Origin of the sequence: Streptomyces sp. CB09001, assembly GCF_003369795.1 — a bacterium.
Lineage (GTDB): Bacteria > Actinomycetota > Actinomycetes > Streptomycetales > Streptomycetaceae > Streptomyces.
Map to the genome: position 1 here is coordinate 3,942,082 of NZ_CP026730.1, position 112,314 is coordinate 4,054,395.

General features: G+C 72.8%; 104 protein-coding genes, 1 tRNA gene, 2 pseudogenes and 1 riboswitch (2 of these 108 cut by a window edge). Of the genes and pseudogenes, 48 read left to right on the plus strand and 59 right to left on the minus strand.

What is annotated here, in order from left to right; translation table 11 throughout:
- On the minus strand, positions 1-599 hold the 5' portion of the coding sequence (locus C4J65_RS18325) for a helix-turn-helix transcriptional regulator (RefSeq protein WP_115746509.1). It extends 250 nt beyond the left edge of the window; only the first 599 of its 849 coding nucleotides appear in the window; the start codon lies at positions 597-599; the stop codon falls past the left edge of the window.
- Positions 600-987: 388 nt separating this feature from the next.
- Here C4J65_RS18325 and C4J65_RS18330 point away from each other — a divergent pair, with 388 nt between their 5' ends.
- Complete coding sequence (locus tag C4J65_RS18330) at positions 988-1,935, plus strand: helix-turn-helix domain-containing protein (protein ID WP_240330452.1); 948 nt, start codon at positions 988-990, stop codon at positions 1,933-1,935.
- Positions 1,932-2,279 carry a hypothetical protein gene (locus tag C4J65_RS18335; protein ID WP_115743372.1) on the plus strand — a complete coding sequence of 116 codons (348 nt, stop codon included), beginning with the start codon at positions 1,932-1,934 and terminating at the stop codon, positions 2,277-2,279. The genes C4J65_RS18330 and C4J65_RS18335 overlap by 4 nt, the downstream gene beginning before the upstream one ends.
- Positions 2,280-2,393: 114 nt before the next feature.
- Here C4J65_RS18335 and C4J65_RS18340 read toward each other — a convergent pair whose 3' ends face one another.
- From C4J65_RS18340 to msiK, 3 genes are all read right to left on the minus strand, one after another.
- The gene (locus tag C4J65_RS18340; RefSeq protein ID WP_115743373.1) at positions 2,394-3,131 is read right to left on the minus strand and encodes a nucleotidyltransferase family protein; all 738 of its coding nucleotides are present in this window, start codon (positions 3,129-3,131) and stop codon (positions 2,394-2,396) included.
- 42 nt (positions 3,132-3,173) lie between these two features.
- On the minus strand, positions 3,174-3,629 hold the full coding sequence (locus C4J65_RS18345) for a hypothetical protein (protein WP_115746510.1): 456 nt from the start codon (positions 3,627-3,629) through the stop codon (positions 3,174-3,176).
- Between the two features lie 222 nt (positions 3,630-3,851).
- On the minus strand, positions 3,852-4,988 hold the full coding sequence (msiK, locus tag C4J65_RS18350) for a diacetylchitobiose ABC transporter ATP-binding protein MsiK (protein ID WP_115743374.1): 1,137 nt from the start codon (positions 4,986-4,988) through the stop codon (positions 3,852-3,854).
- 218 nt (positions 4,989-5,206) lie between these two features.
- Here msiK and C4J65_RS18355 point away from each other — a divergent pair.
- Positions 5,207-5,280: transfer RNA gene (locus C4J65_RS18355), tRNA-Thr, on the plus strand.
- Positions 5,281-5,345: 65 nt separating this feature from the next.
- Here C4J65_RS18355 and C4J65_RS18360 read toward each other — a convergent pair.
- From C4J65_RS18360 to C4J65_RS18400, 9 genes are all read right to left on the minus strand, one after another.
- Entirely contained in the window at positions 5,346-6,983 is a 1,638-nt protein-coding gene (locus tag C4J65_RS18360; RefSeq protein ID WP_115743375.1) for an alpha/beta hydrolase, read from the minus strand.
- Positions 6,984-7,135: 152 nt separating this feature from the next.
- Positions 7,136-8,542 (minus strand): zinc ribbon domain-containing protein, encoded by a 1,407-nt coding sequence (locus C4J65_RS18365; RefSeq protein WP_115743376.1) that lies wholly within the window; start codon positions 8,540-8,542, stop codon positions 7,136-7,138.
- Entirely contained in the window at positions 8,539-9,048 is a 510-nt protein-coding gene (locus C4J65_RS18370; RefSeq protein WP_162833597.1) for a phage tail protein, read from the minus strand. Before C4J65_RS18370 ends, C4J65_RS18365 begins: the two co-directional genes overlap by 4 nt.
- A 65-nt stretch (positions 9,049-9,113) precedes the next feature.
- A complete protein-coding gene (locus C4J65_RS18375; RefSeq protein WP_115743378.1) occupies positions 9,114-11,072 on the minus strand; it encodes a putative baseplate assembly protein in 1,959 nt (652 codons plus the stop codon).
- Entirely contained in the window at positions 11,072-11,533 is a 462-nt protein-coding gene (locus tag C4J65_RS18380) for a GPW/gp25 family protein (RefSeq protein WP_115743379.1), read from the minus strand. The genes C4J65_RS18375 and C4J65_RS18380 overlap by 1 nt, the downstream gene beginning before the upstream one ends.
- A 31-nt stretch (positions 11,534-11,564) precedes the next feature.
- Positions 11,565-13,502 carry a VgrG-related protein gene (locus C4J65_RS18385; RefSeq protein ID WP_115743380.1) on the minus strand — a complete coding sequence of 646 codons (1,938 nt, stop codon included), beginning with the start codon at positions 13,500-13,502 and terminating at the stop codon, positions 11,565-11,567.
- Positions 13,502-14,224 carry a LysM peptidoglycan-binding domain-containing protein gene (locus tag C4J65_RS18390; protein WP_115743381.1) on the minus strand — a complete coding sequence of 241 codons (723 nt, stop codon included), beginning with the start codon at positions 14,222-14,224 and terminating at the stop codon, positions 13,502-13,504. The genes C4J65_RS18385 and C4J65_RS18390 overlap by 1 nt, the downstream gene beginning before the upstream one ends.
- A 28-nt stretch (positions 14,225-14,252) precedes the next feature.
- Entirely contained in the window at positions 14,253-14,675 is a 423-nt protein-coding gene (locus C4J65_RS18395; protein ID WP_102927666.1) for a phage tail protein, read from the minus strand.
- A gap of 81 nt (positions 14,676-14,756) precedes the next feature.
- Positions 14,757-15,488 (minus strand): hypothetical protein, encoded by a 732-nt coding sequence (locus tag C4J65_RS18400; protein ID WP_240330453.1) that lies wholly within the window; start codon positions 15,486-15,488, stop codon positions 14,757-14,759.
- Between C4J65_RS18400 and C4J65_RS36700 the strand changes: the two genes are divergently transcribed.
- Complete coding sequence (locus C4J65_RS36700; RefSeq protein ID WP_240330454.1) at positions 15,487-16,335, plus strand: hypothetical protein; 849 nt, start codon at positions 15,487-15,489, stop codon at positions 16,333-16,335. The genes C4J65_RS18400 and C4J65_RS36700 overlap by 2 nt on opposite strands.
- A gap of 297 nt (positions 16,336-16,632) precedes the next feature.
- Positions 16,633-18,132, plus strand: a complete 1,500-nt coding sequence (locus C4J65_RS37060) for a hypothetical protein (RefSeq protein ID WP_162833237.1) — start codon at positions 16,633-16,635, stop codon at positions 18,130-18,132.
- A 380-nt stretch (positions 18,133-18,512) separates the two neighbouring features.
- Here C4J65_RS37060 and C4J65_RS36365 read toward each other — a convergent pair whose 3' ends face one another.
- The 4 genes from C4J65_RS36365 to C4J65_RS18420 all read right to left on the minus strand — a co-directional run bounded on the left by C4J65_RS36365 (position 18,513) and on the right by C4J65_RS18420 (position 21,341).
- Positions 18,513-18,671 (minus strand): DUF6760 family protein, encoded by a 159-nt coding sequence (locus C4J65_RS36365; RefSeq protein ID WP_007450918.1) that lies wholly within the window; start codon positions 18,669-18,671, stop codon positions 18,513-18,515.
- Positions 18,668-19,201 (minus strand): hypothetical protein, encoded by a 534-nt coding sequence (locus tag C4J65_RS18410; RefSeq protein WP_115743383.1) that lies wholly within the window; start codon positions 19,199-19,201, stop codon positions 18,668-18,670. The genes C4J65_RS36365 and C4J65_RS18410 overlap by 4 nt, the downstream gene beginning before the upstream one ends.
- Entirely contained in the window at positions 19,201-19,647 is a 447-nt protein-coding gene (locus C4J65_RS18415) for a phage tail protein (RefSeq protein ID WP_115743384.1), read from the minus strand. The genes C4J65_RS18410 and C4J65_RS18415 overlap by 1 nt, the downstream gene beginning before the upstream one ends.
- An 86-nt stretch (positions 19,648-19,733) precedes the next feature.
- Entirely contained in the window at positions 19,734-21,341 is a 1,608-nt protein-coding gene (locus C4J65_RS18420; RefSeq protein WP_115743385.1) for a phage tail sheath subtilisin-like domain-containing protein, read from the minus strand.
- Positions 21,342-21,798: 457 nt separating this feature from the next.
- Between C4J65_RS18420 and C4J65_RS18425 the strand changes: the two genes are divergently transcribed.
- The 5 genes from C4J65_RS18425 to C4J65_RS18445 all read left to right on the plus strand — a co-directional run bounded on the left by C4J65_RS18425 (position 21,799) and on the right by C4J65_RS18445 (position 30,008).
- Complete coding sequence (locus C4J65_RS18425; RefSeq protein WP_240330455.1) at positions 21,799-24,561, plus strand: hypothetical protein; 2,763 nt, start codon at positions 21,799-21,801, stop codon at positions 24,559-24,561.
- Between the two features lie 127 nt (positions 24,562-24,688).
- Complete coding sequence (locus C4J65_RS18430) at positions 24,689-25,420, plus strand: DUF4157 domain-containing protein (protein WP_162833238.1); 732 nt, start codon at positions 24,689-24,691, stop codon at positions 25,418-25,420.
- 90 nt (positions 25,421-25,510) lie between these two features.
- Positions 25,511-26,941 (plus strand): hydrolase, encoded by a 1,431-nt coding sequence (locus tag C4J65_RS18435; protein WP_115743387.1) that lies wholly within the window; start codon positions 25,511-25,513, stop codon positions 26,939-26,941.
- Positions 26,942-27,015: 74 nt separating this feature from the next.
- Complete coding sequence (locus C4J65_RS18440) at positions 27,016-28,452, plus strand: RICIN domain-containing protein (protein WP_115743388.1); 1,437 nt, start codon at positions 27,016-27,018, stop codon at positions 28,450-28,452.
- A gap of 98 nt (positions 28,453-28,550) precedes the next feature.
- A complete protein-coding gene (locus tag C4J65_RS18445) occupies positions 28,551-30,008 on the plus strand; it encodes an RICIN domain-containing protein (RefSeq protein WP_115743389.1) in 1,458 nt (485 codons plus the stop codon).
- A 29-nt stretch (positions 30,009-30,037) separates the two neighbouring features.
- On the opposite strand, the gene C4J65_RS18450 is transcribed toward C4J65_RS18445, so the two are convergent.
- From C4J65_RS18450 to C4J65_RS18460, 3 genes are all read right to left on the minus strand, one after another.
- Positions 30,038-32,005, minus strand: a complete 1,968-nt coding sequence (locus tag C4J65_RS18450) for an ATP-binding protein (protein ID WP_115746513.1) — start codon at positions 32,003-32,005, stop codon at positions 30,038-30,040.
- Positions 32,006-32,098: 93 nt separating this feature from the next.
- The gene (locus tag C4J65_RS18455) at positions 32,099-32,776 is read right to left on the minus strand and encodes a DUF4255 domain-containing protein (protein ID WP_115743390.1); all 678 of its coding nucleotides are present in this window, start codon (positions 32,774-32,776) and stop codon (positions 32,099-32,101) included.
- Between the two features lie 193 nt (positions 32,777-32,969).
- Entirely contained in the window at positions 32,970-33,647 is a 678-nt protein-coding gene (locus C4J65_RS18460) for a response regulator transcription factor (protein WP_115743391.1), read from the minus strand.
- Positions 33,648-33,988: 341 nt separating this feature from the next.
- On the opposite strand from C4J65_RS18460, the gene C4J65_RS18470 reads away from it, so the two are divergent.
- Positions 33,989-37,549 (plus strand): LuxR family transcriptional regulator, encoded by a 3,561-nt coding sequence (locus C4J65_RS18470; RefSeq protein WP_115743392.1) that lies wholly within the window; start codon positions 33,989-33,991, stop codon positions 37,547-37,549.
- Between the two features lie 155 nt (positions 37,550-37,704).
- Here the strand turns inward: C4J65_RS18470 and C4J65_RS18475 are convergent, their stop codons facing one another.
- Positions 37,705-38,847 (minus strand): hypothetical protein, encoded by a 1,143-nt coding sequence (locus C4J65_RS18475; protein ID WP_115743393.1) that lies wholly within the window; start codon positions 38,845-38,847, stop codon positions 37,705-37,707.
- 199 nt (positions 38,848-39,046) lie between these two features.
- Here C4J65_RS18475 and C4J65_RS18480 point away from each other — a divergent pair.
- Positions 39,047-39,290 (plus strand): annotated as a pseudogene (locus tag C4J65_RS18480) (phage tail sheath family protein); the annotation flags it as partial.
- Between the two features lie 310 nt (positions 39,291-39,600).
- Here C4J65_RS18480 and C4J65_RS18485 read toward each other — a convergent pair.
- The 4 genes from C4J65_RS18485 to C4J65_RS18500 form a co-directional block, all read right to left on the minus strand.
- Positions 39,601-40,482, minus strand: a complete 882-nt coding sequence (locus tag C4J65_RS18485) for an aminoglycoside phosphotransferase family protein (protein ID WP_115743394.1) — start codon at positions 40,480-40,482, stop codon at positions 39,601-39,603.
- A gap of 50 nt (positions 40,483-40,532) precedes the next feature.
- Positions 40,533-42,044: an MFS transporter gene (locus tag C4J65_RS18490; RefSeq protein ID WP_115743395.1), complete on the minus strand. Its 1,512-nt coding sequence runs from the start codon at positions 42,042-42,044 to the stop codon at positions 40,533-40,535.
- Between the two features lie 79 nt (positions 42,045-42,123).
- Entirely contained in the window at positions 42,124-43,104 is a 981-nt protein-coding gene (locus tag C4J65_RS18495) for a zinc-binding dehydrogenase (RefSeq protein ID WP_115743396.1), read from the minus strand.
- 53 nt (positions 43,105-43,157) lie between these two features.
- The gene (locus tag C4J65_RS18500; RefSeq protein WP_115743397.1) at positions 43,158-44,318 is read right to left on the minus strand and encodes an NAD(P)-binding protein; all 1,161 of its coding nucleotides are present in this window, start codon (positions 44,316-44,318) and stop codon (positions 43,158-43,160) included.
- A 164-nt stretch (positions 44,319-44,482) separates the two neighbouring features.
- Here C4J65_RS18500 and C4J65_RS18505 point away from each other — a divergent pair, with 164 nt between their 5' ends.
- Positions 44,483-45,187, plus strand: a complete 705-nt coding sequence (locus tag C4J65_RS18505) for a pentapeptide repeat-containing protein (RefSeq protein ID WP_162833239.1) — start codon at positions 44,483-44,485, stop codon at positions 45,185-45,187.
- A 13-nt stretch (positions 45,188-45,200) separates the two neighbouring features.
- On the opposite strand, the gene C4J65_RS18510 is transcribed toward C4J65_RS18505, so the two are convergent.
- Positions 45,201-45,806 (minus strand): TetR family transcriptional regulator, encoded by a 606-nt coding sequence (locus C4J65_RS18510; RefSeq protein ID WP_240330456.1) that lies wholly within the window; start codon positions 45,804-45,806, stop codon positions 45,201-45,203.
- 77 nt (positions 45,807-45,883) lie between these two features.
- Between C4J65_RS18510 and C4J65_RS18515 the strand changes: the two genes are divergently transcribed.
- Positions 45,884-46,714 carry an SDR family NAD(P)-dependent oxidoreductase gene (locus tag C4J65_RS18515; RefSeq protein ID WP_115743399.1) on the plus strand — a complete coding sequence of 277 codons (831 nt, stop codon included), beginning with the start codon at positions 45,884-45,886 and terminating at the stop codon, positions 46,712-46,714.
- A 27-nt stretch (positions 46,715-46,741) separates the two neighbouring features.
- Here the strand turns inward: C4J65_RS18515 and C4J65_RS18520 are convergent, their stop codons facing one another.
- Positions 46,742-47,242, minus strand: coding sequence for a hypothetical protein (locus C4J65_RS18520; RefSeq protein WP_115743400.1), 501 nt, complete (start codon positions 47,240-47,242; stop codon positions 46,742-46,744).
- A gap of 182 nt (positions 47,243-47,424) precedes the next feature.
- Here C4J65_RS18520 and C4J65_RS18525 point away from each other — a divergent pair, with 182 nt between their 5' ends.
- Positions 47,425-49,188 (plus strand): DUF4328 domain-containing protein, encoded by a 1,764-nt coding sequence (locus C4J65_RS18525; protein ID WP_115743401.1) that lies wholly within the window; start codon positions 47,425-47,427, stop codon positions 49,186-49,188.
- Positions 49,189-49,190: 2 nt separating this feature from the next.
- Here the strand turns inward: C4J65_RS18525 and C4J65_RS18530 are convergent, their stop codons facing one another.
- Positions 49,191-49,802, minus strand: coding sequence for a TetR family transcriptional regulator (locus C4J65_RS18530; RefSeq protein ID WP_115743402.1), 612 nt, complete (start codon positions 49,800-49,802; stop codon positions 49,191-49,193).
- 108 nt (positions 49,803-49,910) lie between these two features.
- Between C4J65_RS18530 and C4J65_RS18535 the strand changes: the two genes are divergently transcribed.
- Positions 49,911-51,014: an NAD(P)-dependent alcohol dehydrogenase gene (locus tag C4J65_RS18535; RefSeq protein ID WP_115743403.1), complete on the plus strand. Its 1,104-nt coding sequence runs from the start codon at positions 49,911-49,913 to the stop codon at positions 51,012-51,014.
- Between the two features lie 9 nt (positions 51,015-51,023).
- Positions 51,024-51,995 carry a bifunctional GNAT family N-acetyltransferase/NUDIX hydrolase gene (locus tag C4J65_RS18540; protein ID WP_115743404.1) on the plus strand — a complete coding sequence of 324 codons (972 nt, stop codon included), beginning with the start codon at positions 51,024-51,026 and terminating at the stop codon, positions 51,993-51,995.
- 24 nt (positions 51,996-52,019) lie between these two features.
- Here C4J65_RS18540 and C4J65_RS18545 read toward each other — a convergent pair whose 3' ends face one another.
- A complete protein-coding gene (locus C4J65_RS18545) occupies positions 52,020-53,459 on the minus strand; it encodes a M1 family metallopeptidase (protein ID WP_115743405.1) in 1,440 nt (479 codons plus the stop codon).
- A gap of 169 nt (positions 53,460-53,628) precedes the next feature.
- Positions 53,629-54,204, minus strand: coding sequence for a TerD family protein (locus tag C4J65_RS18550; RefSeq protein WP_115743406.1), 576 nt, complete (start codon positions 54,202-54,204; stop codon positions 53,629-53,631).
- 157 nt (positions 54,205-54,361) lie between these two features.
- On the opposite strand from C4J65_RS18550, the gene arfB reads away from it, so the two are divergent.
- Entirely contained in the window at positions 54,362-54,799 is a 438-nt protein-coding gene (arfB, locus tag C4J65_RS18555; RefSeq protein WP_115743407.1) for an alternative ribosome rescue aminoacyl-tRNA hydrolase ArfB, read from the plus strand.
- A 16-nt stretch (positions 54,800-54,815) separates the two neighbouring features.
- On the opposite strand, the gene C4J65_RS18560 is transcribed toward arfB, so the two are convergent.
- A complete protein-coding gene (locus C4J65_RS18560) occupies positions 54,816-55,286 on the minus strand; it encodes a GNAT family N-acetyltransferase (RefSeq protein ID WP_115743408.1) in 471 nt (156 codons plus the stop codon).
- Between the two features lie 59 nt (positions 55,287-55,345).
- Positions 55,346-55,954, minus strand: a complete 609-nt coding sequence (locus C4J65_RS18565; RefSeq protein ID WP_115743409.1) for a flavin reductase family protein — start codon at positions 55,952-55,954, stop codon at positions 55,346-55,348.
- 335 nt (positions 55,955-56,289) lie between these two features.
- Here C4J65_RS18565 and cdgB point away from each other — a divergent pair, with 335 nt between their 5' ends.
- Both cdgB and C4J65_RS18575 read left to right on the plus strand, forming a co-directional pair.
- Positions 56,290-57,954, plus strand: coding sequence for a diguanylate cyclase CdgB (cdgB, locus tag C4J65_RS18570; protein ID WP_115743410.1), 1,665 nt, complete (start codon positions 56,290-56,292; stop codon positions 57,952-57,954).
- 120 nt (positions 57,955-58,074) lie between these two features.
- A complete protein-coding gene (locus tag C4J65_RS18575) occupies positions 58,075-59,064 on the plus strand; it encodes a carbohydrate-binding protein (protein WP_115743411.1) in 990 nt (329 codons plus the stop codon).
- On the opposite strand, the gene C4J65_RS18580 is transcribed toward C4J65_RS18575, so the two are convergent.
- The 3 genes from C4J65_RS18580 to C4J65_RS18590 form a co-directional block, all read right to left on the minus strand.
- Entirely contained in the window at positions 59,061-60,005 is a 945-nt protein-coding gene (locus C4J65_RS18580) for a 1-phosphofructokinase family hexose kinase (protein WP_115746515.1), read from the minus strand. The two genes, C4J65_RS18575 and C4J65_RS18580, sit on opposite strands and share 4 nt — an antisense overlap.
- A gap of 146 nt (positions 60,006-60,151) precedes the next feature.
- Complete coding sequence (gene nagA, locus C4J65_RS18585; protein WP_115743412.1) at positions 60,152-61,297, minus strand: N-acetylglucosamine-6-phosphate deacetylase; 1,146 nt, start codon at positions 61,295-61,297, stop codon at positions 60,152-60,154.
- Positions 61,297-62,316: an ROK family protein gene (locus C4J65_RS18590; protein ID WP_275898159.1), complete on the minus strand. Its 1,020-nt coding sequence runs from the start codon at positions 62,314-62,316 to the stop codon at positions 61,297-61,299. Before C4J65_RS18590 ends, nagA begins: the two co-directional genes overlap by 1 nt.
- 156 nt (positions 62,317-62,472) lie before the next feature.
- On the opposite strand from C4J65_RS18590, the gene C4J65_RS18595 reads away from it, so the two are divergent.
- From C4J65_RS18595 to C4J65_RS18610, 4 genes are all read left to right on the plus strand, one after another.
- Positions 62,473-63,690 carry an extracellular solute-binding protein gene (locus C4J65_RS18595; protein ID WP_240330636.1) on the plus strand — a complete coding sequence of 406 codons (1,218 nt, stop codon included), beginning with the start codon at positions 62,473-62,475 and terminating at the stop codon, positions 63,688-63,690.
- Between the two features lie 35 nt (positions 63,691-63,725).
- Entirely contained in the window at positions 63,726-63,959 is a 234-nt protein-coding gene (locus tag C4J65_RS18600; RefSeq protein WP_115743415.1) for a DUF3263 domain-containing protein, read from the plus strand.
- 139 nt (positions 63,960-64,098) lie between these two features.
- On the plus strand, positions 64,099-64,971 hold the full coding sequence (gene otsB / locus C4J65_RS18605) for a trehalose-phosphatase (RefSeq protein ID WP_115743416.1): 873 nt from the start codon (positions 64,099-64,101) through the stop codon (positions 64,969-64,971).
- 139 nt (positions 64,972-65,110) lie between these two features.
- Entirely contained in the window at positions 65,111-65,587 is a 477-nt protein-coding gene (locus C4J65_RS18610) for a hypothetical protein (RefSeq protein WP_115743417.1), read from the plus strand.
- A gap of 33 nt (positions 65,588-65,620) precedes the next feature.
- Here C4J65_RS18610 and C4J65_RS18615 read toward each other — a convergent pair whose 3' ends face one another.
- A complete protein-coding gene (locus tag C4J65_RS18615; protein WP_115743418.1) occupies positions 65,621-67,024 on the minus strand; it encodes a trehalose-6-phosphate synthase in 1,404 nt (467 codons plus the stop codon).
- Positions 67,025-67,170: 146 nt separating this feature from the next.
- Between C4J65_RS18615 and C4J65_RS18620 the strand changes: the two genes are divergently transcribed.
- Positions 67,171-67,908 carry a hypothetical protein gene (locus C4J65_RS18620; RefSeq protein WP_115743419.1) on the plus strand — a complete coding sequence of 246 codons (738 nt, stop codon included), beginning with the start codon at positions 67,171-67,173 and terminating at the stop codon, positions 67,906-67,908.
- A gap of 10 nt (positions 67,909-67,918) precedes the next feature.
- Here C4J65_RS18620 and C4J65_RS18625 read toward each other — a convergent pair whose 3' ends face one another.
- Complete coding sequence (locus tag C4J65_RS18625) at positions 67,919-68,863, minus strand: glucosyl-3-phosphoglycerate synthase (protein ID WP_115743420.1); 945 nt, start codon at positions 68,861-68,863, stop codon at positions 67,919-67,921.
- A gap of 152 nt (positions 68,864-69,015) precedes the next feature.
- Positions 69,016-69,163: riboswitch (SAM riboswitch) on the plus strand.
- Between the two features lie 17 nt (positions 69,164-69,180).
- Between C4J65_RS18625 and thrC the strand changes: the two genes are divergently transcribed.
- From thrC to C4J65_RS18660, 7 genes are all read left to right on the plus strand, one after another.
- Positions 69,181-70,473 carry a threonine synthase gene (gene thrC / locus C4J65_RS18630; protein WP_162833241.1) on the plus strand — a complete coding sequence of 431 codons (1,293 nt, stop codon included), beginning with the start codon at positions 69,181-69,183 and terminating at the stop codon, positions 70,471-70,473.
- Positions 70,470-70,745: a MoaD/ThiS family protein gene (locus C4J65_RS18635; RefSeq protein WP_030186288.1), complete on the plus strand. Its 276-nt coding sequence runs from the start codon at positions 70,470-70,472 to the stop codon at positions 70,743-70,745. Before thrC ends, C4J65_RS18635 begins: the two co-directional genes overlap by 4 nt.
- A gap of 441 nt (positions 70,746-71,186) precedes the next feature.
- Positions 71,187-71,390 carry a cold-shock protein gene (locus tag C4J65_RS18640; RefSeq protein WP_004929928.1) on the plus strand — a complete coding sequence of 68 codons (204 nt, stop codon included), beginning with the start codon at positions 71,187-71,189 and terminating at the stop codon, positions 71,388-71,390.
- 324 nt (positions 71,391-71,714) lie between these two features.
- Positions 71,715-73,340 carry a chaperonin GroEL gene (gene groL, locus C4J65_RS18645; protein ID WP_030399380.1) on the plus strand — a complete coding sequence of 542 codons (1,626 nt, stop codon included), beginning with the start codon at positions 71,715-71,717 and terminating at the stop codon, positions 73,338-73,340.
- A 233-nt stretch (positions 73,341-73,573) separates the two neighbouring features.
- The gene (locus C4J65_RS18650) at positions 73,574-74,704 is read left to right on the plus strand and encodes an NADH:flavin oxidoreductase (protein WP_115743422.1); all 1,131 of its coding nucleotides are present in this window, start codon (positions 73,574-73,576) and stop codon (positions 74,702-74,704) included.
- Positions 74,705-74,737: 33 nt separating this feature from the next.
- A complete protein-coding gene (locus tag C4J65_RS18655; RefSeq protein ID WP_115743423.1) occupies positions 74,738-76,279 on the plus strand; it encodes a carboxylesterase family protein in 1,542 nt (513 codons plus the stop codon).
- On the plus strand, positions 76,276-76,623 hold the full coding sequence (locus tag C4J65_RS18660) for a hypothetical protein (protein ID WP_115743424.1): 348 nt from the start codon (positions 76,276-76,278) through the stop codon (positions 76,621-76,623). Before C4J65_RS18655 ends, C4J65_RS18660 begins: the two co-directional genes overlap by 4 nt.
- Here the strand turns inward: C4J65_RS18660 and C4J65_RS18665 are convergent.
- Both C4J65_RS18665 and C4J65_RS18670 read right to left on the minus strand, forming a co-directional pair.
- Positions 76,586-76,801 (minus strand): DUF397 domain-containing protein, encoded by a 216-nt coding sequence (locus tag C4J65_RS18665; RefSeq protein ID WP_115743425.1) that lies wholly within the window; start codon positions 76,799-76,801, stop codon positions 76,586-76,588. The two genes, C4J65_RS18660 and C4J65_RS18665, sit on opposite strands and share 38 nt — an antisense overlap.
- Positions 76,785-77,624, minus strand: a complete 840-nt coding sequence (locus tag C4J65_RS18670) for a helix-turn-helix transcriptional regulator (RefSeq protein ID WP_115743426.1) — start codon at positions 77,622-77,624, stop codon at positions 76,785-76,787. The genes C4J65_RS18665 and C4J65_RS18670 overlap by 17 nt, the downstream gene beginning before the upstream one ends.
- A gap of 118 nt (positions 77,625-77,742) precedes the next feature.
- On the opposite strand from C4J65_RS18670, the gene C4J65_RS18675 reads away from it, so the two are divergent.
- Positions 77,743-78,132 carry a hypothetical protein gene (locus tag C4J65_RS18675; RefSeq protein WP_115743427.1) on the plus strand — a complete coding sequence of 130 codons (390 nt, stop codon included), beginning with the start codon at positions 77,743-77,745 and terminating at the stop codon, positions 78,130-78,132.
- A gap of 197 nt (positions 78,133-78,329) precedes the next feature.
- Complete coding sequence (locus C4J65_RS18680) at positions 78,330-78,701, plus strand: hypothetical protein (RefSeq protein WP_346265880.1); 372 nt, start codon at positions 78,330-78,332, stop codon at positions 78,699-78,701.
- Positions 78,702-78,708: 7 nt separating this feature from the next.
- Here the strand turns inward: C4J65_RS18680 and C4J65_RS18685 are convergent, their stop codons facing one another.
- Positions 78,709-79,317, minus strand: coding sequence for a TetR/AcrR family transcriptional regulator (locus C4J65_RS18685; RefSeq protein ID WP_115743429.1), 609 nt, complete (start codon positions 79,315-79,317; stop codon positions 78,709-78,711).
- A gap of 94 nt (positions 79,318-79,411) precedes the next feature.
- On the opposite strand from C4J65_RS18685, the gene C4J65_RS18690 reads away from it, so the two are divergent.
- On the plus strand, positions 79,412-80,161 hold the full coding sequence (locus tag C4J65_RS18690; RefSeq protein WP_115746516.1) for an SDR family oxidoreductase: 750 nt from the start codon (positions 79,412-79,414) through the stop codon (positions 80,159-80,161).
- Positions 80,162-80,191: 30 nt separating this feature from the next.
- Here the strand turns inward: C4J65_RS18690 and C4J65_RS18695 are convergent, their stop codons facing one another.
- The 9 genes and pseudogenes from C4J65_RS18695 to C4J65_RS18735 all read right to left on the minus strand — a co-directional run bounded on the left by C4J65_RS18695 (position 80,192) and on the right by C4J65_RS18735 (position 89,565).
- A complete protein-coding gene (locus C4J65_RS18695) occupies positions 80,192-81,163 on the minus strand; it encodes an alpha/beta hydrolase (RefSeq protein WP_115743430.1) in 972 nt (323 codons plus the stop codon).
- 168 nt (positions 81,164-81,331) lie between these two features.
- Positions 81,332-81,769 carry an SsgA family sporulation/cell division regulator gene (locus tag C4J65_RS18700; protein WP_162833242.1) on the minus strand — a complete coding sequence of 146 codons (438 nt, stop codon included), beginning with the start codon at positions 81,767-81,769 and terminating at the stop codon, positions 81,332-81,334.
- A gap of 93 nt (positions 81,770-81,862) precedes the next feature.
- The gene (locus C4J65_RS18705; protein ID WP_115743432.1) at positions 81,863-82,822 is read right to left on the minus strand and encodes a helix-turn-helix domain-containing protein; all 960 of its coding nucleotides are present in this window, start codon (positions 82,820-82,822) and stop codon (positions 81,863-81,865) included.
- Between the two features lie 198 nt (positions 82,823-83,020).
- The gene (locus tag C4J65_RS18710; protein WP_115743433.1) at positions 83,021-85,336 is read right to left on the minus strand and encodes a helix-turn-helix domain-containing protein; all 2,316 of its coding nucleotides are present in this window, start codon (positions 85,334-85,336) and stop codon (positions 83,021-83,023) included.
- Positions 85,337-85,531: 195 nt separating this feature from the next.
- Positions 85,532-86,149: pseudogene (locus tag C4J65_RS18715) on the minus strand (sigma-70 family RNA polymerase sigma factor); the annotation flags it as partial.
- A 166-nt stretch (positions 86,150-86,315) separates the two neighbouring features.
- On the minus strand, positions 86,316-86,912 hold the full coding sequence (locus C4J65_RS18720; protein ID WP_115743435.1) for a TetR/AcrR family transcriptional regulator: 597 nt from the start codon (positions 86,910-86,912) through the stop codon (positions 86,316-86,318).
- Between the two features lies 1 nt (position 86,913).
- Positions 86,914-87,483, minus strand: a complete 570-nt coding sequence (locus tag C4J65_RS18725) for a hypothetical protein (RefSeq protein ID WP_115743436.1) — start codon at positions 87,481-87,483, stop codon at positions 86,914-86,916.
- A 67-nt stretch (positions 87,484-87,550) separates the two neighbouring features.
- Complete coding sequence (gene murQ, locus C4J65_RS18730; protein WP_115743437.1) at positions 87,551-88,486, minus strand: N-acetylmuramic acid 6-phosphate etherase; 936 nt, start codon at positions 88,484-88,486, stop codon at positions 87,551-87,553.
- A gap of 98 nt (positions 88,487-88,584) precedes the next feature.
- Complete coding sequence (locus C4J65_RS18735) at positions 88,585-89,565, minus strand: MurR/RpiR family transcriptional regulator (protein ID WP_162833243.1); 981 nt, start codon at positions 89,563-89,565, stop codon at positions 88,585-88,587.
- Positions 89,566-89,620: 55 nt separating this feature from the next.
- Here C4J65_RS18735 and C4J65_RS18740 point away from each other — a divergent pair, with 55 nt between their 5' ends.
- Positions 89,621-90,001, plus strand: a complete 381-nt coding sequence (locus C4J65_RS18740) for a hypothetical protein (protein ID WP_115743439.1) — start codon at positions 89,621-89,623, stop codon at positions 89,999-90,001.
- 10 nt (positions 90,002-90,011) lie between these two features.
- Positions 90,012-90,308, plus strand: coding sequence for a DUF4031 domain-containing protein (locus tag C4J65_RS18745; RefSeq protein WP_115743440.1), 297 nt, complete (start codon positions 90,012-90,014; stop codon positions 90,306-90,308).
- Here the strand turns inward: C4J65_RS18745 and C4J65_RS18750 are convergent.
- Together C4J65_RS18750 and C4J65_RS18755 are read right to left on the minus strand one after the other, a co-directional pair.
- Complete coding sequence (locus tag C4J65_RS18750) at positions 90,290-91,387, minus strand: GNAT family N-acetyltransferase (RefSeq protein ID WP_115743441.1); 1,098 nt, start codon at positions 91,385-91,387, stop codon at positions 90,290-90,292. The genes C4J65_RS18745 and C4J65_RS18750 overlap by 19 nt on opposite strands.
- A 9-nt stretch (positions 91,388-91,396) precedes the next feature.
- Complete coding sequence (locus C4J65_RS18755) at positions 91,397-92,071, minus strand: hypothetical protein (protein ID WP_115743442.1); 675 nt, start codon at positions 92,069-92,071, stop codon at positions 91,397-91,399.
- Between the two features lie 101 nt (positions 92,072-92,172).
- On the opposite strand from C4J65_RS18755, the gene C4J65_RS18760 reads away from it, so the two are divergent.
- From C4J65_RS18760 to C4J65_RS18770, 3 genes are all read left to right on the plus strand, one after another.
- Positions 92,173-92,823, plus strand: a complete 651-nt coding sequence (locus tag C4J65_RS18760; RefSeq protein WP_115743443.1) for a TetR/AcrR family transcriptional regulator — start codon at positions 92,173-92,175, stop codon at positions 92,821-92,823.
- 10 nt (positions 92,824-92,833) lie between these two features.
- Positions 92,834-93,535: a maleylpyruvate isomerase family mycothiol-dependent enzyme gene (locus C4J65_RS18765; protein WP_115746517.1), complete on the plus strand. Its 702-nt coding sequence runs from the start codon at positions 92,834-92,836 to the stop codon at positions 93,533-93,535.
- Positions 93,536-93,619: 84 nt separating this feature from the next.
- The gene (locus C4J65_RS18770; RefSeq protein ID WP_115743444.1) at positions 93,620-94,309 is read left to right on the plus strand and encodes a copper homeostasis protein CutC; all 690 of its coding nucleotides are present in this window, start codon (positions 93,620-93,622) and stop codon (positions 94,307-94,309) included.
- A 206-nt stretch (positions 94,310-94,515) separates the two neighbouring features.
- Here the strand turns inward: C4J65_RS18770 and C4J65_RS18775 are convergent, their stop codons facing one another.
- On the minus strand, positions 94,516-96,561 hold the full coding sequence (locus C4J65_RS18775; RefSeq protein WP_115743445.1) for an AAA family ATPase: 2,046 nt from the start codon (positions 96,559-96,561) through the stop codon (positions 94,516-94,518).
- A gap of 301 nt (positions 96,562-96,862) precedes the next feature.
- Here C4J65_RS18775 and C4J65_RS18780 point away from each other — a divergent pair, with 301 nt between their 5' ends.
- Positions 96,863-97,048, plus strand: a complete 186-nt coding sequence (locus tag C4J65_RS18780) for a hypothetical protein (protein ID WP_003974657.1) — start codon at positions 96,863-96,865, stop codon at positions 97,046-97,048.
- Positions 97,049-97,051: 3 nt separating this feature from the next.
- Here C4J65_RS18780 and C4J65_RS18785 read toward each other — a convergent pair whose 3' ends face one another.
- Together C4J65_RS18785 and C4J65_RS18795 are read right to left on the minus strand one after the other, a co-directional pair.
- On the minus strand, positions 97,052-98,689 hold the full coding sequence (locus C4J65_RS18785; protein WP_115743446.1) for a DNA repair helicase XPB: 1,638 nt from the start codon (positions 98,687-98,689) through the stop codon (positions 97,052-97,054).
- A gap of 503 nt (positions 98,690-99,192) precedes the next feature.
- Positions 99,193-101,787 (minus strand): helicase-associated domain-containing protein, encoded by a 2,595-nt coding sequence (locus tag C4J65_RS18795; protein ID WP_115743448.1) that lies wholly within the window; start codon positions 101,785-101,787, stop codon positions 99,193-99,195.
- Positions 101,788-101,927: 140 nt separating this feature from the next.
- On the opposite strand from C4J65_RS18795, the gene C4J65_RS18800 reads away from it, so the two are divergent.
- Together C4J65_RS18800 and C4J65_RS18805 are read left to right on the plus strand one after the other, a co-directional pair.
- Complete coding sequence (locus tag C4J65_RS18800; protein WP_205351034.1) at positions 101,928-102,923, plus strand: hypothetical protein; 996 nt, start codon at positions 101,928-101,930, stop codon at positions 102,921-102,923.
- Positions 102,924-103,239: 316 nt separating this feature from the next.
- Positions 103,240-103,896: a haloacid dehalogenase-like hydrolase gene (locus C4J65_RS18805; protein ID WP_115743449.1), complete on the plus strand. Its 657-nt coding sequence runs from the start codon at positions 103,240-103,242 to the stop codon at positions 103,894-103,896.
- On the opposite strand, the gene C4J65_RS18810 is transcribed toward C4J65_RS18805, so the two are convergent.
- Positions 103,851-104,123 carry a hypothetical protein gene (locus C4J65_RS18810; protein WP_115746519.1) on the minus strand — a complete coding sequence of 91 codons (273 nt, stop codon included), beginning with the start codon at positions 104,121-104,123 and terminating at the stop codon, positions 103,851-103,853. The genes C4J65_RS18805 and C4J65_RS18810 overlap by 46 nt on opposite strands.
- 124 nt (positions 104,124-104,247) lie before the next feature.
- Here C4J65_RS18810 and C4J65_RS18815 point away from each other — a divergent pair, with 124 nt between their 5' ends.
- The 3 genes from C4J65_RS18815 to C4J65_RS37065 all read left to right on the plus strand — a co-directional run bounded on the left by C4J65_RS18815 (position 104,248) and on the right by C4J65_RS37065 (position 107,085).
- Positions 104,248-105,861: a recombinase family protein gene (locus C4J65_RS18815; RefSeq protein WP_115743450.1), complete on the plus strand. Its 1,614-nt coding sequence runs from the start codon at positions 104,248-104,250 to the stop codon at positions 105,859-105,861.
- Between the two features lie 38 nt (positions 105,862-105,899).
- A complete protein-coding gene (locus C4J65_RS18820) occupies positions 105,900-106,340 on the plus strand; it encodes a hypothetical protein (protein WP_115746520.1) in 441 nt (146 codons plus the stop codon).
- Positions 106,341-106,701: 361 nt separating this feature from the next.
- Positions 106,702-107,085 carry a cold-shock protein gene (locus C4J65_RS37065; RefSeq protein WP_003974650.1) on the plus strand — a complete coding sequence of 128 codons (384 nt, stop codon included), beginning with the start codon at positions 106,702-106,704 and terminating at the stop codon, positions 107,083-107,085.
- A gap of 25 nt (positions 107,086-107,110) precedes the next feature.
- Here C4J65_RS37065 and C4J65_RS18830 read toward each other — a convergent pair whose 3' ends face one another.
- From C4J65_RS18830 to C4J65_RS18845, 4 genes are read right to left on the minus strand one after another with little or no spacing between them, the layout of a single operon-like run.
- Complete coding sequence (locus C4J65_RS18830; protein WP_115746521.1) at positions 107,111-107,977, minus strand: 1,4-dihydroxy-6-naphthoate synthase; 867 nt, start codon at positions 107,975-107,977, stop codon at positions 107,111-107,113.
- Positions 107,967-108,683, minus strand: coding sequence for a futalosine hydrolase (locus C4J65_RS18835; protein WP_115743451.1), 717 nt, complete (start codon positions 108,681-108,683; stop codon positions 107,967-107,969). Before C4J65_RS18835 ends, C4J65_RS18830 begins: the two co-directional genes overlap by 11 nt.
- Positions 108,684-108,698: 15 nt before the next feature.
- Positions 108,699-109,208 carry a DUF2771 domain-containing protein gene (locus tag C4J65_RS18840; protein ID WP_205351035.1) on the minus strand — a complete coding sequence of 170 codons (510 nt, stop codon included), beginning with the start codon at positions 109,206-109,208 and terminating at the stop codon, positions 108,699-108,701.
- A 58-nt stretch (positions 109,209-109,266) separates the two neighbouring features.
- Entirely contained in the window at positions 109,267-110,658 is a 1,392-nt protein-coding gene (locus C4J65_RS18845; protein ID WP_115743453.1) for an MFS transporter, read from the minus strand.
- A gap of 333 nt (positions 110,659-110,991) precedes the next feature.
- On the opposite strand from C4J65_RS18845, the gene C4J65_RS18850 reads away from it, so the two are divergent.
- Both C4J65_RS18850 and C4J65_RS18855 read left to right on the plus strand, forming a co-directional pair.
- Positions 110,992-111,918, plus strand: a complete 927-nt coding sequence (locus C4J65_RS18850) for a DUF3027 domain-containing protein (protein ID WP_115743454.1) — start codon at positions 110,992-110,994, stop codon at positions 111,916-111,918.
- A 182-nt stretch (positions 111,919-112,100) separates the two neighbouring features.
- A protein-coding gene (locus C4J65_RS18855; protein WP_115743455.1) for a molecular chaperone Hsp90 crosses the window boundary here: on the plus strand, positions 112,101-112,314 show its start. It continues 2,945 nt past the right edge of the window; only the first 214 of its 3,159 coding nucleotides appear in the window; the start codon lies at positions 112,101-112,103; its stop codon lies beyond the right edge, outside the window.

The following is a 112,314-nucleotide window of genomic DNA, read 5'->3' on the forward strand; positions in this document are numbered from 1 at the left end:
AACCGTGCGACCTCCAGCAGGTGTTCGAGTTGCTGGAGCCACACCGCCGTAGTCCCGACGCGTCGGCGCAGCGTTGCCTCTTCGAGTACGAAACTCAGAGCGGGAGCCGGTGACCGCTCGAAGATGGACTTCCGAGCCATACGAGCAGCGACCAGACTCTCCGCCTCCTCTTCCGAGTACGGCGGCTGCCACACCTCGAACAAGGCCCGTGCATGCTCCGGCGTCTGCAGCAGCCCATGAATGCTGAGCCCGACGTACACGCCCAGCTCAACCGCCCTGGACTCCAACTGCGCCAGCGCCCGGACGCTCTTCGGGTACCGGACCTTCTTCACGTCCTCCCAGGCCGCCGAGAGAAGCCCACCGGCCGACAGCACCTCGTCGGCCCTGTCCAGGTACTCCTGCCGGGGAATCCGCTTCCCGCCCTCGACCTTGTAGACCAGGTCCTCCCCGTACCCCACCGCCGCCCCGAACTCGCCTGCCCGCATCCCGACGGCCTCGCGCCGCAGCCTCAACTGCCGCCCCATCGTGGTGATGACCGCGACGCCCCATTCGTCGTCGGGGTCGACCTCCCACCCCGGCTCATCCACGTCATCCGCCATGGTGCGCACCCCTTCGTCGGCGAGTTGCATCACACGTTACGCACACATGGCCACGCTGAGTGACGAGCTTCGAGAATCCCTCAAGATCGCTGTTACCGCAGTGAGTTGTACGCCACCGCAACCCATGTTCTGAGGTTCCGGTGCCGTCGGTGCCCTACCAAGACGAAGAACCCGGGGAGAAAGAACCCGACCAAGCCCCACCCCTCCCGCCCGAGGCGCGTCGTCACTCGGGTGGGTGAACATCACCGGCTTAGCTGGATTTCCGGGTCCCCAACTCCCCTACTCTCAGCGCAAGCAAGGACATCCGAAAAGACTTCGGCCCCCGCTGGGACTGCAATCCCGGGGCGAGGGCCTAACCACTAGGAAGCAATACCCAAGGAACTTCCCGATGGATACCCAAAACACTAGCGCGCCCCCGCCCGCCCAGTCAGCCCCCGCCGACAATCCGACTCGTACGCGTCGCCACGGTGGCGGCATCACCCACGACAACACCCGCCACACCACCCGCTTCGTGGTGATCGGCAACCACCTGGTCCAGCACAAGGACCTGTCGCTCCTCGCGATCGGCCTCGGCTGCCACCTCCAGTCGCTGCCCACCGGCGCGGGCGCCGACATCAAGTCGCTCGCCGCCCGCTTCCCCGAAGGCCCCACCCGTATCGCCGCCGCCCTGCGCGAACTGGAGGCCCACGGCTACCTGCGCCGCGAACGCCACCGCACGGAGACCGGCCGCATCGTCACCCGCACGGTCTCCTGCAACCAGCCGCACGCGGGTCGCCGCGAACCGGCCGACACGGGCTGCCCGCCCGCGAAGCGCACGCCCCCGCCCCCGCGCCGTACGGGACCCAAGGCACTCCCCGCCGTACCGCAGCCCGGCAGCACCGCCCCTGCCCTCCTCCAGGCGGCCCTCGACCTCCTGGCCACCCTGCGCCGCCACGACCCCCGTCTCCTGCTCTCCGCGACCGACACGGCCCACCTGGTCCCGGGCGTCGCGGCCTGGCTGGAGCGCGACGTCGCCCCCAGCGCCGTACGCCACGCCCTGACCACCGACCTCCCCGACGAACCCCTGCGCCGCCCCGCAGCTCTCCTGGCCCACCGTCTCGCCGCGCAGTTGCCACCCCCTCCGCCGTTCAGGGCGTCGGCCGGTCCGCCACCACCTCGCTCCTACGAGATGCGCAACTGCGACGGCTGCGACCGCGGCTTCCGTGCCCCCGAGACCGAGGACCGCTGCCGCGACTGCCGTACGGCGGCCGACGACGCACTGCCCGGGACGCCTTCCGACTCCCCAGCCGTCCCGGACGACCTCACTGGCCAGTGCACTCTCGGGAGGACTGCATGAGTACTCGGGCCGACCACGGGCACGAGCTGGTACCTCGTCCCGAGCAGACGCCGGACGCGCTGAGGGCCGCCCTCGCCGTCGTTGCCCCCGGGCGCCTGCCGGAGATGCAGCAGACCAAGGACGAGGCGTTCGCCAAGGCCCTGGAATGGCAGTCACTCAACCCGGTACGCAGCTGGGTCCTGGCCTGGGCCCGTGACATCGAGATCGCCCGGCACCCCGACCTCGCGGCCCGCCACTCCAGGGCCAAGAACAACCTGGAACACGACGACGCGGATGTGGCCCGTGAAGCCCTGCGAGAGCTGAGTGCCGTCCTGGACGAGGCGATGACGGCAGTTCGCGCTTGAGCTGGGTGGGAGTACGCCTTCGGCGCCGAGGAAGCCGCCCGAACCGTACGTCGTCCAGATCGCCTACCTGGGATTCTGAGGCGGCGCACGCCAGAGCAAGACCGTGCAGGGCCCTCAGCGGCCGCTCAGGGCCGCCAGTTCCCGGGCCGCCTCCGTCAGGTCCTTCGCGGTGTCGATCGCGCGCCAGTAGGAGCCCTGGGGGATCGGGAAGCCGGCCAGACGGTTCTCGCGGGCCAGGCGGGGGAACGTGGTGCGCTCGTGGTCGCCGCGTTCCGGGAGCATCGCGGCGAACTCCGGCGAGAAGACGTACACGCCCGCGTTGATCTCGAAGGTCGACGGCGGCGCCTCGATGAAGTCGGTGATGTGGCCGAAGCCGTCCGTCTGCACGGCGCCCCACGGGAGCCGCGGGCGGGCCAGCGCGAGGGTCGCGACGGCGTCCCGCTCGGCGTGGAAGTCGGCCATGTCGCGCAGCGAGAAACGGGTCCAGATGTCGCCGTTGGTGGCGTACCAGGACCGGTCCGGGTGCGGGAGGTGGGCGGCGGCGTACCTGAGGCCGCCGCCCCGGCCCAGCGGCTCGGTCTCCACGACGGTGGTGACGGAGAGCGGCAGGTCCGCGCTCTCCAGCCACGTCTGCAGCACCTCGGCGAGGTGGCCGCAGGAGACCACGACGTCGGTGACACCCTCCTCGGCGAGCCAGGCGAGCTGATGGCCGATGATCGGAGTCCCGGTGCCCGGAATCTCGACCATCGGCTTGGGCCGGTCGTCGGTGTAGGGACGCAGCCGGGAACCCTGCCCGCCGGCCAGGACGACGGCTTGAACGGGGCGGCGGGACGCGGCGTTCGGATCGGTCATGCCCGAACTGTACGCGGCGCCCCACCGGCCCCCGCAGGGCACTCAGCTGTGCGCGGCCAGGACGCCCGAGGCGAAGGCGGTGTCGCAGACGGGGCGGGCGTACGACTGGGCGCGGGTGGGGCCGTAGACCTTCACCGCGGCGCGGCCCAGGGCGCGGGCGATGGTCGCGCAGTGGTCGGCCAGCGACGGGCGTTCGTTCACCGCCTGCTGGAGGTGGGTCAGCGCGACGCCGGGGTCCTCCTCCTGCAGCTCGGTCAGCAGCCGGTCGCGCAGCACCTCGTGCGGGGCGCGGGCGGCGCGGGCGGAGGAGGCCTTCGGCGAGGTGGCCTCCGACGCGGCGAGCACCGATTCCGAGGGATCCCCGGACCAGTTGACGCGGGTGACCGCGAGAGTCCCGGAGAGCACCAGGACGACGGGCAGGACGAAGGCGAGAGAGCGGCCGATCCGGCGGGCGGGGCCCCGGCCGCGTCGCGTCTGTCGGGTGGTGGAGTGCTTCACGGAGTGCTTCACGCGAGTGAGGGTAGCGCCCGGTAATGATTTGGCGACATTTAGTCACTCTATCGGGGGATGAAGAGTCGGCGTGAACGGGGTAGGAGGTTGACGAACGCCGGTCGAAACGTCCGTTGTGCCGGGGTATTTGTCGACAACGAAAAGAGCCCCGCAGCAGGCCGCGGGGCTCTTTTCGTCAACGCGGGTGAAATCACCCGGTCGCGTGGTTTCTCAGTCGGTGAGGCGCTCGCCCGTGGAGGACGAGAACACGTGCGTCTCGCCCGGACGCGGCACGACGTGGACGGTCGCACCCTTTTCCGGCACCGAGCGGCTGCTGACGCGGACCACGAGGTCCGTGGTCTCGCCGCCGACGTCGACCGTGCCGTAGATGTAGCCGTCGGCGCCGGTCTCCTCCACGACGTTCACCGAGACCGCGAGGCCGGCCGGGGCGTCCGCCGAGTCCTTCGACAGGGTCTTGGCGGCGCCGCCGTTCAGCTCCACCACGTCGAAGTGCTCCGGGCGGACACCGACGGTGACCGTGCGGTCGCCCTTGTCGGAGGCGGCCTTCAGGGCGTCGCGGTTGACCGGGACGACGCTGTTGCCGAACTTCACGCCGCCGTCGGTGATCGGGACCTCGACCAGGTTCATGGCCGGGGAGCCGATGAAGCCGGCGACGAACAGGTTCGCGGGCTTGTCGTACATGTTCCGCGGGGTGTCGACCTGCTGGAGCAGACCGTCCTTGAGGACCGCCACGCGGTCGCCCATCGTCATGGCCTCGACCTGGTCGTGGGTGACGTAGACGGTGGTGATGCCCAGGCGGCGCTGGAGCGAGGCGATCTGCGTACGGGTGGAGACACGGAGCTTGGCGTCCAGGTTGGACAGCGGCTCGTCCATGAGGAACACCTGCGGCTCACGCACGATCGCGCGGCCCATCGCCACTCGCTGGCGCTGACCGCCGGAGAGCGCCTTCGGCTTGCGGTCCAGGTACTCGGTGAGGTCGAGGATCTTCGCGGCCTCCTCGACCTTCTGCCGGATCTCCGCCTTGTTGACGCCCGCGATCTTGAGGGCGAAGCCCATGTTGTCGGCGACCGACATGTGCGGGTACAGCGCGTAGTTCTGGAACACCATGGCGATGTCCCGGTCCTTCGGCGGCAGGTGCGTCACGTCGCGGTCACCGATGCGGATGGCGCCGCCGTTGACGTCCTCGAGCCCCGCGAGCATCCGGAGCGAGGTGGACTTGCCACAACCGGACGGGCCGACCAGGACGAGGAACTCGCCGTCCGCGATGTCGATGTCGAGACCGTCGACGGCGGGCTTCGTGGAACCCGGGTACACACGGGTCGCCTTGTCGAACGTAACAGTGGCCATGATGAAGGGCCCCCTTCTACCGGCAGGAACGTGCCGGACGATCCGTTGTAGGAAGGTGGTGGTGTAGTCCACACGGGTGAAGCTGTGCAGGACGGTACCCGGCGTTCACCTGATCTGTCAGTAGCTGGGAGTCTGTGAATTTCGCCGAAATTTTCGAATCACATCGTTCACCGGCTCTGTGTACAGTGGAGCAGCCTGCGCGCGCCCGGCGCGCGCGTGCCTCCTTAGCTCAGCTGGTCAGAGCGCCGCTCTTGTAAAGCGAAGGTCGTCGGTTCGAATCCGACAGGGGGCTCCGCAACCAGCAGGACGACGCCCCCGCGATCTTGGATCGCGGGGGCGTCGGCGTTGGTCCGGGTGCTACTTGCCTGCCGGCAGGGGTTCCGCCTCGCAGACCGTGCCGGGCTTCGGAAGGGTGCCGCTCAGCAGGTAGGCGTCGACGGCGTTCCGGACGCAGGTGTTGCCGCTGTCGTAGGCGCCGTGGCCCTCGCCCTCGTACGTCAGCTCGATGCCCACCTTCTCGCCGAGGCGCTGCGCCATGCGGGCGGCGCCCTCGTAGGGGGTGGCGGGGTCGCCGGTGTTGCCGACGAGGAGGACCGGGGGCGCACCCGGGGCGCTGACCTCGGGGTGCCGCGCGGCTCCGGGGACCGGCCAGCCGTCGCAGGACAGGGTGCTCCAGGCGAGGCCGGGGCCGAAGAGGGGGGAGGCCTCGATGAAGTCGGCGAGGCGGGACTCCACGTCGGCGACGGTGTAGCGGTTGCTGGAGTCGTCGCAGGTGATGGCCCGGAAGGCGTCGTCCTCGTTGCTCTCGTCGTCGTCCGTCGTGTCGTCGTCCGGGTCGCCGCCCCTGCCGTGCTGGCCGAGGGCTTCGGCGAGGTCGTGCAGGACGTCGCCGTCGTCGTCGGCGGCTGCTTCCAGGCCGACCCGGAGCGCGGGCCAGTAGTCCTGCCGGTAGAGGGCGCCGGTGACGGCTGCGAGGAGGGCGTCGCCGTCGAGTTCGCCGTCGTCCGGGGTGGGCAGGGGGGTGTCGTCCAGGGCCGCTTCGAGGCCGACGACGAGGTCCACGATGTCCTCGGCGTCGTCGCCCAGCGTGCAGCCCTGCCGGGCGCACCAGGCGGCGAAGTGCTCGAAGGCGAGCTGGAAGCCGCCGGCCTGGGCGAGGGCTTCCTCCATCATGTCGTGGGTGGGGTCGACGACACCGTCGAGTACCGCGCGGCCGACGTGCTCGGGGAACAAGTGGGCGTAGACGCCGCCGAGTTCGGTGCCGTAGGAGATGCCGAGGTAGTGGAGCTTCCCGTCGCCGAGGACCTGTCGCATCAGGTCCATGTCCTGGGCGGCCTGGGTGGTGCCGACGTAGGGCAGGACGTCGCCCGAGTTCTTCTCGCAGGCGGCCGCGGTCTCCCGGTTGAAGCGGACGAGGGCGTTGGTCTCGTCGCCCCCGTCGTCGGGGACGTTGTCGATCTCGTCCTCGTCGGGGAGACCGGCGTCCAGGCAGCGCACGGCGCCGCTGTCGCCGACGCCGCGCGGGTCGAAGCTGACGAGGTCGTAGCGGGTGCGGAGCTTCTCGTAGTCGGGGGCGAGGCCGGGGAGGGTGGCGACGCCGGAGCCGCCGGGGCCGCCGAAGTTGAAGAGCAGGGAGCCGATCCGGTCGTCCGGGGTGCCGCTGGAGCGGGCCCGGATCAGTGCGAGGTCCATGGACTCGCCGGAGGGGTTCTTCCAGTCCAACGGCGTGCGCAGGGTGGCGCACTGCCACCGGGTACCGTCGGGGAGCGCCGCGGGTGCCTCGCCGCCGCCCTGGGCGGGGGAGGGGGCGGGGCAGGTCCGCCAGTTCAGGGACTGGTCGCGGAGCTTGGTCAGGGCCTGTGCGTCGGTGGTGCCGCCGGTGCCGCGTTGCCGGTCGCGCTCCTGGTCCGTGGGCGCGCAGGCCGTCAGGGAGGAGGCGAGCAGGGTGGCCGTGGACAGCAGGACGGCGGTGGATATCGCTCGTGCTGTGGGCATGGCCTCAGCCTCCGGTGGCCCGGAGGGGGGCGCATGGTGTGGCGTCCGTTCGGGTGGGCCGCGGCTGTTCGGGGATGGGCGCGGGGCCCCGCCGGTTCCACGACGACGCCTCGTGCCGGGGCCCCGGGTGGTGTGCGGGGCCCCGGGCGGGGTCAGGAGGAGCGGTTGGCGCTGGAGGGACCGAAGAACTCGATCTCCGAGATGGCCACCTGCTTCTTGGCGGATGCCGCGTGGGCGGATTCGATGGTGAAGCGGACCTTGGTGACCTCGCCGACGCGGAACGGGCGTCGCTGGCCGCCGGCGCCCTGGTCCAGGGTGAGGTCGCGGGTCTTGACCGACCCGTCCTTCATGGTGATCGTCGCCGTGATGCGGTGCGGCAGGGCCGACTCCTGCAGCTTGTTGGCGCGGGAGGAGACACCGGGGGTGATGATCACGTCCAGGAGGCGGGTCGGCTCCGTGAAGGTGGCCTCGATCCACTGGCCCTGGCCGGACTCCGTGATGCCCGGCCCCCACCAGGTGTTGCTGAGCTTGTCGATGAGGAGTTCCGGCTGGTGGCCGGGGAAGGAGCGCGAGGCCTTGATGCCGTCCGGTGAGACCGGGGCGCGCTTGGCGAAGTGGTCGCGGGTGTTCTGGACGCCGTCGGGGATGTACATGAAGCCGAGGACGGCCAGGGTGGCCACGACGGCGACGGTGATCCAGGTGCCGATGCGGTCGAAGACACGGCGCAGGCGGGGGCGGTCGCCGGCCCACGGCGTCTCCCGGCGCCGTCCGCCGAAGAGCCGCCGCCACCAGGGGGCGCGCACGCTGGCCTGGTCGCCGCTCGCCACCAGGGGCATGGCGCAGCGGGCGCAGTAGTGACGGTCGGGGCGGTTGGGGGTGGAGCACCACGGGCAGGGCGGGCCGTTGGCGATGTCCGGCTGGTGACCGGGGGCGCGGACCTGCGGCCGGTCCGCGTCGGGGCGGCCGGGCAGCACGGGGGCGACGGCGGGGGGCGCGGCCGGGGCGTGGGCCTCGGGGTCGGCGACGGGGACGAGGAGCGAGCGGGCCCGGTCGGACATGGTGTCGGTGAGCGCGTTCGGTGCGGGCGCGGAGGCGGAGGGGACCGGCGCGGTGGGGGCGGTCCCGTCGGTGCCGTGCGTGGGGGCGGCGGCTGCCCAGGGTGCGCCGTCGGGTTCGGGGGCCGATCCCGCGCGGTTCGCGTCGTGGGCGCCCGGCGTGCCGCCCGTGCCGGGGGTGTCACGCGGGCCTGCCGGGTCGTCGGCCGCCGGGGTGCTCGCGGCGCCTGCCGGGTGGCGCGGCTGCGGCAGGGTCGGGTTGTCCCCGATGGCGCCGGCCGGTTCGTCGGCGGGTGCCGCGGCCGGGCGGCCGGCGCGGGCGGGGGGTACGCCCGCGCCGGCGAAGGCGTCGAAGCCGGGGCGCTGGTCGGACGTGGCGGCGGCGGGCTGCGCGGTGCGGGCGGCACCGGCCTGGTCCCAGCTGAGTACGGCGCCGCACGCGTCGCAGAAGGACTGGCCCGGTTCCGCGGGGGTTCCGCACTCGGCGCAGTTCTGCGTGGTCATCTCTCCGGGGTCCTTTCGGAGGCGGTCACTTCGACCGTGTAGGGCATGTGGGCGGGGCGGGCGGCGGCGACGAGGGCGTCGAGCCGGTGGGTGTCGGCCGGTCGCGGGTCGGGCAGCCGGAGGGCGACGTGCAGGCGCGGGCGGGGTCTGCCGGGGAACGGGCCCAGCGGCCGGGCGTTCCATTCGGCGCCGCCGCTCTCGGTGATCTCCGGTTCGACGCCGAAGGCCAGCCGGACGGCCTCGGACAGGCCCTGCCGGGTGCCGCGTACGCGGTGCAGCCGGGCGGCGGCGGCGACGGCGGCGCGCAGCCGGGCCTCGGGTTCGGTGCCGTCGGTCTCGGCGCCGACCCAGGTGCCGAGCCACTGGGCGAAGTCGGCCGGGGTGAGGGCGGGGTCGAAGTAGGTGTCCAGGCAGTCCAGGACGCTGAGGATGGGCGCGAGGACGTCGTCGAGTCCGCCGACGAAGCGCAGCGCGAGGTCGTCGTCGGCGAAGACGGCCGGGAGCATGGAGCTGATGGGCAACGAGGAGCCGAGTCCGTCGACGGAGCCCCGCCGCGAGGTCGGGGCGGCCGTCACGCGCTGTCCCCGATCACACGGACCCGGTGGTCGTAGGAGAAGACCAGGGCGGGGGCCTGGAGGTCGATGCGGTCGGTGGGGTCGCCGCGCTTGCCGGTGAGCGGGTCGGCGGGGTGCAGCACGACCTCGTCGACGAGTTCGACGCCGGGCACGCGCTGGAGCACGGCGAAGACCTCGCCGGTCTGCACCGGGCGCCCGAAGGGCCAGCCCCTGCCGTCGGCGCCGCCGGTGAGCGGGTCGAGGTGCTGGTAGAGGGCGTCGTGGGCCTGGCGGCGGACGCGGTCGGCGTCGACGCCGCGGAAGGCGTGGACGGTGGCGACGACGGTGACGCCCTGGTAGTAGGGCGGGCCGACGGCGAGGCGGGTGCCGATGAGCCGCCGTTCGTCGAGGTGGCGGGTGATGCGGCCCAGCAGGGCGTCGCCGGGGACGAGTTGCTCGAAGCGGAGGCGTCCGCCGGGGTCGGGGACGGCCTGGGGGACGACGAGGACGCGGACGGCGTGGGCGCCGTATTCGTTCTCCTCGCCCTCCAGGCAGGTGATGCGGGCGGTCTCCGGGGCGGCGCGGCGGGCGAGCTCCTCGTAGTCGCGCAGGGTGACGGCGCGTTCCTGGGCGCGCAGGGTGATCGGGGCGCGCAGCTTCGCCTCCTCGACGGTCTCGCCGTCGACGCCGCCGCGGGCGGCCTCGCGGTTGACGACCTCGGAGACGTACGGGATGGAGGTGCGCAGCACCTGGACGGCGCCGCGGGCCACGTTGCCCGACCTGCCCCCGCCGGTGCGGTAGCGGCGGGCGCGGATGACGGCGCCCTTGGGCGGGACGGTGCCGTACTGGCGCAGGGTGCCGTCGGCCTCGCGGACGGCGGGGCCGAAGGCGATCCCGCCGGTCGCGGCGTCCAGGGTGATGTGGTGGTCGTCGGGGCGGGAGCCGGCGAAGTGCGGGACCACCTGCCAGTCCTGCCAGCCGTCGTCGTCGGCGGTCTGCAGGAGGACCGGCGGGTCGTCGGCGACGACGGGGGCGTGGGCGAGCCGGAGGCGCTGGCCGGGCAGGCCGGTGGACTCGCCGAGGGCCTCGTCGTACACGGTCTCGGCGTGGACGGTGCCGGTGGTGCCGCCGATGGTGTAGGCCTCGGCCGAGCGGATGGTCGGTGACGCGGTGTAGAAGGGCTGGCCGGGCAGGGGTTCGGTGACGCGGCAGCGGATCCAGCCGGCCTCGTGGCCGCCGTTGCGGGACAGCACGTGCCCGCCGGGTACGTGGAGCACGATGTCGCCGGGGCGGTTGAGGCCGCCGGTGCCGTCCCGGTCGACCTCGCAGGGCTGCCAGCCGTCCTCGGTCCAGGCCTCCCAGACCAGCGGAGGCTGGCGGGGGTCGACGCCGACGCCGTCGACGCGGCTGTCGAGTTCCAGGGCGAGCGCGCAGTGCGGGGTGGCGTTGGTGAGGCCGATGAGCATGCAGTCGCCGGGGGCCGGGGCCTCGGCGAAGCACATCAGGTCCTTGCCCTCGGCGAGGTCCGTGGTCCGGTCGGTGACGGCCTTGCCGCTGTGCTGCACCACCAGGCGGCTCAGCTCGCACGGTACGACGGTCAGGTCGCCGACGGTGGTGAACACGACGGCCTCGTCCCGCTCGGTGCGCAGGGTGGCGACCTCGGTGCCGACCGGGACCAGGATGGCGTCCTCCTGCGGCGCGGACAGCCAGAAGGTGACGTCCGTGCGGGCGGCGGACGGCGGGAACAGCGTGATGCCGACCAGGTCGAGGAAGGCGAGGTGGTTCTTCTCCGGGACCCGGTTGAGGCGGTACACGATCTGGTCGGCCATGTGGGCGAGCGTCTCGACGAGGGTGATGCCGGGGTCGGAGACGTTGTGGTCGGTCCACTCCGGCGCGCGCTGCTGGATGTAGCGCTTGGCGTCGTCGACGAACTGCTGGAAGCGGCGGTCGTCGAGGTTGGGGGAGGGCAGGGACATCAGCGATCGCTTTCGGGAGAGCCCGGGAGGCCCGCGGGGCCGGCCGTACCGGCGGGGAGGTCCGGCTCGTCGTGGGAGGGAATGACGTAGAAGGGGAAGACCAGGCTGCGCGGGTTGTTGGTGCCGCGGATGGAGTAGCGCACGTCGATGTAGAGGACGCTCTGGTCGTCGCCGGCGCTGACGTCGACCTCGTGGACCTCGATGCGCGGCTCCCAGCGGTCCAGGCTGGTGTACACCTCGTGCTGGATGCGGCCGGCGGTCTGCTCGTTGACCGGGGCGAAGACCATGTCGTGGATGGCGCAGCCGAACTCGGGGCGCATCGGCCGTTCGCCCGGGGCGGTGGCCAGGACCAGGTGCATGGCCTCCTCGATCTCCTGCTCGCCGCTGACGAGGGCGATGCCGCCGGTGGGCCCGATGCGCAGGGGGAACGACCAGCCGGAGCCGACGAACTGTTCGGCCATCAGAGGGCCACCTGCCTTCCTCGGGGACGGTTCATGACGCGCCTGGTGTCGGGGGGATGACGAACTTGAACGACGGGGCCAGCACCGAGAAGCTCGCTCCCACGACCCTCGTCATGGCGGAGTTGAGCAGCAGGTTGCTGCCACCGGTGATGGCCGTGGCGACCGGGCTGTTCACGGTCACGGAGCCGGTGCCCGTCAGGTTCAGGGCGGCTCCCGCGTTCACCCCGATCTGGCCCGGGCTGCGCATGTTGATCAGGCTTCCGCCCTGGAGGGTGAGCGGGCCGCCGCTCTTGATGGTCAGGGAGCGCCCGGCGCTGAGCGAGAGGTTGCCGCCCGCCTCCACCGACACCGAACGGCTGCCGGTGATGCTGACCGAGCCCTTGCTGTCGACGGTGATCTCGGTCTTGGTGCGGTCGAGGTTGATGGTGAGCCGGTCGTTGCCGCTGGCGATCCGCACGCCCTGTTTGCGCCCGCCGGTCCGCTGGCTGAGCAGGTCGACCCGGTTGCCCTGGCGGTCGGACAGGGTGTGCCGGGCCGCCTTCTTCTTCAGGCCGTCGTGCAGGGGCACGTCGCTCTTGGTCGGCACGTCCCGGCCGTTGTAGAGGCCGCCGATCACGAACGGGTGGTCCAGTGCCCCCCGGTCGAAGGCGACCAGCACCTCGTCGCCGACGTCCATGGGGAAGACGCCGCCCCCCGCCACGCCGCCCATCTGGACACTGCGCGCCCAGTCGCTGACGTAGGTGTTGTCGAGCCACGGGAACTGCAGCTTGACCCTGCCCTGCTTGAGGGGGTCCTGTACGTCGGTGACGATGGCGTTGGCGACGCTGGGCAGCCGGGCCGCGCTCGCGGGGTCCGCGCCGCCGCCACCGCTGGAGGCCAGCCCGTACAGGGACCGCCACTGGCGTCCGCTGACCGTGAGCCAGGACCGGTAGCCCTCGCTGTCGCCGAAGTGGTGGCGCACCGAGGTGACGGTGTACTTGCCCTCGAAGGGCTTGCCGACGTCGGCGAGGGCCACGGGCACACCCGGCCGCAGGTCGGGGCTGCCCTTCACCGCGATCTCCAGCTCGGCGAAGGAGGACGTGACGTCGGCGGCGAGCGCGTTCGCGGCGTGCCGGACCTCGTCCTGCCGGTCGTAGGGGTTGGCGGTCTCGACGAGTTTGGCGGTCTTGAACTTGCCGGCGGCCTCGCCGGGCGTGCGGCCGATGCTGATGCCCGGATCGGTCTTGGCGGGCGCGGTCTCGACGATCTTCTTCTTGGTGGTGACGTTCCAGCCCCGCGACTCGACCTCGCCGACCTGGTCGGCGGCGGTCACCGCGGCCCGCAGCCGCGTGATGTCGTGGCGGGCCTGGAGGACGAAGGCGCTGTCGTCGCCGTCCGTGTTCGGCGAGGGTGCGCCGGCGGCCGGGTTCGGCTTGACGAAGCGGAACTTCCCCTTGGCGTCGACGGACATCACCATGTTGTTCTCGTCGGCGAGCCGGGCCAGGAAGTCCCAGTCGGTGACGTTGGACTGGCTGATGAAGCCGTAGGCGCCCTTCGTCGGCTGGATCCGGCCGATGGACACGCCGTCCATCGCGGCGAGTTTGCGGGCGATGTCGGAGGCCTTCTGGTTCCGGTAGGCGGCCACCCGGCGCTGGCGCATCATGCGGTGCCCGAAGTCGTAGCCGCGGATCACGGTGTAGCTGCCGGTGCCGTCGAAGTCGGCCTCCATGGCGGTCACTTCACCGGTCAGCAGCGGTTTGCCGACGCCCTGGCCGTCGGCTATCGGGGTGATGACCACCCGGGTGCCGAAGTTCACGCCCAGGGTGTCCAGGACCAGGCGCTTGGGGTCGCGGAAGGTGAGGCGGAAGGCCGCGGGCACGCCGACGCCCTGGTCCACCCAGCCCTCGACGAGCATCACGGCGATGTCGTCGGGCAGCTCCGCGGCGCCGATCCGTACCTTGACGATGCTGGAGAACGCGGGACGCACCATCAGTGCGGCACCTCCTCGGCGGCGGGCAGCATGAGTTCGCTGCCGGTCGCCAGGCGGGACGGGTCGTCGATGCCGTTGGCCTCGGCGATCGCCCGCCAGGAGTTGGCGCTGCCGTACTCGCGCCAGGCCAGCGACTGGAGCGAGTCTCCCGCGACGACGCGGTGCACGCGCTGTGCGGTGAGTGCGCCGGAGGTCGGGTTCTGCCCCTTGGTCGGCCCCGGGATCTCGACCAGCGACACCTGGCAGGTGGCGCGGATGGGGACGCCGGTGGTGCTGAAGAGGGTGTACGACGCCTCGACGGACGCCACGTACGAGGTGAACCGGGCCGTGGAGAACGATCCCCACTCGAAGACCACCCAGGGCGGGGAGGGCTGGTCGGCGGAGAGGCTCTGGGCGGTCACCTCGCAGCAGTCCAGCAGCGACTCCACCTTCTTCAGCACGGTGTTGGCGCCGGGCTTCATGGAGGTGTCCAGGAAGATCTCCAGGGTCATCTCCCGCGGCTCGGCCCCCAGGAACTCCGGCTTCGCCGCCTTCCGCACGGCCGCCACCGGGGTGGCGTTCCACTGGGCCCGCCGGGTCAGGGTCAGCTGGGCCGGGTTGAACTCGAAGCCGAAGGTGCGCATCAGCGCGCCGGGAGTGGTGGACTTCCCGGTGGGCGGCTCGTGGATGGCGAGGTTGGCGCGTACGAGGCTCTTGCCGGCGCCCTTGCTGCTCTTGGCCATGGGTCTTTCTCTCTCCTCTGGGGCGCCGTCAGTCCGTGAACCCGTGGTGGGCTATCTCCAGGACCTCGTTGGCCACCGACAGGTTGCCGGGGTCGAGGCTGGGGCCCTGCCAGCTGACGGGCAGGACGTCGATCAGTCCCCAGCGGGCGACCAGCGACCCGTCCGCGCGCAGGGCGGAGATCTGCGCGGTGGGCCGCTTGATGCCGGTCTGCACGGACGAGATCCACTTGGCGACCTTCGCCGTGTCCGGGGTGAGGGGGCGGGTCAGCCGGATGTTGGAGAAGGTGACGCGGGTGGGCAGTTGCCACACGAAGCCGTTGTTGCCGCCCTCCTGGCGCTGTTCCACCTCCACCTGGGTCGACAGGCCCTCGCACCCGTTGAAGTAGCCGAGGCTCTCGCCGTCGATGGCGAGGCTGAACCAGATGGAGGAGCCCGGGTCCTGGCGGGTCATCGGGGCCGGCCTTTCTGTCGGTGGAGGGGAACGGTGGCGGGCGGGTCTGTCCGGTCTGTTCGACCTGGTCGGTCCGTCCGGTCAGCGGGGGTCGCGCAGTCTGCCGATCCGTTCGCGGTCCATGCGCAGTTCGGCGCGGACGTGACGGGTGACGCGGTCGATGATCCGGTGCACCAGTTCGTCCAGCTGGAACTCGGTGAGCTTGCGCGGGTCGAACTCGCCGTCAGGGACCGCGGTGTACGCGGGCGGCTCCTCGCCCTGGGCCGGGCCGCCCGGCGGGGAGGCGCTGTACGGCGGTGGCGGCCCGCTCGGGCCCTGCTGCGACGAGTGCGACGAGTGCGACGAGTGCGATGAGTGGGACGAGTGGGACGACGACGAGGTCTGCAAGCGTGTGAAGACGTCGGCGACGGCGGCCGCGGCGTGGGAGGCCAGGGCGCCGGTGGTACGGCCGGCCCGGCTGCTGCGGCCGAACGCGCGCTGGACCGGGAGCGCGTCCGTGCCGCCGGACGCGGTGGGCGCGGCCGGGGCGGAGTCCCCGGCGGGCGGTGCGGGCGTCGCCTCCGTGCCGACGGGGAGGGCCTGGCGGGGCGCCGGTGCCGAGGGTGGCGCGAGGGGGGCCACCGGGAGCGGCGCCGCGGGGGCGCCGGAGCCGGGGGGAGCGGGCCGGCGCAGCGGTACCGCCTTGGCCGGGGCCCGCTGGACGGTCGGGGCGGTGCGCGTGGTGGCCTGGGCGCGCTGGACGGGGGGAGCCGTCGGGGCGCCGCCGGAGGCGGGGAAGGGCGGTGGAGTGAGGGCGGCGAAGGGTGCGTTCATGGGCGTGGTCATCGGCGTGGTCCGGTGCGGGGCCGTCGGGGAGGACACCGGGAGAGGTGAGGGGGCGTCCGAGGGCGGGGGCGAGGCCATGAAGGGGGGCGTGGCCGCGAAGGGCGGTGTCGCCGTGCTCGCCGCGGTCGGGGCGCCCGGTGCGACGGCTCGCTGCACGGGCGCAGTCGTACCGGGCCCGGTGGCCGACGAGGTGGTGGAGACCGGGGGCAGGGGAGTCACGGGCGGGACGGAGTGGCGCGCGGGCCGCGCGGACGGTGGCGTCGGAGCGGCGGCGGCAGCGGGAGGTACGGCCGGGCGCACGGCGTCGGCCGGTCCGGACGAGGTGGGGGCGCCGAGTCCGGGCCGGCGTGCCGCGGCACTGCGCTGCACGGGGTGGGCCGGAGCGCCTGGCGGCGGGCTGGTCGCCGGTCGGCCCGTCCCCGGCGGGGAGAGCGGCACGGCCGGGCTCGGTCCGGGGGTGGTCCGGGCCGGGACGACGGGGCTCTTGGCCGACCGCTGCACGGTGGGTGCCGCGGGTGCCTCGTGGTGCGGTCCGGGCACCGGGCCGGTGGCGGACCCGCCGGCTACGTCGGCCGACCGGTTCGCGGCGCGCTGGACCGGGGCCGTCGGACCGGCGGCCTCGGAGGGGCGGTGGGCCGACGGGGAGTGCGTGGGACCGGAGGACGGTGAGGCGGGTGTCGCCTGGCGTTGGACCGGGGGCAGCGCACCGGCCGGGGCGCCGGACCGGTCGGGCGCGCCCGTGCCGGGGGTCGCCGAGGGGCGGTTCGCCGACCGGGAGGGTGCCGCTTCGCCGCCGGGAGCCGGGGGCGGGGTCACACGGGCCACCGCCCGCTGAACCGGCGCGGGCGAGGCGCCCTGGGCCGGGGCGGCGGCCGGTGTGTCCGCTCCGGACGCGGTCGCCGACGGGGCGGTCGAGGACGCGCCCGCCGCACGCGTCGGCGAGGGTGCGGGCCTGGGCGCAGGCGCCGAGGGCGACGACGCCCGGCCGGTGTCGGAGGCGGGGGCAGCGCGGCGGGCTGCCGCTCGCTGCACCGGGAGGCCGGGACCGACGCCGTCGGCGGCCGGGGCGGCCGTTCCGCCGGGGGCCGACGGGGAGACGGGGGAGACGCGAGGGCGAGGGGCGGCTGCGGAAGTGTCCTCGGACCCGGAGGTGGACCCGGCCCCGGACGCGGCCCCGGATGTGGATGTGGATGTGGCCCCGGAGTCGGCCCCGGACGCGGAGCTGGTCCTCGACTCGGAGGTGGCCCCCGATCCTGGAGCGGTCCCGGACGTGGCCCTGGACGCGGACCCGGAGCCGGAAGGAGCCCCGGATGCGGACCCGGAAGCACCCCCGGACGTGGCCCCCGACCCGGCGCCGAACTCGGCTCGCTGGACCGGGAGTTCGCCCGTCGCGCCGCCCGTCGGGGCACTGGGCGCGGGGCCGGAGCGCGGCACGGATCGCTGTACGGGAGAGGGGGCGCCGGACGTCGTGTCGTTGCCGGAGCGGGGAAGAGCGGGCCCCAGTCCGGCCCTGGGGCGTCGCGGCGCCGCCCGCTGGACGGGCGGGCCCGGCGTCGTCGGCCGGTGTTCAGCGGCAGGTGTGGAGGAAGTACGGGCGGTGGGCGCGGGGCCGGACGACGGGCCGGCGGCGCCCTGTGCGGGCGTGCCGCCGCCGGGCTCACGCGCGTCTCGTTGCACCGGCGCGGCGGGCGACGACGTGCCGCGCTCCGCCGCGGACGCGGGTGGCGTGGCAGGGCCGGACTCGCGCGCCGCTCGCTGCACCGGCGCCCCGGCGTCGCGGGCCGGTGTGGAGGCGGGCCGCACCGGGCCGCTGCCGGACTCGCGGGCCGCTCGCTGCACCGGCGAACCGGACGACGGCGTACCGGACGACGGCGTACCGGATGACGTACCGCCGTCCCCTACGGGTGTCGTGTCGCCGCCGGACCGGGGCTCGGCCCGGCGCACCGGGATGTCGGAGGGCGGCCGGGTGCCGGAGTCGGCGCCCGGCGCCGGGCTGTTCGCGCCCGGTGCCGCCGCGGTCCGGGCGGATGCCGCACGCTGTACGGGAGGGCCGGCCGGGGCCGGGGAGCCCGCCGGCGGGGGCTGTTGCCGAGGGACGGCGGCGCGCTGCACCGGGGCGCCGGGGCCCGCTCGGTCGCCGTCCGTCGACGAGGGTGCCGTCCCGGAGGACGCCGGCGGGGTGTCGGTGGTCCGGCGGCTCGCGGGCAGGGACCGGCGCTGCACGGCCGACGCCCCGGACGGAGCCTTCGTCAGAGCCTGCCGCGGGCGGGGCGCGGCGGGCGGTACCGGCGTCACCCGCACTCCGCGCGCGGACTGGGCCGGTGTGCTCGCTGCCGTCGCCGCCGGTGCGGACGGTGCCGGTGCCGATCCGGCGGCACGCGCCGCCCGCTGGACCGGCGGCGTGGCGGTGGACGCCGTGGACGGCGTCGGCCGGGGAGCCGACGCGCGCGACGCGCCGCCCCGCCTGCCCGGCGTGGCGCCCGCTGCGGACGTCCGCGTCGCCGGGACAGGAGCCGCCGCGGGTGCGCCGGGCGCGGCGGCGTCCGCCGGTATCGCGCGCAGGGGCGCGACCGGCATCCGCTGCACCGGCGGTGTGCCGTGCGGGGGAGCCAGGGGCGTGGACGTGGTCTGACGGGCCGGTGTGCCGAAGGCGCCCGACAGCAGGCTGTCGCCGGACGCCGGGTTCAGCACCGCGGGAGACGGCGCGCTCGTGAACGACGGGTTCTGCCACGTCGGAAGGCGGCCGCCGAAACCGGCGTCCGCCACCCCCGTACGCGCCGCACCCGTGGCCCGCTGGATCGGCGGCAGGCCGGTCCAGGCGGCGACGGCCAAGGGCGCGGGACCGGTCGCGGGGCCGGCCGTGGGTGCCGTGCTCCCGCCCCGGTCCGAGTCCGAGTCCGAGGCCGGAGCCGGAGTCGGGTCGGGGGACGGGCCGGAGTACGAGGACACCTCGCCCCCGGTCCCGTCGTTGCCGTCCCGACGGCCCCGCAGCCGGTCCAGGAATCCCACCGATCAGCCCTCCGCCGTGCCACGCGTCACGAGGGACGCGATCTGGTCCGTGTACCGGCGGCGGTCCTGGTGTTCCAGGTCCAGGATCGCCTCCAGGCTCCAGTGGAAGTGGTAGGCGACGTACGCGATCTCCTCGTGCAGCCGGTCGGTCGCGTACGTCACGATTCCCCCAGGCGGCTCCCGCCGAGTTCCACCTCGAAGGCCTCCGAGCAGTGCGGGCAGGCGACGGCCGCGCGGGTGTGCCCCTCCGCGTTGATCTGGCGGTAGAAGTCCTGGAGGAACGCCAGGTCGGAGGCGAACATGTTCTCCACGATGCCGTCGTGCACCATCGACAGCGTGCCCAGCCGGGTGATGACCCGGCCGAGCAGCACCACCGACAGATACGCCGGGTTCTCCTGCACCCGAACGTCGCGCAGCGGGATCAGCTCGTCCCGTGCCGTCGACAGGCGCATCACACCGTCCTTGTGGACCGTGCCCGAGTCGTCGACGTACCCGCGCGGCAGCTCGAAGGGGAACTCGGTCCGCAACTCCTGCCGCGGAGCCGCTTCGACCGGGGGTCCGGCCGGAGGGCCGGCCGGCGGACCGGCCGGCGCCTCCGCCGGCGCGGCGGCCGGAGCCGAACGGGGGAAGTCCGCTCCCGCCGCCGCGGTCTGGGGTGCCGCGGCAGCTGCCTTGGCAGGCGTTCGCCGCATTACTCGATGACCAGTTCTTCGAACACGATGGTGACGGTCTCGGTCAGCGCGGCGGCCTCACCGGCCTTCACCGGGCTCATGTCGATCTTGCTGCACCAGGCGTTGCGCAGGTTGTACCGCTTGACCGGGTTGTCCTCGTAGTCCATCACGATGATCGAGGCGTTCTTGCGGGCGGCGGACATACGACCCTCGAGCGAGTCGTTGATCCACTGGGTGAACGAGCTCGACTGGGTCATACCCCGGACGACGGTGCACTGCCCGTCCTTCGCGGAGCCCGGCATCACGGCGATCTCGGTCTTGCCGGTCGCGCCGTTGTTCTGCGGGTACTTGATGACGTCCTGCTCGAGGGTGATGCCGTTGACCTCGGAGAGGTACTCGATCATCACACCGTCGATCTGCAGACCGAAATTGTGTGAAGTAAGGGAGTCACCCGGGTTCAGACTCATGTGTTCTCAGTCCTTCTGAGGCTTTTGACGATGGCGTACGAGGGAGTAGAGGGAGTGGGAGGGCGGAGTGCCGTCCGCTGCTCCTCCTACTCCTCCAGCTCCCCGCTGCCGCTGGAGAACTGGGCCAGCCGGAAGATCACGAACTCGGCGGGCTTGACCGGCGAGATGCCGATCTCGCACACGACCCGGCCGAGGTCGACGGACTCCGGCGGGTTGGTCTCCTCGTCGCACTTGACGTAGTACGCCTCGGACGGGCTCTGGCCGAACAGGGCGCCGCTGCGCCACTCGTTGACCAGGAACGCGGAGATGTTGCGGCGGATGCGGGCCCAGAGGTTGTGGTCGTTCGGCTCGAAGACCACCCACTGGGTGCCGATCAGGATCGACTCCTCCAGGTAGTTGAAGTACCGGCGGATGTTCAGGTAGCGCCACGCCGGGTCGGAGGAGAGGGTGCGCGCACCCCAGACGCGGATGCCGCGGCCGGGGAAGGAGCGGATGCAGTTGACGCCGATCGGGTTGAGCAGGTCCTGCTCGCCGCGGGTGATCTGCAGCTCCAGGTCCACGGCGCCGCGGACGACCTCGTTGGCCGGGGCCTTGTGCACGCCGCGCTCGGCGTCGTTGCGGGCCCAGATGCCGGCGACGTGGCCGCTCGGCGGGACCAGGCGGGACTGGCCGGTCTTCGGGTCGAAGGACTTGATCCAGGGGTAGTACAGGGCCGCGTACTTGGAGTCGTAACCGGCCGTCTCCTGGCGCCAGACGCGGATCTGGCGGGCGTTCTGGTTCGGCGGCGGGTCGATGATGGCGACGCGGTCGCCCATCAGCTCGCAGTGGGCTATGAGACCGAGCTGGACGGCCTTGACGGCCTCCAGGTCGATCGCGCCGCGCTGGTAGGCGGCCATCAGGTCGGGCACCGCGACCATGGAGATCTCGTCGATCGCCTCCAGGCCGCCGAAGCCGGTGCGGTCCGCGGAGTCGCCGATGTACTCGGTCGGGCCCGCCTGCGCGCTCTCCACCTGCCCGGCCGGAACGGCGGGGGCGGCGGACGGCGGCGCGGGCAGCGTCAGGGTCTGGTTCTCCGGCCGGGCCAGCTGCGCGGACGGCGCGGCCTCGGTCACGGTGATGAGCTTGGAGCGCTCCTTGACCTGGGTGACGACGTAGGAGCGGTTGCCCTTCTTGGCGCTCACGTCGAAGGTCTCGACCGGCTTGTCGCCGTCCTTGACGATCAGCTTGAAGCGCTCGGCGGGGCCCTCGCCCTCGGGGTCGGCGACCTCGACGGTCAGCGGGCCGCTCTGGCCGGCCGCGTTGGCCGTCACGGCGAACGTGCCGAGCTGCTTGGGCTCGGCGGCGGGCAGCGCGGCCTTGGCGGCGCTGCCGGTGACGGCGGCGGGCGCGGTGGTGCCGTTCGCGTCGTCGCCCACGGCGGAGTCGTCGGCCGAACCGCCGACCCGGACGACGTAGGCGGCGGAGCCACCGTTGTTGAAGAACCCGTAGACGGAGTGCGCGAGGTAGTACCCGCCGGTGAAGTCACCGAACGCCGCGACGTACTGCGTCCAGTTGGTCACCAGCGTGGGCTCGTTCAGCGGGCCGGTCGGGGCGAGACCGACGAAGGCCGCCACCGACGTGCCCACTCCCTCGATCGGGCGCGAGCCGCTGGCCACCTCCTCGACGTAGACGCCGGGCGACAGGTAGGACGGCATGCTCTGCTCTCCTCGGGGTACGAGACAGGACGCCCCTCAGCCTCACGCGCGCGTTGCCGCCACCGAAACGTCCCCGGGTGCCGGTACGGGGGCACGTTCCCTGCCCCCGGTCGTGCCCATTGGGGCAGACTCCTGCGGATTGCCGGTACTTCCCCTCGAAGACCCCTGGTGGACGCCCGGCGTTTCTGATTCAACGTCTTGTGTCGACTGTCAGTTCGCCAGGATGTCATCTTGCGATCAAGCCCCGTTCCGGGGCGCGCCGTCCCGCCGCACCGGGGCGCTGCCCCGCATGGGCCGGGAACGGTGACGGGGTGTCAGGAGGGGATCGTCCGTGTCGGACCGCTTGAACCACACGCAGAGACACCGCCCGGCCGAGGCCGCTCCGGCGCGGCCCCGCCCGCAGGGACGCCCGCAACCTCCGCTCGCCTTGCTGCAGGCAGCGGCGGGAAACCGGGCCGTGACCTCGGCGATCCGGCGTGGGTCGTCCGGTACGGCCGTCCAGCGCGCGGTCGGTACGGCGCAACTCCCCCGGGGCACGGTGGTGGCGCGGGCGGCCTCGGCGCCGGTGGACGACCTGCAGATCACGCCGGTGACGGAGTCCGAGCGGCCGGGCGGTACGACGGGCCGGGGCGCGGACACGGCGGCCGAGCAGCAGGCGGCCGTGGACGAGGTGACCGCCCAGAAGGCGAAGGTCGCTGCCGCGTCGCTGGCGCGGGCCGATGCGGAGACCGACGTGTGGGAGGCGTCCGGGGAAGCGGCCGAGGCACGCGGGAAGGCGGCGGCGGCCCGGGGCAGGGCGGAAAAGCTGGAAGGGGCCGCCGGGGCCGCGGAGCGGAGCCGGACGAACTCGCTCGAGGCCGAGGAGAAGTTCACCGAGGCGGCCGGCACGGCGACGGAGAAGCAGCAGACCGCCGAGGAGAGGGCGGGCGGGCTCCAGGACACCGAGCGTGGGCAACGCGCGGCGGCGAAGGCGGCCCGTGCCGAGGAGCGGAAGTACACGGAGAGGGCCGAGGAGGCCGAGGGGAAGCGGAAGGCCGCCAAGGGCAGGGCGGCGGACTTCAAGAAGCAGGCCGACGAGGCCGGACGGAAGCAGGAGGCCGCCGAGGCCAAGGTGGCGCAGCTCAGGAAGCAGGCCAAGGAGGCCAAGGAACAGCAGGAGGCCGCCGAGACCGCGGCACGGGCGAAGGCGGAGGCCGAGGACCAGGCGCAGCGGCGGGCGGCCAGGGCCGAGGCCGAGGCCGAGGCCGAGGACAAGATCGCGCAAAGAGTGAAGAAGTGGGCCGAGGAGGCGGCCGACGCGCTGAAGAAGGCGGGGGTTGCCGAGGAGGATGCGCGTCGGCGGGCGGGGGAGGGCAAGGCCGCCGAGGAGGCGCGGAAGAAGGCCGAGGACGAGGCGAGCGCGTGCGCCGAGGACCGGGACACGGCGCAGGAGCAGGCGAAGGCGGCCGGGGATCTGGCAGCGCGGCGGGACAAGGACGCCGACGCCGCGGCGCGGGAGCGCGGCAAGGCCGAGCGTGAGGCGGCACGGCACAAGGAGGCCGCGGACAAGGCGCTGGGGCAGGCCGACCGGGCCCAGGCCGACGCGGACAAGCAGGCGCACGTCGCGGCGGCGCGGCGGCAGCAGGCGGAGGCGGCCCGCGCCGAGGAGCGGGGGCACGCGCAGGACGCGGCCGAAGCACAGAACAGGGCAGCGGTCGCGGGGCAGAAGCAGTTGGACCAGAGGGCGTCCCAGAGCACGGCGACGACGGCGCTGAGCGCGGCGAAGGAGGCCCGGGAGGCGGAGAAGAAGGCGAAGGAGGCCGCGGCGGAGGCCGCGAAGGAGGCCGCGGCAAAGACGGACGGAGCAGAGCCGGCAGGTACCGGCAAGGCCCGCGGGACCCGCCGCAAGCAGGCCAGGGACGCCGCCGGTAAGGGCAACGCCAAGGTCAAGGCATGGACCGACGTCCCCGACGTGGGGGCCCTGCGGGCCAGCGCGCCGTACAGCGGAACGCAGCGGGCGGAGGCGACGCAGCACGGGGACACCGGGACGGTGCATGACACCGCAGCCCAGCAGTTGGGCGAGGCCGTGCCCAACACGGTCGCCGACCTCACCGGCACCATCGACAACGTGAGGGCGTTGAAGAACTCGTACAAGAAGCGCGACGAGTCGGGTCCGGCTTCCCACGAGCACCGGAAGAACCTGAGAACCAAGTTCAACGGCGCGGTGACGGCCGGCCTCATGCTCATCAACGACGCTGTGAAGGGCGCCGACAACATCGGCAGAGTCACCGAGAACGCGGCCGGAATGGCTGAGCTCGGCGCCGCCGGCGGTGGCCTCACCATCGCGTTCTCCGCCCTGACCGTCGGCCGCGACGTCAAGGTCTTCAAGGACACGCGTGCGCAGCGCAAGGAGCTGAAGACGCACTTCAGTGGAGAAATCGCCAAGCGCGACCGAAAGCTCCAAGATGTTCTCGACGCCTTGGGAACGGCCAACACGAAACTGGCCCAGGATTCCGTCAGTCTGGCGGCCGCGGAGCCCGGCGCGGAAGCGGAGGCGCTGCAGGCGGTCGAGGCCGGTCGCACCCACATCGAGGGCCTGAGGCAGGAGCTGATGGGGCACTTGGCCAGCGGGCGGGACTACGCGGTGATGAAGAAGAAGAGGAAACTCAGGCGCCGCGCCATCAACGGGGGCGGCAACATCGCGCGCACCACCGCCGGCGCCGTGGCGATCGCGGCCGCGGTAGGAGCGGTCTCCGGCGGGATCGGGGCCGGTGTGGTGGGCGCTACGACGGCAGTGGCCCTGGGCGAAGGCGCGGTCGAGAAGGGCCTGCGGAAGGCCAACAAGCGTTACGACTCGGTACGGGACTACCAGAAGCACGCCCGGACCACCCTGCCTCAGGAAGGAACGCCGACGCCCGAGCCGCCCAGGCTGGACGAGGACGGCCGGGGCAGAAAGAGCAACGCGTTGAAGGAGGCGATCACGGTGACGCACCCCATCAAGCAGGGAAAGCGGCAGCTCAACGCGCAGGAGCTCTACGCGCAGGCGGCCGGTCCGGCCGTGCCCGTGGGCGAGAACGTCCCCGAGGACATCCGGCGCAAGGCCCGTGACTTCCTCAAGGCCCTCAAGTGCAGCCCGGTGAAGCACAAGCAGGACGACGAGCAGTGGCTGGCCTCGCTCAACGACCCCGACCTGCAGACGGAGTGGGAAGAGGCGATAGCCAAGGCGCTCTCCTCGCTCTGAGCCTCCCGTGCTGTGACCGGACGCGGCACCGGGCGCCGTTGCCCCCGGTGTTGCCCGCGCAGACCTGTCGACGGCGGGGAAGTTCCGGTAGTGCTGAGGGTTACACGTCCGGTGTCGAAGGGAGCGCATGGTGCGCGCGCACGAGGAAGCCGCCGACCAGCAGGCCGCCCGGGGCGGCCGCGCTCCACACCGGGTCACGCCCGCGCCCCTCACCGCGGTGGGCGGAGCGCCGATGGCGGCGGCGACGGTCCTGGCGCTCCAGAGCAGCGCCGGCAACGCCGCCGTCCAGCGGGTGGTCGCCCGGGACGCGCACCAGCACGGTCCCGGCTGCGGGCACACCGTCCAGCGCCGCCTCGACCCGGACGCGCACCAGCACGGCGCGGGCTGCGGGCACGACGGGATCGACGACCGGAGCCCGGAGGGGCAGCACCAGCTTCTGGACGAGGCCAAGAGGTCGCCGAGTTCGTCGCTCCCCGGGTCCTTCCTCGACAAGGCCGTGCCGTTCTATCAGAATCCCGCCCTCGCCGGTGCCCGCATGCACACGGGCCCGATCGCCCAGCGCGCGACGGCGGCCATGGGCGCCGAGGCCATGACGATCGGCATGGACGTGTTCCTCGGCCCGTCCGCCATCGGCAACAGCGAGATCCTCGCCCACGAGGCCAGCCACCTCGACAAGAACAGCAGAGGAATCACGGAGACGGGCAGCGGGAGCGGCGGCGCCCCCCCGGTCACGGACCCGGGGCAGAGTTCCGAGGTCGCGGCGGTGAACGACGGAGCGGCTTTCTCGGCGGGAGAAACCGTCGCCCCGTCCCTCGTCGCCCAGCGAGCGGTCACCGACGACGTGGACGACGCCGTGTAGACCCGCTCGCCCCGCGGACGGCCCCTTCGGGCAACGCGATGTGCCCCGGGGAGTCCTGACGTCGCGTCGGACCGGCCGTAACGTCGGCGTGTGAGCCTTTGGACTTCCCTGGAGCCCGCGTCCGCCACCGTCGACCCCGGCAGCAGCACGCGTGTGCGGCTGCGGGTGCGTAATACCGGTGATGTCGTCGACGAATACCGGTTCGAGCCCGTCGGGGACGTGGCTCCCTGGACGACGGTCGAGCCGCAGACGTTGCGCCTGTATCCGGGGACGACGGGGACGGTGGAGCTGACGTTTGCTCCGCCGAGAACGCCGGACGCGGTGGCCGGGCCGAATGCGTACGCGGTGCGGATCACGCCGACGGAGCATCCGGACGCGGTGACGGTTCCGGAGGGGAACCTGACGATCACGGCGTTCTCCGAGGTGCGGGCGGAGTTGGTGCCGCACACGGTGAAGGGGCGGTTCCGGGGCCGGCCGCGGCTGGCGGTGGACAACCTCGGTAATACGAAGGTGACGGCGTCGGTCGCGGGCAGTGATACCGGTGATCATCTGTCGTACGAGGTGCGTCCGGGGAATGTGCAGATCGAGCCGGGTCGTGCGGCGTTCGTGGAGACGACGCTGAAGCCGAAGCAGATCATCTGGTTCGGGGCGAAGGAGGAGCGGCCGTACCGGCTGGCGGTGCGGCGGTCGGGGGTGGATCCGACCGAGGTGGAGGGGACGTATGTGCAGCGGGGGTTCCTGCCGCGTTGGCTGGCGACGTTCCTGGGGATCTTCGTGGCGTTGGCGCTCGCGTTCGTGATGATCTGGATCGCGTACAAGCCGCAGGTCCGTACGAGCGCCACGGAGCAGACGCAGCAGGCGGGTGTGGCCCTCGCGCCCAGCTCCAGCGTCACCCCGGAGACGCTGCCCAGTACCGCCGAGTCCGCGCCCGCGGCGCCCGAGCAGCCGGCCGGCGAGGAGTCGAAGGACGACGGCGGCGGGGAGAACAAGGACGACGGCGACAAGGGCGGCGGCGGGGGCGGCGGCGAGTCCAAGAAGCCCAAGCCGCCGGTACGCACCGCGGCCACGGCGGTGAAGGAGATCGCCGCCCGCAGCGAGGGCCGGCACATCTGCTACCGCGCCTACGTGGCCGACCACGGCTGGCAGGACCCGGTGTGCGACGGCGCCGAGGCCGGCACGGTCGGCAAGAGCCTCCCGATCAAGGCCCTGAACATCGCCGTGTCCGGCACCAAGGGCGTGACCGGCAACGGAGCCCATGTCGTGGAGGGATGGCTGACCGGCAACGACTGGTCGAGTGCCCCCGACAAGACCGACATGTACCTGGGCAACACCAAGGAGGCGATCTCGCCGATGGAGGGGTTCGCCCTCCGGACCATCGAAGGCACCGTCTGCCCGGACACCCACGTCAAGGACAAGGGCTGGCTGAAGCAGGGCTGCACCGAGCCCGGGAATTGGCGGTACTTCGGCAGCAACATGCAGAGCGAAAAGCTTCAGCTCGAGGCCGTCAGGATCACGGTCTGACGACGAGTGCAAGGGCAACGTACTTTGCCCTTGCGACTCCTGACGGGCCATCCGGAAGCCCCTAGCGTCGGCGTGTGAGCCTTTGGACTTCCCTGGAGCCCGCGTCCGCCACCGTCGACCCCGGCAGCAGCACGCGTGTGCGGCTGCGGGTCCGCAACACCGGTGATGTCGTCGACGAGTACCGGTTCGAGCCCGTCGGGGGCGTGGCTCCCTGGACGACGGTCGAGCCGCAGACGTTGCGGTTGTATCCGGGGACGACGGGGACGGTGGAGCTGACGTTTGCTCCGCCGAGAACGCCGGACGCGGTGGCCGGGCCGAATGCGTACGCGGTGCGGATCACGCCGACGGAGCATCCGGACGCCGTGACCGTCCCGGAGGGGAACCTGACGATCACGGCGTTCTCCGAGGTGCGGGCGGAGCTGGTGCCGCACACGGTGAAGGGGCGGTTCCGGGGCCGGCCGCGGCTGGCGGTGGACAACCTCGGCAATACGAAGGTGACGGCGTCGGTCACGGGCAGCGACACCGGCGACCACCTCTCGTACGAGATCCGGCCCTCGAACGTGCAGATCGAGCCCGGACGCGCGGCGTTCGTCGAGACGACGCTCAAGCCGCGGCAGATCACCTGGTTCGGGGCGAAGGAGGAGCGGCCGTACAAGCTCGCGGTGCGGCGGTCCGGGGTCGAGCCGACCGATGTCGAGGGAACCTATGTGCAGCGCGGGTTCCTGCCCCGCTGGCTGGCGACGTTCCTGGGGATCTTCGTGGCGTTGGCGCTCGCGTTCGTGATGATCTGGATCGCGTACAAGCCGCAGGTCCGCACGAGCGCCACGGAGCAGACGCAGGAGGCCGGTGTCGCCCTCGCGCCCAGCCCCAGCGCCACCCCGGAGACGCTGCCCAGTACCGCCGAGTCCGCGCCCGCGGCGCCCGAGCAGCCGGCCGCCGGGAGTCCCGAGAACGACGGCGGTGACGGCGGAGGCGGAGGCGGAGGCGGCGGCGGGGAGCCGAAGAAGCCCGAGAAGCCGGCCGTGAAGCCGGTGGTACCCGCCAGGAACGTCATGCTGCGCAATGCCACCACCCACATGTGCGCCGACATCCCCGGGCGGGGCAAGGGCAAGATCAACGGAATCGTCCAGCAGGCCAACTGCCACGAAGAGGGCGACAACGAGTACTGGCACCTGGAGGTGAAGTACGAGAAGGGCGGCCCCGGCGGGGCGGCGCTCTTCCAGATCCGGAACACCACGGACCAGTTCTGCATGGACCTGGGGGAGTACGGCGCCCGCCCCGTGGGCACGGGAGTCGCGGAGTTCCACTGCGACGGCACGAAGGCCGACAACCAGCTCTGGTGGGTCGACAAGCAGGAGAGCGGGGACTACTGGATCCGCAACTTCGCCAGCAACAACAAGTGCCTGAACGTGAAGGGCCAGAACGGCGGCACCGAGACCCCGCTGAACATCGCCGACTGCACCAACACCGACGACCAGGAGTGGGAGATCATCCACCCGTCGAAGGACTGACGCCGGGTCCGAAAAGTCGTACGATCAGGCACCTTGGGGCAGCGGTCACTGCCCCGAGTACCGCTGTCACGCGGGGAGTTGGCTCGTAGCGTCGGCGTGTGAGCCTTTGGACTTCCCTGGAGCCCGCGTCCGCGACTGTGGACCCCGGCAGTAGTACGCGTGTGCGGCTGCGGGTGCGTAATACCGGTGATGTCGTCGATGAGTACCGGTTCGAGCCGGTGGGGGGCGTGGCTCCCTGGACGACGGTCGAGCCGCAGACGTTGCGGTTGTATCCGGGGACGACGGGGACGGTGGAGCTGACGTTTGCTCCGCCGCGTACGTCTGATGCGGTGGCCGGGCCGAATGCGTATGCGGTGCGGATCGTGCCGACGGAGCATCCGGACGCGGTGACGGTTCCGGAGGGGAACCTGACGATCACGGCGTTCTCCGAGGTGCGGGCGGAGTTGGTGCCGCACACGGTGAAGGGGCGGTTCCGGGGCCGGCCGCGGCTGGCGGTGGACAATCTCGGTAATACGAAGGTGACGGCGTCGGTCGCGGGCAGTGATACCGGTGATCATCTGTCGTACGAGGTGCGTCCGGGGAATGTGCAGATCGAGCCGGGTCGTGCGGCGTTCGTGGAGACGACGCTGAAGCCGAAGCAGATCATCTGGTTCGGGGCGAAGGAGGAGCGGCCGTACCGGCTGGCGGTGCGGCGGTCGGGGGTGGATCCGACCGAGGTGGAGGGGACGTATGTGCAGCGGGGGTTCCTGCCGCGTTGGCTGGCGACGTTCCTGGGGATCTTCGTGGCGTTGGCGCTCGCGTTCGTGATGATCTGGATCGCGTACAAGCCGCAGGTTCGTACGAGTGCGACGGAGCAGACGCAGGAGGCGGGTGTGGCCCTCGCGCCCAGCCCCAGCGTCACCCCGGAGACGCTGCCCAGTACCGCCGAGTCCGCGCCCGCGGCGCCCGAGCAGCCGGCCGGCGAGGAGTCGAAGGACGACGGCGGCGGGGAGAACAAGGACGACGGCGACAAGGACGGCGGGGGCGGCGGCGAGTCCAAGAAGCCCGGCAAACCGGCCGTGAAGCCGGTGGTTCCCGCCCAGAACATCCTGCTGCGCAACACCACCAGCCACCAGTGCGCCGAACTCCCCGGGCGGGAGAAGGGCCAGGCCGACGGGCCCGTCCAGCAGGCCGTCTGCGACGACACCGATGGCGACAACCAGATCTGGGACCTCGAGGTGAAGTACGAGAAGGGCGGCCCCGGCGGGGCGGCGCTCTTCCAGATCCGGAACATCAAGGACAAGTTCTGCATGGACCTGCCCAACCACGGCGCCGTTGCCGTGGGGACGCCCGTCACCGAGTTCTACTGCGACAGCAGCACCGCGACCGACAACCAGCTCTGGTGGGTCGACAAGCAGGAGAGCGGGGCCTACTGGATCCGCAACTTCTCCAGCAACCAGAATTGCCTCGGCGTGGAGGGCGCGAACGGCGGCGCCCTCTTCTCCAAGCTGGTGCTCGACAACTGCAGCAACGTCGACGACCAGGAGTGGGAGATCATCCACCCGAAGAAGGACTGACGGCTCTCAGGCGGTCCCGGACCCGGCGGTCACCAGCCGCCTTCCCCCGGGACCAGCCTCCCGGCCTTGCGGTACTCACGGCGGGCGCCCTCCAGGAGGTCGTCCGCCGTCACCGTTCCCCCGCGTCCGGCGGCCAGGTAGGCCGCGGTGACCACGGCGCTGCGGATCGAACCGCCGGCCAGCTCGAAGTCCCGGGCCAGCGGCTCCGGGTCGATGCCGTCGGCGGCCGGGACGTGCGACAGTCCGTGCCGCCACAGTGCCAGCCGCTGCCCGGCGTCCGGGAACGGGAAGTCGACCACCAGGTCCAGGCGCCGGGTGAACGCCTCGTCGATGTTGGCCCGCAGGTTGGTGGTGAGCAGGGCGATGCCGTCGAAGGACTCGAGGCGCTGGAGCAGGTAGGCGCTCTCCATGTTGGCGTACTTGTCGTGCGCGTCCTTGACCTCGGAGCGCTTGCCGAAGACGGCGTCCGCCTCGTCGAAGAGGAGTACGGCGTCGGTGCGGTCGGCCTCGGTGAAGATGCGCTCCAGGTTCTTCTCGGTCTCACCGACGTACTTGTCCACGACCGACGACAGTTGCACCACGTACAGGTCGAGGCCCAGGTCGGCGGCGACCACCTCCGCCGACAGGGTCTTGCCGGTGCCGGACTCGCCCGCGAACAGGCCGAGGACACCCCGGCCGCGGCCGCCGCCCGCGCTCAGCCGCCACTCGCCGAGGACCTGGTCGCGGTGGCGGGCGCGCAGGGCGAGCTCGTGGAGCTGGACGAGGGGCTTGTCGGGCAGCACCAGGTCCCGCCAGTCCACGGCGGGCCGGATCCGCCGGGCATGGCGTTCCAGGCCGGAGGCCGACTGGCGGCGGGCGGCGAGCCGGACGTGGTCGGCGGTGACGGGCGTGCCGTCGAAGGCGGCGAGGGTGCGGGCGGTGAGCGCGGCCCGCTGGATCCGGTCGCCGCCGAGCCGGTACGGAGCGACGGCCGAGGCCAGGTCGAACCCGTCGGCGTCGGCGCCCAGCGCTGCGTGCCAGGCGGCCGCGCCACCGGCCCGGCGGCCCGGTGCGTCCAGGACCAGCGGATCGGTCGGGGACCAGTGCGGGTCGTACGGGCGGGGGTCCGTCACCAGGACGGTCACGTCCCTCGCCGCGGTCAGCGCCCGCACCAGCGGGCCCGGCTTCTCGGGCAGGCCCGCCACCACGACCGCCCGGCCGCCGAGGCGGGCCTCGCGCAGCAGCTCCGGTACGTGGTCCGCGGGCTCGGTGCAGCGCAGCGCGTCGATACCCGCGGCGTCCAGTACGGAGGCGACGGCGGCCAGGCCGTCACCCTCGCGCGGCTCGCGCAGGTAGGTGGTGAGCGGGCCGTCGTGCAGCCGGGCGGCCAGCCGGCGTACGAAGTCGTCGGCGTCGGTGCCGGCGGCGGGCAGTGGGTCCGGCATCGGGAGCAGCAGGCCGAGGAGGGCGGCGTCCGGGGTGTCGTCGCCGAGCAGGTGGCCGATGAGCCGGTCCGGGACTCGCAGCGAACGGGTGAGGAAGGGCCGCTCGGGCTCCTCCACCTCCAGCAGGCCGAGGGCGCACAGGGGGGCCGAGGCGTGGAAGCGGGTCCGGGCCGTCGCCGTGTGCGCGGGCACTCCGCACAGGTCGAGGGCGAGGCCCACGGTGGCGCGGCGGCGGCTCACGTCGTTGTTGAGGTAGCCGTAGAGCGGCTCGAAGGTGCGGTCGACGTCGGGGGCGAGGGCGACGAGCAGGGCGGCGGTGTCCAGCTCGGTCAGCCGCGTCCGCACGGCCAGCCGCGCCAGCCGGTCCCCGGGGCCGGCCGGAGCGCCGACCGGGACCGGTTCGACGGCCGGGGGCTCGCCGTCGCCGGACGGCCAGGTGCGCAGCAGGTGGTGGACGGCCTCGTCGGGCAGGTACAGGCCGCGCAGCGGGTCGTCGGCGGTGGGGTCGGTGGCGGTGCGGTGGTCGACCAGCGCGGCCACCCGTTCCCGCAGGACAGCGAGCCGGGTGAGCATCACCCGGGCGGGATCGTCGGACGGGGCTGAGAGGGTGCCCGGGGCGGTGTCCGGGGCGGTGGTGCCGAGGGAGTTCACAGTCGTCACGGGTCGTCACTGTCGTTTCGTACGGCCGCCCGGTGCGGCCTTGCGGGCGGTGCGGACCGCCGCCACCTGGTGCGGTCGGTGCGAGCGTCCCTCGGACACCGGCGGGTCGCCCTCCATGCCGCCGACGCGGACCGTCGCGCCCTCGGTGACCGGGGGCCCGGCCTCGTACTCGGGGAAGGCCGGGAAGGGCGCGGTCACCACCAGGTCGAGGGACGGCTTCAGCTCGCCGCCCAGGGCGGACCAGATCTCGGCGAGGGACCGGGCCTCGGTCTGGATGCCGGCCACCGTCAACGGCACCGAAAGCCCGAGCGCGCCGAGCGAGCCGGGGAGTTCCGAGGGCGGCAGCATCTCGCGGGGGAGCAGGGTCGCCAGGACCGCGGACAGCAGCCGGTGCTCGTCCTGCGGGGTCTTCGTCCAGGCCGTCACCAGGTACGACAGCCGGAACCAGCGCGGCGGCTGGCGGCGTTTGATGACGATGTCGTCCTGGTCGCGCACCGCCATCTGACCACGGTGCCGACGACTCACGTCCTCACGGATGTCGTACAAGTACGTGTTGACCACGGGGGCGTTGCGCCGGGCCGCCCAGTCACGGGTGGGTGCCTCGAAGGCCACGTCGATGCCCGAGTCGGTCAAGGTCCCGCCTGTGAGGAGGGTCTTGAGGACCTCGTCCACCTCGTGGATCACGCTAGCGCTCCCGCCCTGCCCGCACTCGAGTCCGCACGGCCCGCCCGCTGCCGCCGGTCACCGGTGCCTGCCACCGATGCTCTCACCGATCGTTCCTCCGGCCCGTCCCGCCCGCACGCGCCCCGGGGACGACGGACGGGCAGGATGCCGTGCCCGCGCGGACCGAAGGGTCCGCTCTCGATTGCCCGTTCGGTCAGATGTAGCCTTCCCGGAGGGCATAGGCCACGGCGTGGGCGCGGTTGCGCAGATGGAGCCGCGTGGTGAGCCCGTGCATCACGTTCTTGACGGTGCGTTCGGAGTAGGACAACTTGCCGGCGATCTCTCCGGTGTCGAGACCCTCGGCGACCAGCCGCAGGACGTCCACCTCTCGGGGTGCGAGGCCCAGCGAGGGGGCGCCGGGGCGTCCCGCCGCGCCTCGGTGCAGCGTGCCCACCTGGCTGATGAGCCGGCCCAGCAGGTCCGCGGGCAGGTCGCCGTCGCCGCGCGAGGCGGCCAGTACGGCCTGCACCAGCCGGTGGGCGGTGGCCTCGTGCCGCCAGACGATGGCGCCGACGCCGCACTCGACGACGTCGAGCAGTTCGCTCTCGCGGATCGCACCGATCACGAGGACGGCGCGTGCGCCCTCGCTGCGCACGATCCGGCGCAGCCGGGTGAGCGCCGCGTCGTCGAGCGCGTCCTCGATGAGCAGGGCCACCGTGCCGGGCCCCGACTCCTCGCGCAGGTCGATCTCCGGGTGCCGGCGCAACTGGCTGACCGCGCCCTCGCGGCTGATCGGGTCCGGAGCGGACACCGCCACCGGGACTCGCCGGTCGACGACGCCGACCGCTTTGCCCGGCCCGTGCGCGGACGTCGTGGATGTGGCGGATGTCATGGATGTGGTGGTGTTCCGGGGTGAGTTGAGCAACCGTTTCCCCCCTGTTCACGTGCCCGCGGTCCGGCACAGGCCGGTAGCGGATGTGCGTGTTCCACACTTATGGGACTGCTGGGACTTCGCAATCGTGGAGCACCACGAGGCACACCACGAGACCAGCGCGCCGACCGTCACGAACGGCCGCCGCGCGGGCATTCCGGCAGGTCGGAGGGCCCCGCCAGGACGCGGGGGCCCGTGGAGACGGCCGCGGACCACCGTGACCCGCGCCACTTCGCACCACCGTTCACCGCAGTCGTTCGTCTCACACACCGGGGGAGCACCATCCACCACAGGAGGCACCGATGACCGGACCGCTCCGCGAACGCGACGACGCCCACGCGTTGTTGGCCGCCGAGATCGAGCGCGCCCGGGCCGGCACCGGCCGCCTCGTCCTGCTGCGCGGCGCCAGCGGCACCGGACGCACCGCCGTGCTGGAGACCGCCGCCCGGCACGCCGAGGACCTCGGCCTTCGGGTGCTGCGTGTGCGCTGCTCGCCCGAGGACACCTCGGTGCCCTTCTCCATGGTCCTCCATCTCCTCGGTCCGGTGCCCGAGTTCACGGACATGGCGCCCGGCGGCGACGACCGGGGCAGCGCGGCCCGGCTGTGGCGGCTGCTGCGCTCCTACGCGGCCGAGGGCCCGGTGCTGCTGGCCGTCGACGACGTCCACCTGGCCGACGACTCCTCGCGCCGCTGGCTGACGGAGGCGGCCCGGCACGTCGACCGATTACCGGTACTGCTGGTCGCCACCGAGCGCAGCCAGTACGACGTCGACCCGCGGCCCGCTGGACTCACCCAGGCGCTGTCCCCGTCCCTGGTGCGCACCCACACCCTCGCCCCGCTCAGCGACTCGGCGGCGGCCGGGCTGGTCCGCGACGCCTTCCCGGACGCGTCCGCGCGGTGGACCGAGGAGTGCGTACGGGCCGGCGCGGGCAGCCCGCTGCTCCTGCACGCCCTGCTGGACGACCTCGGCGGCACCCCGCACCCCGGCGGCATTCCGCCCGTGCCGGACAGTTGCGCCGCGCTGTATCCCGGGTCCTACCCGGCCGCCGTCTCCTGGTGGCTGAACAGCGCGGGTCCCGCGACGGCCGACGTGGCGCGCTGCCTCGCGGCCCTGGAACAGGCCTGGCCCACGAGCCCGCCGGACCACCGGGCCGCCCTCCGGCATGCCCTCCCGCACCCGCGGACACCGCATACGGAGACCCTGTACCGCCAGGTCCCACCGTCGGACGGCGTGTACCAGCAGGCGTCGCCGTTGAACGGCGTGTACGGGCAGGTGTCTCGGTCGGATGCCGCGTACGGGCAGGCGTCTCCGTCGGACGGTGTGTACCGGGAGGCGTCGCCGTTGGACGGCGCGTATGGGCAGGTGTCTCGGTCGGATGCCGCGTACGGGCAGGCGTCTCCGTTGGACGGCGTGTACCGGGAGGCGTCTCCGTCGGACGGCATGTACCGGGAGGTGTCGCCGTTCGGTGCCGGGTACCCGCGGGCCTCGCTGTCGGACGGTGCGTACCGGCAGGACTCGCCGTTCGGCATCGCGCGTCGGCACACCCATGAGACGCCGACGGCGCGTACGCGTCGGCCCCGGGACATCGCGCCGGGCTGCCGGGACGTGTGGAGCGCGGACCCCGGCGGCGGCGTGGATCCGCGGACACCGCTGCCCGGCGGAACCGGCCGCGGCGCGGCGCTCCCGGAGCACGGCCCCTATCCGCACCCCGACGACCCCGCCGATGGGGCACCGTACCCGGCGTACCCGGTCCACGGGCCGTACGACGGGCCGTACGACGGACGACCGGAGCCCGCACCCGGCGCCGCCCACCGCCGCACCGGACCGCCCGCCCACGCGCCGGACCGGACGACGCTGTGGCGCACCCCCTCCCCGCCCGCGGCGCGGGGGTCGGCCGGGGACCCGGTCGACGTGCTCGCCGAGGCGGCCGGGGCCGATCCCGCGCGGATCGAGGGCTGGCTCGCCGCCATGACGCGGCTCGGGCTGCTGCGCCCCGACGCGGGCGGGCGCCCCCGCTACGCGCACCCGCTGCTGCGCGACGCCGTACTGACCGGCTGGCCCCGGCCGCGCCGCGAGGCCGTGCACCGGTCGGCGGCGGAGGCGATGCTGCGCCGCGGCGACCGCGTCGAGGCGGTCGCCCGGCACCTGCTGCGGACCCCGGCCGTGGGCCTGTCCTGGGCGCTGCGCGTCCTGCGCGACGCCGTGACCGTCGCCGTGCACGACGCCCGTCCCGCCGACGCCGTCGCCTATCTGCGCCGGGCGCTGGACGAGCCGGTGTCCGACGGCCTCAGGCAACGGCTGCTGACCGAACTGGGCTCCCTGGAGTACGCGTCGGCCGACACCCCGGCCGCCATCGCCAGGCTCGCCGAGGCCCAGCACCTGCCGGCCGACCCGCGCAACCGGGTGCGTACGGCCGTCGCCCTCGGCACCGCCCTGGCCGGGCGCGGCGAGATCCGTACCGCGATGGAGGTACTGCGCCGCACCGAGGGCCGGCTGTCCGGCCACCCGGGCCTGGCCCGCACCGTGCAGACCGCCACCGCGCTGCTGTCCGACGAGGACCCGGCGACCCGGCAGGAGGTGTACCGGGGGCTGTGCGAGACCGGCCGGCGCTCCCCGGAACTGGTCGGCACCGCGGGGCAGGCCCTGCTGGTGCGGTACGCGGCGACGGCAGCGCTGATCTCCGCCGACGAGGCGATGGTCCGGGTGCGGGACCTGCTCGCCCAGCCCACCGATCCGCTGGCCGAACCCTTCCTCCTCGGCACGGCCGCCGCGGTCGCCCAGTGGGCCGACGAACTCGACGAGGCCGAACGGCTCGTGGAACGCGGCCTGGCCGGACAGCACCCCGCCCTGCTGCACCCGATGCAGCACGCGCTGCTCAACACCCGCGCCGACCTCGTTGCCTCCCGCGGCGACCACGCCCGGGTGCTCGCGCTCGCCGCCGACCGCGGCCCGGGACCCGGCTCAGGTCCCACCAACCGGGACGCCCACGCCCTGATGGCGCTGGTGCACACCGGCCGCACCGACGAGGCCCTGCACCACGCCGACCGTTTCGACCTGCGCGAAGTGCCGGAGAACTGGGAGCTGAACCGCTACCTGTACGCGCGGGGCGTGCTGCGCGCCGCCACCGGCGACCCGGCGGGCGCCCTGCACGACTTCCTGGAGTGCGGGCGCCGCCAGGCGGCCCGGGAGGTGATCAGCCCGGTCGTCACCCCGTGGCGGACGGCCGTCGCGGAGTGCCGGCTGGCGCTGGGCGGCGGACCGGAGGCGCTGGCCCTGGCGACGGAGGAACTGCGGCTGGCCCGGGTGTGGAACACCCCGCGCACCGTGGGCCGCGCGCTGCGCGTGCTGGGCACCGCGACCGGCGGGCGCCGTGGGCTCGAGCTGGCCGAGGAGGCCGTACGGACCCTGCGGGACGCGCCCGCCGACACCGACATGGAGCTGATCCCCGCGCTGCTCGACCAGGGCCGCCAGCTCCTCGCCGCGGGCGAGCGCGGACGCGCCCGGGCCCGGCTGCGCGAGGCGGCGGAACTGGCCGAGCGCAAGGGCGCCCTGCGCTGGCTCACCCTGGCCGGGCAGGCCCTGCGCGAGGGCGGCGCCCGGGGCTCGTCGGCGTCCCGCACCGGCGCCGGTGCGCTGACCGGCAGCGAGCGCCGGATCGCCGAACTGGCCGCCGACGGCCGTACCAACACCGAGATCGCCGACCTGCTGCACCTCGCCCGGCGCACCGTGGAGACCCACCTGACCAGTACCTACCGCAAGTTGCGGATACGTCGCAGAACGGAACTGCCGGGCGCGCTGCACGGAGACGGACGCCGGGAACGGGACCGGTCCCGGGACGCGCACCCCAACCCGCAGGGCTGACGTCCGGCGACGGCTGTCCGACGCCCTCCCACGGGGCGCGCCATGTTCACAGGGCCTTCAGTCTCAGCTTGACGTTTCAACCGCCCAGGTCAGCACGGCCGCCGCGCTGCGAGGTCAGACGTCAAGCTCAGAGTCGCAATTTGCGACACCGGACACTAGTCGCTGTCGCTGTCGAAGAACGGCCGGCTCCGCAGAGGGCTTCGGTCGCGGTAGCTGCTGTCCCGGGCGAGGCGGATCAGCCGCGGGCGGCTGTAGCCCTCGTCGTCGCTGTCGCTGTCGAAGGTCGGCCGGCTCCGCAGGGGGCTTCGGCTTCGGACGCTGCGGCGCTGCGGCGGGCGGCTGTAGCTCTCGTCGTCGGTGTCGCTGTCGATGTCAGGGAACGAGTTGAGCTCCAGGTCGTCGGCCGGCCCTCTTGAGCGCGTGGGGTATTCGTCGGTCCGGGTGGCGCCGTAGCGATCCATGATCGTGCGCTGTTCGTCCGCGTCGAGGTAGCGGCCCGCGCGCATGGTCGAGCGGGTCACGTCGGCGTCGGCACGCTCGTACGGCCTCAGCCGCCGCGTCCACCGTTCCTCGCCGTCGCTGTCGTAGATGGGGGTGGGCGGGTTGGCGTCCAGCATCGCACGGAAGCTGCTGTCCGATTGGCGGCCCGCCGGGGTGCCCGTCATACGCGTGAATTCCGGCATGTCGTTGTAGTAGACCTGATTCATCAACAACGGCGTGCCCGGGTCGTTGTCCCTGAGGCGCTCTTCCTGCATGGCACGGTAGGTGACAGAGCTCAAACCGTTGTTCGCGATCGTGGAGCTCGAACCGGTCCCGGGGTGGGCGCGGTGGGCTTCCAGGGTCTCGTAGTACGCCCCGATCCTGCCCTCGTGCTGGGTGTCGCGGCGCCGCGGCACCGGGGCATAACGCGCTGTGGCAGCGTAGCCCCACGCGTGTTCCATTTGGTGCGTACTACCGCTGATCGGGGTGGGCTCTTCATCCTCCAGCCGTCGCCGCTCCCTGCGCCGGTAGCCGTACGTGCCGGGTGGGTACTCGTCACGCGGCGCGCGCTGCACGGGCACGGCGTCCGACTGCCCCGGCAGGGCATGATGCACGGCCGCGTTGCCCACCCGGTGCTGCGCTTGCCGCTCCGGATCCAGCGCCCGGGCCACGGCCGCGTTGCCGGCCAGCCGCTGGAGATTCAGCATCGCGGCAGCCTGCGGCGTGACGGGCGCTGCGGAGGGGCCGGCGGTGCGGTGCGGCGGACGAATGGACTTAACAGACCCCGAATTCTTCGCCAGTTCATCGCGTTCGTGCACCGGGCGCTCCCTGTTCCGTACTGGCTTCTCATAGCCTCGGTGACGCTAGCATCGCGTCGTTCCGCTGACGAGAGTCACGAGGGCAATGCCCTGGGCAGTGTGCGTTCCCGCAGACCAGGGACTGGCGGACCTATCCGGCCCGGCCACGATGCCCAAGGGTTACAGAAGTTCCGGTGGATTACCCCCGGGGATCAAAAGCATGTCGTCCTGCCTTTCGCCAGGCGTCCACGTCGAGGAGGCGGTCAGCGGCTCGCGCCCGATCGAGGGTGGGCACCTCGGCGGCGGCCTTCGTGGGCCTGGCCTCGACCGGTCCGTTCAACGAGCCGACGCTGGTGACCAACTGGAGCCAGTGCGGCACGTCGTTCGGCGGGTTCACCGACGGGTATTACTTCGCGCACTCCGTCAACGGCTTCTTCGACAACGGCACGGCCGCCTACGTGTTGGGCCGTGATCAATATCTGCGTTCCTCCGCAACACCGGGGCAGATCGCGGTAGAACGATGCCTGTTCTCCGAGCCGGTTGGCCGCCCCGGGCCTGGTCGGGACGGTTTCGGCGCGGTGGCCGGACGGGTCGCCGTCGCGCGGACGTTGCGAAACCCTCGTCTCACTCGCGCCGGAGACACTCATGGGCAGCGGCCGTTCTCTCGCCACTTCGTTACTCGACATCTCGAAGCGTGGAGAACGGCCGTCTCCGCTGTCCCGGGAAGAACTGCAGATCAGCAGGTCGAGTGACCTACGACGTCAAACGCCGAGTTCACAGGTCGCGCAGCAGCCGCCCGATCTCCAGCTGCTCCGTCTCCAGCGGGTCGCCGTCCTCGACGTTCCACAGGCTGTTCTGCAGCACCCGGCCGAGGGACCAGGCGCGGGCCCGCTCCCGGTCGAGCCCGAGGACGTCGGTCATGGCGTCGAAACGCCACCGGGTCTCGCCCGGGTCGTAGCGGTTGTCGAGGGCGGGCAGCAGGTCGAACCCGGGGTCGCCGGCCAGCGGCTTGGGGTCGATGGCGAGCCAGGGGGCGCGGTCCGCGGCGAGGACGTTCTCGTAGTGCAGGTCCCAGTGCAGCAGCCGGTCGCCCGGCTCGTCGGCGACCTCGCGCACGGCGGCGGCGCAGTCGGCGACCAGCCGCCGGTCCGCCGGGTCGGGGATGCGCTCCAGGGTGTCGGGGGTCCGCTCCAGCATGCCCCGCGCGATGTCCCCGAGACGGCGCACGCCGGGCGGCGCGGGGGTCGCGGTGAGGTGCGCGAGCATCCGGGCGATGACCAGGACGGCCTCGCGGGAGTCCGCGACGTGGCTGAGCATGCGGCCGGCGTCCAGGCGCTCCAGGAGCATGGTGCCGGTGGCCGGATCGTGGTCGAGCAGCCGCACCGCGCCGTCTCCGTCCCACACCCGCAGGGCGAGTGGCTCGCCCTCGGTCTCGGCGTCGAGAATCTGGAGCTTCAGCACGGCCTCGGTGCCGTCCCGGCGCACGACCGGCAGGACCAGCGCCGCCCACCCGTGCATCGACGGCCCGTCGAGCCGCAGTTCCCACCGCTCGAGGAATCCGGCCGCCAGCGCCGGCAGCCCCTCGACGAAGGCGCGCCCGGCCTCCCCGTTGTACTTCGCCTGCGCGGCCGCGAGCTTCTCGGGTACGTCGATCACACCTCCGGACGCTACCGGCGGGCGCCCCCGCGGTCATGCGGATTTCCGCCTCACCCCACCGGCTCCGGCACCGGACGTTCGGCCGGGGTGCCGTGCTTCGGCGCCTTGGCCGTCACCATCACGCCCGCCACCACCGCCGCCAGCAGCATGACGCCGGCGGCCACCCAGATGGCGACCGTGTAGCCGTGCACGATGCCCTCCCGGACGATCAGTTCCCGCTGGGAGGGGTCGGTGAGGTGGGCGGTGATCCAGGAGGCGCTCGTACTGGTCGCGATCGTGTTGAGCAGCGCGGTGCCGATCGAGCCGCCCACCTGCTGCGAGGTGTTGACCGTCGCGGAGGTCACGCCGGAGTCCTTCGGGGCGACCCCGGCGGTGGCCGTGGAGAACACCGGCATGAAGGTCAGACCCATGCCGAGGCCCATCAGGAGCAGCGCCGGGAGGATCTCGGCGACGTACTCCGAGTGCACGGTCATCCGCGTGAGGATCACCATGCCGCCGGAGGCGAGGAGCATGCCGGGGACCATCAGCATGCGCGGGCCCACGTGCGGCAGCAGCCGGGCCGAGATCTGGGTGGAGCCCACGACGATCGCGGCGGTCAGCGGCAGGAACGCCAGGCCGGTGCGCACGGGGGAGTAGCCGAGGATGACCTGGAGGTAGTAGGTCATGAACAGGAACAGCCCGAACATACCGATGACCGCCAGCATCATCGTCAGGAAGCAGCCGGCGCGGTTGCGTTCCCGGATGACGTGCAGCGGCAGCAGGGGCGTCGGCGCCCGGGTCTGCCACCACACGAAGGTGGCCAGGAGCACCACGGCCAGGCCGAACAGGGCCAGCACCAGCGGGTCGGTCCAGCCGCGGGGCTGGGCCTCGCTGAAGCCGTAGACGAGGGCGACGAGACCGCCGCAGCCGAGGACCACGCCGGGCACGTCGAGACGGGCGTCGGCATGGCCGGGCCGGTCGTGCAGCAGGGCGAACGCGCCGATCACGGCGATGACGGCGATGGGGATGTTGACGTAGAGGCACCAGCGCCAGTTCAGGTACTCGGTGAGCACGCCGCCGACGATGAAGCCGATCGCGGAGCCGCTGCCGGCCAGCGCGCCGTAGATGCCGAAGGCCTTGCCGCGCTCCCTCGGGTCGGTGAAGGTCGTCGTCAGCAGGGACAGCGCGGACGGCGCCAGGACGGCGGCGAAGACGCCCTGGAGGGCGCGGGCGCCGAAGAGCATCACCGAGGTGGTGGCGGCGCCGCCGATCGCGGAGGCGGCGGCGAAGCCGATCAGGCCGATGACGAAGGTGCGTTTGCGCCCCACCAGGTCCGCGACCCGCCCGCCGAGCAGCAGCAGGCCGCCGAACGCGAGGGTGTAAGCGGTGATCACCCACTGCCGGTTGGCGTCGGACATGTCCAGGTCGCGCTGGGCCGAGGGCAGCGCGATGTTCACGATCGTCGCGTCGAGGACGACCATCAGCTGCGCCAGGGCGATCACCACCAGCGCCCACCAGCGATGGGTATCGGCCTCCGCGGGCGCGGCGGGTCCGCCTGTCCGACCTGTCCGGGAGCCACTCATTTCGCCAGAAGACCACGATTCGGGACGTGTCGCATCCCGTTGCCCGGGCCGCCGCACGGACCGGCAGGCCGGCCGCCGGTCATGGTTCCAGGACCACCTTCCCGGTCGTCGCCCGGTTCTCCAGGGCGCGGTGCGCGGCGGCGGCGTCGGCGAGCGGGAAGCGCCGCACGGCCGGGACGAGCCGGCCCTCGGCGGCCTCGGTGAGGGCGCGCAGTTCGAGGGTGCGTACGGGGTTGGTGCCGCCGGCCCTCTCCATCATCACCGGGCCGAGGACCTGCTGGGAGACGCCGTCGACGAGGTACGGGGTGCCGTCGTGCAGACCCTCGCCCGACCAGCCGAAGACCAGGTGCCGCCCGCCGGGCCCGAGCAGGGCGACGGCCTCGCGCGCCACGTCCCCGCCGACGCCGTCGAAGACGACGGTGGCCTCCCTGCCGCCCAGGTGGGCGCGGACCTTCCCCGGCCAGCCGGGGTCCCTGTAGTCGACGGCGAGATCGGCGCCGTTCGCGGCGACGAGCGCGGTCTTGTCCGGGCCGCCCGCGAGGCCGACCACCGTGGCGCCGGCGTTCCTCGCGTACTGCACCAGCAGCGTGCCGATGCCGCCCGCGGCGGCCGGGACCACGGCCACCGAGCCGGGTCCCAGGTCGGCGAACTGCACGATCCCCATCGCCGTACGCCCCGTGCCGATCATGGCGACGGCCTCGGCGAAGTCCAGGTTCGCGGGGATCTCGTGGACGCGGGCGAGGTCCGTGACGGCGAGTGCGGCGTAGCCCCCAGGGGCGAAGCCGAGGTGGGCGACGACGCGCCGGCCCAGCCAGCTCTCCGGGGTGCCCTCGCCGAGGGCGTCGACGACCCCGGCGACCTCGCGGCCGGGGACGGTGGGCAGCTCCGGAAGCGCGGGCGCAGGCCCCTGGATGCCCTCGCGCAGGGCGGTGTCCAGGAGGTGGACGCCCGCCGCGCGGACGGCGACCCGGACCTGGCCGGGACCCGGCGCCGGGTCCTCGACCTCGTCCAGGACGAGGTTCTCGGCCGGGCCGAAGGCGTGCAGTCGGATGGCGTGCATGGCGGAACCCCCAGGGTGAGGAGCGGAGCTGGTGCGGGCCCCACTCAACGACCTCAAGCATGCTTGAGGTCAAGCTCGCGCCGGCCGAGGGCGAGGGAGACCGCCGTCAGCGCGCTGTTGAAGGAGACCTCGGAGAGCAGACCGGGCGAGGCGACCTGGTCACCGGCGAGGTAGACGCCGTCGCCCCGGTCGACGGCCGGCCGGTCGCGCCAGGTGGTTCCGGGCAGGTCGACGGCGCCGGTACGGCCGTTCGCGACCGCCTCGCGCCGCCAGGTCAGCCGCTCGCGCCAGCCGGGGAAGCCCAGGTCGAGCAGCTGCTCGGCGCGTGCGGTGCCGTCCGCCTTCGACTCGTGGGGCGCGATGGGGAGCTGCCCCTGGATCAGTTGCTCGCCCGCCGGCGCGAGCGTGCGGTCCTGCGCCGTGAACCGCTCGATCCACCCCGGCGCGTCCAGGTCGGAGACGGCGAAGGCGTCGCCGCGCCGGGTCCGTACGGCCAGGTCGACCAGGGTGGTACGGCCGCTGGGCCAGGTCAGCGCGGGGTCGTCCAGCAGTCGGCGGGCCGCGTCGAGCGAGGTGGCGACGATGACGGGCGCGTCGGTGGGCAGCGTGTCCACGCGGGAGACCGTCTCCATCCGCACCCCGAGGTTCCAGGCCAGGGCGGCCATCCGGTCCACGACCCCGGCCCAGCCGCCGCGCGGGTAGTGCGCCTCGGGCGGCAGCTTGGCGGCCCGGCGCAGCCGCTCCTGCACGAAGGCGGCGGACAGCGAGCCCGGGTCGTGGTGGAACAGGGCGACGGCGCAGTAGTGGGCGGCGGCCCGAGCCCCCTCCTCCCCCGCGATCCCGGTCGCCCAGGTCAGGAAGTCGACGTCGACCGGCGCGGGCCCGACACTGCGGCGCAGCAGCTTCAGCATGGCGAACGGCGGGGTGCGGCGCAGCGCCCCCTTGTGGCGCAGCCGCAGCCGGGCCGCTTCCAGCGGCGGGATGGGCGCGAGCGGACCGATCAGGTGGCGCCGTCGCAGCCAGGCCCAGTGCGGGCCGCCGTTGTAGAGGGCGTGCGGGCCGTCGTTGGTCCGGTAGGGGCCGTCGGCCGTCCGGGCCCGCCCGCCGAGCGTGTGGTGGGCCTCGTGGACGGTGACCTTGGCGCCCGCCTCGGCGGCGGTGATGGCCGCGGTCAGTCCGGCGAAGCCGCCGCCGATGACGGTGATGCGATGCATGGCTCGGGTTCTCCCTCGGTTCGGGGTCGCGGTCGGGTCGCCTTGCGCGGCGCCTGTCTGCCCGTACGACGTTCGTGGGGGTGCCGGTTGTGACATGCGGCCGGGAGAAGAGGTGTTCCCGCAGGCCGGCGCGGGTTGTCAGTGGCGGGGTGTTGCATGGGGGCATGGCGAGGAGAACGGCGGGAACGGCGGGCGGGCGCGGCGCGGCGAAGGTTCGGCGGGCGAGACGCCCGGAGCTGCGCCTGCCGCCGCTCACGCCGTACGAGGACGACGGCGGCCTGGAGCCGGACGGGGACTACGACGCGCTGGACTTCCGGGAGACGGACCTGACCGGCCAGGACGGTGCGGGTGCCCGCTTCATGGACTGCGCGCTGAGCGGCTGCGCGCTGGACGAGGCGTCCCTGCGCGCCGCCCGGCTGCTCGACACCCGCCTCACCGGCGTCCGGGGCGTCGGCACGAACCTCGCGGAGGCCACCCTGCGCGACGTCGAGCTGCTCGACGCCCGCCTCGGCGGCACCCAGCTGCACGGTGCCGTACTGGAACGGGTCCTGATCCGCGGCGGCAAGATCGACTACCTCAATCTGCGCCGGGCCCGCCTCAAGGACGTCGTCTTCGAGAGCTGCGTCCTGGTCGAGCCGGACTTCGGCGGTGCCCGTCTGGAGCGGGTCGAGTTCGTGGACTGCGCCCTGAGGCAGGCGGATCTGAGCGCCGCCACCCTCACCGACGTCGACCTGCGCGGCGCCGCCCCACTGGACCTGTCCCGCGGCGTGGACCGCCTCTCGGGCGCGGTGATCAGCCCCACCCAACTCCTCGACCTGGCCCCGGTCCTGGCGGCGGAGCTGGGGGTACGGGTGGTGGGGGAGGAGTAGGGCGGGCCGCGCCTCAGGCGTTGATCGACCCCATGGCGCGGTGCAGGACATCCTCGAGAGACGTCCCCGTGTCGCCCTCGGCCCAGCTGGCGAGAGTGGCGTCGACGCAGCTCAAGGCGGCCCCGATCAGTGCGGACGGGCGCGGGTCCAGCGCGTCCGAGGGGTCGGCGCCGAGTCGTCGCGCCAGCTCCGGCCGGAGGAGCGCGTACCAGCCGGCGTGCTTTTCGTGGTGGGCGGCCGCCAGCGCCGGGGCGCCGTGGATCAGCCGTGTCAGTTGTCGGCCCCGCTCGGGATCGGCGGCGTACCGCTCGATCAGCGCGCCCAGCGCATGCCGCAGGGCATCCCAGACCGGTTCGCCGTCGGGCCGGGCCCGGAGGGCGGCGAGGAGATGCTCCCCCGCGTCCGCGGCGTCTCCCAGGAGCGCGTCCTCCTTGGACGTGAAGTAGCGGAAGAACGTGCTGCGGGAGATTCCCGCGACCGCGCAGACGTCCTCGACGGTCGTGTTGTCGTATCCGCGCTCCACGCACAGGTCGAAGGCCATGGCCGACACCTGTGCCTTCATCGCCTGCCGGGCCAGCGCCCGCGCGCCGCTTCGCGCTCCCGTCCGTTCCGTCGCCATACCGCGATGGTACCGTAGTTCAATAGTGAGACTGTGTCTCACAAACGGTACAGTGAACCAGTCGGTGGGAGTGGACCATGGAACAGACCAAGGTGGTCGTGGTGACGGGTGCCAGCGACGGCCTCGGCGCAGCCGCGGCGCGCATGCTGGCGCGGGACGGGCACACGGTGGTGGTCGTCGGCCGGTCGCCGCAGAAGACGAGGGCCGTGGCGGCCTCCATCGGCGCCGACCACTTCGTGGCCGACTTCACCCGCCAGGACGAGGTACGGCAACTCGCCGCCGCACTCCATGACGGGTACGCCCGGATCGACGTACTCGCCAACAACGCCGGTGGGGTCTTCGGGGACCGGGCCAAGACCGTCGACGGCTTCGAGAAGACGTTCCAGATCAACCATCTGGCTCCGTTCCTTCTCACGAACCTGCTGATGGACAGGCTCGCCGACTCGCAGGCGGCGGTCATCCAGACGACCACCCTGCGGGGCGGCATGGTGCGCACCCTCGACCTGGACGACCTCGACCACGACAAGGACTACGACCCCGTTCGGGCGTACAACGCGGCCAAACTCGAGAACGTCCTGTTCACGAAGGAACTGCACCGCCGCCACCACGCGCGCGGGGTCTCCGCCGCCGTCTTCTATCCGGGCAACGTCGCGACCAACTTCGGCTCGGAGACCACCAGTCGCCTCATGAGGTTCCTCGCGACCAACCGGCTCTCGCGCTCCCTCCTGCTCACCACCGCGGAAAAGGGCGCGGAACAGCTCGTCCGGCTCGCCGAGGGCGACCCTGGCCGCGACTGGACCTCGGGCGAGTTCTACGCGAAGGGTGCGCCGGGCAGGCTCAGCCCGCTCGCCCTCGACGCCGACCTCGCCCGCGACCTCTGGGACCGGTCCGAGGAGCTGCTTCGCTGAGCAGGCACCGGCGGCTCCGGCGGGCCCTCACGGGATCCGCGGGAACCGGGCCTGGAGGGACCAGATCGCCGGGTTGTCCGCGAGGTCCTCGTGCAGGTCGGTGAGGTCGGCGAGCAGATCGTGGAGGAAGTCCCGGGCCTCGCGGCGCAGTTCGGTGTGGGAGAAGGAGAGCGGGGGCTCGCTCTCCGGGAGCCACTCCGCCTCGATGTCGACCCAGCCGAAGCGGCGCTCGAAGAGCAGGCGGTCGGTGGACTCGGTGAAGTCCAGCTCCGCCCGCTGCGGCCGGGCGGCCCGGGAGCCCGCCGGGTCCCGGTCGACGTGCTCCACGATGTCGCACAGCGCCCAGGCGAAGTCGAGCACCGGCACCCATCCCCAGGCTGTGGACACTTCCCGGTCCGCCTTGGTGTCGGCGAGGTACACGTCCCCGCAGAACAGGTCGTGGCGCAGCGCGTGGACGTCCGCGCGGCGGTAGTCCGTCTGCGGCGGGTCCGGGAAGCGGGTGGAGAGGGCGTAGCCGATGTCGAGCACGCAGGTGATGGTGTCACGGACCGGGGCGCGCAGACGGACGGGTCCGCGTCCGTGACCGCGGCCGCGGGCCGAGGCGGGTCAACTGCACGGGGAGCACCGGCTTTTCCCACCTGCCGCCCCCTGTCTCTATCCTCGTCCCCAATCCCGGTGCGCAAGGTGTCGTCGGGGGAGAGGGAGCAGGCATGGACGGGTTGATTCCGGACGATCCCGAACGGATCGGCAGGTACCGATTGCTCGGCAGGCTCGGCGAGGGCGGCATGGGCCGGGTGTACCTGGCGCGCTCCGAGCGGGGCCGGACGGTGGCCGTCAAGACCGTCCGGGAGGAGCTGGCCCGCATGCCGGACTTCCGGCGGCGCTTCGCGCAGGAGGTGAGGGCGGCACAGCGCGTCGGCGGCGAGTGGACCGCGCCGGTGCTGGACGCCGACACCGACGCGGCCACCCCCTGGGTCGCCACCGGGTACGTCGCCGGGCCCTCGCTCGCCGAGGTCGTCGACCGGCAGTACGGGCCGCTGCCCTCCCCGACCCTGCGGGTGCTGGCGACGGGACTGACGAGGGCGCTGCAGGCCATCCACGGCGCCGGCCTCGTCCACCGCGACCTCAAGCCCTCCAACGTCCTGGTGACGATCGACGGACCCCGCGTCATCGACTTCGGTATCGCCCGCGCCCTGGACGCGTCCACGCAGTCCGCCGAGGGGCTCACCAAAGCCGGCGCCGTCGTGGGGTCGCCCGGCTTCATGTCCCCCGAGCAGGTGCGCGGGGAGAAGGTGTCGTACGCGAGTGACGTCTTCTGCCTCGGCGCGGTGCTGGCCTACGCGGCGACCGGCCGGATGCCCTTCGGCACCGACGAGGGCGGATTGCACTCGCTGCTCTTCCGCATCGCGACCGAGGAGGCGGACCTGACCGGGGTCCCCGAACCCTGGCAGGGTGTCGTCGCGGCCTGTCTGGTGAAGGAGCCCGAGAAGCGCCCCACCCCCGAAGAGCTGCTGACGTCGATCGAGGACATGGCGGGCGCGGACGACGCCCCGGGCGGCGCGTGGCTGCCCGGCGAGGTGCTGGCGGAACTGGGCCGGCACGCCGTACAGCTCCTGGACAGCGAGGACCCGGAGGACCGGGCGCCGGTCGGAGCGGCTCCCGCCGCGGGCTTCGGGCCGCCGCCCGCCGCGTTCGGTCGGGCGACGCCGCCGTGGCAGGGCCGCTCGCCGCTCGGGGCGGGTCCCGGGGCCGCGCGGCCCTCGCCGTACGCCACCCCGGCTCCCGCGGCGGCGCCCGTGACCCCGTCGCCGTACGCCCCGGCGCCCGCCCGCCCGGCGAAGGGGCTGGCCACGGCGCTGAACGTCCTGCTCATCCTGTTCGTCGTGCCGGCGCTGTTCGAATTCACCGTCCTCATGGCCGTCCGCGACGAGCTCGACGGACGGCCCGGTTCGTCGTCCCCCAGGGGCATCGACGGCTTCAGGACGCTGCAGGTGACGAGTTTCGCGGCCGAGGGCCTGGGCCTGCTGGTGCTGCTCGCGGCGGCGGCCGTGTGGGTGTGCTGGTTCCGCCGGATGCGGCAGAACGCCGAGTCGTTCGCGCCGGGCCGCATCCGCTACGGGCCGGGCCTGGCGGTGGGCTCCTGGTTCATCCCCGTCGGCAACTTCTTCCTGCCCAAGCAGATCGCCAACGACATCTGGACGGCGACGACCGGCCGCCCGGCGGGCGCCGGACGGTGGCTGATGCACACCTGGTGGTGGCTCTGGGTGCTCCACCTCGCGACAGAACTGAGCGCCTACCGGACCTGGGACGAGGAGAAGACCGCGGACGACGCCATGGGGACCGTCATCAGCGCCCTGGGCGGCGACGTCGTCGCCGTCGTGAGCACCGTGTTCGCCGTGCTCTTCGTCTCCCGGCTCACCAGGCTCCAGGGGGACCGCGCCGCAGGGGGCGGCCGAGTCGCCGGGGCCCGCTGAGGTCAGTCCGGTGACGTGGCGCGCCGGACCGCGTCGCGGAGCAGGGCGCGTCGGCGCTCGTGCACGTCCCCGGGCTCGTCGGCGGTCGCCGCGTAGACGTTGCTGACCGGTGACCAGGCCATGGACATGGCGATGACGAGGGCCAGCACGTCGAACGGGTCGCCCGGCCGCACCCGGCCCGCCGCCTGGGCCTCGGCGATGGCCCGGAGCTTGGCGTCGTCGCGGCGGTCGGCGTCGTCGACCAGGTGCCCCGCCGGACGCCGCTCCAGTCGCGCCCAGGTGGCCAGCCGGATCAGGTCGGGGCGGCGCAGGTACTCGTCGTAGAGGCGTACGGCCCAGTCCGCGAGGTCGCCGGCGTCGATCGGCACGACGTTCACGATGCGGTCGAGCGAGCCGAAGAAGATCGCGTCGAACAGCCCGTCCTTGCTGCCGAAGTACGCGTAGAGCTGCGCCTTGTTGGTGCGTGCGGCGGCCACGATCCGCTCGACGCGCGCCCCGGCGATCCCGTGTTCGGCGAACTCCCGGGTCGCGACGTCCAGGATGCGCCGGTGGGTGGCGGCGCCGCGGGAGGTCAGGGGCTGGTCGGGAGTGCGGTCGGGGGTGCGGTCGGGCATGGCCCCAGGATATCCCACAGCCAAACAGAACAGTTGGTTTGCTTGATGCCGCGCGTGCGCCTACGCTCAAATAGACCGAACAGTCTGTCTGAAGAGCTGGCAGGAACCATGAGGACCACAGTGGGCTGGCAGGCGGAGCCCGGGAACGGCACCGCGACGACCCCGACGACCCCGACACTGCGCCGCACACCGCTGGAACGGCGCGACCTGCGCCCCGACGACCTGGCCGTCCGGGTCGACTACTGCGGTGTCTGCCACACGGACCTGCACGCCCTCCGGGCCCGCCACGGCACGGACGGGGGGCCGGATCCCCTCGTCCCCGGACACGAGTTCACGGGCGTGGTGACGGCGACCGGGACGGAGGTCACCCGCTTCCGGGCCGGTGACCCGGTCGCGGTCGGCAACATCGTCGACTCCTGCGGCGCGTGCGCCATGTGCCGCATCGGCCAGGAGAACTTCTGCCACGCCTTCCCCACCCTGACCTACGGCGGCACCGACCGCGTCGACGGATCGACCACCCTGGGCGGCTACTCCCGTGAGTACGTGCTCGGCGAACGGTTCGCGTACGCCCTCCCCGCCGCTCTGGACCCGGCCGCCGCAGCCCCGCTCCTGTGCGCCGGAATCACCGTCTGGGAGCCCCTGCGTGCCCTCGGCGCCGGACCCGGAACGCGTGTCGCCGTGGCCGGCCTGGGCGGCCTCGGCCACCTCGCCGTGAAGTTCGCGGTCGCGCTCGGCGCCGACACCTCGGTGATCAGCCGGTCGCCGGACAAGGCCGAGGACGCGCGCAGACTGGGCGCGCGTGGACTCGTCGTCTCGACGGACCCCGAGCAGATGGCCGCCGCCCGCGACCGGTTCGACATCGTCATCGACACCGTCTCCGCCCCGCACGACCTCGGCGCCTACCTCCGCCTGGTCGCGCTGGACGGCACCCTCAGCCACCTCGGGCACCTGGGACCGGTCACCCTGGAGACCCTCGACCTGCTCATCGGCCGCAAGAAGCTCAGCTCCGCGGGCAGTGGCGGCCGGAAGGGGACCGCCGAGATGCTGGCCTTCTGCGCCGCCCACGACATCACCGCCGACATCGAACTCCTCCCCTCCGCCCGCGTGAACGAGGCCCTCGACCGCCTCGACCGCGGCGACGTCCGCCACCGCTTCGTTCTCGACCTCTCCGACCTGGACCGGACCGGGCCGCAGGGCCAGGCCGACGGATAGGTTGCCGGGGTGATCCTCACCCCGCTCGCCCTCACCCCCGACCACGACATCCCGGGCCCCGTTCTCACCGAACTCACCGCCCTCTACGCCTCCCACCGCGCCTTCCACGCGCTCAGCGGCGACTTCCCCGACCCGCGGGACATCCGTCCGGAGCAGGTCGCGACCGCGCTCGCCGACGAACTGGCGCGGCCCGGCGCCGAGGTGCTGCTGGCCAGGGACGCGGGCCGGCTGGTCGGGGTCGCGGTGACGCTCGCCCGGCATCCCGACCCGTCCGACCCGGACCCGTGGATCGGGCTGCTGATGGTGGACGCGGGACTGACGCGGCAGGGACACGGCCGACGGCTCGTGTCCCTCGTCGAGGACCGCTTCCGCGCCGCGGGCCGCACCGCCGCACGGCTCGCCGTCCTCGACGGCAACACCGACGCGCTCTCGTTCTGGGCCGCGCTCGGCTACACGGCCGTCGACCACCGCCGCGACCACCGGTCCGGCCGTCCCTGCGCCGTGCTGCGCAGGGAGCTGGAGAGCGACAGGCCGCGCACCCCGCGCCGCGCCGCCCGCGTCGCCGTGCTGGACCCCGAGGGCGCCGTCTTCCTGCTGCGCTACGACAACGTCGAGGTCGGCGTGCACTGGGCGATGCCCGGCGGTGGCCTGGAGGCGGACGAGAACCCCCGCGAGGGCGCCCTGCGCGAGGTGCGCGAGGAGACCGGCTGGACCGACCTGGAACCGGGCCCGCTGCTCTGCACCTGGGAACACGACTTCACCCACCTGAGCGTCGGCCCGGTCCGCCAGTACGAGCACGTCTACGTCGCCCGGGGCCCTCGCCGCGAGCCCACCGGCCCGCACCTGGCCGCCGCGCACGCCGCGGACGGCATCCTCACCTGGCGCTGGTGGAGCCGGGCCGAACTCGCCGCGGCACCCGAGCCGCTCTGGCCGCCGGACCTGGCCCTGCTGCTGGAGACCTTCGGCGGCCACGAGGGGTGAGGCGGCGGCCGACTAGCGGGCGGCTCACGGCGTGTCCGGCCGGCCGTCCCCGCGCAGCCAGTCCGCCCAGACCTCCGAGAAGTCCTCGTCCGGCGCCGACTTCTCCACGTACGCCGTGAAGTCCTCGGTGTCCGCGTTGCCGTGGCGGTGGGCGGCGGCCCAGCCGTGCAGCAGCTCCCGGAAGGCGTCGTCGCCGGCCGTCTCGCGGACCTTGTGCAGGACCATCGCGCCCCGCTGGTAGACCGGGCTGTCGGAGATGTGCGCCGCGTCGGGCGGGTCCGCGGGCGGGAACGCCCAGACCGAGGCGTTCGCGGCCGCGTCGTCGTAGTACGTCCCGTCGTAGAGCGCCTCGAAGGTCTCCTGGGCGGAGTCGCCGCCGTGGTCCTCCTCCCACAGCCACTCCGCGTAGGTGGCGAAGCCCTCGTTGAGCCACATGTCCCGCCAGGTCTTCGGGCTGACGGAGTTCCCGTACCACTGGTGGGCGAGTTCGTGGACGAGCAGGACGGTGTCGGGGGCGCCGGGGAAGTAGGGCCGGTTCTGGGTCTCCAGGGCGTACCCGGCGTCCTCGTCGCGGTCGACGATCGCGCCCGTGGAGGAGAAGGGGTAGGGGCCGAAGTTCTCCCGTGCCCAGTCCATGATCTCGGGGATCCGCTTCAGGACCTTCCGGCTCGCGGCGGCCTGCGTCGGATCGACGGCCGTGTACACCGGCAGACCGTCGTCCGTGGTGGAGCGGGCGGTCTCCCACTCGCCGATGGCCACGGTGACGACATGGCTCGCCATCGGCTCGGCGGTGTGCCACGTGAACGTCGTACGGCCGTTGCGGGTCCGCTGGTCCCGCAACTCGCCGTTGGAGACCACGCCCAGGCCCTCCGGCACGGTCATCGCGAGGTCGTACGTCGCCTTGTCGGAGGGGTGGTGGCTGCCGGGGAACCAGGCCATCGAGCCCGTGGGCTCACCCAGCCCGACCGCGCCGTCGGCGGTGGGCAGCCAGCCCTCCTCGGACTCGTCGGGGTCGGTGATCGTCTCCGGCTCGCCGGAGTACCGGACGGTCACCCGGAACGTCTCCCCGTCGTTCAGCTCCTCCGCCGGGCGGACCGTCAGTTCCTGTCCGGCCCGGTTGAAGCGGGCGTCCCGGCCCTCGACCGTGACCTCCTCGACGTCCAGGCCCTTGAGATCGAGGTCGAAGGCGGACAGGTCCCGCGTCGCGCGGGCGGTGAGCGTCGCCGTGCCGGTGAGGTGCCCGGCACTGGAGCCGGCATCGGCATCGGCGTCGGCGTCGGCGTCGGGGTCGTAGTCCAGCCTCAGGTCGTAGTGGCCGATGTCGTAGCCACCGTTGCCCGCCTTGGGGAAGTACGGGTCGCGCACGCCCGAGCCGCCGGGGGTGCCCTCGACCGCTCCGCCGCCACTGCATGCCCCGAGGGCGACGACGGTGGCGGCGGCTACGAGCAGACGAGGGGTGCGCACCTCGTGATCCTATGGGGTGTTTCACGTGAAACGCCCGCTGGGAACGGCTGTTGGGACCGAGGACGGCGGGCCGGACACCCCCCGCTGCCGACGGAACGCCGAAGGCCCCCCGGCCGGACGTCCGGGGGGCCTTCGTACGGAGCTGATGGAACTGACGGGCGGGGGAACCTCAGACGTTCACGCCGAAGTCCTGGGCGATGCCCGTCAGGCCCGAGGCGTAGCCCTGGCCGACGGCGCGGAACTTCCACTCGGCGCCGTTGCGGTACAGCTCGCCGAAGACCATGGCGGTCTCGGTGGCCGCGTCCTCGGACAGGTCGTAGCGGGCGATCTCGGCGCCGCCGGCCTGGTTGACGACGCGGATGTAGGCGTTGCGCACCTGGCCGAAGTTCTGCGAGCGGCTCTCGGCGTCGTAGATCGAGACCGGGAAGACGATCTTCTCGATGTCGGCCGGGAGACCCGCCAGGTTGACGTTGATCGCCTCGTCGTCGCCGGCGCCCTCGCCGGTGCGGTTGTCACCGGTGTGGACGATCGTGTTGTCCGGCGTCTGCTTGTTGTTGAAGAAGACGAAGTGGGCGTCGGAGTAGACCTTGCCCTGCGTGTTGACCGCGATCGCGGAGGCGTCGAGGTCGAAGTCGGTGCCGGTGGTGGTGCGGACGTCCCAGCCGAGCCCCACGGTGACTTCGGTCAGGCCCGGAGCCTCCTTGGTGAGCGAGACGTTGCCACCCTTGGACAGGCTTACAGCCATTGTTGGGAGTCCCTTCCCTCGTTTACGTACGGCAAGAAAGCTACAGCTACCACCATGAACGTCGAGAGGGGTCCACAAGGTTCCGCCTGTCTTTACTTTCTTTACCAAGAGCGGGATCGCGATATTCGAGTGACGCGGGCCGCCCGCGGACGGGAACATGGAGGGCATGTCCGGTCCCCATGTCATCCGCGGCTCCGTCTCCCTGCCCGAGGCCGAGCTGGTCTGGCGTTTCTCGCGCTCCTCGGGGCCCGGCGGACAGCACGTCAACACCACGGACACGGCGGTGGAGCTGCGCTTCGACCTGGCGCGGACCGAGGCCCTGCCCGAGGTGTGGAAGCAGCGGGCGCTGGAGCGGCTGGCCGGGCGCCTGACCGACGGGTTCGTCACCGTCCGCGCCTCCGAGCACCGCTCCCAGTGGCGCAACCGCGAGACCGCCGCCGTACGCCTGGCCGCCCTCCTCGCCGAGGCCACCGCGCCCCCGCCCAGGCCCCGCAGGCCGACCCGCATCCCGCGCGGTATCAACGAACGCCGGCTGCGGCAGAAGAAGCAGCGCTCGGAGACCAAGCGGGGGCGCTCCGCGCGGGACTGGGACTGACCGGGAAGGCCCCCCTTCAGTCCAGCTCCAGGACGCCGACCGTCTCCTCCTCGGCCCGCTCCCCGTTCGGACGGAAGCCGAGGCCCAGGTAGAAGTTCTCGGGGCCGTGCTCGCCGGGGTGCCAGGTGACGAAGCACTCCTTGCCGCCGCGGCGCCGGATCTCGGCGGCCACCGACTCCACGGCGAAGCGGCCGTATCCCCGGCCCTGCTCCCCGGCGGCGATGTTGAGGCGCCACAGCCCGGAGCGCAGCGCGCTGCCGTCGTCGTACCAGTCGACGCCGAAGAAGCCCATGAGGAAGCCGACCGGACGGTCGCCGTCGAGGATCAGGCGCGGCCAGGCCTTCCCGGGGTGGACGTAGGCCTCGGCGAGGGACTTGACCACCGGGTCGACGGCGAATTCCTGCTCGGGACGCACCCGTACGGCGAGGGCGGCCTCGATGTTCGCCGGAGTGATCGGCTCCAGTCGGGGCCCGGTGCTGGTCGTCATACGCGCACCCTAGGACAGGCCCCTGGGCGGGCGGGCGCGCCGGACGAGCGCATTGCCGTTCAGCCCAACTGCCGGTACCGGCCCCGGAAGTACGTCAGCGGCCCTCCGTCCGCGCTCGGCAGCGTGGCGGTCAGCACCCGGCCGATCACCAGGGTGTGGTCGCCGGCCGGCACCCGCTGCTCGGTGCGGCACTCCAGGGTCGCCAGGGCGCCGCCCGCCAGGGGCGCCCCGGTCGCCTCGCCCCGCGCGTACGGGATGTCCGCGAACAGGAGGCGGTCGCTGATTCGGCCCTTCATCGCGAAACGGCCCGCGATGTGCCGCTGGCTCTCGGAGAGGACCGACACGGCCCACAGGGGCTGTTCGTCCAGCAGGTCGTCCATGCGGGAGCCCTCGCGCAGACTGACCAGGACCAGCGGCGGGTCCAGGGACACCGACATGAAGGCGGTGGCCGTCATTCCGACGTCCTCGCCGCGTGGCGCCAGCGGGTCGTCCGGGTCCAGCGGCGGCTCCTGCGCGGTCACCAGGACCACGCCCGAGGCCAGCCGGGACATGGCGGCACGGAACTCCTCGTTGCTCACCCCCTCAGCATGCCCGGAGGCGGGCGACGGCGACGGGGACGCGGGGGTCGCGGGGGACCCGGGATACGTGAGAGGCGGAGTGTTCGGCACTCCGTCACGCTAATCTCCGGGGCGTGGGCCGGGCATCGGGCCCCGGTCCCAACCGGGACCTAGGACCACGGGAGGAGGCCGGGGGAGGAGAGGCGCGCATACCCGCAAACTTTGCGTTCGGTAAACGCACAGGGAACCCGCAGAAAACCCGGAAACACCACTCAATTGTTCAGGTTTCATTGTGACTTGAGTCACAAGGGGCGGTAATTGTTGACCCTGTGTACCGAGTGGGGAGCGCGCTGTGATTCAGTGGCGGGGAACCTGCAAGGGCACCATCAGTAAAGGCGCCGAAGAGAACCCTTGATTCACTGCGAGGTCTCGGGGGGAGGGCGAGCATGGAGACCGACTCGGAGCCCTATGTCCGCCTTGCCTCCCTGCGGCAGCTGCACCAGGCCATGGCCGACATGAACAAGGCCCGCAGCCTGGCCGACACCCTGCAGGCCGTCGCGGACGGCGTCGTCCAGGCCCTCGGCTACGAACTGGCGTGCGTCAACCTGGTCGGCCCCGACGGCGATCTCGTCGTCGCCGCCTTCGCGGGCAACCCGGCCGCCGAGGCGCTCATCACCGGCCGCTCGGGCTCCCGCGAGTCCTGGGACCGGCGCCTGAACATGGGCGAGCAGTGGGGCGATCTGATCTTCATACCCCACACCGAGGGCTGGGTCCTCGACGACGACGACGTCCCGCAGTGGTACACCGACGGGCCCGCGCCCCGCTTCGAGGACGAGTGGCACCCCTCGGACCGGCTCTTCGCCCCGATGTACGCGCCGGGCCCGCAGGGCGGCGGCAACAGCGGCGAGCTGATCGGCGTCCTGTCCGTGGACCGGCCGCGCAACGGCCGCCGCCCCGGCGCCTGGGGCCGCGAGGCTTTGCAGATGTACGCGTTCCAGGCCGCCATCGCGATCAGCAACGCCCGGCTCCGCTCCAACATGCAGCGCGCCCTGGTCCGCCTGGAGCGCGACCAGCAGGCGCTCAGGGCCAGCGAGGAGAGCTTCCGGCAGGCCTTCGAGTACGCCCCCTCCGGCATGGCCATCGCCGAGATGGGCGGCGACCAGCACGGCCGCATCCTGCGCACCAACGACGCCCTGTGCCGCCTGCTGGGCCGCCGCGCCTCCTCGATGCGCCGCTACGCCTTCTCCGACCTCGTGCACCCCGAGGACATCGGCACCCTGCTGCGCACCTCCGCCGAGGGCGGCCGGGCCGAGCTGCGGCTGGGCCGCCGCGACGGCACCTACGTCTGGGTCTCGCTGCGCAACAGCGTCGTCGCCGACGCCGCCGACGGACCGCGCTTCCTGCTCACCCACGTCGAGGACATAGAGGAACGCAAGCGACGCGAGCTGCACCTCGCCCACCGCGCCTCCCACGACTCCCTCACCGGCCTGCCGAACAGCGCCGAGCTGCGTTCCCGGCTGGCCGCCCGGCTGTGCCAGCGTCCCCAGTCGTCGCACGTGGCGGTGGCCGACGCCATGGACGCCGCCTACGGGAGCTCCGCCGTGGTCGACTCCGGCGGCCACACCTTCGACTTCTCCGTCGCCGCCGAGCCGTACGGCGCCTTCGACCACCACGTGCACGCCGTGGCCCCCGAGGACGGGCGCGACGACGGCTCCAAGGGGCTCGCGGTGCTCTTCTGCGACCTGGACGGCTTCAAGTCGATCAACGACCGGTTCGGGCACAACGCGGGCGACGCCGTACTCATCGAGGTGGCCCGGCGGCTCAGCGGCGGCGTCCGCGACGGCGACACCGTGGCCCGGCTCGGCGGCGACGAGTTCGTGATCCTCGCCAACGGGCTCGGCCGGGCCGATGCCCAGGACCTCGCCGTACGGCTGCGGGGCGAGATCATCCAGCCGATCCGGGCCGAGGGCCGGGCCGTCCGGGTGGGCGCCAGCTTCGGCATCGGCTGGGCCCACTGCGGCATGACGGCGGACGAGGTGCTCAAGTCCGCTGACGAACGGATGTACGTCGAGAAACGATCTCGTCCCAAACAGCACCGCCGCGCCGGATGATCAGCAGGTCGGCGCCCTGATGCGGTCTGAGTCACCCTTTTGGGTGTGTGGGAGCGGGTAGGCTCGCCCTCTCACGACCCGTACCGCATCACGCACCGCATCTGGTTAGGAGACCTAGGGATGACGCCCGGCAACAACGGCGCGAGCACGCCCGAGGACGACGACCCCTTCGGCTACCTCTACGCCGACGGGCAGGCCAACGGGGCCCAGCCGCCGTCCGGTGGCTACGGCTACCCGAACTCCGTCAACCGGGTGCGTCCCGTCGGCACACGGCAGTACGGCGCGTCGCAGGGCCAGGGCGCGCAGACCGCCGCCTACGGCCAGGCCGCCCCGCCCCAGCAGGGCGCCTACGGTCAGCCGCAGGGGGCGTACGGGCAGCCGAACGCGCACTACGCGGCGCCGGAGACCTTCCCCGGCAACGGCGGCGGTCCCGCCGGCCCGCAGCAGCCGTCCGGGCACGGCGGGGGCGGCGGACGCCGCGGCCCCAACACCAAGGGCCTGCTGATCGGCGCGGTGGCGGTCGTCGCCGCCGTGGTCATCGGCATCGCCGTGGCCATGACGAGCAGCGGCTCCGACGACGACAAGGGCGGCGACGAGGCGGGCGGCGACCCGACCCCCACCCAGTCCGAGAGCAGCGAGCCCAGCCCGTCGGCGAGCGAGGGCGCCGAGGAGGAGGCCGAGCTGCCCTCCGTCGAGGCGAAGGCGATGCGGCTGGGCGGCGCTGCCTCCCTCGAGTCGGACGTCGAGGGTGCCGAGTCGGCCGGCGGCGTCTACGTGGCCAACCTCAACCAGCCGGGCTCCTCGGTCACCTGGTCCGTGGACGGCATCCCCGAGGACGGCCTCTACACCCTCTTCACCACCTACAGCGCGGCCGGCGAGGACCAGTCGATGACCCTCACGGTCAACGGCAAGGCCTTCGGCAGCAAGCTCAACCTGGGCAACTTCGCCCAGGCCGAGGACGGCGACTTCGCCAAGGGCTGGACCAAGACCTACGCCTGGCCCACCCTCAACAAGGGCACCAACACGATCACGCTGTCCTGCGCCGACGGCGACAAGTGCAACGTCCTGCTGGACCAGTTCTCCCTGAAGAAGGGCCAGGTCAAGGACTAGACAGGCCCTAGGGGCACGCCCGCCTCCGCCGTCACCGCGACGCCGCGCCCGAGCAGTTCCTCGTACGCCGCCCGGTCGAACTCGCCCGCCACCGGCGCCAGCACCGTCGCCGCCGACAGGGCGACCGCGCGGGCCAGCCGGTCCGGCCAGGGCAGGTGCTCCACCAGCCCGGAGAGCAGGCCCGCGACCGCGGAGTCGCCCGCGCCGGTCGGGTTGCCGTGCACGTGGGCCGGCGGCGCCGCCCGCCAGCGGCCCTCCGGGGTCACCGCGAGCAGCCCCTCGGCGCCGAGCGAGGCGACCACCGAGCGGGCACCGCGGCGCCGGGCGGCCTGCGCGGCCCGCTGCGGCTCGTGCGAGCCGGTCAGCTCGGCCAGTTCGTCGGCGTTCGGCTTGATCAGGTCCGGGCGGGCGGCCAGCCCCCGCCGCAGCGGCTCCCCGCTCGTGTCCAGGAGCACCGGTACGCCCGCGCCCCGTGCGACCCGCACCAGCCCGGCGTAGGCGCCCACCGGGACGCCCGGCGGCAGGCTGCCGCACAGCGCCACCGCGGCCACACCGGCCAGCAGGCCCTCGTACGCCTCCTGGAAGGCGTTCCACTCGGCGGGCGAGACGGCCGGGCCCGGCTCGTTGAGCTGGGTGGTGTCGCCGGTGCGCTCGTCGACGACGGCGATGGTGCGCCGGGTGGCCCCCGCGACCGGCATGAGCGCGTCGGTCACCCCGGACACCCCGGTCAGCCCCTCGCGCACGACGTCCCCGGTGGTGCCGCCCGCGAAGCCGGTGACCGTCACCTCGTGTCCGAGGGCCGCCAGCACGCGGGCCACGTTCAGCCCCTTGCCGCCGGGCCGCTCGGTCACCCCGGTCACCCGGTGCGAGGAGTGCGGCCTCAGTCCCTGGACGCGGTAGGTGATGTCGAGCGCGGTGTTGAGAGTGACGGTGAGGATCACCGTGCCGACCTCCCCCGATCGTCTGCGGCTGGGTGTGCCCGTGGAGCCGTGCTCCACGACACGATCATGCCAAACCGGAGGCGGTCGGCCCAGCCCCCGGGTCTGACCTGGGCCGTCCGGCCCCCCGGGGCGGACTCGGGGACGGGTCAGCCCAGTTGGGGATCGACCACCCATTCGCCCCGGCGCATCACGCCCACCAGGTCGAAGGCGTCGTCCAGGACGACCAGGTCGGCGTCCTTGCCGGGATCCAGGGAGCCGATGCGGTCGTCCAGGCCGAGCAGCCGCGCCGGGTTGGCGGAGATCGCCGCGACGACGTCCCCGACGGGCAGCCGGTCCACCGTCACCGCCCGCTTGAAGGCACGGTCCAGGGTGAGCGTGGAGCCCGCGATCGAGCCGCCCTCCACCAGCCGGGCCACCCCGTCGGCGACCTCGACCTCCAGCGGGCCGAGCAGATAGCGGCCGTCGCCGAAACCGGCCGCGTCCATCGCGTCGGTGATGAAGGCGACCCGGGCGGCACCCGCGTGGTGGAAGGCCAGCTGGAGCGCGGCCGGATGCAGGTGCGTGCCGTCGTTGATCAGCTCGACGGTGATCCGCTCGTCCTCGAGCAGCGCCGTGATCGGACCCGGGGCGCGGTGACCGACCGGGGGCATCGCGTTGAACAGGTGCGTGGCGACGGTGGCGCCCGCGTCGATGGCCTGCACGGTCTGCTCGTACGTCGCGTCGGTGTGCCCGACGGCCGCGATCACGCCGTGCTCGACCAGCAGCCGTACGGAGTCCAGGCCGCCGGGCAGCTCGGTCGCCAGCGTCATCATCTTCGCGTGCCCGTGCGCCGCGTCGACCAGCTTGCGCACCTCGGCCGGGTCCGGGTCGCGCAGCAGCTGCTCGTCGTGCGCGCCCTTGCGGCACGGCGAGATGAACGGCCCCTCGAAGTGGATGCCAACGATGTCGCCCTGCTGCGCCAGCTCGGCGAGCATCCCGGCGTGCCGGGCGAGGAAGTCCAGATCACCGGTGACGGCGGAGGCGACCACCGTGGTGGTGCCGTGCCGACGGTGGGTCTCGACGCCTTTGAGGACGTCCTCGGCGGTGCCGCCGGCGAAGGAGGCCCCGCCGCCGCCGTGGTTGTGGATGTCGACGAAGCCGGGGACCACCCAGTGGCCCGACACGTCGACGGTCTCGGCCTGCGGGGGAGCCGTGTCCGCGATCCGCGCGCCGTCGACGATCACGCGGCCGTCGTCCACGGTCCCGGTGGGCAGTACCACCCGGGCACCGGCGAGAACCTTGCTTGGGGCCATCAGGTGGTTACCTCCGGGGGAGTCGCGGCCGTGGCGGCCGTGGAAGCTGTGGAAGCTGTGGAAGTCGGAGCAGGCGGAGCAGTCGGAGCAGGCGAAGCGGCGGTGTCGAGCAGGTCCCAGGCCATCAGCCCGGCACCCAGGCAACCGGCGGTGTCCCCGAGCGCGGCGGGGACGATCTCCGGCAGTTTCTGGAAGGTGACGCGCCGCCGGACGGCGTCCCGCAGTGGTGTGAACAAGGTTTCCCCCGCCTCGGCGAGGCCGCCACCGATGATCAGGACGCGTGGGTCCAGCAGGGTGAGCGCGGTGACCAGCCCGTCGGCGAGCGCGTCCACGGCGTCCTGCCACACGGCGAGCGCGCGGGCGTCCCCCGACTCGACGGCCTTGGCGCAGTCGGCCGCGTCCGCCCCCGGGTCGCCGCAGGCCTGCGCCCACGCCTGGCTGACCGCCGACGCGGACGCGAACCGCTCCAGGCAGCCGCGCTGCCCGCACGGGCAGGCGATGCCGCCGGGGCGCACGACGACGTGGCCGATCTCGCCCGCGAAGCCGTGCGCGCCGGCCTCGACCCGGCCGTCGATGCCGATGGCGCCCGCGATCCCCGTGCCCAGCGGCACGAACAGGAACCGGTCGGCGCCGCGGCCGGCCCCGATCCGGCCCTCGGCGAGCCCGCCGGTGCGTACGTCGTGCCCGAGGGCGACCGGAATACCGCCGAGCCGCTCGCCGAGCAGCGTCCGCAGCGGCACGTCGCGCCAGCCGAGGTTGGCCGCGTACACGGCGACGCCCCGCTCGGCGTCGACGATGCCGGGGACGGCGACACCGGCGGCGCGGGCCGGCTCGCCGAACCGGTCCGCGCCGTAGGCGCGCAGCTCGGCGGCGAAGTCCAGGATGCCCGCGACGACCGCCTCGGGTCCCCGCTCGCGGCCGGTGGCCCGGCGCGCCTGGTGCAGCAGCTCGCCCCCAGGCCCCGCCAGGGCGGCCTTCATCCCGGTGCCGCCCACATCGAGGGCGATGACATGTCTCACGGGGACAGTGTGGCCCGTACACCCGGGAGAGGTCTAGTCCACTGTGGTGGTGTAGACCTTAATCCGGTAAGCGAACGCGCGAACGAGCAGTCAGGGTTGGGGAACAGGGTGCAGCGGCGTAGGACAGGAACGATCGCGGTGGTGTCCGCACTGGGCATGACGGCGGTCCTCGGCGGCTGCGGTCTCACCGGCGAGTCCGACGGGGTGACCCTGAGGCTCGTCGCCGCCGACTACGGCGACAGCAAGGACAACAGCTCGCAGAAGTACTGGGACGAGCTGGTCAAGTCCTACGAGGCCAGGAACCCCGACGTGCAGGTGGACGTCACCGTCTACTCCTGGAACGACGTCGACCGCAAGGTCCGCGAGATGGTGGAGGCGGGCGAGGCGCCCGACATGGCGCAGATCGGCGCCTACTCCGACTACGCGGACAAGGACCTGCTCTACCGGGCCGACGACGTGCTCTCCATCCCGGTCCAGGCCGACTTCGTCTCCCAGCTGGCCGCCGCGGGCCAGGTCAACGGCGTGCAGTACGGCCTGCCCTTCGCCGCCTCCACGCGCGTGCTCTTCTACAACAAGACCCTCTTCGGCAAGGCCGGAGTCCAGCCGCCCAAGTCCTGGGACGACCTCGCCGAGGCCGCGGAGGCGCTCAAGGACAAGGGCGTGAAGTACCCGTACGCCCTGCCGCTGGGCGCCGAGGAGGCGCAGGCCGAGACGATGCAGTGGATGCTCAGCGGCGAGGGCGGCTACACCGACGACGTCGGCACCTACTCCGTCGACTCCCCGCAGAACGTCACCACCTTCACCTGGCTGCGGGACGAACTGGTCGGCAAGGGCCTCACCGGCCCCGTCGCCCCCGGCAGCCTCAACCGCGCCGACGCCTTCGCCGCGTTCGCCAACGGCGACGTGGGCATGCTCAACGGGCACCCCTCGCTGATGAAGATGGCGTCCGACAAGGGCGTGAAGTACGGCATGGTGACCACCCCCGGCATCGACGGCGAGAGCAAGAACACCCTCGGGGTCTCCGACTGGATGACGGCCTTCAAGAAGAACGGCCACCAGGACGAGATCGGCGACTTCCTCGACTTCGTCTACAGCGAGGAGAACGTCCTCGACTTCTCCCGCGAGTACGACCTGCTGCCGGTGACCACCTCCGCCTCCCAGACCATGGGCACCGCGGCGGAGGACGAGAACCTCAAGCCGTTCCTGGACGAGCTGCTGCTCTCCGAGCTGTACCCGGTCGGCAAGACCTCCTGGGCCTCGGTCAGCGCGGACGTCAAGAAGCGCATCGGCCAGGCGGTCGCCACGGGCGCCAGCCCCGAGGAGGTCCTCGGCCAGATCCAGGCGACCGCGATGAGGGCGGGCAGCGCCGAGTAGCGGCCGCTGTCGGCGGCGGGCGTTACGGTGCCGACATGGACCTGGGAGAGCTGGCCGAGCGGGAGCGGAGCATCCTCGCGCTGGAACGCCGGGGCTTCACCGGCCCCGGCGCCAAGGAGCGCGCCATCCGCGAGGAGCTGGGCCTCGCCCCCGTCCGCTACTACCAGCTCCTCAACGCCCTCCTGGACGACCCCCGTGCCCTCGCGGCCGACCCGGTGACGGTCAACCGCCTCCGCCGCATACGGCAAGCCCGCCGCACGGACCGCTGAAGCCCCCTCCCCGAGCCGCCCCGCGCGGAGGACGGGGAGTGCGCGCGGGGCGGCGGGGCGCCGCAGGGCGGGCGGCGGGAGCCGTGGCGTGGTCGGCGGGTGACGCGTGGGCCCGGCTCCTGCGGGATAGGTTCGCGGTATGGGCAGCCACCAGGACTCCACCCGAGACGACTCCCCACAGCCCCTGCCGACGCCCGTGACGGCGGCCGGACGCGAAGGGCTCGACGCCCTCCTCGCCGACCCCGGCCGCGCGGTGGTCGCGCTCGACTTCGACGGCACGCTCGCCCCGATCGTGCCCGACCCCGACCGGGCCCGCGCCCACCCGGACGCCGTACCGGCGCTCGCGGCCCTGGCCCCCAAGGTCGCCTCGATCGCGGTGATCACCGGCCGCCCCGCCGAGGTCGCCGTCCACCACGGCGGCTTCGCGGACGTCCCCGGCCTCGACCGCCTCGTGGTCCTCGGCCACTACGGCGCCGAGCGCTGGGACGCCGCCACCGGCACCCTCACCACGCCCGAACCGCACCCCGGCGTCGCCGCCGTCCGCGCCGAGCTGCCGGGACTGCTGGAGCGGTCCGGGCCGGCGGCGCAGGGCACCTGGACGGAGGACAAGGGCCACGCGGTCGCCGTCCACACCCGCCGCGCCCCCGACCCGCAGGCCGCCTTCGACGCCCTGCGCGCCCCGCTCACCGGCCTGGCCGCCCGGCACGGCCTGATCGTCGAGCCGGGCCGGCTGGTCCTGGAGCTGCGCCCACCCGGCATGGACAAGGGCGCGGCGCTGCGGTCGTACGTCCACTCCCTCGACGCGGCCGCCGTCCTCTTCGCCGGCGACGACCTCGGCGACCTCCCGGCCTACGCGGCCGTCGACACCCTCCGCGCCGAGGGAACCCCGGGCCTCCTGGTCTGCAGCGGCAGCGACGAGGTGACGGAACTGAGGAAGCGCGCGGACGTCGAGGTGCCCGGCCCCGCCGGAGTGGTGGCCCTGCTGGCGGCCCTCGCGCGCCGGCTGGCCTGAGACAACGTCACGGACGGTTCCCCCGCCTGTCACAGGCGTGTCCGGACGCCGCGGGCGGGGCAACCCGGTCCGCCGCCCCCGCTGTCTTGCACGCCGTAAGGCCTGCTCAGTGAGGCCCACGACCGTGGAGGAACCCGTCATGTCCGCTCGGAAGACCCCGATGCTCGCCCTCGCCGCCGTGGCCCTCGGCCTGGCGCTGACCGCCTGCGGCAACAGCGGCGACGGCGGGAACGGCGACGTCAACGTCGACGCCGCCCCCAGCGCGACCGCGACGAGCACCGCGCAGTCCCCCACCGCGGACGAGGGGACCGCCACCGGCGGCGCGTCCTCGCAGCCCCCGGCGTCCTCGAAGCCGGACCAGGGGGCGGGGGAGAAGTGCACGGACCAGCTGGACTACGCCGGTGACCCGCGGTCGAACGCCGAGATCAACTCGATCGGCGCGGACACCGGCAGCTGCCCCGAGCCGCAGTCGGGCGGCACGTCCTCCGGCACCCCCAAGGAGGACGGGGTCAAGTGCACGGACCAGCTGGACTACGCCGGTGACCCGCGGCCGAACGCCGAGATCAACTCGATCGGCGCGGACACCGGCACCTGCCCGCCGGTGCAGGCCCAGTAGCTCCCGCCCGCACCTCGCCCGGAACCCCGCCCGTCAGCCCCGCAGCGCCTCCAACTGCTCCAGGAACCACCGGGCCGGGGGCAACGCGGTGCCGGCGGCCGCCAGCCGCTTCGACCGCTCGGCCCGGTCCTCCGCCGACAGGCCGAGCGCCGCGTGCAACGCGTCCGCAGTGCCCACCACGTCGTACGGGTTCACCACCACCGCGTCCTCGCCCAGCTCCTCGTACGCGCCCGCCTCCCGCGACAGCACCAGCGCGCACCCGGCGTCGGAGACGACCGGCACCTCCTTGGCGACCAGGTTCATCCCGTCGCGGACCGGGTTGACGAGCGCCACGTCCGCCAGCCGGTACGCCGCCAGCGACCGCGCGAAGTCGTCCTCCAGATTCAGCACGACCGGCGTCCACCCCGGCGTCCCGAACTCCTCGTTGACCGCCTCGGCGACCCGGCGCACCTCGGTCGTGTACTCCCGGTACACGGCGAGATCCTGCCGCGACGGGTACGCGAACGCGACGTGCACGACCCGCCCGCGCCACTCGGGCCGCCCGGCCAGCAGCTCCCGGTAGGCCAGCAGACCGCGCACGATGTTCTTGGACAGCTCGGTGCGGTCCACCCGCACCACGGTGCGGCGCGGGGTGCCGTCCGGCGCGGTGCCGATCTCCGCCCGCAGGCCGGCCATCCGCTCCTCGACGTCGGCCTCGTGCGACCGCTTCCGCAGGAAGTCGCCGTCGGCGCCGAGCCCGTGCACGCCGATCTCGGTGCCGCCGAGCCCGCCCACCACGGCGTCGCAGCAGGCGGTGAACGCCTCGGCCCAGCGTCGGGTGAGGAACCCGAGTCGGTCGGCGCCCAGCATCCCGCGCAGCACCTGCTCGGCGATGTCGTCCGGCAGCAGCCGGAAGTAGTCGACCGGCGCCCAGGGCGTGTGCGAGAAGTGGCCGATCCTGAGGTCCGGGCGCAGCTCGCGCAGCATCCCCGGCACCAGCGTCAGGTGGTAGTCCTGCACGATCGCGACCGCGCCCTCGGCCGCCTCCTCGGCCAGCGCCTCGGCGAAGGCCCGGTTGTACGCCTCGTAGGACGCCCACCGACGCCGGAACTCCGCGTCGAAGACCGGCTCCAGGGGCGTCTGGTAGAGCATGTGGTGCACGAACCACAGCACCGAGTTGGCGATCCCGTTGTACGCGTCCGCGTGCACGTCGGCCGGCACGTCCAGCATCCGTACGCCGTCCTCGCCGACCCCGCGCCGCACCGCCTCGCGGTCGCCGTCGCCCAGCGCCGAGCACACCCACAGCGCGCCCGCGTCGGGCCCGATGGCCGACAGCCCCGAGACGAGCCCGCCACCACCCCGTTTGGCGTGCAGCGAGCCGTCCCCGCGCACCTCGTACGAGACCGGCCCCCGGTTGGAGGCGACCAGCACCTGAGCAGCACCGAAGCTTGAAGCCATACGCCTCAACCTAGCCCGGCCGCTGGAACCTCAAACGTTTCCCCGCGTCACCCCGGCTGCGATTCGGTCACGCGTCTTGTGCGGAAACTGTGAACGGGTCGAGGATATGCGGTGCACATTTCAACTTCTCGGGGGGCGGGCGAACCATGCCCATACGCACACGCACACGCACTCGCACAGGCACGCGACAGTCGCGCACCGGCCGTCTCGCCGGCCCGGCGGCACTGATCGCGGCCTGCGCGCTGGCCCTGGCGGGCTGCGGCGACGGAGACGGCGACGCGAGCGCGAAGGCGGCGGCACCCACGACGGCCACCCCGACCGTCACCGCCACGCCGAGCGGCAGCCCCACCCCCGAGGCGTCCTCCAGCACCGAGACCCCGACGCCCACGCCCACCCCGACCGCCGTCACCCTGCCGGACTTCACCGGCCGGACCATGAGCTCGGCCGTCCTCGCCGCCAAGGGGGCGCACGTCGACTACACCGTGCTCCTCCAGGGCACCGGGCAGCGGGCCTCCTCCTGGGGTCTCGACGAGAAGGTCTGCGAGCAGAGCGGCGGCCCCGGCGCCGTGACCTTCACCGTCCCCCGCGACGGCCGCGACTGCGCCGGACGCCTGCTGCACACGCCGGAGCCGGCCCCGGAGCCCTCGAAGACCCGGGCCGACGGCACCGGCGGCACGGGCGGAGGCGGCGGCACCGGTGGCGGCTCGGGCGGCGGCTCCGGCGTCTGCGAGCTGATGAGCCCGGCGGGCAACTGCTACGCCGACGGCCAGTTCTGCGCCAAGAAGCACCGGGGCCTGAGCACCCACGGCCGCGGTGGCGAGTACCTGACCTGTGAGCAGGACTCCGGCGGCCGGTGGCGCTGGTCGGACGGCGTCGCCGGCTGAGACCCGGGGGTCACGCCACCTTCCGGGCCGCGTACTCCGCGATCTCCGTCATCGGGGGCCGTTCCTCGGTGTCCACGGCGTAGGTGCGCGGCTCGAAGCCGTCGACGCCCCGCTCGAACTGGGTGAGGGCCGGGCGGACCAGGTGGCCGCGGGCCAGGCGGAGCTGGGCGGTGCGGTAGATCGCCGCGGCCATCCGGCCCAGCGCCCGCCCGTCCTGGTGGCGGTGGACCCGGACCCCGACGTCGACCTGCGCGAGCGCGTCCAGGCCCACCAGGTGCAGGGCGTCGACCAGCATGCCCAGCTCGACGCCGTAGCCGACCGGGAAGGGGAGCCGTTCCAGCAGCGAGCGGCGGGCCGCGTACTCCCCGCCCAGCGGCTGGACGAAGCCGGCCAGCTGCGGCCAGTGCATGTTGAGCAGCGGGCGGGCCATCAGCTCGGTGACCCGGCCGCCCTGCCCGGCCGCCCCGGCCAGCGGGCGGTCGTACATGGCCTTGACGAGGTGCACGTCGGGGTCGGTGAGCAGCGGTCCCACGATCCCGGAGACGAAGTCCGCGGAGAACTCGCGCAGGTCGGCGTCGACGAAGCAGACGATGTCCCCGCCCGTGACCAGCAGCGAACGCCACAGCACCTCGCCCTTGCCCGGCACGGCGGGGATGCGGGGCAGGATCGCGTCGCGGTGCACGACGCGCGCCCCGGCCGCCGCGGCCACCTCCGACGTCCGGTCGCTCGACCCGGAGTCCACGACCACGATCTCGTCGACGAGCGGGTGCCGGAGCATCAGCTCCCGCCGGATCACCGACACGATGTCCCCGACGGTCGCCTCCTCGTCCAGGGCGGGGAGTACCACGCTCACCGACTGACCGGTGGCGTGCTTGGCGGACAGAAGGTGCTGGACCGGCCGGTCCGCGGCGGACCAGGAGCGTGCGCTCAGCCAGCGCTCGACTTCTTCCAGCACGTCCCGTGGTCTCCTTCGTGATCCATTGTGATCCATCTCGCGGTACGGACGACTATCTCAACCGTCCTGGCCTTCGGTTACAGTCTTGAACAACGCGTGGGACCACCGCATGCCGGGGTCGCCGTGTGCACCACCGAAAAACAACCACATACCGCTCATCCAGAGGGGCAGAGGGATACGGCCCGATGAAGCCCCGGCAACCCTCCAGCCGGCTCTTGTCACACGGACGTGGCGAGGCTCCCGGCTAGGGAAGGTGCCAAATCCGTCTCACGGCGAGATGCGTCGTGAGGAAGATGAGGAGAAAGGGCCTCGCCTCCATGGCTGTGCAGACTGCCGAAACCTCCACGAACTCCGCCGACGGCACCGTCGACCTCGGCCCCGCCGCCGCGCTGAGCTGCCGGGAGTGCGGCCACAAGGTCCCGCTCGGACCGGTCTTCGCCTGCGAAGAGTGTTTCGGCCCCCTCGAGATCGCCTACGACTTCTCGGCCTACGACGCCGAGGAACTGCGTAAGCGGATCGAAGCGGGCCCCGCGAACATCTGGCGCTACGCGCCCCTGCTGCCCGTCCCGGCCGACGTCGCGACCAAGCCGAACATCAACCCCGGCTGGACCAAGCTCGTCCAGGCCGACAACCTCGCCCGCGAGCTGGGCGTCACCGGCGGGCTGTACGTCAAGGACGACTCCGGCAACCCGACACACTCCTTCAAGGACCGCGTCGTCGCCCAGGCCATCGAGGCCGCCCGCGCCTTCGGCTTCACCACCCTGTCCTGCTCCTCCACCGGCAACCTCGCCGGTGCCGTCGGCGCCGCCGCCGCCCGGGCCGGCTTCCGCTCGTGCGTGTTCATCCCGCACGACCTGGAGCAGGGCAAGATCGTCATGGCCGCCGTCTACGGCGGCGAGCTGGTCGGCATCGAGGGCAACTACGACGACGTGAACCGCTTCTGCTCCGAGCTGATCGGCGACCCGGCCGGCGAGGGCTGGGGCTTCGTCAACGTCAACCTGCGGCCCTACTACGCCGAGGGTTCCAAGACCCTCGCGTACGAGATCTGCGAGCAGCTCGGCTGGCGGCTGCCCGACCAGATCGTCGTGCCGATCGCGTCCGGCTCCCAGCTGACGAAGATCGACAAGGGGCTCAAGGAGCTGATCGAGCTCGGTCTGGTCGAGGACCGGCCGTACAGGATCTTCGGCGCCCAGGCCGAGGGCTGCTCGCCGGTCTCCGCGGCGTACAAGGCCGGGCACGACGTGGTCCGCCCGCAGAAGCCGAACACCATCGCCAAGTCGCTGGCCATCGGCAACCCGGCCGACGGCCCCTACGTCCTCGACATCGCCCGCCGCACCGGCGGCGCCGTGGAGGACGTGACCGACGAGCAGGTCGTGGACGCGATCAAGCTGCTCGCCCGTACCGAGGGCATCTTCGCGGAGACGGCGGGCGGCGTGACGGTCGGCGTCACCAAGAAGCTGATCGACAACGGCGTACTGGACCCCTCGCTCACCACCGTCGTCCTGAACACCGGCGACGGCCTGAAGACCCTCGACGCGGTGGCCGGCACCGGCCTCACCGCCACGATCCGTCCCAACCTGGACTCCTTCCGAGAGGCTGGCCTCGCATGAGCGTGACCGTTCGCATCCCGACCATCCTGCGCACCTACACCGGCGGAAAGGCCGAGGTGAGCGCCGACGGGGCCAACCTCGGGGAGGTCATCTCCGACCTGGAGAAGAACCACACCGGCATCGCCGCCCGCGTCCTGGACGACCAGGGCAAGCTGCGCCGTTTCGTCAACGTCTACGTCAACGACGACGACGTCCGCTTCGAGCAGGGCCTGGAGACGGCCACCCCCGACGGCGCGGGCGTCTCGATCATCCCGGCGGTCGCCGGCGGCTGACGCGGTCACCGCTGCGGGACTGATCCACCGCAGATACACCTCGTAGTGCGTATTGCCCTCTCCGTAAGAGAAACGGAGGGGGCAATTCCATGTGGTTGAGCGCGGTAGAGTTGGGGAACGCGCTCCCGATCGGCACAACGGGAACCGTTAATTCCTGCCGCCCGCCCGACAAGAAGTAGCCAAAGTGCGAGCGTATTCTGCGGCTTTTGTTCCCTTTGCGTGACCCGACTTGACCCGAATTCAGGCGAATTCTTGCCACATTCCGGACCGGGTGCGTCCAGATTTCTCGTCCGATTGACCTGTTGCAGACGGCAGTTGGACAGATACATTCAGCCGCGGTCGACGCGTTCCGGCGCACGCCCCCAGTCGTGAGGGGGCGAGGTCTGACCCGGGTCCGCGAAGTGCGGATCCGTGCAAGGGCCAGTAACAGGGGAGTTAGGCATGGCTCAGGGCACCGTCAAGTGGTTCAACGCGGAGAAGGGGTACGGCTTCATCGCGGTCGACGGTGGTGCGGATGTTTTCGTCCACTACAGCGCGATTCAGATGGACGGCTACCGCACCCTCGAAGAAGGCCAGCGGGTCGAGTTCGAGATCTCGCAGGGTCAGAAGGGCCCGCAGGCCGACATGGTTCGCCTCAGCGCCTGAGACGCGCGGCCACCGCAACCCGGTCTTCATCCGAAGGGCCCGTACCTCCAGGGGTACGGGCCCTTCGGCCTGCCCGGACGCCCGCCGGACCCGTGTTCGCGGGTGGCTGACGGCCGGGCCCGATCCCCGAGAGGCGCTTGCACTCGACCATGCCGAGTGCTAATCATTGCGTTAGCACTCTGAAGGTGAGAGTGACAACGAAGGACCGGGTCGGTGAGGCCCGCAGGCCGGGTGGGGAAGGAACCACAAGGCCGGCGAGCCGTCCGTCGCGGGCGCGGGCGCGGTCCGAAGGAATCACCCCCAGTCCTGGAGGGACCACTTCACATGGCCAAGATCATCGCGTTCGACGAGGAGGCGCGGCGCGGCCTCGAGCGCGGCATGAACCAGCTCGCGGACGCCGTCAAGGTGACGCTCGGCCCCAAGGGCCGCAACGTCGTCCTCGAGAAGAAGTGGGGCGCCCCCACGATCACCAACGATGGTGTCTCCATCGCCAAGGAGATCGAGCTCGAGGACCCGTACGAGAAGATCGGCGCCGAGCTGGTCAAGGAAGTCGCCAAGAAGACGGACGACGTCGCCGGTGACGGTACGACCACCGCGACCGTCCTCGCCCAGGCCCTGGTCAAGGAAGGCCTGCGCAACGTCGCGGCCGGCGCCAACCCGATGGCCCTGAAGCGCGGTATCGAGAAGGCCGTCGAGGCCGTCTCCGCCGCCCTGCTGGAGCAGGCGAAGGACGTCGAGACCAAGGAGCAGATCGCCTCCACGGCCTCCATCTCCGCCGCCGACACCCAGATCGGCGAGCTCATCGCCGAGGCCATGGACAAGGTCGGCAAGGAAGGCGTCATCACCGTCGAGGAGTCCCAGACCTTCGGTCTGGAGCTGGAGCTCACCGAGGGTATGCGCTTCGACAAGGGCTACATCTCGGCGTACTTCGCCACCGACATGGAGCGTATGGAGGCGTCGCTCGACGACCCGTACATCCTGATCGCCAACTCCAAGATCGGCAACGTCAAGGACCTGCTGCCGCTCCTGGAGAAGGTCATGCAGTCGGGCAAGCCGCTGCTGATCATCGCCGAGGACGTCGAGGGCGAGGCCCTGTCGACCCTGGTCGTCAACAAGATCCGCGGCACCTTCAAGTCCGTGGCCGTCAAGGCCCCGGGCTTCGGCGACCGCCGCAAGGCCATGCTCGGCGACATCGCCATCCTCACGGGCGGCGAGGTCATCTCCGAGGAGGTCGGCCTCAAGCTGGAGAACGCCACGCTGGACCTGCTGGGCAGCGCGCGCAAGGTCGTCATCACCAAGGACGAGACCACGATCGTGGACGGCGCCGGTTCGGCCGACCAGGTCCAGGGCCGCGTCAACCAGATCCGCGCCGAGATCGAGAACAGCGACTCGGACTACGACCGCGAGAAGCTCCAGGAGCGTCTGGCGAAGCTGGCCGGCGGCGTGGCCGTCATCAAGGCCGGTGCCGCCACCGAGGTCGAGCTCAAGGAGCGCAAGCACCGCATCGAGGACGCCGTTCGCAACGCGAAGGCGGCCGTCGAGGAGGGCATCGTCGCCGGTGGCGGCGTGGCCCTGCTCCAGGCCTCCCAGGTCTTCGAGAAGCTGGAGCTGTCGGGTGACGAGGCGACCGGCGCCAACGCCGTGAAGCTCGCCCTGGAGGCCCCGCTGAAGCAGATCGCCGTCAACGGCGGTCTCGAGGGCGGCGTCGTCGTGGAGAAGGTCCGCAACCTGACCGTCGGCCACGGCCTGAACGCCGCCTCCGGTGAGTACGTCGACATGATCGCCGAGGGCATCATCGACCCGGCGAAGGTGACCCGCTCTGCCCTGCAGAACGCCGCCTCCATCGCCGCGCTGTTCCTCACCACCGAGGCCGTCATCGCCGACAAGCCGGAGAAGGCCGCTCCGGCGGGCGCCCCGGGCGGCATGCCGGGCGGTGACATGGACTTCTGATCGACCGGTTCCGGTTGATCGACCGTCCAGCACGGACCGAGGGCGGCACTCCCCGACAGGGGGGTGCCGCCCTCGGGCGTGTCCGGGCTCACCCCCCGCCCTCCCGCTTTCACTGTGGTCAGGATCACATCAGGCGCCCGGGCGGAATGGTCCGGCGGGGCGGGCCGGTTCCCGTTGGAGTGCGATGAATGCGCGCGCATATACCGCCCGGTCCCCACCTCAGGAGCCCCCACGTGACCGTCACCCCCGCCGAGGCCGCGACCCGCGCCGCCCAACTCCTCGCCCGCCCGGCCACCATCAACGGCCTCACCGTGCCCAACCGCATCGCGATGGCGCCGATGACCCGGATGTTCTCCCCGGGCGGCGTCCCCGGCGACGACGTGGTGTCGTACTACTCCCGCCGCGCCGCCGCCGGAGTCGGCCTGATCGTCACCGAGGGCACCTACGTCGGTCACGACTCGGCCGGGCAGAGCGACCGCGTCCCGCGCTTCCACGGCGAGGAGCAGCTCGCGGGCTGGGCGAAGGTCGCCGAGGCGGTGCACGCGGCGGGCGGCACGATCGTGCCGCAGCTGTGGCACATCGGCATGGTCCGCAAGCCCGGGGAGCAGCCCTTCCCGGACGCCCCCGCCGTCGGCCCGTCCGGCCTGCGCATCGGCGAGGACGAGCCCACCGGCAGGGCGATGACCCAGCGCGACCTGGACGACGTCATCAGTGCCTTCGCCGAGTCCGCCGCGGCCGCCGAGCGCATCGGCTTCGACGGCGTGGAGATCCACGGCGCCCACGGCTACCTCGTCGACCAGTTCCTGTGGTCCGGCACCAACCGCCGCACCGACGCCTACGGCGGCGACCCGGTGTCCCGGACGAGGTTCGCCGCCGAGATCGTGGCCGCCGTACGGGAGACGGTCTCCGCCGACTTCCCCGTGATCTTCCGGTACTCCCAGTGGAAGCAGGACGTCTACGGCGCCCGCCTCGCCGAGACCCCCCAGGAGCTGGAGGCCGTCCTCGCCCCGCTCGCCTCGGCCGGTGTCGACGCCTTCCACGCCTCCACCCGCCGCTACTGGCGCCCGGAGTTCGAGGACTCCGACCTCAACCTCGCGGGCTGGACCAAGAAGCTCACCGGCAAGAGCGCCATCACCGTCGGCTCGGTCGGTCTCGACGGCGACTTCACCAAGGCGTTCCAGGGCGAGGGCGCCCCCGTCGGCAGCCTCGACAACCTCTTCGACCGCATGGAACGCGACGAGTTCGACCTGGTCGCCGTCGGCCGCGCCCTGCTCCAGGACCCGCGGTGGGCCGAGAAGGTCCTCACCGGCCGCTTCGACGAACTCGCTCCGTACGACGCGGCATCGCTGAAGACCCTCAGCTGAGCGCGGTGCGCACCGCGGCGTAGGGTCCGGAGGATGACGATCCCTGGACCTGACGAGTCGGTGGAACCCGTGGTGCGCACCTCCTCCGGCGCGGTGCGCGGCCGGACCGAGGACGGCCTGACCGTCTTCCGCGGCATCCCCTTCGCCCAGCCCCCGGTGGGGGACGCCCGCTTCGCCGCCCCGCGCCGCCCCCGCCCCTGGGACGGCATACGCGACGCGTACGCGTTCGGCCCGCCGCCCCCGCAGGATCTGGGGGCCGCGGGCACCGTCGCCCCCTCGGACGGCCCCGGGGCCGACGACTGGCTGACGGTCAACGTCTGGACCCCCGCCCCCGACCCGGCCGCCCACCGCCCGGTCATGGTCTGGATACACGGCGGCGCCTACAAGATGGGCCATTCCGGCAGTCCCGCCTACGACGCCCGCCGCATAGCCGCCGACGGCGACCTCGTCGTCGTCACCCTCAACTACCGCCTCGGCATGGAGGGATTCGCCCACATCGAGGCCGCCCCCGCCAACCGGGGTCTGCTCGACCAGATCGCGGCGCTGGTCTGGGTGCAGGAGAACATCGCCGCGTTCGGCGGTGACCCCGGCCGGGTCACCGTCTTCGGCGAGTCGGCCGGCGCCGGTTCCGTGGCCGCCCTGCTCGCCATGCCCCGCGCGGCCGGACTCTTCCGGCGGGCCATCGCCCAGAGCGTGCCGGGCACGTTCTTCTCGGCGGAGCTGGCGGCCGACATCGGTGCCGCCCTCGCCGCCGAGCTGGGCCTGCGCCCGACCGTCGAAGACCTCGCGGACCTCACTCCGGACCAGCTCGTCAAGGCGGGCCAGGCCCTCGCTCCGAAGATGCCCGGCCAGGTCGCCCGTTGGGGCCAGGCGGCGCCCACGATCACCCCGTACGCGCCGGTCGTGGACGGCGAGTTCCTGCCGGTCACGCCGTGGCAGGCGCTCGCCTCCGGTGCGGCCCGTGACGTCGAACTGATCGCCGGTCACAACCGCGACGAGAACCGTCTGTTCACCGCCATGGCGGGCAAGCTCGGTGAGATCGGCGAGGACCGGGCGAGCGCCGCGCTGCGCCTGTACGCCCCGGGCGGCGAGGCTGCCTACCGCGCGGCGTTCCCGGACGCGTCGGCCAACGACCTCTACGAACGCGTCCAGACCGACTGGCTGTTCGCGATGCCGTCCCTGCACCTGGCCGAGGCCCACCTCGCGGGCGGCGGCCGGTCCCACGTCTACGAACTCACCTGGCCCGCCCCGGCCTACGGCGGCGCCCTGGGCGCCTGCCACGCCCTGGACATCCCGCTCCTCTTCGGCACCTTCCAGGCGGACCTGGCACTGCTCCAGTTCGGCGGCGCGGGGCCGTCCGCGGAGGCGCTGGCCCTGTCGTCCGGCTTCCGCGCCGCATGGACGGCCTTCGCCCGGACCGGCGACCCGGGCTGGCCCGCGTACGACACGCGGCAGCGCCTCGTGCGGGTCTTCGACGCCGAGTCGGCCGTCGCGCCCTACCCGAACGAGACCTCCCGACGCCTCTGGGAGAGCTACGAGTTCGCGCCGCTGCCGCTGGTGGACCCGAAGGCGTGAGCTTCCGAGGACTCCTGCTGGGCCTGTTCGCCGTGCCGGTCGTCGTCGGTGCGTACTTCCTCACCGAGGCGGCGACCGCCGACGGCACCCCGCAGTGCGACGGCATCATCCAGGAGTACGGGGACGCGGAGCGCTCGGGACCCATGAAACCGGGGGAGACGTGCGACCTGTACGACTTCGCCGACGGCCGCTCGGCGGGCACGCGGACGTACGAGCAGCAGAGGAAGGCGCAGGAGGAGGGGGCGGCGGACGACTACCGGGCCGGGGGCTGGTGGCTGGCGTACGGCGCGGCCGGGCTGGCCGTGGTCACCACCCACCTCGGCCTGAGACGCCGTCGCGGCTGACTCCGTCGACGAAGACCGACCATGCCTCGGCCTGGAAGCGGAGGGTGGGGCCGGCGGGGTTCTTCGAGTCCCGGACCGGGACGACGGTAGGGATGCCGGTGGCGACTTCGAGGCAGTTGCCACCGCTGCCGCCGCTGTAGCTGGACTTGTACCAAGTCGCCTCAGTGTCGCTCCTCATGAGCGTAATCCTGCGCCATCGCCTCGATAAGAGCCAGGGAGTTCTGCGGGGGCAGGGCGTAGGCCGAGAGGAGGTCGTAGGTCTGGCGCTGGTAGCGGACGATTGCGGGATCGTCCTCCAGTCGTCCCGTCCCTACGCCCTCGAAATAGGCCAGCGGCGGGGCGGCGTCGAAGTCCATCAGCTTGATGGCCCCCTTCAGCGCCGCGTGCGCCCCGGCTTCGAAGGGAAGTACCTGCACGATGATTCGGTTTCGGCGGACCAGGGCGACGATGTGGCCAAGCGCCTCGGCCATCACTTTGCGTCCTCCCGTCGACCGACGCAACGCGGCTTCGTCCAGCACCACCCACAACAGGGGATCTGTTGGATCGTCGAGCAACTGGGCCCTCTCCATCCGGGCCGTCACGAGCGCCTCGATCACGTCGTCCGGCGCGGTGGGCTGGTAGGCGCGGCATACGGCTCGCGTGTACGCAGGAGTTTGCAGCAGCCCTGGGATCAGCAGGGGCGCGTACTCCCTGATTTCCGCGGCCTGCGCTTCCGCCTCCGCCGCCTGCGCGAAGTGCTCCGGATACTTGGACTTGGCCGACGCCCCGCAGTTCCGCCGGAAGAAGTCCTCCGTGCCGAGGACGTCGTCCAGCAGGCGGGCGTACTCCGGCTGCATGCGGCGCGTGCCGGACTCCAGTTGGCCGATGAACGAACCGCTGACGAACAGCCGCGCGCCCAGTTCCTCCTGGCTCAGGCCGGTCTTCTCGCGGGCGTGGCGCAGCTCGGCGCCGAGGAGGGCGCGGGGGGACGAGGACGGGTCGAGGTCTTTCGGTCCTGGCATCGTGACGGAACTCCCGGTCGCACAGCAGGGGTTGTTGGAGCGCCCTGTATGGCCAGGTTAGGGGCGGAACGGCCACGCTGTGTCGCGAATCACGAACTCAGCGTGGAGGTGAGGAAGGGTGCGGTCGACCGAAGAAGTCGTCGAGTCCCTGCGGCAGGCCCTCGTGGGCGTCGGTGTCGTACTGCCGTCCCTGTGCGTCGATCCGGTGACCGGCGCGAGTGACGAGCCGTTCGCCCTGGTCGACCTGGGGCGGTGCAACGTACGGGTCGCGGAGCGGTTGGCGTCGGTGGTGCGGGGCGAGCGGCCGGCCGTCGGCACGCATGCCGTGGACGCGAGGGACGGGCGCGTGGGGGAGGTGATGGGGCACGTGGGCGGCCATGTGCAGTTGCGGCCGGTCGCGGGGGGCCGGGAGTGGGACTGTCCGCAGGCGTCAGTGACCGTGGCGCGGCCGGAGGAGGTGCTGAAGGCGCGGCTGAGCAGGACGAACCGCGAGAGTGCGCACCCCTGAGGTCGTGGCCGTCCGCGTGATTCAATGACCGTATGGGGGAGGACTGTGCATCTCTGGGACCGCTGGAACTGACCCAAGGCCGTTGGCGAGTCGGGGACGCCACCCGGCCTGACACCCACTGGGTGGAGCTTCGCCCGGAAGGGCTCCACCAGCACGAGCCGGACTCCGAGGGGCAGTTGGTCCCGTGGTCCAGGATCATGGACGGCATTAGCCTCACCTGGGGCAAGCACCCCTGGGACACGAACAACAGGGGCCTGTACACGCTGAGGGGCATGGTCGCCAGGCGTGACGGCGGCTGGTTGCACATGACACTGCGCCACCCCTACGAGGACCACCAGCTGCGCTTCGACCAGCACACGCACCCTTACCGGGCGGTCGACGCGCTCCGGCTGGAGGCCTTGCTGCGGCAGCTCACCGATGAGGGGAAGCTCCAGCTCCTCGGCGACCCGGAATGGGTGGGTCGTGCCGCGGCGCACCTGGCCGACGGGGAGAACCGCCGGATCACCGGCCGTGCCCTGCGGCAGGCGGTGGCGGAGGCCCTGGCGGCAGCAGGCCCCGGCAGCCTCTGACTCCGGATCAGGCGGGAGGCCAGTTGCGCAGGACGGTCTCGGCCACCCGCTGGAGGTCTTCGCGGGTGGCGCCCCCGGCGGCCTGCACGGAGATGCCGTTGGCGAAGGTCATGAGGTAGCGGGCGATGTGCAGCGGGTCGCTGTCGGGCGGCAGGTCGCCGTCGTCCACGGCCTGCCGGAACCGGTCGCGGAGTTGACCGACGCCCCCTTCGCGCCAGTCGGCGAGCAGGTCCCGGGCCGACCGTCCCGTCTCCCCGGAGGCGAGTGAGCCCTGGACGCCCAGGCAGCCGGACGGGCAGTCGGGGCGGGTGCTGACCTCCACGGCGCCGTTCAGGAACGCGGTGGCCGCCTCGCGGGCGGTGGGCTTGCGCAGGGCGCGGTCGACGTAGGAGGCGGGGCCCTCCTCGTAGCGTTCGAGCGCCTTGCGGAACAGGTCCTCCTTGTTGCCGAAGGCCGCGTACATGCTGGTGCGGGTGATGCCCATGGCGCCGGTCAGGTCGGTGAGGCTGGCGCCCTCGTAGCCCTGCTCCCAGAAGACCCGCATGGCCTTCTCCAGCGCCTCGTCGGCGTCGAAGCCCCTCGGTCGGCCGATCGACCCCTTCTGTCGCGTCTCCATGGTCCCAGTCTACGCCTTCCGTATCGATCGGTACGGATGTGCTACGGTCGCTTTCAGTACCGATCGGTACTGAATATCGGGAAGGGTGCTCACCATGGGACAGCTCGAAGGCAGGACGGCCGTCGTCACCGGCGGCGGCACGGGGATCGGTCTGGCCAGCGCGGTGCGGCTGGCGGACGAGGGTGCGCACGTGTTCATCACCGGGCGGCGAAAGGCGGCGCTGGACGCGGCCGTGGAGATCATCGGCGCCGAGCGGGTCACGGCGGTGGCCGGTGACGTCTCGGACCCGGCCGACGTGGACCGGCTCTACGAAGCGGTCCGCGCCCGCGGCCGGGGGCTCGACGTGGTCTTCGCCAACGCGGCGACCGCCTCGCTGGTGCCGCTGGAGGAGATCACCGAGGAGCGGTTCGAGGAGATCTTCGGCGTCAACGTGCGGGGCACGCTCTTCACCGTGCAGAAGGCGTTGCCGCTGCTCAACGACGGTGCCTCGGTGATCCTGAACGCCTCCACCGCCGCCGACAACGGCGCGGAGGCGTTCAGTCTGTACGCCGCCTCCAAGGCCGCCGTCCGGACCTTTGCGCGGGGCTGGGCGAACGAGCTCAAGGGCCGTGGCGTCCGGGTCAACGCGATCTCCCCGGGGCCGGTCGACACCCCCGGGATCACCAACCTCTTCGGCGAGTCGAACGCGCCCACCGTCCACACGAAGCTCGCCGGGGACACCGCGATCGGCAGGATGGGCCGCCCCGAGGAGGTCGCCGCGGTGGTCGCTTTCCTCGCCTCGGACCAGAGCACCTTCGTCCTCGGCGCCAACTGGTACGTCGACGGCGGCGAGAACCAGATCTGACCCGGCGGGCGGCCGGTCCCGCTCCCGGGATCAGGCCGGGTGCAGGGCGCCGCGCAGCGTGGCGACCGCCATGGAGATCGCCGCTTGCGCGGCGTGGGTCTCGCGTAGGGCGTCGAGCATCACGAAGTCGTGGATGATGCCCTGGAAGCGGACCGCGGTGACGGGGACGCCCGCCTCGCGGAGCTTGTTCGCGTAGGCCTCGCCCTCGTCGCGCAGCACGTCCGCCTCGCCGGTGACGACCAGGGCCGGTGGCAGCCCCGCCAGCTGCTCCGTCGTGGCCCGCAAGGGGGAGGCGGTGATCTGGGCGCGTTCGGCCTGGTTGGTCGTGTACTGGTCCCAGTACCACTGCATGCCGTCGCGGCGCAGGAAGTACCCCTCGGCGAACTGGTGGTACGAGCGGGTGTCGAACGCCGCGTCGGTCACGGGGTAGAACAGCACCTGCTGCACCAGCGGCACATCGCCGTACTCCTTGGCCATCAGGGTCAGGGCGGCGGCCATGTTGCCGCCCGCCGAGTCACCGGCCACCGCCAGCCGACGGCCGTCGAGGTCCCTCGCCGTTCCCTTCGCGGCGATCCACCGGGCGACGGTGTAGCTCTGTTCGAGAGCCACCGGATAGCGCTCCTCGGGTGAGAGGTCGTACTCGGGGAAGACCACCGCGACCCCGGCGCCGACCGCGAGTTCGCGGACCAGCCGGTCGTGGGTGCGGGCGTTGCCGTAAGCCCAGCCGGAGCCGTGCAGGTAGAGGATCACCGGCAGGAGCCCGGCAGCCCCGGCGGGTCTGACGATCCGGGTGCGGACGCCGCCGGTGGGCCCGTTCGGGACGGTGATCCACTCCTCGGTCACGGCGGGCAGTGCCACCGGGCCCGACTGCGCCTCGTCGACGACCCCGCGTGCCTCGGCGGGCGGCAACTCGTGGAGAAACGGCCGACGGGCCGTCGCCTCGGCGAACGCTGCCGCAGGCGGCTCCAGCACCGGCCGTACCGGCTCGGCAGGGTGGGACATGACGTACTCCTGGGTGACCTGGGCCGTGCCGGGGTCTCCGGCGTATCGGCTCCCCGGCGGACCCGGCTCGGCCCGCCTCGCACCTGGCACGCTAGTGGGCGTCGGCAGGGGCGAATTGCCTGCAGGCGCACCGTGCTTGATCCCCCGTGCACAAGGCGCCCCCGCATGTCACTCGCAGCCGTTCAGGAGAGCGGCGAGCGCGTGGTCGATGTCGACGTGCCGGCCTTCCCGCCCCATCGGCACCAGCTCGTGCGACCGCCGCAGGAACTCGGCGGTGTCCAGGGCCGGGACCTCGATCCGCGCGGAGCCCACGGCCGACCTCAGGACGATGGAGACGGCGTCACGGTGGCACCGGTGCGGCGGACTCACCAGCACGTTCCCGACACCGGCCGGTCGGCGCAGGCCCTCCTCCAGCAGGGAACGGGCGAAGAACCAGTCGACCGGCTCCCGCGTCTCGCCCGCGCCCAGGGAGAGCCGTACGGCATAGGGGTCGGCCACGTCGTAGACCAACTGCGCGCACAGCAGCACGGGGGGATCACCGGGGAGGCCGACGGCCACCGTCACCGGGGACGCGACCGTTGTGGCGTGCTCACTCTTGTCTCTCATGGGGTCTTCCTCCTCGACCGACTGATGCATGGGACTGCCTGCTCATGGGACTGCCTGCTCATGGGACGGATCTCATGGGACGGATGGCACCGCTCACCGGACGACGAGGCGGGCGTCGCGCCAGTCGCGCGGCGGGACGCCGTAGACGCCGCGGAACACCCGGCTGAAGTGGGCGGGGCTGATGAAGCCCCACCGTTGGGCCACCGCGGCCACGGTCGGGACCGTCTCGTCGCCGCGGGACAGCTCACGCGCGCACTGCTCCAGTCGACGGCGCTGGATGTGCCTGGCGACGGTGGTGTCCTCGCCCTCGAAGAGTCGGTGCAGATAGCGGACGGAGATGTGCTGGGCCTTCGCCACGGTCTCCGGCGACAGCGACGGGTCGTCCAGGTGGCGTTCGATGTGGTCGCGGATGCGCAGCAGCATCCGGTCGCGCTGCGGCGCCGGTTCCGCCTCGGCCTGCTGGGCCCGTTCGGCGACCAGCGTCGCGAACAGGTGGGCGACGCCGGCGGCCAGCCGGCCCGCGATCTCCCGGGAGTAGGGCTGCTCCGGCGTGACCAGCGTCGTCAGCAGGGACACCACGGCCCCGCCGAGGCCCTCCGTGGCGTCGACCACGGTTCCCGTGACCAGCCCGATCTCCCGCTCGGACAGCCTCAGTAACGTCCGGGGGATGTGCACCACCCGCGCGGAGAACGGCGCCGGGCACTCCAGGGAGTACGGGCGCGTCGTGTCGTACACCAGCAGGTCGCCCGGTGCGGCGGTGACCGTCCGCCCGTCCTGGACGAGCGTGGTGGTGCCCGACTTCGGGACCGAGAAGCCGATGAACCCCTCCGGGGTGCGGGAGGAGAGTTCGGTGGTCCGGGTGACGCGCTGGGCGTCGGCGTTGATGTCGCACACCCGGAGGTGTCCCACCCGGCCGGCGGCGATGCGGCCGGCGAACGGACCGTCCCCCAGCGGGACGACGGTCATCGGCACCAGCGCCCGGCCCAGCGCGTCGTGCCAGAAGGCGAGCTTGTCCCGGTCGGGAACCGAAGCGGTCGTCAGCACCTGGCCCATCTGGCTCTCCTTCTCCACGTCCCGCCTCTGCGGGGCCCTTGCCCTGCCTTCATCAGACAAGCAGCGGGCCGCCCGGCACTCCAGGCAGGAAGCAGGCAGAAACCGGCAGCAGCGCGGGGCGGCGGGAACGTGTGCGCGCAGGGACACGTGGAGAGCGGGGCGGGCGCCGAGGGGGAAGGACCGGAGGCGCCCTCCGGGCTACGGTGAGGAGTCCCCCGGGGGCGGCTCGGGTGCCGCGTCGAGGAGGGCGAGTTGTTCCCGCGCGTCGGCGACCTTCGCGGGGTCGGCTTCGGGGCCGATGGCGATGCAGGAGAGGAAGGCTTCCCGGGCGGGCTGGGCGCGGCCGGCCTTCATCAGGACATGGCCCAGATCGCTGATGACTCGGCTGGTCATGCCCGGGTTGTCCTGCCCCAGGTCGAGAGCGGTGTGAAGGTGGCCGACGGCCGCGTCCCAGTCGCCGAGCAGGGCGTGAGCGTCGGCTGAGACGGAGTGCATCTGGATGGTGGAGAAGCGGGCGATGTGGGGCGCGATGCCGTCGCCGGACTCCTCGATGAACGCGAACGTTTCCGCGAGGTACGCCAGGCCCTCGGCGGGGCGGCCGGTGTCCACCAGGAGTATGCAGACGCCGTAGCGGGCTTGCAGCGAACCATTCAGATCACCTCCGGCCTCGAACAGTTCGGCCGACCGCAGGGTGTGTTCCATCGAGCGGTCGTAGTCTTCGAGACGCCGGTACGCGACGGACTGGTAGTCGTGCGCCCAGGCCTGTTGGTCGAGGTCTCCGGCGCGTTCGGCGGCGGCCAGGGCCTGTGCCGACCGGTCGAGACTGTCCTGGTGCCGGCCCTCGATCACGGACAGCGCCCAGGCGTGGTAGTTGAGCTGGGTGGCCTCGACGAGCGGGTCGCCGAGTGCCTGGGCGCTGCGGGCGGCGGTGTCGAAGACCTCAGTCCAGTGTCCCCAGAAGATCCACTGGTCCGAGAACCAGTGCAGGGCCTCGGCGACTTCGACGACGGTGGTGTGGTCGCCGTTCGCGGCGGCCGTGCGGTAGGCGGCGAGCCAGTTGTCGCCCTCGGCCTGGAGCCAGGCGCGGGCCAGGTCGGCGGTGGACAGGTCGACGTCCCCGGACCAGTCGGCGGGCAGGGCGCCGTAGTCGGGTTCGTACCAGCGCCCGGCCACCGTCGCCGTCTCCAGCAGCCAGGAGTGCAGCGTTGCGCGAGCCGCGTCCGCGTCGGCCGCGCTCTCCTCGGCGCTCAGACGGGTACGGGCGTACAGGCGCAGCAGGTCGTGCAGGCGGTACCGGGTGCCGTTGCTGCCCAGCAACCCGGTCTCGACCAGCTCCTCCAGGGTGTCCTCGGTGTCGAAGAGGTCCTGCCCGACCAGCTGGGCCGCCGCGGCCGGTGAGGTGTCGGCGCCCGGCACCAGGGCCAGCCGCCGGAAGAGACGCGCGGCCGTGGGGGTGAGCTGCTGGTAGGACAGCTCGAAGGCCGCCGACACATGCACGTCACCGGCGGACAGCACGCTCAGCCGCCGGTCCTCGCGGGCGAGGCGGTCGGCCAGCCGCCGCACGCTCCAGCCGGTGCGGGTGGCCAGCCAGTTGCCCGCCACCCGCAGGGCCAGCGGCAGATGACCGCACAGTTCGGCGACCTCGGCGAGCGCCGCCGGGTCGGCCGCCGCGCGGTCGGCGCCCACCAGACCGGCCAGCAGGGTCGTGGCCTCCTGGGGGCCGAGTTCCCCGAGGGGCAGGCGCCGCACACTGTCCAGCCCGGTCAGCATGCGCCGGCTGGTCACCAGCACCATGCCCGTGCCCGCACTGGGCAGCAACGGGCGGACCTGGGCCTCGTCCCGGGCATTGTCGAGGACCAGCAGGCAGCGCTGGTCGGCGAGCACCTGCCGGTACAGCTCCGGGTGGCCCTCCGGACCGACCCGGGCCAGGTCCCGGTCCGCCACCTGCAACGCCTTGAGCACGCCGAGCATCAGTTCCGCCGGGCCGGCCGGCTCGTCGGCCGTGCCCCGCAGATCCACCACCAGCTGGCCGTGGGGAAACGCGTCGGCCACCTCCTGCGCCGCCTGCAGCGCGAGCGTCGTCTTCCCGGCACCGGGCGGCCCCGAGATCACGACAACGTCCGGCCCCGCGTGACCCCGCGGACCGTCCTCGCCGCCTTCGCCGTCGAGGGCGCCGCGTTGCGCCAGGTCGATGAGCTGCTTGATCTCGTGCTCGCGGCCGATGAAGTCGTCGATGCCCCGGGGGAAGGAACGCACCCCCGTCGGCGCGTAGCGCGGGACCCGCCCGGTGCGCGCCGTGGCCAGCAGCCGCTCGCGCTCCGCGTCGCCCAGCCCCAGACCGTCGGCCAGGGCCGCCACGGTCCGCCGCTGTGGAGCCGCCCGCCGCCCCCGCTCCAGGTCCCCGATGCCCCGCACACTCACACCGGACGTCTCGGCCAGTCCCTCGATCGTCAAGGACGCGGCCAGCCGCGACTCCCGCAGCAGGGTGCCGAACGTCACCTGCTCACCGGCCACGCGGCTCCCCCCCGCGTCGCCACTCCGCGCCTTCTCAGGGACACGGCTGATGGAAGCGCATACTAACGGGACGTGCAGGGCCCCGGGAGAGTCATTTCACAGCGTGGTCGCGCCCCCTCACGTGCCCACGAGTGCCCCGCCCGCCACGGCCGCGTCCCCGCGGAGCGCTCCGTCGGCGGTGGGCGGGGCACCGGTGTCGGCGGTGAGCAGCGCCTCCAGGGAGGCCACGTCCCCCGCCCGGGCCGCGGCGACGAAGGCAGTCAGCAGGCGTCTGTGGCCCGCCGTGCTGCCGTGAACCCGCCGCTCCTGTGCCAGATGCCCGCGGGCACGGCTCACGACCTTCCTCGCGTTGCCCTGGCTGAGCCGCAGAATCCCGGCTATCTCGGGATAGCCGTAGTCGAACGCCTCCCGCAGGAGGAACGCGGCGCGCTCGACCGGGGTCAGCCGCTTCAGCAACAGCAGCAGGGCCAGCTCCAGGGCCTCGTACCGCTGGATTCGCGACTCCGGATCCGGTCCGGTTGCGACGGGTTCGGCCGGCCACGGGCCCATCGCGGTCTCCCGGCGCGCACGGGCGGACTGTACGACGTTGAGCGCCAGCCGGGTCGTGACCGTGGCGAGGAACGCCGCCGGGCTGACCACAGTGGAGCGGTCGGTCCGCTGCCAGCGCAGCCACACTTCCTGGAGCACGTCCTCCGCCTCGACGGCGCTGCCGAGCACGCGGTGGGCGATACCGAGGAGACGTGGCCGGTACTGGACGAAGACGGCGACGGCACTGTCCGCGTCGTGTGCCGCCTGGAGCCGTTGTGAAGGCATGATCGTGCGGTCTCCGTTCCTCTGTGCTGCTGACCGTTGGTGAGCGAGGAATGCCGCATGCCTGCAGACGGCCTCGCCGGTGGATCCCATCGAGTACGTCCGATGTCCACGACGCTGCCGAGTATGGGTCGTTTGCTGGCTGGATAGGGCGCTACGGGCTATTTGGTCACGGATGGTCAAGTGCGCCCTGCGGCGTCACGATGCGCTCGACCGCAGCCGCCACCAGCTCGTCGCGCTCGGCCGGGGTGAACACGTCCGGCAGGGTGAGCTGTTCGACGATCAGCCAGTTCAGGGCGAGGATGAGCAGCTTGACGGCCATGGCGTCGCCGGGGAGGCCGGACGCCTCGTGGTGGGCGACGTTGGCGGCGACGTCCTCGCGGACGCGCTCGGTCAGCACCGCGCGCAGCTCGGGGCGCCGGGTGGCCTCCAGGCGCAGCTCCAGCAGGGCGAGGTAGCCGGTGCGGAAGGAGGCGACGCGGTCGACCAGTTCGCGCATCAGCCGCACGTAGGTGTCACGGTCGCGGGGGGCCGCGCGCTGGCGCGCGAGGGCGGCCTCGCCGGGGTGCAGCCGCTCGTAGACACGGGCGCCCGCCTGGGTGAGCAGGTCGTCCCGGTTCGCGAAGTAGTTGGACGCGGTGCCGGGCGGGACGGCCGCCTCCGTGTCCACCGCCCGGAAGGTCAGCCCCCGGGCCCCCTGCGCGGCCAGCACCTCGATCGCGGCGTCGACGAGAGCCGCGCGCCGCTGGTCGTTGCGTCTCACCATGTCACAGGCCGCCCATCGGCTCGATGTCCACCCGTACCGGCGTGCCCCACACCCGCAGCACCTCGTAGTCCGTGAACTCGTGGACCAGCCGGTACGCCATCGCGGCGTGCGGGCCGCGCAGCTGGGCCGCGATGTACAGCTCGGCCTCGCGGCGGTCCCGGCGCGGGGTGCCGCACAGCTGCCACGCCTGGCCGGTCCACTGCTCGGGCAGCCAGCGCTGCTGGGGCTGCGGCCGGTCGCCCCGTACGCCGTAGCGGGACTGGACCGGCTCGGCGGGCCGGGCCGGCAGCGGTCCGCCGCTGTACTCGGCCCGGCGGGCCGTGCGGCGGCGGGTCTCGCACAGCAGGCACAGGTCGGGGGCGGCCTTGTCGACCGGCCCGTTCGGATGCTCCGGGCAGCGGGTGCTGGGGGCCGTCGTGGTGACGCTCTCCTCCAGCTGGTCCAGCGCACGCTTCAGGTCCGCGCGGACCTCGTGCAGCTTGGCCTCCGGCGTGTCGGCGGTCAGGGCCTCGCCGTGCTCACCGAGGAGGCGCAGGGCGCGGCCCAGGGCGGTCAGCTGGGCGTGGTTCATGTCCTTCAGAATCGCACACGGCGCGGACGGCCCCGGGCGCGCGGCCGGACGGGAGGCGCCGCGGCGGTCAGCCGAGCGCCGCAGCCAGCGCCGCCCGCAGGTGGCCGCCGGACTCGGTCAGCAGGCGGACGGCCGTCGCACCGTCCACGTCGGCCAGCAGGACCAGGATCGCGTGCTTGACCTCGCCGTCGGTCTCCGTGAGGGCGCGCTCGATGTCGTCGTCGGCGGCGCCGGTGGCGAGCGCGACGATGCGGCGCGAGCGGGCCCGCAGCTTCTCGTTGGAGGCGCGGACGTCGACCATCAGGTTCCCGTACGTCTTGCCGAGCCGGATCATCGTGATCGTCGACAGCATGTTCAGGACCAGCTTCTGCGCCGTGCCCGCCTTCAGCCGCGTCGAGCCGGTGAGCAGCTCCGGTCCGGTGACCACCTCGATGCCGTGCTCGGCGGCGGCGGCCAGGGCGCTGCCCCGGTTGCAGGCGAGGCCGACGGTCAGGGCGCCGAGCGAGCGGGCGTGCTCGACCGCGCCGACGGCGTACGGAGTGCGGCCGGAGGCCGAGACGCCGACCACCGTGTCGTCGGCGGTCAGCGCGAGGGCGTCCAGGTCGGCGCGGGCCAGCTCGGGGGAGTCCTCGGCGCCCTCGACGGAGGTGACCATGGCGTCCGGGCCGCCCGCGATCAGGCCGACGACCTGCCCGGGGGCGGTGTTGAAGGTGGGCGGGCACTCCGAGGCGTCCAGCACGCCCAGCCGTCCGGCCGTACCGGCGCCCGCGTAGATCAGCCGCCCACCGCGCGCCATCCGGGCGGCCACGGCATCGATGGCGGCGGCGATCTCCGGCAGCCGCTCGGCGACGGCGGCGGGCACGGAGGCGTCCTCGCCGTTCATCAGCCGCGCGATGTCGAGCGTCGGCAACTGATCGATCTCGGCCAGCTCCGGCCGGAACGCCTCGGTGGTCAACGTCTCCAACTGAGAACGCAGATCGGGGTGATGGGGGGTGGAGGTCATGAAGATGCGGCCCTTTTCAGCTTCCGGTGTCTGTACATACCTGGGGGCGCGAGGAACTGCGCGACCAGCCACAGCGGACCCGCAGCGCCCCACAAAGCTCAAGCCCTACGGTCCCCCGCAGCCCCGCGGAGCGCCCCGTGCCGATGCGCCAACGCCTCGTAGGACGCCGCCAGAGCCGGCGCGGCCGACTCGTACGTCCGCTGCGCCACCCCCACGAACAGGCAGTCCACGACCAGCAGCTGGCTGGTCCGGGACGACATCGCCGCCGGTCGCAGCTCGCTCTCCCGGGCGGTGGACGTGGTCAGTACGTGGTCGGCGTACTGGGTGACGGGACTGTCGGGGCGGCCGGTGATGGCGATGGTCGTCGCGCCCCGCTCGAAGGCGACGCGGAGCGGCTCGATGACGTCCCCCGTGGAGCCGGAGTGCGTGATCGCCAGGGCCACGTCCCCCGCGCGCAGCTGCACCGCGTTGGTGACGGCGAGGTGCGGGTCGCCCGGGGCGTGGGCTATGAGCCCTATGCGCAGCATCTTCTGGGTGAGGTCCTGGGCGACCAGGTTGGAGGCGCCGATGCCGTACACGTCGGTGCGCCGGGCGGCGGTCAGTGCGGCGACGGCCGCGCCGAGCTGGACGGTGTCCAGACCGGCGGCGGTGTCCGCGAGGGTCTGCTGCTCGTCGTAGGCCAGCTTGGCGACCACGTCGGCGATCGGGTCGTCGACCGCGATGTCCGTCGTGATGGCGGGCGCGCGGCCGGACTGCTGCTGGGCGGCCAGCCCGGCGAGCGCGAGGCGCAGATCGCGGTAGCCGGGGTAGCCGAGCAGCCGGGCGGTGCGTACGACGGTCGCCTCGCTGGTGCCGGTCAGCTCGGCCAGGCCGGTGACCGTGAGGGCCGCGCAGCCGGCCGGGTCGCCCGCGACCGCCTCGGCGACCCGCTGCATGGAACGGGTCATCGACGGCGCCAGGGTGCGGACCTTGGCCGCGAGGGCGGCGGGCGCGGGCGGCGCGGGCGGTGCGCTCCCGCCGGCGGTGGCACGGCGGCCCCCGGACGGGTGCGCGAAAGTTTCCTTCACTTCATCGGTCACTCATGAAAGATATTTTCGTTTCGGTCCGCGGGTCAAGAGTGCGCACAATGGGTGCATGAACCCCATCAGCCCCCTGGAGCAGGCGCTGCACGCCGCGCGCGCCCTCGTGCTCGCCGACCTGGTGGCGGGCGAGGTCGCCGAACCGGACGTCGTCTCGCTGGTCGAGGAGTCCGTCGTACAGCGGCGCTGGTGGGTCGAGCAGTGGCCCGAGGGCGTGGAGTTCGTGGCCGGGCTGGTCGCGCAGGACGTGCAGGACGCGCTGCTGGAGCGGTACGGCCGCTGGCCGCTGTGCCCGGTGTGCGGCTCCGGCGACCCGCACGCGCTGGACGTCGAGCCCGAGCTGGGTCCCGACCCGCACTGGGTGTGCGGCAAGGCGGGCGTGAAGGTCGCGGCGGTCGGCTCGCTGGGCGCGGCCACCGGCGGCGGCGCCTCGTGAGGACGCTCCGATGACCCTCTACATCGACCCGCCGACCTGGCCGGGCCACGGCCGCCTCTGGTCCCACCTGGTGAGCGACGTCTCCTACGCCGAACTGCACGCCTTCGCCGAGGCCCTGGGCGTGCCGCGCCGCGCCTTCGAGCGCGACCACTACGACCTGCCCGCCCACCGGTACGCCGACGCGGTGTCCGCCGGCGCGCTGGAGGTCGGCAGCCGCGAGGTGGTGCGGCTGCTGCACGGGGCGGGACTGCGCCGCCGCAAGGGGGCCGCCCGCGGCGCCCCGGGTGCTCAGCCGCGCAGCTCGTAGGCGAACTGCACGGCACTCTGGCCGCCCTCGCCGCCCTCGGAGGACTCCGCGGCGACCCGGGTGAACCCGGCGCGGACGATGACCGCCTGCGACGCCGTGTTCTCCGGATCCGTCGTCGCGCACACGGACGTCACCTCCTCCCGCGCCAGCGCCCACGCGGACAGCGCGCGCAGCGCCTCGGTCGCGTAGCCGTTGCCCCGGGCCGCCTCGGTGAGGTCGTAGCCGATCTCCACCCGGCCGTCCTCGTCCGGTGCCCCGTGGAAACCCATGCCGCCGACGGCGCGCCCGTCCTCGCGCCGCACGAGGGCGAAGACGCCCCACTCGGGCCGGTGCGCCCCCGCCTCGTACGCCTTCAGCAGCATGCCGGCGGCGTCCCGGGTGCCCTGGAAGGGCCCGCCCCCGGCCCACTCGAAGCCGCCGTCGCCGCCCGCGGCGAGGTCGGTGGCGGCGGCCGGCGTGACGCCCTGGAGGGTGAGCCGTTCGGCCGGGATCACCAGGTTGTTGCGCCAGCGCCACTCGGTGACCGGCTCGCGTCCCGGCAGGTCCCCGCGTCCCGTGGCCCACAGCAGGGTGCGCCAGGGGTCGGTGTCGGGCCGGACGTGCGGGAAGAGCCGGGCGAGGAGGTCCGCGCACGGTTCGGCGGGCGGTTCGTAGGCCAGCCCGAGACCTTCGGCGATGTCGTGCGTGTGCAGGAACACCTCGGCGATGCCCATCGCGGCGAAGCCCTCGCGGTTCGCGCTGCGGAAGGGGTACGGGTGGTAGGCCCGGACCTCGCGCGGCGTGCTGCGCAGGGTGGCGGCGAGCAGCGCGCCGGTGGTCTCGACGACCTGGAGCACGTCCTCGTTGCCGGTGCCCTCGTCGAAGGTGATCTCGAACGGCACGTACCCCTCGGTGGCGCGTCCGGCCAGCTGGCCGGCGTAGGTGATGAGGTCGCCCGCGACGTGCTCCGCCGTGGAGCGGCAGCTCCACTCCAGCCGTCCGGCCCGCGCCGACTCCCAGTCCCGGTCCGTCGCCGTCCGCAATAGCGCGACGGCGCCCGCCACGGCCTCCGCCACCTGTTCCCCGCCCATGCTTCGCATCCGGGCAGGCTAGACGTCCGGGGTGTCGGGGAGCGACAGCATTTCCAGCTCGCCGGTGAGGTTGTGGCGGGCGGTGGCCTCCCACTCCCGTCGTCCGTACGGGGTGTGGAACAGGCTCGGCAGGTCGAGGAGTTGCCGCAGGATCGCGGCGCGGCCCTCGCGGAACGCCTCGTTCGGCACGAAGTGGTACTCCTCGCGGACGGCCGCCGTGTACGCCGCGTACGCCGACGGCGGCGAGGCGAGGACCGCCAGGTCGGCGTCGCACAGCACCTGGCCGTCGCGGTCGTCGCCCGCCGGGGCGTGCGTGACGGTGAGGCGCACCAGCCGGGCCACCTCGGCGGTCTTCTCCGCCGGGACCCCGGCCTCGGGCAGCGCGCGCTCGGCCAGCCGGGCCGAGCGCTCCTCGTTCTCGGACCGGTCGGGCTGGTAGACGGCGTCGTGGAACCACGCCGCGAGGCGTACGGCGTCCACGTCGTCGGCGTGCTCCGCCAGGACGTCGACGTGGTCGAGGACCGCGGTGAGGTGCGCGAGGGTGTGGTAGCGCCGCTGGGGTTCCCGCCAGCGGGCGAGCAGGTTGTCGGCGTACGGCGCGGGGTCGGGACCGGAGCCGGCGGTGGCACCGGAGGCGGTGGCTCCCGCCACGGCGTGGGCGAAGCGGGAGCGCAGGGCGTCGAGGTCGGCCATGGCCGCATTCTTCCAGATAATGTTCGTGATAGCTTCTAACCGATGTGCTGGCGTTCCCGGCCGGACGGGCCGGGCGAGACCCGAGAGGTGGCGGGCGGACCATGCCGCAGGCGCGCACGAGCACCCCGCGCGAGCGGTACCGCACCCAGGTGCGCGCGGAGATCAAGGAACACGCGTGGGAGCAGATCGCCACGGCCGGGGCCTCCGCGCTCTCGCTCAACGCGATCGCCAAGCGGATGGGCATGAGCGGACCCGCGCTCTACCGCTACTTCGACGGCCGCGACGAGCTGATCACAGAACTCATCCGGGACGCCTACCGCAGCCAGGCCGACGCCTTCCGGGCGGCCGCCGGGACCGGCGCCGACCTGGCCGGCCTCGCGCACGTCCTGCGCGCCTGGGCCCTGGACGACCCGCAGCGCTACTTCCTCATCTTCGGCACCCCCGTCCCCGGCTACCGGGCGCCCGACGACATCACCGAGATCGCCGCCGAGACCATGGCGGTCATCGTCGACGCCTGTGCCGCGCTGCCGTCGCCGGACGGCGCCGACGACGCGTTCGACGCGCACCTCGACACCCACCGGCAGTGGGCGGGCGACCGTCCGGCGCCCTCGCCGGTGCTCCACCGCGCCCTGTCCTTCTGGTCCCGGCTGCACGGCGTCCTGTCCCTGGAACTCGCCGGCCAGTTCACCGGCATGGGCTTCGACCCCGCTCTTCTCTTCGAGGCCGAACTGAAGGACCTGCTGGGCCCCTAACGTGGGGTCCATGACGACTCCCGCAGACCCGCACGACGTACGCGACCCCGAGCTGCCCGGCCGGCTGCTGATCCTCGAACGCGACGAACTGGTGCCCCTGCTGCGCTCCCGCCCGGACGCGGACTTCGCGCTGCCGGTGGCCGCGTGTCCGGGCTGGACCGTGCGCGACGTGCTGGCGCACTGCTCCAGCGCACTGATCCGGGTGGTGGAGAAACGCTTCGAGAAGGGCGTCTTCTCGCCCGAGTCCAACGACCGCGACATCGCCGAACGCGCCGACTGGAGCAATGCCCGGATCGTCGACGAACTGGAGCGCGGCATGACCGAGGCGGGCCCGGTGATCGCGCGGTCGGACGGGCGGCTGGACGCCGTCGCACTGGGCGAGTGGGTGCACGCCGGTGATGTGCGGGTGACCTTCGGCGAGCCGGGGGCGTACGCGGGGCGCGGGCTCCCGGAGGCGCTCGCGCTGCTCGGCACGGTCACCCGGGCGCGCGGTCACGTGCCGCTCCACGCCGACCTGGACGACCTCGACGAGCCCCTGAAACTGGGCGGGGCCAGCGGTGAGCGGCCGCCGGGCCGGTACATCGGCGACGCCGCCACCCTCGTACGGCTCTACGCGGGCCGCCCCCTGGACGGCACGGACGGCGTGAACGGCGGGACGGCGTACGAGCTGGCCGGGGTGGAGGCGGCGGAGCTGAACATCTTCGGCGACTGAGCGGCGGCGCGGGCACCCCGGCCTGCCGTCGGGGCGTAGTCTTGGATTGGACTAGACCTGTAGCAGGCCGACGAATGGGGTCCCATGAGCAAGCGTGCAGTCCTGGAGGTGATCGCCCTCGACGCCGAGGACGCGGTCGCCGCCCAGGCCGGAGGCGCGGATCGCCTCGAGCTGGTCACCGACATGGCGGCCGACGGACTCACCCCGTCGGCCGCGACCGTCGCCGCGATCCGTGCCGCCGTCGACATCGACGTACGGGTGATGCTGCGGCTCGCGGACGGGTTCGCCGCCGGTGACGTCGAGCGGCTGACGCGCGTCGCCCGTGACATGCGGGAGGCCGGGGCCACGCAGTTCGTACTGGGGTTCCTCGACACGCAGGGCGACGTGGACCTCGGGGTGGTGGAGCGGATCGCCGAGGTGCTGGACGGGTGCCGGTGGACGTTCCACCGCGCGATCGACCGGGCCGCGAACCGGGACGCGCTGCGCAAGCAGCTCGCGGACTTCCCGGGCCTGGACACGTATCTGACGGCCGGGGCGGCCGGTGGCGTGGACGACGGCCTGAACGTGCTGCTCGCGGAGGCGCGGCGGCGCGGCGAGCCGGGGTACGAGCAGCAGCTGCTGGTGGGCGGCGGACTGCGGCTCGACCACGTGCCGGGACTCCTGGACGCGGGGATCGACGGGTTCCACATCGGCGGCGCGGCGCGGCCCTCCGGGTGGGAGGGGCCCGTGTCGGCGGACGCGGTTTCTCAGTGGCGGCGGATGCTCGGGGGATGAGCGGTGCACCCGCGCTGGTGCTCGCGGGGTGGGGAGCGCGGCGTGGCGGGGTGTGCCACTCCCGGCTTCGCTCCCCCACTCCCGGCTTCGCGCGAGCGGGAGGCACCCCCACCGCCCACCCGTGCCGCCCGTGGGTGCCTCCCGGGCCGTTCAGGCACTGGGGGAGGCGCCACGGCCCGCAGCGGCGGCGTGTGACTGCCCGCGGTTCACCCCAGCTGGGGAGGCAGCCCCGTCGCGTGGGTGACGACGAGACCCGAGACCGCTCGGGTCAGGGTCACGTACAGCCGGCGCAGCCCCGTCCGTTCGTCCGGCTCGCCGTCGACCACCGCCTGCGGCTCGTCCAGGACCACGTAGTCGTACTCCAGGCCCTTCGCCAGCGAGGCCGGGACCAGGGTCAGGCGGGTGGCGTGGGTGGTCTCCTCGCCGGGGCCGACGTAGCCGATCCGGGCCGCCCCCAGGGCCGCCGCCAGCTCCGGCACCCGCGCGTCGGCGGCGATCAGGCCGACCGAGCCCTCCCGCTCCAGCAGCTCACGGCACGCGGCCACCACGTCGGCCGGCCCGTCGGGGGCCGTGCGGATGTCGAAGAAGCCCGGGTTCTCGCGGATCGACGCGACCGGCGTCAGACCCGGCGCGATGTGCGGCAGCAGCCGGGAGGCGTACGCGATGACGTCCGTCGGCACACGGAAACCGGCCGTCAGCTCCTCGACCACCGCCTCGCCCTTGCCCAGGTGCCCGAGCGCCTCCGCCCAGCTCCGGGTCGCCCACGGCGTGGTGCCCTGCGCCAGGTCGCCCAGGACGGTCGCCGAGCCGGTGGTGCAGCGCCGGCCCACCGCGCGGTACTGCATGGGGGACAGGTCCTGCGCCTCGTCGAGGACCACGTGCCCGAGGGAGTGGGTGCGCTCGATCAGGTCGGTCGCCTCGTCGATCAGCACGGCGTCGGCCGGCGACCACCTGGCGGACTTCACCGAGCGGGCCGGCTTCACCCACAGCACCGCCTTCTGCTCGTCCTCGGTGAGGATCCCCTCGGCGTGCTCGGCGAGGAAGTCCGCGTCGGCGAGGAGGCGCAGCACCAGCTTGGCCGGGTCGACCTGCGGCCAGACCGACTTCACCAGCGCCTTCACGGCCGCGTTGCGCGCCACCGCGTTCTGCACCCGGTCGTCCGGCGCCTCGCCCGCCCGCTCCATCTGCACCAGCACGGTGTGCGCGACCCGCTGCGGCAGCGCCTCGCGGGCGGCGCCGTAGCGGATGTCCCGGGCGAGCAGCTCGCGGACGATCTCCGCCAGCTCGTACACCGGCACCCGCCAGCGGCGTGAGCCGCGCACCACGACGACGCCCTCGGCGGGCGGGGTGACGTGGGAGTAGAGGGCCCGGCGCAGGACCTCCGCCATCCGCGCGTCGCCCTTGACCACCGCCGTCGTCGCCTCGTCCGCCCCGCGCACCTCCACATGGGCGACCAGGTCGTCGACGGTGGCCTGGCGGACGGTCATCTCGCCGAGCGCCGGCAGCACCTGCTCGATGTAGTGCAGGAAGGACCGGTTCGGGCCGACGACCAGCGTGCCGGTGCGGGCCAGGCGCTCGCGGTGCGCGTACAGCAGGTAGGCCACCCGGTGCAGGCCGACGGCGGTCTTCCCGGTGCCGGGGCCGCCCTGCACACAGACCGAGCCGGACAGTTCGGCGCGCACGATCTCGTCCTGCTCGGGCTGGATCGTCGCCACGATGTCCCGCATCGGTCCGACGCGGGGCCGCTCGATCTCCTGCTGGAGCAGCCTGCTGGTGGTCGCCGCCTCGGCCGGGTCGAGCAGATGCTCGTCCTCGTACGCGGTCAGGTCGCCGCCGGTGTAGCCGAAGCGGCGGCGCAGCGAGACGTCCTGCGGGTCCTTCTTCGACGCCCGGTAGAACGGCTGCGAGACCGGTGCCCGCCAGTCGATCACCATCGGGTCGCCGTCCGCGTCGTGCACATGCCGCCGGCCGACGTAGAAGCGCTCGCCCTCCCCGCCCTCCGCCTGTTCCGCACCCGGGGCGTGCAGGTAGTCGAGCCGGCCGAAGAAGAGCGGGGTCTCGCTGAGGTCGGCGAGCGCCTTGATGCGCTGCTCGATCTGGCTCTCCAGGACGGCGGCGTTGACCCAGTTCGCGGTCACGTCGGTGATGTCGAGGGACTCCACGTCCTCGCGCATGGCGCGCAGCGCGGAACGGGACGCGGAGAGGTGGGAGCGTTCCCTGGAGAGGGGGTCGTCGTGGACGGGCGTGGACAAGGGGGTGCCTCCGGATGACCTGCGGTGTGGTGGGCGCGGAACGCGCGCGGTGGACCGACCGGTTTCCGTCCGGACGGCAGCACTCCGGTGGGGAGGCGGGCAAGAGCGGAGATTCTAAGGGAGCGCGGGCGGCGCGGGCCAACCGTTTTCTGCCGGTCCCGGCGCGATCCGGGCCCGACCCCTAGGGGATCACGTCATCCGCGCCGGGGGATGCGCTCCCTCCAGGGTCGTAGCCGAGGCGTGCGGGGATTGGGTCCGTAGACCGATGCCGGTCGGGGGGTGGCGGTCGCACCATGGAGACATGAGCGCAGCAACCATCTCCCCCGCCCCGGCACCGGGCCGCGCGTCCGGTGCCACGCCCGTGGCCGGCAGCCACCGGCACCGGCTCGGTGACACCCTGCGCGCCGTCAGGGTGTTCGCGGGCGCCGCCTTCGACGTGGTCGTCCTCGGCGAGTACGGCGAGGAGGCCGGTGTCCGCCGGCACTGAGCGTCAGCCGAGGACCTCGTCCGCGTCCATGATCCGGTAGGCGTAGCCCTGTTCCGCCAGGAAGCGCTGGCGGTGGGCGGCGAAGTCCTGGTCGAGGGTGTCGCGGGCGACGACCGAGTAGAAGTGCGCCTGGTGGCCGTCGGCCTTCGGCCGCAGCACCCGGCCCAGGCGCTGGGCCTCCTCCTGCCGCGAGCCGAACGTGCCCGACACCTGGATGGCGACCGTCGCCTCCGGCAGGTCGATCGAGAAGTTCGCGACCTTCGACACGACGAGTACGCTGATCTCGCCCTGCCGGAAGGACTCGAAGAGCTTCTCCCGCTGGGCGTTGGACGTCTCGCCCTTGATGACCGGCGCCCCCAGGTGCTCGCCCAGCTCGTCGAGCTGGTCGATGTACTGGCCGATGACGAGGATCTGCTGCCCGGCGAACCGCCGCACGATCGCCTCCGTCACCTTCCGCTTGGTGTCGGTCGTCGCGCAGAAGCGGTACTTCTCCTCCGTCTCGGCGGTGGCGTACGCGAGCCGCTCGGAGTCGGTGAGGTTGACCCGGACCTCCACGCAGTCGGCGGGCGCGATGTAGCCCTGCGCCTCGATCTCCTTCCACGGCGCGTCGAACCGCTTCGGCCCGATCAGCGAGAACACGTCCGACTCGCGGCCGTCCTCCCGCACCAGCGTCGCGGTCAGACCGAGCCGGCGGCGGGCCTGGAGGTCGGCGGTGAACTTGAAGACCGGCGCGGGCAGCAGGTGCACCTCGTCGTAGACGATCAGCCCCCAGTCCCGGGAGTCGAACAGCTCCAGGTGCGGGTAGACGCCCTTCCGCCGGGTCGTCAGCACCTGGTACGTGGCGATGGTGACCGGCCGGATCTCCTTGCGCGTACCGCTGTACTCGCCGATCTCGTCCTCGGTCAGCGACGTGCGCCTGACCAGCTCGTGCTTCCACTGCCTGGCGGAGACGGTGTTGGTGACCAGGATCAGCGTCGTCGACCTGGCCTGCGCCATCGCGCCCGCCCCGACCAGCGTCTTGCCCGCGCCGCAGGGGAGCACCACGACGCCGCTGCCGCCGTGCCAGAAGTTCTCCACCGCCTGCTTCTGGTACGGGCGCAGCGCCCACCCGTCCTCGGCCAGCTCGATCGGGTGCGCCTCGCCGTCCACGTACCCGGCGAGGTCCTCCGCGGGCCAGCCCAGCTTGAGCAGCGTCTGCTTGATCTGCCCGCGCTCGGAGGGGTGCACCGCCACCGTGTCGGCGTCGATGCGGGTGCCGACCAGCGGCGCGATCCGCTTCGACTTCAGCACCTCCTCCAGCACCGGCCGGTCGGTGGTCGTCAGGACCAGTCCGTGCGCCGGGTGCTTGGAGAGGGTGAGGCGGCCGTAGCGGTCCATCGTCTCGGCGATGTCGACCAGCAGCGCGTGCGGCACCGGGTAGCGGCTGTACTCGACGAGCGCGTCCACGACCTGCTCGGCGTCGTGGCCGGCCGCCCGCGCGTTCCACAGGCCCAGCGGGGTCACCCGGTAGGTGTGGATGTGCTCCGGCGCCCGCTCCAGCTCGGCGAAGGGCGCGATGGCCCGACGGCACGCGCCGGCCTGCTCGTGGTCGACTTCGAGAAGCAGGGTCTTGTCGGACTGGACGATCAGCGGACCATTCACGGGCGGCACCCTTTCGCGTGCGTACGGCCGGACGACGGCTCGGCCAAACGTCAAGTGTGCCTGATCGCGGGGCGGGGCCTACCGGAGAGCGACGGGGATCTTGTCGGGCCCGGCAGACTTTCGAGCAGGGGACGGCGGGCCGGTCCGGCGACCGGGCCGGCCCGTCGAGAGAACGCTGAGGTGGACGGTCAGAGGCGGACGGTCAGAGGCGGACGGTCAGAGGGTGAGGCCTCCGCCGAGGTCGATGCCGACCGCCGCGGCCTGCGCGGTGAACGCGGCGACCAGCGTCGCGGTGGCGGCCAGAACGGTGGCGAGACGGCGAACTGCAGTGCGCATCGGGCTCTTCCTTTCGCTTCGGTGCGGGACAACCGGTGGCTGCCCGAGCGCCGCCGGTTCGATGCGGTTGATGAAAAAAGCTCCCTCTCAGGTGCGAATCACCCGGCGTGGCGTGCATGGATCACGCCGTACACCCGAAAGAGCGTCGCCGTCCGCAAGGACTCCCGTCAGCCCGCGTCGTCGGCCAGCTCGGCCACGCCGGTGACCCGGTGCAGCGGATAGGTGCGCACCTCGTCCGCCGTGTGGTCGTACGCCGTGACGAAGCCGCCCTCGACCCGGATCGGGGCGATCACACGCTGGCTGGCGGCGCCCTCGGCGTTCACGTAGCCGATCCACAGCGCCTCGCCGGTCAGGACCGCCGCCTGCATCGTGGCCAGCGTCTCGGCGGCGCCCGTGCGGGGCAGCGTGCCGCCCGGCACACCGTCCGCGCCGCCGCCCTCGCCGTCCCCGGGGCCCGGCTTGCGCGGGGCCGTGGAGGCCAGGTCACCGGCGCGCACGGCCCGGATCGCCGCCGTCAGCAGCGTGTCGTCGGGCGCCGGCGGACCGTCCGGGACCGGCTCGGGCGCCGCCCGCGGCGGGGTGCGGTGCGAGTCCGCGCGGGCGATCAGCACGTCGCCCGCGGCGGACTCGGCGGCCGGCGCGAACCCCAGCGCGCGCAGCCCGTCCAGCAGCGCCGCCGGGTCGGCCTGCGCGGCCAGCACCGTGGGCGCCAGACGGCGCAGGCCCAGACCGGCGGCCCGCTTGTCGGCGAGGATCTCGTCCAGCGTCGCGTCGTCGTCGCAGCGCACGTACGCCGAGGCCGCGCCCACCCGCAGCCGCCCGTGCCGCCGGGCCACGTCGTCGATCAGGTACGTCAGGGGCTGCGGCACCGGCGTACGGGAGTGCCGGGTGAGGAACGCGTGCAGGTCGGCGGCGCTCCGCCCGGCGTCCAGCGCACGGCGTACCGAACCCGGCGTGAACCGGTAGACGGTCGCCCCGCCCTTGGACTCCACGTCCGCGAGCACCCCCAGCACGTCGGCCAGCTCGCGCTCCAGCGGCCCCGGCGCCACCGCCGTCAGGTCGGCCTGCAACAGCACGTGGTCCAGTGGTTCCGGGAAGAGCGGTTCCAGCAGCCGGGCGGCGGTCGCGGTGGCCGCGGCCCGCTCGGCGGGGGTCGGGGGAGCGGTCACCGGGGGCATGCGGTGGTGGTGGACCGGGAGCTTGTCACCCGGACCCGCGGGTTCCCCGGCCGCCGCCGGACGGGGTGCCTCGGGCGCGCCGATCAGGGCCCGCCCCGGTGCCGCCAGCGCCCCGCGCCCCGTGACGCCCAGCAGCTCCGCCTCGGACAGCGTCCACCGGGCGACGCGGCTGCGCAGGTCGTCGTCCCGCGACTCACCGGTTCCGGTCTCCCGCTGCTGCCGGGGGCCGCGCAGCGGACGCTCCCAGCGCAACCGGGCCAGCACCGACGCCTCGACGGGCGAGGAACCCTCGGGCAGCCCCGCGAGCAGGGCCAGCACCCGGTGCCGCACCTCCGGCGCCGCCGAACGGTCCAGGTTCGGCCCCAGCGCCGAAAGCGTACGGTCCTTCGCGTCCCGGCCACCGACCACACCCGGCGTCCGGGTCGCCGTCAGCCACGTCGTCGCGAGCAGCGCCCAGCGCTCGGCGGGCGGCAGCTCGCGCCACTCGTCGTACGCCGGGGTCGCCGCGTACCGTTCCCCCGCCTCCCCGTCGGAGGCGATCAGCCCGGCCCCGTAGGCCAGCTCGACCCAGAACGCGGCGACCGGCTCGGGCACGTCCAGGGCGACGGCGGTCCGCTTCAGGTCGCGCACGCTCAGACCGCCGGCCCGCAGCACCGACGGTCCCCCCTCGTCCCACTCCTTCAGCAGCTCGTCGACCGTCGCCAGCGCCGCCAGCGCCTGGCCGGCCGCGGTGGCGTCCACAACCTGTGGACGGTGTGTGGCGGCCGCCTCCACCGGCGGCGGCACCGGCTCGGGCGCGCGGTGCGCCCGGCCCGCGCGCAGGTGCAGGGCGACCTCGCGGGGCAGCACGACCGTGCCGGGCGCCGTCGGCAGCAGCAGACCGCGGTCGAGCAGCGCCCGCAGGTGCGCCGCCGGGTCGTGGGTGACCTGGCCGTACGGCGGCCCCCACACCAGCCGGTCCAGCACCTCCCGGGACTCCCAGGACAGCTCGGCGAGGAGCGCCGCCATCCGCCGCCGGTCGGCGAACAGGCCGCCGAGCGCGGAGACGGCGGAGACCGAGTCGTGGGTCGAGGGCAGGCCGACGGCGGCGAGGATCTCCTGGATCCGGCCCGGCGACATCCCCGCCGTCGCCTCCCGCACGGTCGGGCCGAGCCCGGTCGGGGACGGATGCTGCGGGGACGGCGCGAGCAGCTCACGGGCGGTACGGACCAGCCGCAGCCGGTCGTCGGCACCCCACACCAGCGCCTGTTCGCGCAGCAGGGCGGCGGCCCGGGGCAGCGCGGCGGCGACGGCCGGGTCCCGCTCGTCACCGGCCATCAGAGCGAGCAGCTCGCCGTACGACGCCGGGTCCGGCGCCACGGCCAGCGCCTCGGCCGTCTGCAGCGCGAACCGGTCCAGCCGCTCCAGCGCCCGCACGACGGAGGCGCGGGTGCCGGCGCGGGTGGCGAGCTGGGTGAGGTCGGTCGGCACGGGGGTGATGAGGTCGGGACGGCTGCGCAGGAGGGCGGCCAGCGAGACGTCGTCCCTGACGCGGAGCGCCTCCGCGAGGGACCGGGGGGCCGCGGACTTCTCCTCGGTGCTCATCCCGCTCACGTTAGCGGGTGGGTGCGACGGCGGAGGTGCGCGTGCGCGGGCGCGGTGCCGTCGGCCGGACGGGGAAGATTCGGTACCGTCGTCCGACGGGGTACGTCGGGGTACCACAACGCACCGCCCCGGAGGGGAACGTGGGGATCGAGAGCGACCAGGTCGTCTTCGAGTATCTGAGCCGCGTCGGCGACGTGGCCCAGCAGCGGCAGCTGCCGTCGGCCACCCGGATGCGGCTGGTGTCGGAGCTGCGCAACGAGATCGACCGGCACCGGGCGAAGACCACCGTGGACAGCCCCGCCGCCGTCCGCCGCATCCTGGACCGGCTCGGCGACCCCGACGACATCGTCACCGCCGCCGGCGGCACGAGCGGGGTACGCGACCAGGCCCCGGCCCCCACTGCGGTGCCCGAGCAGCGGGACCCCGAGCCCCGCGACGCCGGGCGGCGCAAGGGCCGCCGGAGCCCCGCACCCGAACCCCCCGCCCCGTCACCGGCCGCCTCCTCGCCCCACCTGGCGGGCGCGGGGGAACTGGGGGACGCCGGGGACGACCGGCCCGACTGGTGGCGCGTCGACGACGGCCCCTTCGCCGGCGGGGGCCTCGGCGACGGCGTGCCCGGGTTCGTCGGCGGCGTCGAGATCCCCGAGCTGCTCAGAAAGCCGCCGAGCGCCGAGGACGAGGCGGAGAAGACGCGGGCCGCCGCCCCGAGGACCTCCGTGGAGGAGGCCGAGGAGCCGACCGTTGAAACCGTCGGGAAGCGGGAGGCCCGCCGCCTGCCCCGCCTGTGGCCCGAGGGCGGCTGGAACGACCCGCTCCTGCTGCTCGCCGCGGCCCTCCTGATCGTCGGCGCCGTGCTCGGCAGCCTGGTCCCCCTCGGCCTGGGCTGGCTGATCGCCTACCTCTCCCGCCGGCTGACCCCGGCCCAGTCGAAGTGGGCCGTCCTGGGCCTGCCCGGCACGGTCGCCGCCGCGGGCGTCGTCTGGCTGTGGGGCCGCACCGAGGGCCGTTGGGGCGATCCGGTCGCCGAGGGCCACATGAACGACGCGATCACCGAGACCTGGCCCTGGGTCCTGCGCACCGCCGCCGTGGCCACCGCCCTCTACCTCCTCTGGCGCACCCGCCGCCTCCGCGGCTGACCACGAGGGCGTCGGCGGCGCGGTGACGCGGGGCGGAGCAAGCGGGTGGGACGAGGCGGCCGTGCCGGGGCCGGTGCCGGGCTGCGGACGCTCGTCGGGGGGTGGGTCCGCCTCCGCAGCTGACCGCGAGGGAGCCGTCGGCGCGGTGACGTGGGGTGGAGCAAGCGGGTGGGACGAGGTGGCTGTGCCGGGGCCCGTGCCGGGCTGCGGACGCCCGGCCGGGGCGGCGCCCCCGCGTCCGCGGTGTGCGGCCGATTCGCCGCGGCCGCACCGGGCGCCCGTGGGCAGTGGTCGCGCGCCCGGCACAATGGGGGCCATGGCCTCCACGACCCGCCCCGCGCCCACCGTCGGTTTCGACCTCGACATGACGCTGATCGACTCGCGGCCCGGCATCCGCGCCTGCTACCTCGAGCTGAGCGCCCGCACGGGGACATACGTGGACGCCGACCTGGCCGTCACCCGGCTCGGGCCGCCGCTGGCCGAGGAGCTGGCGAACTGGTTCCCGGCCGGGGAGATCGAGGCCGTCGCCGACCTGTACCGGGAGATCTACCCGGCGTACGCGGTCGAGCCCACGCTCGCGCTGCCCGGCGCCCGCGAGGCGGTGGCCGCCGTGCGCGCGGCCGGCGGGCGCGCGATCGTCGTCACCGCCAAGTACGAGCCGAACGCGAAGCTGCACCTGGCCCACCTCGGCATCGAGCCGGACGCCGTGATCGGCGGCCTGTGGGCCGAGCAGAAGGCCGTCGCGCTGCGCGAGCACGACGCGGGCGTCTACGTCGGCGACCACGTCGGCGACGTACGCGGAGCCCGCGCCGCCGGGGCCCACTCGGTGGCCGTGGCCAGCGGGCCGTGCGACGCCGAGGAGCTGCGCGCGGCCGGAGCGGACGTCGTCCTGGCCGACCTGACGCGGTTCCCGCGGTGGCTGGCGGCCTACGTGGACGGCGACGCCGAGGCGCTCGACGCGGCGCGCGCCTGACGCCGCCCCGCGGCGATCGACCGGAGCACCCCGGCACCGGCGACCAGGAAGCCCACTCCCATCAGCATGCTCAGCCCGAACATGTAGGTGGGAAAGGGCGTCGTGTCCAGCAGCAGCGGGGCCACCGTGACCAGAGTGGCCAGGGCACCGACGAAGAAGACGATCGCACCGGCGCGGATCAGCCGGTCGCCGGGCGCGGCGGAATTCGTTTGGGTTTGTTCACGCACCCGACCAGGGTAGTTCCCAGGCCCGGAGAACAGCCGGGGCGGCTTGCCCACTAGTAGCAAGTACGTGCCTACCAGTAAAGCGAAGTCAGTCATCTAGATACATGTGGAGCGCTACGCTCCTTCCATGAGACCCGGCCTTCGCTACCTCGCCTGCCTCCGACTTTCCGCCGACTCCGGCGGGTCCACATCGATCGAGTGGCAGCGTGGCGTGATCCGGCACCACGTCAGCTCTCCCATTCTGTCCGGCGTCCTGGTGGGGGAGGCGGAGGACACGGACGTATCCGGCTCGATGAGCCCCTTCAAGAGGCCGAAGCTGGGGCGCTGGCTCACGACGAAGCCTGATGGGTTCGACGTGATCATCGCGGCGAAGATGGACAGGCTCACCCGTCGCTCCACGCACTTCAATGAACTGTTGGAGTGGGCGGAGCGGAACGGGAAGTTCATTGTCTGCGTTGAAGAGGGGTTCGACCTCTCGACTCCCCAGGGAAAGATGGCGGCGCGCATGACTTCCGTATTCGCCGAGGCCGAATGGGATGCGATCCAGGTTCGTATCCTCAACGGCGTGCAGAGTCGCCTGGAGAACCGCTCATGGCTTACGGGCGCTCCGCCTACCGGGTATCGGATCAAGGCGGTAGAGGGTGGCAGGAGGAAGATTCTGGAGATTGACCAGGATTTTCAACCCTGTGTAGAAGAGATTTTTACTCGTGTCCGTGAAGGGCAGTCCACGCATCGAATTGCCCGTGATTTCAACATGCGTGGCGTGCTCACGTGGGGAGACCACCTCAGGAAGATGAAGGGCAAGGAAACCAAGGGGACGCAATGGCAATCGACCATCATCAATAAGTTCCTGCGCTCCTCTTGGATTCCCGGAATCTATACCTACAAGGGGGAGGCTGTTTTGGACGACCAGGGGGAGCCTGTCATTCTTCCGGAGAAGCCGCTGGCGTCCATGGATGAATGGGCGGACCTGGTCGACAGGGTCAAATCGGCTCCCAGGTCTCTGGGGGTGGAAAGTCGAACAAGGGGGAGGAGTCTGCTTGCTGGTATCGCGCGCTGCGGAGAATGCAATTCTCCGGTCGCTTCTCTGCTGGGGTCCGGTCACACCAGGCGAGACGGAACCAAGGTTCCTGGACACAGGTATTACCGCTGCTCCAACAGGTTCAAGGGCGGCGACTGCGCAACAGGTCTATATATCCGGGCTGACTTGCTCGACACATGGGTCGACCAGCAGATTCGAGGGAGCGTCGGCACGTGGGAGATGCTCGAGCAAGCCGATGGGGGTCCGTCCCAGGTGCAAGAACTTCAGTCGGCAAAGACACGTCTGGAAAAGCTTGAAGCCGATTTCCTGGCAGGTGAGTACGACGGAGAGGGTCAGGGGGATTCCTACCGGCGTATGCATAAGAGCCTATCGGTGAAGGTGGCTTTGTTGGTGAAGCATGAAGAAGAGAGGGGCAACCTGACTCCCAAGGCGACAGGCAGGAAATACGGAGAAGTTTGGGAGTCCAAAGATCAGGAGGATCGTAGAGAATTTCTTCGTACGTATGGCGTGGCGGTATGGGCGTGGCGTGAGGGGCGGGACGGAAATGAGGCGGGATTTTTTATGGATCTGGGTGATATTCAGGTCATGGCGAATGAGCTTGCTCTTTCCTGTCCCGGGGGAAGTGGTGAGGCGAAATCGTTGGTGATCAGTCAAAACCTCACCGAAAAATGTCAACGCAAGGCGTTGGAGTTCGCGTGAGGAGTGAAAGTGACGCGGAAGTCGGGATTCTTAGGATGATGGGCAGCGGTAGCGAGTCCGACCGGTACGTACGGTTCCAATCGGCTCACCGGAACGGTCGAGGCAACTTCACCGGTGTTTTCGGGCTCGTCAATAATCTGGCGAGGGAGGGAAGGCTATCGGACGAGGAGGAGTCCTTCCGGCGCCGAAACAACAGCTGGTACGACGCCGTGTACACCGACCCCACGACTGTTGATCCCCACGTCTACGACGCCGGGATCAATCCCGGCGCGGCGGCGTGGTTCAAGCTGTCAGCCACTCATCTCCTCGCTCGCGTCTCCGGCTATCTGGAGATCCTGTCCGCGCACGGCGTCGGCTGCCGGGCTCTCCGCTCCTCAGACCCGGGACGGGTCATCTACGAGGACGACGTACAGATCGTGGCCGTGCCACATGCACAGGACGCGACTGCCGCCCACGCGAGCACCAACACCCAGAAGTGACGAAGCGCGCGGTCAGGTTGTGGATCATGTGTCGCGCCAGTTCGTGGTGGACTCCCGGGTGAGCCTGGGGCCCACGAGGGCCCGGCCCCGAGGTGGCGTTTGCGTCCTGCGGTCCTTTGCCTGCGTCGATGACCGGGCCGACTGTGGGCACGTTGGTCGCCTTCCTGTCCCGCGCCGCCCTGTGCAGGCCGGCCGGTGCCCCACCGGCCCCTCTGGGTCTCTGCCTCAACTGGCCAGGGGCTCACTGCCATTTCCAGGCGTGATTAAGGCCGTGTGTCCCTGGGGAGAGCCCCAGTAAGGTGGTCAACGGCAGTTCAAAGGCGTCCGGCCCCGTCCGGGACCGATCGAGGGAGCGTGTGCTTTGCCGACTGGCAAGGTCAAGTGGTTCAACAGTGAGAAGGGCTTCGGCTTTCTCTCCCGTGACGACGGCGGTGACGTCTTCGTCCATTCCTCGGTCCTCCCCGCCGGAGTCGAGAGCCTGAAGCCGGGACAGCGCGTCGAGTTCGGTGTCGTCGCGGGTCAGCGGGGCGACCAGGCACTGTCGCTCGCCCTGCTCGACCCAGCCCCCTCGGTCGCGGCCGCGCAGCGCAAGAAGCCGGACGAGCTGGCGTCCATCGTGCAGGACCTGACGACCCTGCTGGAGAACATCACGCCGATGCTGGAGCGCGGCCGCTACCCCGAGAAGACGGCCGGCAAGAAGATCGCCGGGCTGCTCCGCGCGGTCGCGGACCAGCTCGACGTCTGATCGCCGTCCCGCCAGGGGCGCCCCGTCAGGGGAACGCCAGCGCGTCCGGGCCGAGGGCCGGTACGAGTCCCTCGGCCGCCGCGCGGGTCAGCAGGCCCCGGATCGCCGCGTAGCCGTCCTCCCCGAGGTCGGCGGTGAACTCGTTGACGTACAGCCCGATGTGCTGGTCGGCGACGGCCGGGTCCATCTCCTGCGCGTGCTCCATGACGTACGGCCGGGACGCCTCCGGGTCGTCCCAGGCCGCGCGGACGGAGGCGCGCACGGCGTCGGCGAGGCGCGTCAGCGTCCGCTCGCCCAGCGAGCGCTTGGCGATGATCGCGCCGAGCGGGATCGGCAGCCCGGTGGTGTGCTCCCAGTGCTCGCCCATGTCGGCGAGCTTGTGCAGCCCGTAGTTCTGGTACGTGAAGCGGGCCTCGTGGATCACCAGGCCCGCGTCGACCTTCCCGTCCCGCACGGCCGGCATGATCTCGTGGAAGGGCATGACCACGATCTCCCCGACGCCTCCGGGCACGGTGTCCGCCGCCCAGAGCCGGAAGAGCAGGTAGGCGGTGGAGGTCTCGCTGGGCACCGCGACCGTGCGGCCCCGCAGGTCGGCGCCCGCCTCCCGGGTCAGCACCAGCGGGCCGCAGCCCCGGCCCAGCGCGCCCCCGCAGGGCAGCAGGGCCCACTCGTCGAGGACGTACGGCAGGACGGCGTACGACACCTTCAGCACGTCGAACTCGCCGCGCTCGGCCATGCCGTTGGTGATGTCGATGTCCGCGAACGTCACTTCGAGGGAGGGGGCGTCCGGGACGCGGCCGTGGGCCAGGGCGTCGAAGACGAACGTGTCGTTCGGGCAGGGGGAGTACGCGATCCGCAAGGTCTCAGGGGCCTCAGGGGTCTCAGGGTTCATGTCGGTCATGTGGGTTCCAACTCGTGAGGACGGGGGCGAGCTTCCCGAAGGCGTCCGTCAGGGCCGCGAGTGCCTCGCCGATGCGCCAGGCGGCGCGGTCGCGCGGTCCGACCGGGTTGGAGACCGCGCGCAGTTCCAGCACCGGCACGCCGTGCGCGGCGGCGGCCTCGGCGACGCCGAAGCCCTCCATGGCCTCGGCCAGGGCGCCCGGGTGGCGCTGGCGCAGCAGCGCGGCGCGGGCCGCGGTGCCGGTGACGGTGGACCCGGTCAGGACGGTGCCGGGCCGGGCCCCGGTCGCCTCGGCCGCGGCGCGGACCAGATCGGCCGGCGGGAGGTGGGTCACGGTGCCGAAGCCGAGGTCGGTGACCGGCAGGAAGCCGTCGGCGGTCTCGGCGCCCAGGTCGGCGGCGGTGATCGCGTCGGCGACGACCAGTGAGCCGACGGGCGCCCCGGGCGCGAAGCCGCCGCCGATACCGGCCGAGACGACCAGGTCGTAGGGCCTGCCGTCGAGGGCGGCGGCGGTCAGGGCGGCGGCCGTGGAGGCGGCGGCGCGGGCCGGGCCCACCCCGGCGGCCAGCAGGTCCCGGCCGTCCGGCAGCCGGTGGAGGGTGATCCCGGGGCGGGACACCTCGGTGCCCGGCACCGGGAACGCCCGAGCCACCGCGTCCCGTTCGGCGGGGACCGCGGTGGCCACGAGGAGGTGCACGGAGGACGTGGGCGGTCAGTCCTTCTTCAGCTCGAAGACCCACACACCGGTGATGTTCTGGCTGTCGTCCTTGCCGTCCCGGACCGCGACGGCGACGTTCGTCGAGTCGCCCTGGGCGCCGTACTGGGCGTTGAAGAACACGCTGCCCGGCACGGTGCGGTAGGTCTTGTCGCTGTCCTCGACGAGCTGCTGACCGTTCATCAGGATCGTCCAGTGCTTGTCGGCGATGTCCGGGTCGACGCCGAACCGCACGGTCTCGTCCTGGTCGACGGTGATGGACTTCGCGTCCTTGTCCTTCAGACACTTGTTGATCTCGTCGGGGGAAAGGTTCTTGCCCTCTCCGCCGCAGGTGGCCTCGGAGCTGACCGAGTCACTGCCGACCGTGATCGTCGCGATCGGGGTCGGCTCGTCACAGGCGGACAGCAGGAGAAGTCCGGCGGACACGGCGCCGACAGCGGCGACGGCGCGGCGGCGTCGCACAACGCGGTGTCCGATAGCGGCGGTGCCGCGGGGCAACGTGGTCATGGCGGAAGGCTATACGGCGCCTGAGCCCCGTCCCCCACCTGGGTACGGCGTGGCGTGGTCACGCCACTCTCGGCCGAGTCCTTCCCCCGTGCCGCGCCGAGTCGAGCAGCCCCCGTACGGTCGTCAGCCACCCGGTGGCGATGATCGCGGCGGCCACCGACAGGCCCAGCGTGCCGTTGAGCGGCAGCACGATGCCGACGGCGCCGCCGAACACCCAGGAGACCTGGAGCAGCGTCTCCGAGCGCGCGAACGCCGACGTGCGCACCTGCTCCGGCACGTCCCGCTGGATCAGCGCGTCCAGGGACAGCTTGGCCAGCGCCTGCGCGAACCCGGCGACCGCCGCCAGGCACGCCACCAGGAAGGCGCTGAAGAACACCGCGGCGACCACCGCCGCGCCCAGCACGATCACGACCACCGTCACGATGATCACCTCCGGCGCCCGGGACCGCAGCCACGCCCCCACGGCCGTGCCCAGCGCGTTGCCCGCACCGGCCGCGACGCCCACGATCCCCAGCGACACCGCCGCGCTCTGGCCGGTCATCGGATGCACCCGCAGCAGGAACGCCAGGAAGAAGATCAGGAAGCCGGTCAGGCAGCGGATGGCGGCGTTGGCGGCCAGCGCGTGGGTCACCGCCGGGCCCACCGTGCGCAGGCCGGGGCGCTTGCCCCGCCCCCGCAGCGGTCCCGGCAGGTGGTCCTCGTCCGCGGCGAGCAGCGCCCGGTCCTCGCCGCGCGCGGAGTCCACCTTCCGCGGCAGCGTGAAGGACAGCACGGTGCCCGCGACGAAGATCACGAAGGCGCCGTACAGCGGCCACCGCGGCCCCACCTGCTGGAGGCCCGCGCCGATCGGCGCGGCCGCGCCGGTGGCCAGCAGCCCGCACAGCGTGACCCGCGAGTTCGCCTTCACCAGCGAGACCCGGGGCGGCAGCAGTCGCGGCACCACGGCGCTCCTGACCACGCCGTACGCCTTCGAGGCGACGAGTACGCCGAGCGCGGCCGGGTACAGCTCGATGCCGCCGGTGGCGACCGCGCCGGACAGCACCAGCGCGAGCACCGCGCGGGCGCCCATCGCGGTCGCCATCGCCGCGCGGCGGCCGTGCGGCAGCCGGTCCAGGAGCGGGCCGATCACCGGCGCGAGGAGGGTGAACGGCGCCATGGTGATGGCGAGGTACAGCGCGACCCGCCCGCGCGCCTCGTCGGTGGGCACGGAGAAGAAGACGGTGGAGGCGAGCGCGACGGTGATCATCACGTCGCCGGCGCCGTTCACCCCGTGCAGCTCGATCAGCTTGCCGAGGCCCGACTCGCCCGCGCCGTGCGCGTGCGTCGCCCGCCGGATGCCGCGCGCGGTGCCGGTCACCGGCAGGCGCAGCGCCCGTCCGACCGCACGGAACCAGGAGCCGGGACCGCGCCACCGGCTCCCGCGCTTGAACTCCGTCCGTGCGGCTGCCACCCCGTCATAGTGCCCCGTCGGCGGCGGCTGTAGCGTCGATACGGCACGGATGGCGGTGATCGAGTCGGGTGCGACCCGCCCGGGAACGCGTGGCCGTACCCCGCCGAAATTCCCGTCGGTGTAGGCCCAGGGCACATGAGCAGGTAGCGTGCGTAGCGCGCCGTGGCGAACGTTCTCGGCCGCGCGCCGTACGGCCATCCCGCAGAATGGATGACGTAGGTGCGCCCGAGCGCGATCGGGCGCGGACGTCGACGCGGTCCACAGGTCCGCTCCGTCCGCCCCTCGCACACAGCGGCGCACTCGTGAGACGGCGTATGGAGAGAAGCGATACCTGTGAGCGCAGCGACAACGCGAAGCCGCACCCCTGACCGCCTGTGCGCCGAGGCCGTCGACCTCGCCCGGGCCGCGGCCGAGGAGGCCGCCGCACCCGGCGTCGTCGGCGAGCACGAGGGCCTGGTGTCGGAGGGCGACCGGGTCGTCACCCACTACTTCGCCTGCAAGGAGATGGGCTACCGGGGCTGGCGCTGGGCCGTGACGGTGGCCCGCGCCTCCCGCGCCAAGATCGTCACGGTGGACGAGGCGGTGCTGCTGCCCGGCCCCGACGCGCTCCTGGCGCCCGAGTGGGTGCCGTGGAGCGAACGGCTGCGCCCCGGCGACATGGGCCCGGGCGACCTGCTGCCCACCGACGCGGAGGACCTGCGCCTGGAGCCCGGCTGGACCGGCGAGGACGAGCCGCCGCCGAACTCCGCGGTCTCGCACGAGATGGCCGACCTGGTCGAGGCCGAGGACGCCGAGGTGACCGCCGGGCCGCCCGCCGAGCTGTCGACCGTGCCGGCCCGCGGCACGATCTCGGCGGTCGCCGAGGAGCTGGGCCTGCGCCGCACCCGGGTGCTGTCCCGGTACGGACTGCACGTCGCCGCCGACCGCTGGGAGGACGGCTACGGCCCGAAGACCGCGATGGCCCAGGCGGCCCCCGCCTCCTGCGTCAGCTGCGGCTTCCTCGCCCGGATCGGCGGCTCGCTCGGACAGGCCTTCGGTGTGTGCGCCAACGAGTTCTCCCCGGCCGACGGGCACGTCGTGTCGCTGGCCTACGGGTGCGGCGGGCACTCCGAGGCGGCGGTCATGCCGAAGCCGCCGCGGGTGGCTCCGCCGGTGATCGACGAGACGCGGGTGGACCCGTTCCCGCTGCGGCCCGCCGCGGACTCCGGGTCGGTCCCGGTGACCGAGGACCAGGCGGTGGCGGAGCTGGGGCACTCCTGAGGTCCGCCGTGGGTGGCTGAGGTCCCTGGGGGCTGCGCCCCCGGGCCCCCCGTCGGCCTTGACGGCCTCGTCCTCGAGCGCCGGACGGGCCGGGTGATGCCGGCCGGGGTCGCCCGGCCGCCGTCGGCGTGGTGTGAGTGCCGGGGCGGTACCTTCGTGGTCCGTCGATGAGGAGAGTCACCGTGAGCATGTTCGTACGGCCTGCCGCCGAGGGTGCCGATCCGTTCGGTACGGCACGGCTGCGGCGCGGGGTGCTGGACGCCTGGGCGACGAGTCCCGCCCGGTTCCGTGAGGACGCCAACGCGGAGGAGGACCTCGTCCTCGGCGGCTACCGCGACCGGCTGGTCGTCGAACTCGCGCAGAACGCCGCCGACGCCGCCGCCCGGGCCGGTGTGC

Coding starts and splice junctions, on each gene's coding strand:
- C4J65_RS18330 (WP_240330452.1), top strand. CDS start 988: ATGGATACCCAAAACACTAGCGCGCCCCCGCCCGCCCAGTCAGCCCCC.
- C4J65_RS18335 (WP_115743372.1), top strand. CDS start 1,932: ATGAGTACTCGGGCCGACCACGGGCACGAGCTGGTACCTCGTCCCGAG.
- C4J65_RS18340 (WP_115743373.1), bottom strand. CDS start 3,131: ATGACCGATCCGAACGCCGCGTCCCGCCGCCCCGTTCAAGCCGTCGTC.
- msiK (WP_115743374.1), bottom strand. CDS start 4,988: ATGGCCACTGTTACGTTCGACAAGGCGACCCGTGTGTACCCGGGTTCC.
- C4J65_RS18360 (WP_115743375.1), bottom strand. CDS start 6,983: ATGCCCACAGCACGAGCGATATCCACCGCCGTCCTGCTGTCCACGGCC.
- C4J65_RS18365 (WP_115743376.1), bottom strand. CDS start 8,542: ATGACCACGCAGAACTGCGCCGAGTGCGGAACCCCCGCGGAACCGGGC.
- C4J65_RS18370 (WP_162833597.1), bottom strand. CDS start 9,048: ATGCTCCCGGCCGTCTTCGCCGACGACGACCTCGCGCTGCGCTTCGTC.
- C4J65_RS18375 (WP_115743378.1), bottom strand. CDS start 11,072: ATGTCCCTGCCCTCCCCCAACCTCGACGACCGCCGCTTCCAGCAGTTC.
- C4J65_RS18380 (WP_115743379.1), bottom strand. CDS start 11,533: ATGGCCGAACAGTTCGTCGGCTCCGGCTGGTCGTTCCCCCTGCGCATC.
- C4J65_RS18385 (WP_115743380.1), bottom strand. CDS start 13,502: ATGGTGCGTCCCGCGTTCTCCAGCATCGTCAAGGTACGGATCGGCGCC.
- C4J65_RS18390 (WP_115743381.1), bottom strand. CDS start 14,224: ATGGCCAAGAGCAGCAAGGGCGCCGGCAAGAGCCTCGTACGCGCCAAC.
- C4J65_RS18395 (WP_102927666.1), bottom strand. CDS start 14,675: ATGACCCGCCAGGACCCGGGCTCCTCCATCTGGTTCAGCCTCGCCATC.
- C4J65_RS36700 (WP_240330454.1), top strand. CDS start 15,487: ATGGGCGTGGTCATCGGCGTGGTCCGGTGCGGGGCCGTCGGGGAGGAC.
- C4J65_RS18400 (WP_240330453.1), bottom strand. CDS start 15,488: ATGAACGCACCCTTCGCCGCCCTCACTCCACCGCCCTTCCCCGCCTCC.
- C4J65_RS18410 (WP_115743383.1), bottom strand. CDS start 19,201: ATGCGGCGAACGCCTGCCAAGGCAGCTGCCGCGGCACCCCAGACCGCG.
- C4J65_RS18415 (WP_115743384.1), bottom strand. CDS start 19,647: ATGAGTCTGAACCCGGGTGACTCCCTTACTTCACACAATTTCGGTCTG.
- C4J65_RS18420 (WP_115743385.1), bottom strand. CDS start 21,341: ATGCCGTCCTACCTGTCGCCCGGCGTCTACGTCGAGGAGGTGGCCAGC.
- C4J65_RS18430 (WP_162833238.1), top strand. CDS start 24,689: ATGGTGCGCGCGCACGAGGAAGCCGCCGACCAGCAGGCCGCCCGGGGC.
- C4J65_RS18450 (WP_115746513.1), bottom strand. CDS start 32,005: ATGCTCACCCGGCTCGCTGTCCTGCGGGAACGGGTGGCCGCGCTGGTC.
- C4J65_RS18460 (WP_115743391.1), bottom strand. CDS start 33,647: ATGACATCCGCCACATCCACGACGTCCGCGCACGGGCCGGGCAAAGCG.
- C4J65_RS18470 (WP_115743392.1), top strand. CDS start 33,989: ATGACCGGACCGCTCCGCGAACGCGACGACGCCCACGCGTTGTTGGCC.
- C4J65_RS18490 (WP_115743395.1), bottom strand. CDS start 42,044: ATGAGTGGCTCCCGGACAGGTCGGACAGGCGGACCCGCCGCGCCCGCG.
- C4J65_RS18495 (WP_115743396.1), bottom strand. CDS start 43,104: ATGCACGCCATCCGACTGCACGCCTTCGGCCCGGCCGAGAACCTCGTC.
- C4J65_RS18500 (WP_115743397.1), bottom strand. CDS start 44,318: ATGCATCGCATCACCGTCATCGGCGGCGGCTTCGCCGGACTGACCGCG.
- C4J65_RS18505 (WP_162833239.1), top strand. CDS start 44,483: ATGGCGAGGAGAACGGCGGGAACGGCGGGCGGGCGCGGCGCGGCGAAG.
- C4J65_RS18510 (WP_240330456.1), bottom strand. CDS start 45,806: ATGGCGACGGAACGGACGGGAGCGCGAAGCGGCGCGCGGGCGCTGGCC.
- C4J65_RS18515 (WP_115743399.1), top strand. CDS start 45,884: ATGGAACAGACCAAGGTGGTCGTGGTGACGGGTGCCAGCGACGGCCTC.
- C4J65_RS18525 (WP_115743401.1), top strand. CDS start 47,425: ATGGACGGGTTGATTCCGGACGATCCCGAACGGATCGGCAGGTACCGA.
- C4J65_RS18530 (WP_115743402.1), bottom strand. CDS start 49,802: ATGCCCGACCGCACCCCCGACCGCACTCCCGACCAGCCCCTGACCTCC.
- C4J65_RS18535 (WP_115743403.1), top strand. CDS start 49,911: ATGAGGACCACAGTGGGCTGGCAGGCGGAGCCCGGGAACGGCACCGCG.
- C4J65_RS18550 (WP_115743406.1), bottom strand. CDS start 54,204: ATGGCTGTAAGCCTGTCCAAGGGTGGCAACGTCTCGCTCACCAAGGAG.
- arfB (WP_115743407.1), top strand. CDS start 54,362: ATGGAGGGCATGTCCGGTCCCCATGTCATCCGCGGCTCCGTCTCCCTG.
- C4J65_RS18560 (WP_115743408.1), bottom strand. CDS start 55,286: ATGACGACCAGCACCGGGCCCCGACTGGAGCCGATCACTCCGGCGAAC.
- cdgB (WP_115743410.1), top strand. CDS start 56,290: ATGGAGACCGACTCGGAGCCCTATGTCCGCCTTGCCTCCCTGCGGCAG.
- C4J65_RS18575 (WP_115743411.1), top strand. CDS start 58,075: ATGACGCCCGGCAACAACGGCGCGAGCACGCCCGAGGACGACGACCCC.
- nagA (WP_115743412.1), bottom strand. CDS start 61,297: ATGGCCCCAAGCAAGGTTCTCGCCGGTGCCCGGGTGGTACTGCCCACC.
- C4J65_RS18595 (WP_240330636.1), top strand. CDS start 62,473: ATGACGGCGGTCCTCGGCGGCTGCGGTCTCACCGGCGAGTCCGACGGG.
- C4J65_RS18600 (WP_115743415.1), top strand. CDS start 63,726: ATGGACCTGGGAGAGCTGGCCGAGCGGGAGCGGAGCATCCTCGCGCTG.
- otsB (WP_115743416.1), top strand. CDS start 64,099: ATGGGCAGCCACCAGGACTCCACCCGAGACGACTCCCCACAGCCCCTG.
- C4J65_RS18610 (WP_115743417.1), top strand. CDS start 65,111: ATGTCCGCTCGGAAGACCCCGATGCTCGCCCTCGCCGCCGTGGCCCTC.
- C4J65_RS18615 (WP_115743418.1), bottom strand. CDS start 67,024: ATGGCTTCAAGCTTCGGTGCTGCTCAGGTGCTGGTCGCCTCCAACCGG.
- C4J65_RS18620 (WP_115743419.1), top strand. CDS start 67,171: ATGCCCATACGCACACGCACACGCACTCGCACAGGCACGCGACAGTCG.
- thrC (WP_162833241.1), top strand. CDS start 69,181: ATGGCTGTGCAGACTGCCGAAACCTCCACGAACTCCGCCGACGGCACC.
- C4J65_RS18635 (WP_030186288.1), top strand. CDS start 70,470: ATGAGCGTGACCGTTCGCATCCCGACCATCCTGCGCACCTACACCGGC.
- C4J65_RS18640 (WP_004929928.1), top strand. CDS start 71,187: ATGGCTCAGGGCACCGTCAAGTGGTTCAACGCGGAGAAGGGGTACGGC.
- groL (WP_030399380.1), top strand. CDS start 71,715: ATGGCCAAGATCATCGCGTTCGACGAGGAGGCGCGGCGCGGCCTCGAG.
- C4J65_RS18655 (WP_115743423.1), top strand. CDS start 74,738: ATGACGATCCCTGGACCTGACGAGTCGGTGGAACCCGTGGTGCGCACC.
- C4J65_RS18665 (WP_115743425.1), bottom strand. CDS start 76,801: ATGAGGAGCGACACTGAGGCGACTTGGTACAAGTCCAGCTACAGCGGC.
- C4J65_RS18670 (WP_115743426.1), bottom strand. CDS start 77,624: ATGCCAGGACCGAAAGACCTCGACCCGTCCTCGTCCCCCCGCGCCCTC.
- C4J65_RS18680 (WP_346265880.1), top strand. CDS start 78,330: ATGGACGGCATTAGCCTCACCTGGGGCAAGCACCCCTGGGACACGAAC.
- C4J65_RS18685 (WP_115743429.1), bottom strand. CDS start 79,317: ATGGAGACGCGACAGAAGGGGTCGATCGGCCGACCGAGGGGCTTCGAC.
- C4J65_RS18690 (WP_115746516.1), top strand. CDS start 79,412: ATGGGACAGCTCGAAGGCAGGACGGCCGTCGTCACCGGCGGCGGCACG.
- C4J65_RS18695 (WP_115743430.1), bottom strand. CDS start 81,163: ATGTCCCACCCTGCCGAGCCGGTACGGCCGGTGCTGGAGCCGCCTGCG.
- C4J65_RS18700 (WP_162833242.1), bottom strand. CDS start 81,769: ATGAGAGACAAGAGTGAGCACGCCACAACGGTCGCGTCCCCGGTGACG.
- C4J65_RS18705 (WP_115743432.1), bottom strand. CDS start 82,822: ATGGGCCAGGTGCTGACGACCGCTTCGGTTCCCGACCGGGACAAGCTC.
- C4J65_RS18720 (WP_115743435.1), bottom strand. CDS start 86,912: ATGGTGAGACGCAACGACCAGCGGCGCGCGGCTCTCGTCGACGCCGCG.
- C4J65_RS18725 (WP_115743436.1), bottom strand. CDS start 87,483: ATGAACCACGCCCAGCTGACCGCCCTGGGCCGCGCCCTGCGCCTCCTC.
- murQ (WP_115743437.1), bottom strand. CDS start 88,486: ATGACCTCCACCCCCCATCACCCCGATCTGCGTTCTCAGTTGGAGACG.
- C4J65_RS18740 (WP_115743439.1), top strand. CDS start 89,621: ATGAACCCCATCAGCCCCCTGGAGCAGGCGCTGCACGCCGCGCGCGCC.
- C4J65_RS18745 (WP_115743440.1), top strand. CDS start 90,012: ATGACCCTCTACATCGACCCGCCGACCTGGCCGGGCCACGGCCGCCTC.
- C4J65_RS18750 (WP_115743441.1), bottom strand. CDS start 91,387: ATGCGAAGCATGGGCGGGGAACAGGTGGCGGAGGCCGTGGCGGGCGCC.
- C4J65_RS18755 (WP_115743442.1), bottom strand. CDS start 92,071: ATGGCCGACCTCGACGCCCTGCGCTCCCGCTTCGCCCACGCCGTGGCG.
- C4J65_RS18760 (WP_115743443.1), top strand. CDS start 92,173: ATGCCGCAGGCGCGCACGAGCACCCCGCGCGAGCGGTACCGCACCCAG.
- C4J65_RS18765 (WP_115746517.1), top strand. CDS start 92,834: ATGACGACTCCCGCAGACCCGCACGACGTACGCGACCCCGAGCTGCCC.
- C4J65_RS18770 (WP_115743444.1), top strand. CDS start 93,620: ATGAGCAAGCGTGCAGTCCTGGAGGTGATCGCCCTCGACGCCGAGGAC.
- C4J65_RS18780 (WP_003974657.1), top strand. CDS start 96,863: ATGAGCGCAGCAACCATCTCCCCCGCCCCGGCACCGGGCCGCGCGTCC.
- C4J65_RS18795 (WP_115743448.1), bottom strand. CDS start 101,787: ATGAGCACCGAGGAGAAGTCCGCGGCCCCCCGGTCCCTCGCGGAGGCG.
- C4J65_RS18805 (WP_115743449.1), top strand. CDS start 103,240: ATGGCCTCCACGACCCGCCCCGCGCCCACCGTCGGTTTCGACCTCGAC.
- C4J65_RS18815 (WP_115743450.1), top strand. CDS start 104,248: ATGAGACCCGGCCTTCGCTACCTCGCCTGCCTCCGACTTTCCGCCGAC.
- C4J65_RS18820 (WP_115746520.1), top strand. CDS start 105,900: ATGGGCAGCGGTAGCGAGTCCGACCGGTACGTACGGTTCCAATCGGCT.
- C4J65_RS18830 (WP_115746521.1), bottom strand. CDS start 107,977: ATGAACCCTGAGACCCCTGAGGCCCCTGAGACCTTGCGGATCGCGTAC.
- C4J65_RS18840 (WP_205351035.1), bottom strand. CDS start 109,208: ATGACCACGTTGCCCCGCGGCACCGCCGCTATCGGACACCGCGTTGTG.